An 86,108-nucleotide genomic window follows, 5' to 3' on the forward strand; every position below is an offset into this window, starting at 1 on the left:
AGCACCGATTCATAGGTGCGCTCGATGATCTGCTGGCCGACCTTGATCACATCGACCACGCCAATCAGCACCGCCAGCGAGCTGGTCTTGATGATTCGCGTGTAGACATTGATGGTCGGCGGCGTCAGGCGTTTCAGCGCCTGCGGCAGCAGCACGTAGCCATAGAGTTGCGCCGCATTGAGACCGATCGACAACCCGGCTTCACGCTGCCCGCGCGGCAACGAATGCAACGCACCGCGCGCCACTTCGCCGACCTCGCTGGCGCCCCACAGCGATAGCACCAGCACCGCGCACCAGAAGCTCGGCAGACTCAGTCCGAAGAAAATCGGCAAGCCGAAAAACAGCAGGTACAGCCAGACCAGCACCGGAATCGCCCGGAACAGTTCCAGATAGATCCGCAGGATCGCGTTCAGCCACGTCACGTTGAGCGTGCGCAATACGCCGTAGAGCACCCCGCCAATGGTGCTGATGGCGATGCTCAGAATCGAGATCGACAGGGTTTGCCCGGCGCCTTTTGCCAATTGCGGCAACGACACCCAGAGCAGTTCAAGACCCGAACTGGCCATGCTGGAGCCTCCTTTCCAGACGGCTGAGCAACAGCGACAGCGGCAAGAACAACAGCACGCAGATCAGCGTCAGCACGGCGAGCATTTCGTAGGTTTTGTAATAGAGCGCGATGTAGCTCTTGGTTGTGTAGAGGATTTCCGGCACGGCCACCGCCGAGACCACGGTGGTTTCCTTGAGCAGGAAAATGAAATTGGCGAACAGCGACGGCAGGCTGAGAATGCCCGCTTGCGGCAGAATCACGTAGCGCAGCAACTGGCCGTGGGACAGACCAATGGAGCGGCCCGATTCCAGTTGCGCCTGCGGCACCGCATCGACACCGGCGCGCAGCACTTCGGTGAGGTAGGCGCCGCCGAGAAAAGTCATGGTGATAATCGCCGCGGTGAATCCGGAAACCTTGATTCCCAGCGCCGGCAAGGCGAAGTAGACGAAGAACAGTTGAATCAGCAGCGGCGTGTTGCGCGCCAGTTCCACATAAAGGCCCACCAGTTTTTGCAGGTACGGTGTGCGGAACACCAGGATCGTTGCATTGAGCAGCGCCACCAGCAGCGACGTGCCGATGGTGATGAACCCGACTTGCAGCGTCACGCCCACAGCCTTGAGAAAGGCCGGCAGGGTACTGAGGATAAATGCGTAATCGAAAGTCATGAAGCATCCTGGACGTCGCTCGGTAAGCGACGGTCATGCAGTCCATAGACAGCGGGTAACTGTCCGGCAGGCGCTGACTTTATAGGTATAAAAAAAAGAATTTAAATACCGTTAAAGCATATTGATATCACGCAAAAAACTATCTTGCGGGTTTGCCGGGAAGGAATAAGAAGGCTATTTTCCCTTGCGCTGTAGGAAGGGTCTTTTTTGCATGAAAGCCCTCCAAGGACGAACAGCTTTTGGCCAGACTCCCCCGGCCAAACCATTACAAGGAAGACAACATGGACGTAAAAGTGCCGCAGCGACTGGATCCGCAGGACATCGTGAAATTGTTGGTGGCGTTGAGACGGGCGTTGAAGGCGCAGGTAACCTGAGGTCAGGATCAACAGCACCCTCACCCCAGCCCTCTCCCCGAGGGAGAGGGGGCCGACCGCAGTGTCTGGCGATTAACATCGACCTGAAAGATCGAGTCGATTATGGATTCGGCAGAAAACTTTCACGTCGGTGTACTTCTACAGCATCCCCCAATCAGTCCCCTCTCCCTTTGGGAGAGGGCTAGGGTGAGGGGCTTTTCAACGCACACACAAAAACGCCGATGACCATCACTGGCCATCGGCGTTTTCATACCTTGAAGGGGTGGTTCAAGCGTCGGATCAGAACGCCGGCAATACCGCGCCGTTGTACTTCTTCTCGATGAACGCTTTGACTTCCGGGCTGGTCAGGGCAGCGGCGAGTTTCTTGATGGCGTCGCTGTTCTTGTTGTCCTCACGGGCCACGAGGAAGTTCACGTAAGGCGAGTCAGCGCCTTCGATCACCAGCGCATCCTTGGTCGGGTTCAGCTTGGCTTCCAGCGCGTAGTTGGTGTTGATCATGTCCAGATCAACTTCCTTCAGGACGCGTGGCAGAAGGGCCGATTCCAGTTCCTTGAACTTGAAGTTGTGCGGGTTCTTGGCGATGTCCTTAGGGGTCGCCAAGGCGTTTTTCGGATCTTTCAGTTCGATCAGGCCAGCCTTCTGCAGCAGGATCAGCGCACGGCCACTGTTGCTGCCTTCGTTGGGGATGGCGATGGTCGCGCCGTCTGGCAGATCAGCCAGTTTCTTGTACTTGCTCGAGTAGCCACCGAACGGTTCAACGTGGACGCCTTGCACGGTCACCAGGTACTTGGACTTGTCGTCCTTGTATTTGCCGGCGTTGAAGCTGTCCAGGTAAGGCTTGGTCTGGAAGTAGTTGGCATCCAGACGCTTCTCGCCAACCTGCACGTTCGGCTGCACGTAGTCGGTGAAGACCTTGATTTCCAGATCCACGCCTTCTTTAGCCAGGGTCGGTTTGATCAGCTCGAGAATTTCCGCGTGCGGCACCGGAGTCGCCGCCACCACCAGTTTCTCGCCGGCCTGGGCCAGGGAAGCAGTCAGAGCAGCCGCCAATGCGGTAAACAACAGAACCTTTTTCATGCAGTGTCCTTATCGAGAATCACGGTCGCGAATGGCGACGGCTATTAATACGAGTGCCAGTGAAGTGCTATCTCTGGCGTGAAGCGGACAATACCGGGATTTTTTATTCCCGCACAATAACGTTTATTCACTTTGATATTCCATTTCGTTCATACAGAACCAAACGGCTACAACTGCTGGCTCAAACCAATCAGCAGATCTTTCAAAGCCTTACGTTCGTCGACGCTACCACCGATATTGATTTGAGCTACCAGTCGTTCGATCTGAAGCTGTGGCCCAGACACTTCGGGCAGGTTCAAGTGCTCTGGCAGGATTTCATCGCCGGTGCTGACCAGCAGCGCAAAGTGAATGACGTTTTCCAGCTCGCGGGTGTTACCCGGCCAGCTGTGGCGCTCCAGCAGGTGCTGCGCCGCTTCGCTGATCAACGGCACCGGCAGATCCAGGCGCTGGCTGTAGATGCCGAGGAAATATTCCGCCAGCGACAGGATGTCGCCAATCCGCTCGCGCAGGGCCGGCAATTCCAGCTGACCTTCGCTGAGGTAGTGATAGAGCCGTTCGTGAAATTTTCCCGCGTCCACCGCTTGCGCCAGGTCGATGCTGGTTGCCGCCACCAGCCGCACATCCACCGGGCTTGGCTGATGCGCGCCGACGCGGGTGACTTCATGATTTTCCAGGGCGGCGAGCAGTTTGATCTGGATCGGCAACGGCAGATCGCCGATTTCGTCCAGATACAAGGTGCCGCCATTGGCCGAACCGAACCAACCGGCGCGACTGCTCGCCGAACCGGTGTAACTGCCGGCGGCATAACCGAACAGCTCGGCATCGGCGTAAGTAGGACTGATCGCACCGCAATTGACCGATACGAACAGACCGCTGCGATCACTGGCTCGGTGGATGTGGCGCGCGAGCAACTCTTTACCGGTGCCGGTCTCGCCGCGAATCAATACCGAGATGGCACGCGGCGCCAGGTGCTCCAGCTCCTCGCGCAACTGGCGGGAGCGGGGATCGACGAACACCAGCGCCTTGGCGCGAATGCTCAGGGGACTTTTTTCCGCATCGGGAAAGGTCAGCAACGGCTGACCGAACGTTTCGAAACTCATGGCAGACTCCCGCCCAGAACCGCCGGCAGACGGGGGCGTTCAAAAAAGAAAAAGGTTCAAGCGCGACGCCGGGCGTGGTGTTCCATACGGTTTTGCAGGCGATACAGATAAGCGAAACCCTGCTCCCAACGTTGATGCCCGGACTTGACGTTGATGTGCCCGGCTCCGGCAAGAATCCCCGCTTCGGCGCCCCAGTTGCGCGCCAGCTCCAGGGCACGCGGGGCGCTGACGGCGGCGTCGTTGTCGGAACTGACCACCTGACTGGGGAACGGCAGCAGGTCGGTCGGGATCGGCGCGAAATTGCGCAACGCGGGCGCGCAGGCCGGACGCTCGACATCCGCCGGCGCCACCAGCAACGCGCCGCGCACCTGACGCAGGTGTTGCACGGGCGCGGTGGCAGCCCAATGCGCAACGGTGATGCAACCCAGGCTGTGAGCAATCAGGATCACCGGTGTGCTGTCAGCGGCAATCGCTTCGGCCAGCGCCGCAACCCAGTCTTCACGGCGCGGCGTCAGCCAGTCGGCCTGCTCCACGCGTGCGCTGTTGGGCAGGCTGTTCTGCCAGTGGGTTTGCCAATGATCTTCTGGCGATCCTTGCCAGCCCGGCACAATCAGGTAGCGGATTGATTCGTTGCGCATGGGGAGCTCTCCTGCGTCGTGTCTGTTCCTAATCGAGTATAGGGACGGGATTTATATTCGTTAAGGAATAAGAAGCTATTTATTAAGACCCAGAAGAAATATAAGTTGCTTCGTGTGTGGGTTAAAACCGGGATAAAAAAAGGGCCGCACCCTGCCAAGGAGACGGCCCCGGAAAAACGTAAATCCTGTTACCGCGCGGTGATCACCGATAATTTGGTAATCCCCGCCCGCTCGATCGAAGCCATGGCCCGCGCCACTTCGCCGTAGTTCACCCCGTCGTCGGCCTGCAATTGCACGCGCACTTCCGGGTCCTTGGCCTTGGCCGACTTGAGGTTGAATTCCAGCAAGTCCGGCTGGATTTCATCCTTGTTGATAAACAGTTTGCCGGCACCGTCGATGCTCACCACCAGCGGATCCTTCTGCTCGACCGGCGCTACCGCCTCGGTCTTCGGCAGGTTGATCGGGATCGCATTGGTCAGCAGCGGCGCGGTGACGATAAACACCACCAGCAGCACCAGCATCACGTCCACCAGCGGTGTCACGTTGATCTCGCTCAGCACCTCGTCGCTGTCTTGTGTGGAGAAGGCCATGTCAGGACGCCTCCTTCACTTTTGTCGCATTGCCCGGTGCCGCGACCTTATTCGCAGTCGGGTGGATCAGCACGCGGAACGAACTCTTCTGCGCCAGGCTGTAGAAGTCGTGGGCGAAGTCGTCCAGGTCCGCCGCCGTCAGTTTCAGACGACGCAAAAAGTAGTTGTAAACCAGCACCGCCGGTACCGCGACGGCGATCCCCACACCGGTGGCAACCAGTGCCGCACCGATTGGACCGGCGACCGTTTCCAGGCTCGCCGAGCCTGCCGCGCTGATGCCTTTCAACGCCTCCATGATTCCCCACACCGTGCCGAACAGACCAATGAACGGCGAGGTGCTGCCAATACTTGCGACCACTGCCAGACCGGTTTCCAGCGAACGCCGTTCACGGACGATCTGCTGACGCAGGGCACGCTCCAATCGATCCTGATGGTTGATCGCCTGGCTCAGGTCATTGGCCTGCGGCGCCTCACCCACCTGAATCGCCGCGTAACCGGCCTGAGCGACTCGTGCCGCAGCACCAGGCTGGGTTTCGCTCAACTCAGCGGCGGAATCCAGACTCGACGCCGCCCAGAAACGTTTATGAAACTTGCGATCCTGCGCCTTCAGACGACCGAACTGCACAGCCTTGAGCAGCGCCAGTCCCCAAGTGGCAACGGAAAAAACCACCAGCAGCCAGATCACCGCGCTTTCGATGGATTCCAGTGGAGAGGCCAGTAACGTCATGATGTATTCCCTCGTGTAAACATTTAGCGCGAATAGGTTTCGGTTTAATGAATCTTGAAATCGATGGGCACGCTGACCCAGCCGTCCTGGGCGACATCACCCTGCTTGGCCGGCACGAAGCTCCACTGTTTGACGGCATTGAGTGCCGCATCATCGAGCTGTTGCCGACCACTGCTTTTCTGAATCTGGATCTCGCCCGGTTTGCCATTGGCCAACACGTGCACCCTTAGCATCACGGTGCCTTCCCAACCGCGACGCTGGGCCAGCGACGGATATTCCGGCGCCGGGTTCTTCAGGTACGCCGCGTTGGCCGAGGCCGGTGTCACTGGCGCGGGAGCCGGTGGCGCGGGCGGTGCCGGGGCGGCGACTGGAGTGGCCGGTTGCGGCGGCGCCGGAGGCTGTTCGACTGCTTTGGGTGCCGGTTTCGGCACCGGTTTGGCCACTGGTTTCGGCTTGGGCTTGGGAATCGGTTTGGGCGGCGGAGGCTTCACCGCCAACTCGTCTTCAACCGGCGGCGGTGGCTCAACGACCGGTGCCGGTGGCGGCGGTTCGACCACTGGTGGCGCGGGTGGCGCCGGCCGCGAAAACTCGATGGTCATCGGCGGAATTTCCGGCGGCACGATCGGCAACGCTGGCGTCGGATGCTGGTTGATCCAGTAGATCACCGCACCGTGCACCAGCAGCGCCAGCACGCCGAGCAGAATGGTTTCACGGCGGCTCAGAATGCCCTTGGGCGCACGCTGCAAACGCAACTGCCCCAGCGGCACACGATGCGGCCGGCCGAGATCGACCAATTCGCCACTCGGCGTCTGACGCCACAGCAATTCCTGTGCGCTGGCGGCGGTCTGGACATTGCCCATTGATTCACTCCCTGCGGTCTCTTTGCGAAGTACCCGACCGGTCGCCGCAAACATCCCCCGGGCGACCAGTCGTTGGGTGAATCATTGGAGCAATCGCTTATCTCCGAAAGTAACTTTTATCGATGTGTTTAGATTTTTTACGAATATCAGTTTTCGCAGATTGTCGCGAAGCCACGGCCTGCAAGGCCTGGCGCCGAGGGCTGAATTTACAATGCTTTTCAAGCATGAAAAATATTCGGCGAAGGCATGCGAAACCCGCTCATTTCGCGCTTCTTCAGCGGTTTTGCCGGATGAATTCCAGGCCATTCAACCCGGTGTTGCCCATCATGTCCGCCGCGCTGCCCATTGCCCGCAAGCGTGTGTAGGCCTGATCGGGCGAGAACATCACCCAGGCTTGCGCCGTGCCATCGGCCGTCAGCGTATTGAAAGAGATGGCGACCGGGCCTGTTGAAAAGCCATGCCTGAAATGAAAATTGCCAAATGCGATCGGGTAATCGGTGCCGGACACGGACAATGTGCCGGTGAAACTGCCGGTGCGGTCATCGCCCTCGGTCAGGGTCAAGGATGTATCTGAGGGTTCATGACGATAAACGCCGTTGATCGTGGACATGTGCAGCATCCTTGCTTGATGTTTGAGAAGAAACCTGGCGCTGGCTGCGCCTCATGCATGGCGAACGAAGTCGCCCGGCAGGCTGCTGACCACGCCGTCATAGGTAACGCGCACGCAGTGCCCCTGCAGTTCATGAGTGCCGCGACTTGGCGAGAACAGGGTCAGGGCGAAATAACCGTGGTCCTGGTTATTGGCAATCAGCGTTACCACGGTAGGCGGCTGGTAGCCGTTGAGGCTGGCGTAACGGCCACTGACGATGCCGTAGTTGATGCCTTGGTGATGCAACGTGCCGCCGAAGACCCCGGTGCGGTCATCGGAATCGACAATGGTGAGAGAGGGCCCATCGAGGGTGTTGGAATAAAGCGCGTTTTGCATCTAAGCGTCCTGCTCGAATGATTGAGTTCACCTCGAGCTTAGAATCAGACGCCAGCAAACGCTGTCATCCACAGGAAACACAACCAACATGAAAATGACTTATTTCATGTAAGAAAAAAGCCGCCAGGCTCAATAGCATGACGGCTTTTTTATTACACAAAATTACTGTTTAACAAACTCTCCAGCCAGGCCAACAACATCACCATCAAAGTTGGTTCGCGAACCCACCGCACGAACTTTTGAGTAGTTGTGATCCGGCGAGAACAGCGTCCAGGATTGATAACCGGTGCCGTCATTCAGAGCCGCGAAGGTGATGATCGTAGGCTGCCCGGTGCTGTTCTGGAAATGGTAATGCCCGTAAGCGATGTCGTAGTTCACGCCGTTCTGACTGAACTTGCCGCTGAAGGTGCCGTTGGAATCGTTGCCATCGGTAATCGTCAGTTTGGCGCCAGCGTTAGCGTTTACATAAGTTCCATTAATGCTCGACATAACGTGATTTCCTTTATCGTTGGATAAGTGTCTTCCGATGAGAGCAAGTTCCCTCCTGGAAACTCACGACACTCAGGATGGTTGGCCATTCACTTATTGTCCACGCGACTTTTCAACGAAATTGCAATAAGCACTATTCATCTCGCACATAACTTATCGCGATTCACTCGAGCATTAATTCCATTTCAACTAACGACTTGCGCTGGTCTGCTGCGCCGCCGATGCTGGGGCAATGACGGCTGTTTCCGAACGCGGCGTGCCCGCCGGCACCCAGTCGTAACTCACAGGCAACGCGCGATAGACCCAGTTGCTGATCGCGTCACTGCCCGGCGCCTTGCCCAGAAACGGGCTGACGTATTCCCAGACATTTTCGCCGCTGGCCGTGACCTGGAAAAACCGCCCGTTCATGCCTTCGTCGATCAGCGTATTGCCGTTGGGCAAACGTCGCGCGCTGCTGATGAACGAGCTATAGAACGCCCACCCCGGCTGCTTCGAATTCGCCGCGCTGTACTGCCAGACAATTTCATTTTTCTGCGGGTCGATTTCCAGCACTCGCGAGCCGGAAATCAGCCCGAGGGTGACGTTCGGGTACCCCGCCGAACCCTGGTTGTCGAACACCAGCAGGTTGCCCGCGCCGGGCAGTCCAGCCGGGATGATGTGCGCGTCGTGCTGGCCGACAAATTGATCCACCGGACGCGGCAGTTTCTGTGCGGTTTTCGGGTTGATCAGCGGCAGGTTCGGGCCGAGGCGCCAGACCACTTTGCCGCTGTGTTTGTCGATGATTGCGATGAAGTTGGCGTTGCGCGAATCGAGCAACAGGTTGTCCGGATTGAAGCGTTTGTCGCCGGCATCGAACCACTTGTTCGACCCGACCACGCTCAGGTTGTTGATGTGCAGGTAATCCGGGTTGTCACTGGCGCGCACCAGCTTCAGTTGCTCCGGGGTGAAGCCGAATTCGTTGAGGTGTTCCGAGGCCAGCCACTGCCATTTCACCTGCCCGTCGGGGCTGACTTCATAGATCGCATCGTCGATCACCGCGGGCACTTTGAAGCCTTTGACCTTATGCACCTTGTTCGCCAGCACCACGGTGTTGCCGTTGCTCAGGCGTCGCTGATCATGGTGTTGTTGCGCCGCGCCACCGGGGGCCTTGTCGCCCCACTGCCAGACAACTTTGCCGTTCCAGTCCAGTTCGCCAACGCTCTGGTTGCCCAGGCCGTTGCCGGCGGAACCAAGCTTGCCCGGATCCTTGTCACTCAGTTGCAACAGCACATGCCCGCGCTCGCCGCCAACCAGTTGCGGGTCGATGATCGCCGATGGGAAACCCGCCTGCGGCCAGGTTTTCACCTCGTTGCCGTTCATGTCGATCAGGTGCGTCTGCTTGTCGGCTCCACTGAAAATCACGTACTGATTGAACGCCTTGTCCGGGTCGTAACGGGTGACGCCGGTCGGGTACACGCTGGGGGCGGCGAACGCCCCGCTGCTTGACACTGCGCCGGATAACAACAGCGCTAAAGCGGTTTTGCCTGGCAACATGATGCAGCTCCTTGAATGACAGATCAGAAGTCGTAGCGACCGGTAACGCCGAGGGTGCGCGGCGTACCGAGCAGGCCTTCATAACCGCCGTTGCCGCCGGTCCACAGGGTCGTGTAATAGGTCTTGTCGAAGGCGTTTTTCAGCCACAGCGAAACGTCCCACTGGCCCTGATTGAAATCGCCGCGCAGACCGGTGGACAGGTTGACCACCGCATAACTCGGGATCTGCCCGTAGTCGGAATCCTCGACCGTACCCACCGCTTTCGAGCGGAACGCGTAGCTGGCGGTGACGTAGGGTTCGAAGCCGTTGGCCAGATTCCATTTGTATTCGCCGTTGGCGTTGCCGATCCATTTGGAAGCGCCGACCACCTGGTGCCCGCTGAGATCGCAAGAGGCCGGCGCGCCCGGTGCCTGGCTGACTTCCGGTGGGCACGGCGCATCTTTGTACGAGAGGTAGCTGACGTCGTTGTACGAACCGTTGAAGTTCAGGGTCAGGCCGCGCAACGGGATCACCGTGCTTTCGAATTCGACGCCGCGCGAGCGCACGGAACCGGCGTTAGTCAGGTATTGCACGCGGTTGACGTCGTCGTAGGCGTTGGTCTGGTAAGCATTGACCTGAGTCCAGAAAACGTTGGCGTTGAGTTGCAGACGCCGATCCCACAGGGTGCTTTTGAAACCGAGTTCGGCGTTGTTGGCGCGCTCGGTGCCGATCAGCAGCGAGTCGGCGCCAGCGGTTGGCGCCGAACCCACCGCGAGGTTCACCCCGCCGGACTTTTCACCGTGAGACAGCGTGGCGTAGCCGAGCAGATCATCGGTAATGCGATAGCTGAGGTTGAGCAACCCGGAGGGGCTTGAGCTGTACTGATTGAGATCGCCGGAATCGTAGGCACCAGTGCGTCCGCGGCGTGCCGTGGCCGCTGCGCCGGTGACAGTGGCGCCACCGACCGGCGCATCGCGAGTGACCCAGGCGTTCTTCTCTTCATAGGTGCCGCGCACCCCGGCGGTGAAGTCCAGGCGCTCAGTGAGGTGCCATGTGCCTTGGGCGAACAGGGCGAAGCTGTCGGTCTTGATGTGGCCGTTGCCGACGCTGCCGACGTTGGCCAGCGCACCGCGTGGCGTGCCGTTCCAGATGTCGGCCTGCGGGCCGTAATAGGCGAAGGATTTGTTGTCCAGATCCGAGCCGAAGTAGTACGCGCCCACCACGTAATCGAAGAACTCGCCCTTGGGCGAGGCCAGACGAAATTCCTGCGAGTACTGTTTGTCTTCGACCGAAACCCCGGCGTTGTAGGTCGCCGCAACGTTGAGACCGTCGTCGTTGGCCGGGGTGAAATTCCAGAAGCGATACGAACTGATCGAGGTCAGGGTGAAATCGCTCGGCAGCGTCCAGTTGGCCTCCACCGACGTGCCACCCTGATGCACGGTGACGTGCTGGTCGTTGTCCAGATTGACCTTGCGGTGCGAGCCGTTGACCAGCGTCGCACCGGCCGCATTGGCCCGCGATTGATAGAGGTTGACGCCATTGATGGTCGGCCCGGTGTTGTACAGCACGCGGGTGCCGGCGCTGGAGTCCTCTTCGTTGTAATCGCCGATCCAGCGCAGATTGAAATCTTCGTTGGGCTTGAACAGCAACTGCGCGCGGAAGCCATCGCGCGAGCCACCGTTCAGCTCATGACCGTTGTATTCGTTCTTGATGTCGCCATCGCTGCGGGTGCGATAGGCCGAAAAACGTCCGGCCAGTTCATCGTTGATCGGCCCGGAAATGGTGCCCTTGGTCTGGAAATAACCGTCCTCGCCGAACGAGGTTTCGATGCTGCGTTCAGGGGTGAACGTCGGTGCGCGGGTGCTGATGTTGATCACCCCGGCGGTGGTGTTCTTGCCGAATAGTGTGCCCTGTGGCCCGCGCAGAACTTCGAGCTGTTCGATGTCCATCAGGTCGAACACCGCCATCCCCGGACGGCCCAGATACACGTTATCGATGTACAGACCTACGCTGCCTTCGAGACCGTCGCTGGCCGGGTTGTTGCCCAGGCCGCGAATCGACACGCTGGATTGGCGCGCGTGCATGTAGGCGACGTTGACGCTCGGCACCAGTTGCTGCAAATCCTGAATCCGGTAGACCCGCTGGGTTTCCAGGGTCTGGCCGCTGACCACGCTCATCGGCGTCGGCACATCTTGCGAACTTTCCTCGCGACGGCGGGTGGTGACGGTCACGGTTTCCAGCTGCGAGCTGTTGGCCGCGGGTTTGCCCGCGGGAGCTGGCGGCGGGGTTTCGGCGTCGGCGGCGTAGCTGTGAGTCCAGCTGGCACTCCCCGCCAGCAACAGGGCCAGAGGCAGGCGTTTGAGCCTTCGTGGCGTTAAGGGTGACGCATGGTTCAACGGACTCATGGCGCGGCTCCTGGTCAAAAAACACACAGACATCTTCAGCGCTGCATATTCTTTTCAGTTATTTATTTATGGATTTACAAATATTTACTGCATAAGAGATTGCCTTTATAAGGAGTCGACCTAATGCATATCCAATGCATTTCCCGGATATTTTTTATGTGAAAAATGCATATCGACTTGCGCCAACTTCGACACTTCATCGCCCTCGCCGAACAACGCAGCTTCGTCGCCGGCGCGCAGGCGGTGAACCTGTCGCAGTCGGCGTTCAGCCGCAGCATTCAGGCGCTGGAACACAGCGTCGGCTGTCAGTTGGTCGATCGCGGGCGCAAGGATCTGCCGCCGACCAAGCAGGGTCAGGTGCTGCTCGAACATGCACGGCGACTGGTCAGCGGCGCGCAGCAGATGGCCAACGAGATCAGTCAGTTCAATGGTCTGGAGGCGGGCGAGTTGCGCTTCGGTTGCGGCCCGGCGCCGGCGGCCGGATTGATCCCGCGCGCAATCGGCGCATTCATCGGCCGCTATCCGAAAGCGCGGGTGCAATTTCAGGTCGATGACTGGCAGAGCCTGAGCAAACGCCTGCTCAGCGAGGAGTTCGAGTTCTTCGTCGCCGACACCCGGCACTTCGAAGCCGATCCGGATTACCTGACGTATCGCTTGCGGCCGCGCAAATGGCATTTCTGTTGCCGTGCCGGGCATCCGCTGGCCGCTCTTGAACGGGTCACGGCCGAGCAATTGATGAGCTATCCACTGGCGGTGAGCATTCGTCCGCCGAACTTGCGCAAGGTCATCGTCGACCTCAGCGGCCGCCCGGATTTCACGCCGAATGTGGAATGCGAAAACAGCTCGAGCCTGCTCAGCGTGGTGCTGCGTTCGGATGCCATCGGCATTGTTGGCGCGTATTCCGATGCGCTGCATCAGGCCAAGGGTGAGCTGGTGTGTTTGCGGATCGACGGCCTGGCGGATGATCTGGAGGAGTTGTACACGCGCTACGGGATTGTCAGCCGTGCGGGGTATCGGTTGTCGCCGCTTGCGGAGGCGATGATTGAGCAGATCAAGGTGATTGATGCGGTGGATGAGGAAGTTTGTTCGCTCGAAAATTTAGCTGTCTGAGCTACCGCTATCGCTGGCAAGCCAGCTCCCACAAGGTCCGGGTGTTCACATCATTTGTGCTTGGCGCACATCCTGTGGGAGCTGGCTTGCCAGCGATGGCGTCACCACAGGCACCGATGCATCCACTGCATAAAACCCATTCCCCAAATGCACTTGCCGAACACCCCCGTCGAAAGCGACAACCCTCGCCTGTCTTTCTGACCGGTGAATCTCATGTCCAACCCGCAAAACCCCGTGCGCAACGTGCTGTACATCATGTGCGATCAGCTGCGCCGCGATTACCTGTCCTGTTACGGTCATCCGCATCTGCACACGCCGAACATCGATCGCCTGGCCGCCGCCGGCGTGCGCTTCAGCCGCGCCTACACCCAGGGCACGATTTGCGGCCCGTCGCGAATGTCCGCCTACACCGGACGCTACGTCAGCAGCCATCAGGTCGCGTGGAACGCCGTGCCGTTGCCGCTGGAAGAACTGACGATCGGTGATTACCTGCGCCCCCACGGCATCCGCACCGCGCTGGTCGGCAAGACCCACGCCACGGCAAATGTCGACGCCCTGCAGCGTCTGGCGATCAACCCGGACAGCGCGCAGGCCGAAGTGCTCAACGAGGTCGGTTTCGAGCCGTACTTCCGCCACGACGGAATCTTCCCCGACGACCCGCTGTTCGACGACAAACGCGAATCCGCGCCCTACACCTATTACCTTCGCGAGCAGGGCTTCGCCGGGCGCAACCCCTGGCACGACTGGGCCAACGCCGCCGAAGGCGAGAATGGCGAAATCCTCAGCGGCTGGCAGATGCGTCATGCGCACTTGCCAGCGCGAATTCCCGAGCAGTTTTCAGAGACTGTCTACACTACAAATCGAGCCATCGACTTCATCACCGAGCAAGGCGAGAAATCCTGGTGTTTACACCTTTCCTACATCAAACCGCACTGGCCTTATATCGTACCGGCACCGTACCACGCTTTGTACAGTACGAAATCGATTCTCAAAGCGGTCCGCGCGACGCCCTCCGAAGCCAGCAAACACCCCGTATACACGGCGTTTCGCCAGCACGAGGAAAGCCTCAACTTCTCCCGTGACTCAGTACGATTGAATGTAATCCCCACCTACATGGGTCTGATCAAGCAGGTGGATGACCAACTCGGGCGGCTATTCGATTTTCTGCAGAGCAACGGTCGTTGGGATGACACCTTGATCGTGTTCACCAGCGATCACGGCGACTTTCTCGGCGACCATTGGCTGGGTGAGAAGGAGTTTCTGCTGGAGCAAGCGGTGGGCGTGCCATTGATCGTGCGCGACCCGCGCGCGGCGGCGGACATCACCCGGGGCACGGTGGATGAGCGGCTAGCGGAAACCATCGACGCATTGCCGACATTTCTGCAGGCACTGGGCTTGCCGAAGGCCGAGCATCGGCTGGAAGGACGCTCGCTGATCCCGCTGCTGCACGGGGAAAATCCCGACTGGCGCCGCTACGCCATCAGCGAATACGACTACGCCTTTCAGGCCCCGGCACGCGAGCGACTTGGCCAGCCGATCGACCGCTGCCGCATGACCATGGTGCGCAGCGAGCGCTGGAAATACCTGGCGTACGACGGCTTCCGGCCGCAGTTGTTTGATCTGCTGAATGATCCGCAGGAGTTGCGCGATCTGGGTGAGGATCCGGCGTACGCGGCGGTGCGCGAAGAGCATGCGGGGTATCTGTTCGAGTGGGTTCGCGGGTTGAAGCGGCGGACCACGATCAGTCATCAGGAAATTGATTTGCGCGGGCAGCGGTTTCGCTATGGCGAGCCGGAGACCGAGAAGGTCGTGCAGATTGGCGTCTGGTGATTCCGGTAGGAGCTGCGGCACGCTGCGATCTTTTGATCCTGATCTTTAAAATCAAAAGATCGCAGCCTCGTTTCACTCGACAGCTCCTACAGGTACCGGCCGATCAGACGCCGACCAGCTCGGCACCTTTGATGGTTTGACTACGCTGCCCCGAAGCCCCCACCGGCACTTCACCCTTGAGTGTCACCCGGCGCACGATGCGATCCTGAGTGCCGTAATCATCAATCGCATAATGCTGAGTCGAACGGTTATCCCAGATCGCCACATCACCCGCCTTCCAGCGCCAGCGCACGGTGTTTTCCTGACGGATCACATGGCTCTGCAACAGGCCAAACAAATGTGCCGAATCGGCTTGCGAATAACCCTTGATGCGTTTGACGAAGTGCCCCAGCAACAAACTTTTCTCGCCGCTGATCGGATGCACACGCACCACCGGATGCTCGGTCTCGTAGACGGTCGAGGTGAAGATCTTGCGATAGCGTTCCAACTTCTCCGCCGACACGTCTGGCTTGGCCCCGGCGTAGTCGTATTCGTTGCTGTGCACGGCGACCAGTTTGTCCGCCAGCTCGCGCAGCTCGCTCGGCAGTTCGTTGTACGCGGTCGCGGTGTTGGCCCACAGGGTGTCGCCACCGAACGCCGGGGCCACCACCGAGCGCAGGATCGAGGCTTTCGGGTAGGCGTCGACGAAGGTCACGTCGGTGTGCCAGGAATTGGCGCGCTGGCCCTCAGCGCCGTCCAGTTCCAGCAGATACCGCGTGCCCTCACGCACCGGTACGGTTGGATGCGCCACCGGCTCGCCGAGCAGATGAGCGAAAGCTTCCTGGCGCTGATCGTCGAGCTGGGTCTGCTCGCGAAAGAACACCACCTTGTACTGGATCAGCGCCTGCTGAATGGCTTCGACGGTGGCGGCGTCCAGTTCTCCGGACAGGTGCACACCACGGATCTCGGCGCCGATACGGCCGGCCACCGGATGGATTTCCAGCGCATGGACAGCGGGTTTTACAGCGAGTGCGGCATTGCTCATGGGTAGACCCTCATCGACTGCTTGCGGTTGGACGGCAGCGAAACATCGCTCTATCTATATTCCATTTGCATCTAATAGATATTCAAATGCTTCGTTGACGGAATAAGAGCTTGCATTTAAAACCTCAAGCAGCCCTCGTCGCAAATGCCTTCGAGCTATTTTTAGGATGCCGGAAAAGCATATGGATCTTCGCCAGTTGCGTTACTTCATCGCCCTCAACGAACACCGCAGTTTTGTCCGTGCGGCGGACGCCATGGGCATCACTCAACCGGCGTTCAGCCGCAGCATTCAAGGGCTGGAGCAGGAATTCGGCTGCGTGCTGGTGGATCGCGGCAACAAGGACCTGCGCCCGACGCCCGAAGGTCAGGTAGTGCTGCAACACGCCCTGACCCTGGTGCAAGGCGCGGCGCTCCTCAGCGCGGAAGTGACGCAAATGACCAAGCTCGACGCTGGTGAACTGCACTTCGGTTGCGGCCCGGCCCCGGCGGTGAAACTGGTGCCGGATGCGGTGGCGCAATTCATCAACGCGCACCCGAAAGTGCGCACCTGTTTTCAGGTGGATAACTGGGAAAAACTCAGCCGCGCACTGAGCCGCGAAGAGATCGAATTCTTCATCGCCGACATCCGTCATTTCGAAGCCGACCCGAACTTCCAGACCCAGGCCCTGACGCCCAAGCGCGGGGTGTTTTTCTGCCGACCCGGGCATCCGCTGCTGGCCAAGGAAAGCCTGTCGACCAACGACATGTTCGACTACCCGCTGGCGACCACGCTGATTCCGCCGGGGATTCGCAAACTGCTGGCGAACCTCAGCGGCCGGATCGATTTTTCCCCGACCATCGAGACCGAGCACTTCCCGGCGCTGGTGAAAGTGGTGCTGCAATCGAATGCCATCGGCATCGGTACGGAAGAGGCGTTTTACGAGGACATTGTCCAGGGTTCACTGGCGCTGCTGCACTGGCGCAATCTGCCGCAGAATCTGGAGAGCATGAACGCGCGCTGCGGGATTGTCAGTCGCACAGGATTTCGCTTGTCGCCGGCAGCAAGAGCGATGATCGAGACATTGGTGGCGGTGGATAAACAGGCGATCAGCGTCGCGGTTTGAAGATCAAAGGATCGCAGCCTTCGGCAGCGCCTGCAGGAGAACGAATTCCCCTGCAGGCGCTGCCGAAGGCTGCGATCTTTTGCTTTTAAAGCTTGGCCGCTGCCAGTTCAGGTGCCACCCAATCGCTGACCTTGAACGGCTTGCGAATCAGCTTCTGCTGCGCCGCCAGATCCACCGAGTCCTGCAATTTGCCGAGGAACACCGGGTCCAGCGTCGATGGGAACACATCGCTGAGTTTCTGATCCTGCAGGTCCTGGGTCAGGATCACCGGTGGATAACTTGCCAGACCCGACACCAACTGCACGTAGGCAGCCTTGTTGCTGTCCTGAGTCAGCCAATCCACGGCCTGCTGCTGCGCCTTGAGCAGTTTGGCCACGACCTCCGGGTGCCCGTCGACAAACTTGCCGGTGCCGACCAGCACCGATTGCACACTACCGGCACCACCCAGATCCTTGGTGTTCAGCGGCAATTCCGCCAGCCCCTTGGCTTGCAGTGCCGTCAGCCCTGAGCTGCCCCATGACGCGTCGATCTGTTTCGCCGCCAAGGCCGCGACCGCCCCGCTGAAGTCGAGATTGATCACTTTCAGATCCTTCTCGCTCAAGCCCTGACTGGCCAACGCCGCATCAAACGACAACTGCGTGGCCGTGCCACGGAAGATCGCCACGCGCTTGCCTTTCAGATCCTGCAGGGTCTTGATCCCCGAGCCCGGCACCACGCCCAGATATTGCTTCACCCCACGCGCACTGGCGCTGAGTAGCCGCGTGTCGAGGCCATTGGATTTGCCGATGATCGCCGCAAGGTCGCCCAGATATGCCAGATCGACCTGACCGTTGGCAAACGCCTCGTTGATCACCGGCCCGGCGCCTTTGAAGAAGCTCCACTGAATCTTGATGCCCTGATCGGCGAAGGCTTTTTCGAAGATCTGCTGATCACGCAGCACGTCTACCACACCGCCGCCGCTGTGCTGGGTGCCGGCGCTCAGGTCAGGCACGGCGATCCTGATTTCCTTGAGTTCGTCAGCCTGCGCGTTAAACGCCAGCAGGCCCGCAAGTGCCGGAATGGCAAACAGACTGAAGACTCGTTTGAAGGGAAGATTCATGGGTACGGCTCCTTGATCACGACGGGCGTTGAGGAGCCGAAAGTAGGCCGAAGCGTGACCTTCGCTTAAATACTATAAATGCACATTTTTATAGCCATTAACGCTAAGCAAGCAACAACGCGGGCTGCAGCGGCGTATGCATTAACAGCATCGAAAATATTCTTAGAATGCATTGGATGCGCGATGCGCTGGAAGCCTTAAATGGCGCTGCTTATCTCCAAATTCAATATTTTAGATATCGCTTATAACAATTTGTTTATAGCTAATACCACTGGAGATTGCAGCCTTCGGCAGCTCCTACAGGGGCGAACTCACGGACGCGTCCTCCTGTAAGAGCTGCCGAAGGCTGCGATCTTTTGATCTTGCTCCCGATCCAACCCGACAACGGAGGTCACCCATGGCCCGTGATTCCCTGCTCAGCCTGCCGCTACCCGCGCCGCCCCTGAAAAGTCGACGGGTGTGGCCAAGCCTCAACCAACGCCTTTTGCCATGGTTGCTGCCGATCAGCCTGTTCGCCCTGTGGTGGCTGGCCGCACGCAATCAATGGATGAGCGAGCAGATCCTGCCGGCGCCATCGCTGGTGTGGAACAGCGCCATCGAGCTGTCCCAAGGCGAGTTGTGGGGTCATTTGTGGATCAGTCTGCAACGCTTGCTCTGGGGCTTGCTGGCAGGGATCTGCGCCGGTGCGCTGTTGGGTGCCGCGCTGGGATTCAGTAGGCGTCTCGAACGCCTGGTCTTCCCGACGTTCGCCGGTCTGGCACAGGTGCCAACGCTGGCGTGGATTCCGCTGTTCATGGTGTTTTTCGGCATCGGCGAAGTGCTGAAACTGGTGGTGCTGATCAAGGCCATCGTGGTGCCGGTGACCCTGCACACCCTGGTCGGTGTTCGTGATGCGCAGCCGAAACTGCGCGAAGCCGCCGCCGTACTGCGCCTGCCGTCGTACTTGCTGATCCGGCGCCTGGTGCTGCCCGCTGCACTGCCGGCGTTCATGGCTGGCGTGCGTCTGGCCCTGGCTGCTGGTTGGACTTCATTGCTGGCGGTGGAGCTATTGGCGTCCAGCGAAGGCATCGGTTACCTGATGGTCTGGGCACGGCAACTGTTCATGCTCGACATCGTGTTCGTGTGCATCGTGGTCATCGGTGTGCTGGGCGTGGCGATGGATCGCGGCATTGGTTTTCTCGACCGCAAACTGGTGCACTGGCCACACCCGGCGACCGCAGAAATCCGTCGTGGCCCGCACTACCAAGGCTGGCAGAGGCTGCAACCGTGGCTGTTGCCCCTGAGCCTGATCGGCTTGTGGCAAGTGGCGAGCGATCAGCAGTGGGTTGATGCGAACATTCTGGTCAGCCCGCTGGCGGTGCTGGAAACAACACAAAACGGTCTGCTCGACGGCACGCTGATCAGCGGCATGGCGTTGAGCCTCGGTCGCACCCTTGGCGGTTTGTTGCTGGGCGGTGGACTTGGTTTCGCCCTCGGCTTGCTGCTGGGGCTTTCACGTACCAGCGAACGTCTGCTCGGCCCGACTCTCGCCGCCATTCGCCAGATCGCGATTTTTGCCTGGGTGCCGCTGCTTACCGCGTGGTTCGGATTGGGTGAGTTGGCGAAGTGGGTGTTCGTCGCCCTCGCCGCGTTTTTCCCGCTGTTCATCGCCACCCAACGCAGCGTCGCCAACCTCTCGCCACAACTCAACGAAGCCGCGCAGGTGCTGCGCATGAGCCTCGGTCAGCGCCTGCGCCGTCTAGTGCTGCCGGGGGCGGCGCCAGGGATTTTCGCCGGGCTGCGTCTGAGTCTGATCTACGCCTGGCTCGGCACCATCGGCGCCGAATATTTCATGCCGTCCAACGGCGGCATCGGCAGCCAGATGATCGGCGCCCAACAACTGCTGCGCATGGACCTGATCATGGCCGGGATGCTGCTGGTCGGCCTCACCGGCGCCCTGCTCAACCTCGTCGGCCAACGCCTGGAAATTCGCGCTACTCGCTGGAGACACGCATGAACGCACCGATTGTCAGCTTCACCCACGTAGGTAAATCCTTCGATGTCGACGGTTTCGAACTGGAGGCGATTCGCGAATTCAACCTCGACATCGCCGAGGGCGAATTCGTCGCCATCGTCGGCTCCAGCGGTTGCGGCAAATCCACCTTGCTGCGTTTGCTGGTGGGTCTGGATACGCAGTTTCGCGGGCAGATCAGTGTCGATGGCAAAGCCGTCAGCGGCATCGGCGGCGAGCGCGGCATCGTGTTTCAGGAACACCGGCTGTTCCCGTGGCTGACGGTGGCCGACAACATCGGTCTGGGCCTGGTCAACGAGCCGCTGAGCACCGCCGAAAAGCAGCAGCGCATCAACGATTTCATCGATCTGGTCGGCCTGCGCGATTTCACCCGCGCCTATCCGCACCAGCTCTCCGGCGGCATGGCACAGCGCGTGGCGATTGCCCGTGGACTGGTCGCCAGCCCACGGATTCTGCTGCTCGACGAACCCTTCGGCGCGCTCGATGCGTTGACCCGTCAGCAAATGCAGGACGAGCTGCTGGCGATTCGTGACCGGGCAAAAATCACCACGATCCTCGTCACCCACGACGTCGAAGAAGCGATCTTTCTCGCCGATCGCGTGGTGGTGATGGAGCCGCGTCCGGGACGGATCAAGCAAGTGGTCGACATCGCCCTGCCGCACCCGCGTCAGCGCAGCAGCTTCGACTTCCATCAGTTGCGTGAAGAGCTGCTGCACGAACTGACCAGTGACGACCATTACCAACCGAGCCTGCCGGTCCAGATCCGCGATCTGCCGCTGTCGTTCATTGCCTGCTGAGAGGAGCTTTTCGATGCCGCAACGCCCCAACTTTCTGGTGATTCTGGCCGACGATCTCGGCTTTTCCGACATCGGCGCCTTCGGTGGCGAAATCGCCACGCCGAATCTCGATGCCCTGGCCAACAACGGCCTGCGCCTGACCGATTTCCACACCGCACCGACCTGCTCGCCAACCCGCTCGATGCTGCTGACCGGCACCGATCACCACATCGCCGGCATCGGCACCATGGCCGAAGCGCTGACCCCGGAGCTGATCGGCAAACCAGGTTACGAAGGCTACCTCAACGACCGCGTTGTGGCCCTGCCCGAGCTGCTGCGCGAGGCCGGTTATCAAACCTTGATGAGCGGCAAATGGCACCTCGGCCTGACTGCTGAACTGGCTCCGCAGGCCCGCGGTTTCGAGCGTTCGTTTTCGTTGCTGCCGGGTGCGGCCAACCACTATGGTTTCGAGCCGACCTACGATGAACACACCCCTGGCCTGCTGAAATCGACTCCGGCGCTGTACATCGAAGACGACACCTTTATCGATGAGCTGCCCAAGGATTTCTACTCGTCGGACGCCTTCGGCGACAAGCTGCTGCAGTATCTCAAGGAGCGCGATCAGAGCCGGCCATTCTTCGCTTATCTGCCCTTCTCCGCACCGCACTGGCCGTTGCAGGCACCGGCCGACACCGTCGAAAAATACCGTGGTCGCTACGACGCCGGTCCCGAAGTCTTGCGTCTGGAGCGCCTGGAAAAACTCAAGGCGCTGGGCCTGATCGAGCCGGATGTCGAGCCGCATCCGCTGATTCAACTGAATGCGCAATGGGACGCGCTGAGTGATGAGCAACGGCAGATTTCCGCGCGGGCCATGGAGGTCTACGCGGCCATGGTCGAGCGCATGGACTGGAACATCGGCCGGGTGGTCGATTACCTGCGCCAGCAGGGCCAACTCGATAACACCTTCATCCTGTTCATGTCCGACAACGGAGCCGAGGGCGCACTGCTGGAGGCGTTTCCCAAGTTCGGCCCGGAACTGCTGACCTACCTCAATCAGCATTACGACAACAGCCTCGACAACATCGGCCGCGCCAATTCCTACGTCTGGTACGGGCCGAGCTGGGCGCAGGTGGCGACCGCACCGTCACGGCTGTTCAAGGCGTTCACCACCGAAGGCGGGATTCGCGTACCGGCGCTGCTGCACTATCCGCAACTGCCGATCAAAGGGCAGATCAGCCACGGCTTTGGCACGGTGATGGACATCACTCCGACGATTCTCGATCTGGCCGGCGTGCGCCATCCGGGCAAGCAATGGCACGGCAAACCGGTGGCGCCGCTGCGCGGCAAATCATGGCTGGGCTTTTTGTCTGGCGAGACGGCCCAGGTGCATGACGAACACACCGTGACTGGTTGGGAGTTGTTTGGCCGGCGGGCGATTCGCCAAGGGTCGTGGAAAGCCGTGTGGATCCCCGGGCCGGTGGGGCCGGCGACCTGGCAGCTGTATGACCTGAGCAGCGATCCGGGTGAGATTCATGATCTGGCGTCGAGTCAGCCGGACAAGCTCAACAGCTTGATCGGGCATTGGCAGAAATATGTGGAGGAGACCGGGGTGATTCTGAGTGCTTCGCCGTTTCAGCCGGATTGATACTGCCAGAACCACCGCTATCGCTGGCAAGCCAGCTCCCACAAGGTTCAATGTCGTTCACAAATCCTTTGAATGACACTGAAACCTGTGGGAGCTGGCTTGCCAGCGATGAGGCCCTCAAACTCAGCTATCAAGCCCGGGCAGTGCGCACCTCTTCCGGCACCAACTCATCCCTGCGAACAAACCGGTTCGCCCGCCCGAACGTGCCGAAATCATTGAATCGCACCCCCATATCACGCATCACCTTATGCGCCACCGGCACGGTCAGCTGCCGGATGTAAAACGGTTCCTTCACCACAAAATGATGAATCCCGTGGCTGCTGCCGAAGTTGAAGCAGAACGCCTGCAACGGCCACAACCACCACGGGTTCAGCACCTGGCATTGCTGCAGCACGTTGCCCGCCTCGATGTCGCCGTAGTAATGCATGTTCGAGCTGATGAAGTGCAGGCAAAAGGTGCGCAGCACGTTCGGACCGATGATCACCACTGCCGCGATATCGATCACCTGCATCACCGACAGCGTGGTCGCCGACCATTCAATCGGCGAACCCATGAGGTAGGCGATGCCATTCGCCGCATGGAAGCCGAGGAACACGTACCACGCGCCCCAATGCACCAGCGCCAGCGGCGCGTAAACCTTCAGGGTACGTTTGATGATGCTGAATTTGTGCGCCCAGGTCTTGGCCCGCAGCATGCGGATGAACGCCGACATCACGTTGTCACCGACCATCAGTAACCGCGCAAAACCCCAAGGCTCGCCGTTGGTGATCGCGCGTTCTTCCATGTCGGTTTCGGTGCCGGAAACCTTATGGTGATTGAGGTGCAGATGACGACGGATCCACGGATTGATCGTGCTCGGCCGCGCCAGCCACACCAGGCCCATCATCAGGTTGTGCGGCAGCCGTTGTTTGCGGAAATACATGCTGTGGATCAGGTCGTGTTCCAGCTCATGGGTCAAGGAGGCGAAAAACGCATTCAGCAGCAGACACACCCACCACGCCATGTGGCCAGTGATGTACAGCGTCGCCGAACCGATCATCCCGCCCAGAGCAAAGGCCAGAATCCCCGCGCCGAGGGCGTCCTGGTGCTGCAAAATCGGGTAGCGCTGACGCAACTCGACGCCCTTGGCCAGCACCACTTCGCGAATATGCGCTGATCGCTGGGCAGCATTGTGTCGCTGGGGACTTGCAGAAGTACGGTCCATGCTTCCATCCTCTGGTTATTGATGTTCGCATCCTGCCTTGCGAAAGCTTTATTGATGGTAGCCGTGAACGCCAACCTGTTGACCGGAAGCGCCAATCAGCATGAAGGAACCCACCTCTCTCGCCAGCTGGACCCGTGCCTTGCGCAAGCAACTCGATGCGCTGGGGCTGGACAGTCTCGGCCTGTGCCAACAGGCCGGACTCGATCCGCAGTTGATGGACGACCCGAACGCGCGTTATCCGTTGTCCGGCACCACGCGCCTGTGGCAACTGGCAGTACAGTTCAGCGGCGATCCGGCGATCGGCCTGCGAGTGTCGCGGTTCGTCAGCCCGACCACGTTCCATGCGCTGGGTTACGCGCTGGTGGCCAGCGGCAGCCTGCGTGAGGTATTCGAGCGCATCGTGCGTTATCACCCGGTGGTCAGCGATGCACTGGAACTGGAGCTGAGCCGCAGCGATGACCGCTATCTGTTTCGTCTGAAAATTCCGTCAGGCAATCCGGCGCCGGCCTTCGAAGCCATCGACGCGTTTGCCGCGATCTACGTGCGCACCTGCCGCAATCGCCTGGGTCGCGATTACGCGCCGCTGGCGGTGTACCTGCGCCGCCCGGAACCGTCCGATGCGCATCAGTGGCACAAGGTGTTCCGCGCCCCGGTGCATTTCTCCTGCGCCGAAGATCGCCTGGAGTTTGCCCTCACCGACTTCGACAGCCACCTCGACGACGCCAACCCGGAACTGGCCGAACACAACGAAGCGGTGCTCAAGCGCACCCTGGCCCAGCTCCAACCGCTGACCTGGGAGCGCAAGGTGCGCGACGCTATCGAAGAGCAACTGCCTGAAGGCGAACCTAGCGCCGAACGCATCGCCCAGGCCTTGCACCTGAGCTTGCGCAGCCTGCAACGGCATCTGGCGGATGAGGGCTGTCGCTTCGACACGCTGCTCAACGAGAGCCGCGAAAACCTCGCGCTGCTGCACCTGCGCGATCCGCAGTGTTCGTTGAGTGAAGTCAGTTACCTGCTGGGGTTTGCCGACACCAGCAGCTTCAGCCGCGCGTTCAAACGCTGGACCGGGATGACGCCGGGGCAGTTTCGCGATCAGTTGCGCTGATTGATCCGGAATGTGTGCTGAACCTGCTGGCCTCTTCGCGAGCAAGCCCGCTCCCACAGTGTCCGTGTCGTACCCAAAACTCATGTACACCCGATAAACCTGTGGGAGCGGGCTTGCCCGCGAAAGCGTCAGTCAGATCGCCTCAAAACCCAACTCAAACACTGTGCCACTCGCATCACTGCTGACCCTGACTTGCCCGCCATGCAACAGCATGATCGACTGCACAATCGCCAGCCCCAGCCCACCGGAATCCCCGGGCTGCGCCCGTGAAGGGTCGACGCGATAGAAGCGGTCGAACAGTTTGCCCAGATGTTCTGGCGCGATCACCGGGCCGTGGTTGTGTACCTGTAACCAGCACACGCCCGGCTCATCGTGGCGGCGCAGGCTGATCAGTGTGCCTTCATCGGCGTGGCGCACCGCGTTGGCCAGCAGATTACCGAGGGCACGTTGCAGCAGTTGCTGATCGGCTAACAGTTCGCCGTGCAGCCGGTTTTCCAGGCGCAACCGGCGATCATCGGCCAAGGCTTCGAAGTAATCGCACAGCTCGCTGCCGACGCTGTGCAGATCCAGGGTTTGCAAGTCGAGCGCGCGCTCCGCCTGTTCGGCGCGGGCAAGGAACATCAGGTTCTCGGCCATGCGTTTGAGGCGTTCGAACTCTTCCATGTTCGACGCCAGCAACTCCTGATACTCCGCCGTGCTGCGCGGGTGATTCAGCGCCTGGCCGTTGCTGGCGAGCAAGGTGTGCAGCGGGGTGCGGATCTCGTGCGCCAGATCGGCAGAAAACTGCGACAGCCGCTGCACGCTATCGTCCAGCCGCGCCAGCATGCCGTTGAGCGCCTGCACCGGTTCGAGCAGTTCGGCGGGGGTGCCGCTGGCGGGCAGTCGCTGGTCGAGGCTGCGCAGATCAATGCCGCGCACCGCCGCGCTCAACTGGCGCAACGGTTGCAGACCACGGCGCAGCAGCACCAGGCCCAGCGCGAACGCCAGCAACGCGCCCAGCCCGACGGCCAGGTACAGGCGCAGGCGATAACTGGCGAGCATCTGCTCACGCTCAGTGAGCACCTTGCCGGCGATCACCGTCAGCGGTTCGCCGTTCGGCCCTTGGGCGTCACCGGACAACAGCGCCAGCTCGGCGCCGTCCGGCGCCTGCCAGGTCAGCACGTCGCGACGCTGCGGCGTTTGCTCGCGCGCGATTGCGTTCAATGGCGGTAGCTCGCGCTGACGCGGGTTGATCGCAATCACGTTCGAGCCATCGGCGCGCCGTACCAGCAGCAGGCTGTCGAGGTTACCGAGCATGTTCTGGTACAGCCGTGGCCGCGCCTGCAAGGCGCCGAGGCTGTCGCTGTCGGCGAGCAAGGCGCGCACCTGCTCCAGGCGGCCAAGCAACGCCAGATCATCCCGATAGGCGATCTCCGAGTCGAGCGAGCGGTACAGAAACACACCGATCGCACTCAACACCAACGCGCAAACCACGGCGAACGCCAGCGCCAGACGCCAGGCGATCGACCTAGACCGCATCGTCGGGCGCCTCCAGCTGATAGCCGACCCCGCGCACGGTGTGGATCAGTTTCGGCATGTATGGGTCATCGACTTTCGCCCGCAGGCGGCGCACCGCGACTTCGACCATGTTGGTGTCGCTGTCGAAATTCAGGTTCCACACCTGCGAGGCGATCAGCGTGCGCGACAGCACTTCGCCCTGACGGCTGGCGAGCAATTGCAGCAAGGCAAATTCCTTGTTGGTCAGGGCAATGCGCTGACCGCCGCGACTGACCCGACGCCGTAGCACGTCGATTTCCAGGTCGGCGATGCTGTAGGACTCGGCCTCGCGCAGCGGCCCGCGCCGCAGCAACGTGCGCACCCGCGCGAGCAATTCGGCGAAAGCGAAGGGTTTGAGCAGGTAATCATCGGCGCCCAGTTCGAGGCCGCGCACGCGGTCTTCGATGGCGTCCTTGGCGGTCAGGAACAACACCGGGGTGGCGCCGCGCTGGCGAATCAGTTGCAGCAGCTGCCAGCCATTGAGGCCCGGCAGCATCACGTCGAGGATGATCAGGTCATATTCCTGCTGCTCGATGAAATAGCGCCCATCGAGACCATTGAGCGCCACGTCCACGGCAAAACCCGATTCGCCCAGGCCCTTGGCCAGGAAATTCGCGGTTTTGGCTTCATCTTCTACGACCAGCAAACGCATGGCACACCTCAATTGATCAGGCACACAGGCTAGGCGCCTTCGGCGGCGTTGCCCATTACAAACTTGTAATCCAACTGACGGGGTTCTGACGAAGAGCGGCGGCTAAGGTGATGTCCTTCGCTTTCGGAGCCTGTTCATGACCGTCAAATACCTTGCAGCCAGCCTTGCCCTTGGCCTCAGCGCCAGCGCTTTCGCCAGCGCCGAGCTGCCACGCCACGCTGACCTCGATCTGAAAACCGCACGCCTGCTGGCCGACACCGCGTTGAGCAATTGCACCGCCACGGTGTCGGTACTCGACCGTGGCGGCAACTTGCTGGTGACCCTGCGCGGCGACGGCATCGGCCCGCACAACACCGCTGCCAGCCAGCGCAAAGCCTACACCGCACTGTCGACGAAAATCCCGACCCGGCTGTTCGCCGAGCGCGCACGCAGCAATCCGGAGACCGCCAACCTCAACACCCTCGATGAGCTGCTGTTGCTCGGCGGCGGCATTCCGCTATTCGCCGCTGATGAACTGGTCGGCGCCATGGGCGTGGCCGGATCCGGCGGCGGCGAGCAAGACGAAAACTGTGCAATCAAGGCCGCCGAAAAGGCCGGCCTGACCCTCACCCGTTCCCAATAAGGAGACTGACCATGACTACCCTGCGCATGACCTTCGCCGCACTCGGCCTGAGCGCCCTCTCCAGCCTGGCGCTGGCCGCCGGCAACCCGCTGAGCGTGCACGTGCTCAACCTGGAAAACGGCCTGCCCTCGCCGGGCGTCAACGTGACCCTGGAAAAACACGTCGGCCAGAACTGGCAGCCACTGGCCCAAGGCACCACCAACGAACAGGGGCGCATCGCGGAACTGTTCCCGGCCAAACAGCCTTTCGAGGCGGGCGAATACCGGGTGGTATTCAAGACCGGCGAGTATTTCGAGAAGAACAAGCGTGAGACGTTTTTCCCGGAGATTCCGGTGATTTTCCAAGTGAAGCAGACTGACCAGCACTACCACATCCCGTTGCTGCTCAGCCCTTACGGTTTCTCGACCTATCGCGGTTCGTAAGCCACACATGTTTCCCCTGTAGGAATGAGCCTTGTGGTGAGGGGATTTATCCCCGATCGACTGCGTAGCAGTCGCCGGACTTCATCACAGGTTGGGGGCGGCTGCGCCCCCCATCGGGGATAAATCCCCTCACCACAGAGGCCCACTCCAGCAATGGATCGGTGTGAAATTTTAGAGTGTGGCGAGAGCCCGCAATCGCTCGGCATCGAGAATCTCGATCTCGCCATACCCCAGCCCGATAATCCCCTGCGCCTGCAGATCCTTGAGGATCTGGTTGGTGGTCTGCCGTGACAGCGACAGCATCGACGCCAGCTGCTCCTGCGGCAGTTGCAGGACCCGGCGTGGCGCATCGATTTCACCGTAGCCCTCGGCGATCATCAGCAAGCGATGGGCCAGGCGTGCCGGAGCCGGCAGCAGGCTCAATTGTTCGAGATTGATAAAGGTCAGGCGCAATTTGTGGCTCATCAGCAATGCCAGATGGCGCCAGTACACCGGCTGTTCGTCGAGGATTTTCAGCAGCGTGGCCTGCGGGATATTCAGCAGGGTGCACGACCCGACCGCATACGCATCATGAGTGCGTGGCTGGCCGTCGAACAGGCAGATTTCGCCGAACCAGTGCGGCGCCTCCACCAGGCTCAGCAACGCCTCCTTGCCCTGCTCGCTCACCGCCCCGATCCGGATCGCGCCGTCGAGCACCGCGTACAACCCGCAGGGCGGATCACCGCGCTGGAACAGGCGTTGCCCCGCCGCCAGCCGCCGCTCCCGGGCCGCCGCCAGCAGACTATCCTGAAAGGACGCTGGCAGATGACTGAACCATTGCCCGGTCAGCAGCTGTGAACGCTTATCCATGATCACTCCCAATTGTCGCCTGCCTGACAGAGCGAACGCCGAACCCGAGGCATGCTGCACGCACCCTACAGGAGGAACAACAATGAAAAGCCTCGTCGACCATCTCAGTCAATACGCCGCCTACCATCGCGACCCGCGCAACATCGCCAGCCACTTTATCGGCATTCCGCTGATCGTGGTGGCGGTGGCGGTGTTGTTGTCGCGACCAGAGTGGTCGCTGGGCGGCGTGTGGATCTCTCCGGCGGTGCTGCTGGCGCTGGCCTCGGCGTGGTTTTACCTGCGCCTGGAAGTGAAACTCGGCGTGCTGATGAGCCTGTTGATGGGCCTGTCGGTCTGGGCCGGGCATGCGCTGGCGCAGCAGAGCACCATGATCTGGCTGAGCAGCGGGCTGGCGATGTTTGTGATTGGCTGGGTGATCCAGTTTGTCGGGCACCACTATGAGGGGCGCAAACCGGCGTTTGTCGATGACGTGAGCGGGTTGATTGTCGGGCCGCTGTTTGTGGTGGCCGAACTGGCGTTCCTGCTGGGGATGCGCCACGAGTTGAAAGAGCAGATCGAGTCGCGGGCGGGGGTGGTGCGGGTCAATCCGAATCGCAATGCGGCGGCTTAGGCCGCTTTAAAAGATCGCAGCCTGCGGCAGCTCCTACAGGAGAAACGCATTCCAATGTAGGAGCTGCCGCAGGCTGCGATCTTTTGATTTTAGAGGCTGGCGACTTTCTGCCAGACCTTCGGCTTGAAGAACAGCGTTTCACCCTTGGCCAGTCCGATCAGGCTGTCGTGATCCTTCACCACTTCGGCCTCGATCAGATCGGTCTGCCCTTCCACCTTCAACGTCACCCGCGTGGTCGCGCCCAATGGGCGAATATCACGCACTTCAGCGGCATGGTGATCTTCCAGCTCATGTCTGGACAACGACACTTCATGCGGACGGAACAGCACGTGGTTGTCGTCGCTGAGCAGCAAGCGGTTCGAGTCGCCGAGGAAGTGATAAACGAAATCGCTGGCCGGGTTTTCGTAGACGTCGCCCGGTGAGCCGATCTGCTCGATCACGCCCTTGTTCATCACCACGATGCGGTCGGCGACTTCCATCGCTTCTTCCTGGTCGTGGGTCACGAACACCGAGGTCAGGTTGATGTCTTCGTGCAGCCGCGCGAGCCAGCGGCGCAGCTCTTTACGCACCTTGGCGTCAAGGGCACCGAACGGCTCGTCGAGCAGCAGCACCTTCGGTTCAACCGCCAACGCGCGCGCGAGGGCGATACGCTGACGCTGACCACCGGACAGTTGTTCCGGGTAGCGATCCGACAACCAGTCCAGTTGCACCATGTTCAGCAGCTCGTGGACCTTGGTCGCGATCTGGCTTTCGCTCGGGCGCTGGTTTTTCGGTTTCATGCGCAGGCCGAACGCGACGTTGTCGAACACCGTCATATGGCGGAACAAGGCGTAGTGCTGGAACACGAAACCAACGTTGCGATCACGTACGTCGTGACCGGAGACGTCTTCGCCGTGAAACACGATGTTGCCCTGATCCGGGGTTTCCAGGCCGGCGATGATCCGCAGCAGCGTGGTCTTGCCGCAGCCGGACGGGCCGAGCAGCGCCACCAGTTCACCGCTGTGGATGTCCAGGCTGATGTTGTCCAGCGCCTTGAACGCATTGAAATTCTTGCTGACGTTACGCACTTCGATCGACATGAATTATTCCTCCGCGGCGCTGGCGCGCAGGCGGTTGATACGGTTTTCGCTCCACTGCTTGAGCAGCAGGATGAAGAGCGCCAGGATCAGCAACAGGCTCGCCACGGCGAACGCGGCCACGTGGTTGTATTCGTTGTAGAGGATCTCGACGTGCAGAGGCAAGGTGTTGGTCACCCCGCGAATGTGCCCGGAAACCACCGACACCGCACCGAACTCACCCATGGCCCGCGCGGTACACAGCACCACGCCATAGATCAGACCCCACTTGATGTTGGGGACGGTGACATGCCAGAACATCTGCCAGCCATTAGCGCCGAGCAGGCGCGCGGCTTCCTCTTCCTGCGTGCCTTGTTCCTGCATCAGCGGAATCAGCTCGCGGGCCACGAACGGCACGGTGACGAAGATCGTCGCCAGCACGATGCCCGGCAGGGCGAACACGATCTGGATGTCATGATCCTGCAGCCAAGGCCCGAACAGGCCCTGAGCGCCGAACATCAGCACGTAGACCAGACCGGCGATCACCGGCGACACCGAGAACGGCAGGTCGATCAGCGTCACCAGCATGCTCTTGCCGCGGAACGAATATTTGCTCACGCACCATGCGGCGCTGACCCCGAACACCAGGTTCAGCGGCACCGAAATCAGCACGGCGATCACCGTGAGTTTCAGCGCCGACAGGGCGTCCGGTTCAAAGATCGCCGTGAAGAATGCGCCGAGGCCATTCTTCAGACCTTGCGACACCACGATGAACAGCGGCAGTACCAGAAACAGGAAAAAGATCAGCCAGCCGAGACCGATCAGGATTCTGCGTGAAGTAGCGCTGCCACGGCGGGCAGCGTTGGCCGAGGACGCGGCCGCAATAGACGATTGGGACATGGTTCGCGCCTCCTTACGGGGTTTCGATGCGCCGCTGCAACAGGTTGATCAGCAGCAACAGGACGAAGGAAACCACCAGCATCAGCACGCCGATGGAAGTGGCGCCGGTGTAATCGTATTGGTCAAGCTTGACCATGATCAGCAGCGGCAGGATTTCGGTTTTCATCGGCATGTTGCCGGCGATGAAAATCACCGAGCCGTACTCACCGACACCGCGGGCGAACGCCAGGGCAAAACCGGTCAGCCACGCGGGCAACAGCGCTGGCAAGAGGATATGGCGAAACACCTGCAAAGGTTTGGCACCGAGGCAGGCAGCAGCCTCTTCGACTTCACGGGGAATGTCAGCCAGCACCGGCTGCACCGTGCGCACCACGAACGGCAGGGTGACGAAAGTCAGCGCGAGGGTAATACCCAGCGGGGTGTAGGCGATCTTGAAACCGAGGTCGGCGGCAAACTGGCCGACCAGACCGGTCGGGGTGTACAGCGCGGTCAGGGCGATACCGGCCACCGCCGTCGGCAGGGCGAACGGCAGGTCGATCATCGCGTCGATCACCTTGCGCCCGGGGAAGGTGTAGCGCACCAGCACCCAGGCCAGCAACGTACCGATGATGCCGTTGATGACCGCCGCACACAGCGCGGTGCCGAAGCTCAGCTTCAACGCTGCCAGCACACGTGGCGCGGTGATGATCGTCCAGAACTGATCCCAGGTGAGTTGGGCGGCGTGGACGAACATCGCCGCCAGCGGGATAAGCACAATCAGGCTGAGGTACACCAAGGTGTAACCCAGCGTCAGCCCGAAGCCGGGTATGACGGGGGAGATACGACGCGACATAAAAGTCCTTGGTTAAAAAGCATTCCGCTGAACGCATCAATGTGGGAGCAAGCCCTGTGGTGAGGGGATTTATCCCCGACCGACTGCGAAGCAGTCGCAAAACCAGAGTTCGCGGTAGATTTGATTCACCGCAAAGGTCGGCATTGGGGCTGCTGCGCAACCCATCGGGGATGAATCCCCTCACCACAAAAGCTCACTCCCACATCTCAAGTGCCTAAACTTCAGGCTCATTGTGGAGCAGATTACTGCGCCTGATAGATCTGGTCGAACACGCCACCGTCGTTGAAAAACTTCGGTTGTGCGGATTTCCAGCCGCCGAAGTCCTTGTCGATGGTCACCAGTTCCAGTTTCGGGAACTGCTGGGCGTACTTCGCCGCCACGTCCTTGTCACGCGGGCGGTAGAAGTTCTTCGCGGCGATCTCCTGACCGACCGGGCTGTACAGGTACTTCAAGTAGGCTTCGGCGATCTGCTCGTTGCCCTTCTTCTCGGCGTTCTTGTCGACCACCGCCACCGGTGGTTCGGCAAGGATCGACAACGACGGCACAACGATGTCGAACTTGTCAGCGCCGCCGTCTTCTTTCAACGCCAGAAACGCTTCGTTTTCCCAGGCCAGCAACACGTCACCCTGACCATTGTTGACGAAGGTGATGGTCGAACCACGGGCGCCGGTGTCCAGCACGGGAACGTGCTTGAACAGGGTCTGCACGTACTCTTTGGCTTTTTCTTCGCTGCCGCCGTTGGCTTTCAGGCCATAGGCCCACGCGGCGAGGAAGTTCCAGCGCGCACCGCCGGAGGTTTTCGGGTTCGGGGTGATCACCGAGACGTCGTTCTTGACCAGGTCGCCCCAGTCCTTGATGCCTTTCGGGTTGCCCTTGCGCACCAGGAACACGATGGTCGAGGTGTACGGGGTGCTGGCGTCCGGCAGACGCTTCTGCCAGTCGGCCGGCAGGGTCTTGCCGAGCTTGGCAATTTCGTCGATGTCGCCGGCCAGCGCCAAGGTCACCACGTCGGCGCGCAGACCGTCGATCACCGCCCGGCCCTGCTTGCCCGAACCGCCGTGGGACTGCTGGATTTTCACGTTGTCGCCAGCGTGTTCCTTTTTCCAGAAGTTGATGAATTCGGCGTTGTAGTCCTGGTACAGCTCGCGCGTCGGGTCATACGACACGTTGAGCAGCTCGTAATCCTTGGCAACCGCGGAACCGGCAAACACAGCACTGGCCAGGGCGGCCAAAGCGTAACGGCGAATCGACGACATGGTGAAAGCTCCTGGAATTCTTGGTGGTGGCTTTTTCTTATGTATTTCGGAAATCGTGGTGCCGGTTCAAAGATCGCCGCCTGCGGCAGCTCCTACACGAAGCCCCCTGTGGGAGCTGCCGCAGGCTGCGATCTTTTGATCTTCAAATCAGCTCGGCTTGTTACCCGGCTGCTGCAAACGGAATTTCTCTTTGCGTTCGATCTGCACGACCTGAGCGTTGTGCACAGTGATCTCCACCGCGCCAAATCGCAGATCGCGCAGGGCGCTCTGGATTTCACGCAAGATGGTGGTTTCGTCCTGACCGTCAACGCTGCGAAGGGATGCGCTCATGGTGCTGCTCCTTTGAATGGGATATGCCTGGCAGTGGGCGGCACTGCGTTCGGCGTGGGAGCAATATAAGAGAGGCGCAGATATTCTTAAAAAGACTATTTAAGAATGTTTATATAACTAGAAAACATTATCTGACGGGGCAAGGGTTTGCGCAGTGTTCAACGAGTTTGAAGCCTGTATGAAACCTTGTGGTGAGGGGATTCATCCCCGATGGACTGCGTAGCAGTCCCTGTTTTTTAGGGCCGCTGCGCGACCCATTGAGGATGAATCCCCTCACCACAGGTTTTGTGTCAGCCATAACAGGACTGCTAACCGATAACAGGTGCTTTGGTCCAATCAATCTCCCCCGCCGGCACCGGCCGCCCAAACCAGTAGCCTTGCCCCAGATCGCATTCCTGCTCCAGCAGAAATGCCGCCTGCTCGGCCTGCTCAATGCCTTCGGCATGCACCTGCATGCCCATGCTGCGTGCCAGGGCGACGATCACCCGAACGATGGCTGCGTCATCCTCGTCCCACGGCAGACCGGCGACAAAACCCTGATCGATCTTGAGCTTCTGCACCGGCAAGCGCTTGAGCCGCAACAACGACGAGTACCCGGTGCCAAAGTCATCGATGGCCAGGCGAATGCCCAATTCACGCAAGCGATGCATCTGCTCCAGCGCCACTTCCGGGTCATCCATCACCGCGCTTTCGGTGACCTCCAGCTCCAGATACGCCGGATCCAGCCCGGTCTCGTGCAGCACCTGCGCCACCTGCTGATACAGCTCACGCCGGGCAAACAAGCGCGACGACACGTTCACCGCAACAAACGACAACGCAATCCCGGCCTGCTGCCACTGGCACATCTGCAAACACGCCTGACGCATCACCCAGGCGTCGATTTCGGCGATCAGCCCGGTGCGTTCGGCAATCGGAATGAATTCCGCCGGCGACACCAGCCCCCGCTGCGGATGCTGCCAGCGCACCAGCGCTTCGACGCCGATCAGGCGACTGCTGCGCAAATCGTGAACCGGTTGGTAATAGACCCGCAGCTCCTGCTGCTCCAGCGCGCGGCGTAGCTCGAAGGCGATTTCAACCCGTTGTTGCGCATGCGCGGTCAGCTCTTCGGTGTACAACGCGTAACCATTGCGCCCGCTGCTCTTGGCCTTGAACAGCGCGGCGTCGGCGTTGCGCAGCAATTGATCGGCACTCAGTGCGTCGCTGGGGAACAGGCTGATACCGATACTGGCGTTGATGAACAGCTGATGCCGCTCGATGCCGAACGGTTCCTTCAGCGCATCGAGAATGCGTTGGGCCAGCGCCGCCGCCTGAACCAGTTGTGGACAACTCTCCGCCAGCACCGCGAATTCGTCACCGCCGAGCCGCGCCAGAGTGATCCCGGGACCGAACAATTCCTGCAGGCGCGCCGATACTGCTTTGAGCAGGCGATCGCCGACGTTGTGCCCGAGGCTGTCGTTGATCATTTTGAAGTGATCCAGATCGATCATCAGCAGGGCGCAGCCACGCTTGTGGATCTGCGCCGAGGCCAGCGCCTGCTCGGCGCGGTCGCTGAACAACAGGCGATTGGGCAGGTCGGTCAGCGGGTCGTGGTGGGCAAGGTGCTTGAGTTCGTGTTCGGAGTCCTTGATCGCACTGATGTCGGAAAATACCGCCACGTAGTGACTGAGGCGGCCCTGATCATCGTGAATCACGCGGATGGTCTGCCACTGTGGATAAATCTCGCCGCTCTTGCGTCGGTTCCAGATCTCCCCGCTCCATTCGCCCTCGCTCTCCAGCGTGGCGAACATCGCCTGGTAAAAGCCCGGCGGATGGTGGCCGGACTTGAACAGGCTTGGCTGATGGCCGAGAACTTCGTCGTACTGGTAGCCGGTGATTTCCATGAACGCACGGTTGACGTGCACGATCAGGCCCTGATGATTGGTGACCAGCACCCCTTCGCGGGTGCAATCGAACACCGCTGCCGCCTGACGCAAGCGTTCACGGTCAGACTGACGCTCGCGTAGCCGCGCACCAATGCCGAGAAATTCGCACAATCTGGCCCGTGCCAGGAAAATCAGGCCAGCGCTGACGGCAGCCCAGACGTAACCGTTGATCAGTTGCCATCGCTGCAGATCGACAGACTCATCAAAGAAACTGTTCAATAAGTAACCAGTTCCCTGCAGCCAGACCACAGCAAGCAACAGGTAGAGCAGCGCTGCACGCAAGGCATCGCGGTAAGTGGCAGGCATTCGGCTGTCCATGTCCCTACAAAAAAGGTTGGAATTATAGGTCAAGAAACATCCAGCGACTCTTATCTGAAAGGGCGACTGGTTTTATCTGTGTGCTTGGTGATAATGCAACGGCTGTTTTTATCTTTATCGAGGGCCCTATAGCCTATGTGGTACGAAGGTTTTCTTGGCTTGTCGGCCTGGTCTCTGGTCGCGGTCACCCTGCTGATGACCCACGTGACAATTGTCGCCGTCACGGTCTATCTGCACCGTTACTCGGCCCATCGCTCGCTCGAGCTGAATGCCGGCCTGAAACACTTTTTCCGTTTCTGGCTGTGGCTGACCACGGCGCAGAACACCCGCGAGTGGACTGCCATCCACCGCAAACACCACGCCAAATGTGAAACCGAAGATGACCCGCACAGCCCGGTCATCAAGGGTCTGTCCACCGTGCTGCGCAAAGGCGCCGAGCTGTATCGCGCCGAAGCCGAGAACCCGGAGACCCTGCGCATCTACGGCAAGAACTGCCCCGAAGACTGGATCGAACGCAACCTCTACAGCCGCTACCCGTTGCTGGGCGTGGCGATCATGGGCGTCATCGACCTGCTGCTGTTCGGCACCATCGGCATCACCATCTGGGCGATCCAGATGATGTGGATCCCGGTCTGGGCTGCCGGCGTGGTCAACGGTCTGGGGCACGCCATCGGCTACCGCAACTTCGAATGCCGCGACGCGGCGACCAATCTCGTGCCGTGGGGCATCCTGATCGGCGGCGAAGAACTGCACAACAACCATCACACCTACCCCAACTCGGCCAAGCTGTCGGTGAAGAAGTGGGAGTTCGACCTCGGCTGGGCGTGGATCAAGGTCTTCAGCTTCTTCGGTCTGGCCAAGGTGCAGCGTGTGGCACCGATTGCCCACCGCGTCGAAGGCAAGGGCCATCTGGACATGGATACCGCCATGGCGATCCTCAACAACCGCTTCCAGATCATGGCCCAGTACCGCAAATTGGTGATCGGCCCGCTGGTCAAGCAGGAGCTGGACAAGGTCGATCATTCGGTACGTCATCAATTCCATCGGGCCAAGCGCCTGCTGTCGCGGGAAACCAGCCTGCTGGAAGACCGTCATCACTTGCGCATCCAGAACATGCTCGAGCACAGCCAGGCGCTGAAGGTCATTTACGAAAAACGCCTGGCCCTGCAACAGATCTGGGTCAAGACCAGCGCCAATGGCCACGACATGCTCGCCGCCATCAAGGAATGGGTGCACGAGGCTGAAGCCAGCGGCATCCAGTCCCTGCGTGAATTCGCCGACCAGCTGAAAACCTACTCGCTGCGCCCCGCCGCAGCCTGACCGCCATGAACGAATCCCCTGTGGCGAGGGGATTCATCCCCGATCGGTAGCGCAGCTACCGCAAATTTGTCGACGCGTTCTCATTGCTGAAACGCGTCATCTCTACCGCCCGGCGGGAGCAGGCTCCCTCTCTACAAAAGCGCGGAACTTAGCACCGAAAGCCCTATCTCAAAGACACTTCGCCACCCCGGCGGGCTGTACTGTGGCCGTTGTCGAAATTGCGGCACACCATTTGAGAAATGTGCCGATGGTCAACAACAATCAAAAAGACTCATCCCTTGCGCAGTGGCCCGAGGCCGCGCAAACCCTGATGGCGCTGATGCACGCTCAAGGCGAAGTCGCCCGGCTGAGCGAGCGCGAACAACTGTTCAGTTCATTGCTGGTGAGCGTCAACGCGGTGCTCTGGGCGTTCAATTGGGAAACCCGTCAGGTGCTGTATGTCAGCCCTGCCTACGAGCGGATTTTCGGTCGCTCCGCAGGCCTGTTGCTGGCCGACTACAACCAGTGGCGCGACAGCATCTACCCCGACGACCTCGACTATGCCGAACGCAGCCTTGCCGAAGTGCTGCACAAGGGCGCGGTGGAAGACCGCGAGTATCGGATCATCGCCGCCGACGGTCAGGTCCGCTGGCTCAGCGACAAGTGCTTCATCAACCGTCAGGACGAACCCGGACAACCGGTGATCATCGTCGGCATCGCCGAAGACATCACCGACAAGAAGCACATGGAAACCGAGCTGCATCGCCTGGCGACCACCGACGTACTGACCCAGAGCAGCAACCGCCGACACTTCTTCGAATGCGCCAACCGCGAGTTCGAAGAGGCACGCCTGCAAGGTGCACCACTGGCCTTCCTGCTGCTGGACATCGATGATTTCAAGCTGATCAACGACAGCTACGGCCACCCGGCGGGTGACAACGTGCTGCAACGGATTGCCGAATGCGGGCGCGCCTCGTTACGCCGGGGTGATTTGTTCGGACGTATCGGCGGCGAAGAATTCGCCGCCGTGTTCCCCGGTTGCGCACCGGACATGGCGCTGCAAGTGGCCGAGCGGCTGCAGCAGGAGATTCAGCGGTTGAGCTTCAATGTCGACGGCCAGACTTTCGGCATCACCGTCAGCCAGGGATTGACCAGCCTCAAGGATCAAGACGAAGGCCTCGACAGCCTGTTCTCCCGGGCGGATGCGGCGATGTATGAGGCCAAGCGTCAGGGCAAGAACCGGATTATCTCAAGCTGAAATCCATCGTCCGATTCACTTCCCCTGTAGGGGCTGCGGCACGCTGCGATCTTTTGATTTTGTTTTAAAAGACAAGATCAAAAGATCGCAGCGTGCCGCAGCTCCTACAGGGGGATTCTCGTGAATCCGGTTATTTGCGCATCCGCGTCAGTTCCGGCAGCCCGATCTTCAGCAGCCGCGCCGTACGACTCTTCGCCAGCTCTTCAACGCCCTCATGCTCGGTCAGACGGGCCATCTGCGCCGCCATGTTCATCACCAGCGCTTCCCGGGAATAGACCCCGCCACCGAGCTGATAGACCGACGCAATCAACTCGCGCAGCTCCAGCGGCAGGCGCCAGCGTGTACGCAGCGCCGAACCGTAGGCCGCGCCAAACTCCGCCAGCGCGTCACCGACTTCCTCCCACTCATCCAGCTCGCCACCGGCCTGTTTCCACTCCTGCAAACAACGCAGCAACGCCAGGTCACCGAGACGATGCAGCATGCCCGCGCAGTAGCAGCGCTCCTGATCCAGATCGAGCAGGCGCGCCAGGGTGCGGGCGTATTCCGCCGTGTGCAGCGACAGCCCCCAATAGCGCTCGGCGTAATCCGCCAGGCACGGGTCACTGAGTCTGGCGCTGCGTTTGAGCGCCAGGCCGAGGATCAGGTTCATGCTCTGCCCGGTGCCGAGGCGATGCAGCGCCTGCCCCAGGGTCTGCACCGCCACACCATGATGCTGCGCCGCACTGTTGGCGGCGGCGATCAGCACGGCGGTGATCTGCGGATCGGTGCGGATCTCTTCTTCCAGCAGCTTCAGATCGAGGCCATTGGGATTGAGGCTGCGCTTCACCGCCACCTGCACATCGGTCATCAAGGGTGCGCCATCGGCCTGCTCGCGGCGTCGCTCGAGGAACACCGACAAGGTCATGCCCGGCGCCAGCGTCGGCACTTCGCAGAACACCTCTTCACCCGCGTTCAGCAGCAAACCCTGCAGCCGCTCGGTCAGGCTTTCCATGTTCAACGGTTTGGTCAGGTAGGCCGTCGGGGCCAAGGGTATGGCTTCGCGCACGCTGGCGCTGTCGTTACGACTGCTCATCAGAATGAACGGCAGCGGCGGATTGCGTTTGCGCTGGCGCACGCTGCGCAGCACGCTCAGACCGTCGATGCCCGGCAACTCCCAATCGACAATGGCCAGGTCATACGGCACTTCGCTAAGCAACGACAGCGCTTGCTGGCCGTCGGCACACAGATCCAGTCGCGCATCGCAGCGCACATTGAGCAGCACTTGTTTGAGCAGGTCACGAGACCATGGGTCAGCCTCGGCAATCAGCACTCGGGGTACGGCGGGTAAATCAACGGCAGTCATGCGCGCTCTCCCTTGCAATGCCTGAACCTTAGCCAATGCTGGCCTTTCGATACAGCGCAAAAGCGCCTGATGTGTTTCAAGGGGCGTAAAAAAACCCGCCGAAGCGGGTTTTTTGTCGAACGGATCACACAGCTCCGGGGCTTACAGCTCCGAGAAGCACTCTTCGATGATCGCCAGACCTTTGTCCAGTTGCTCGTCCGGCGAGGTCAGCGGTACGAGAACGCGCAGCACGTTGCCGTAGGTGCCGCAGGACAGCAGGATCAGGCCCTTGTCGCGCGCCTTGGCCACGACAGCCGCAACGGCGGTCGGGTTTGGCTTGTGGCTGTCGCCGTTTTCGAACAGCTCGACCGCGATCATCGCGCCCAGCGCACGCACTTCACCGATCACCGGGTACTTGGCCTGGATGGCCTTCAGACCGGTTACCAGACGCTCGCCGACAGCCTTGCAGCGATCCAGCAGTTGCTCTTCTTCGAACACTTCCATCACGGCCAGCGCCGCAGCGCAAGCGATCGGGCTACCGGCGTAGGTGCCACCGAGGCCGCCTGGAGCGATGGCGTCCATGTATTCGGCCTTGCCGCAGACACCGGCGAGCGGGAAGCCGCCAGCGATGGATTTGGCGAAGGTGGTCAGGTCGGCGGCAACGCCCATCTGTTCCATGGCGAAGAAGGTGCCGGTACGGCCAGCGCCAGTCTGCACTTCGTCAGCGATCAGCAGGATGCCGTGCTGGTCGCACAGGGCGCGCAGACGCTTCATGAATTCTTTCGGCGCGACGTAGAAACCACCCTCACCCTGCACAGGCTCGATGATGATCGCGGCGATGTCTTTCGGCTCGGCGTCGTTCTTGAAGATGCGTTCGATGGACGCGATCGAATCGTCGATGCTCACACCGTGCAGTTCGTTCGGGTACAGCGCGCGGAAGATGCCGCCTGGCATCAGGCCCATGCCGGCCGAGTAAGGCACGACTTTACCGGTCAAGCCCAGGGTCATCATGGTGCGACCGTGGTAAGCGCCGGTGAAGGCGATCACGCCAGCGCGGCCAGTGGCGGCACGGGCGATTTTCACGGCGTTTTCCACGGCTTCGGAACCGGTGGTCACCAGCAGGGTTTTCTTGGCGAAATCACCTGGCACCTTGGCGTTGATCTTTTCGCACAGCTCAACGTACGGCTCGTAGGCCAGCACCTGGAAGCAGGTGTGGGTCAGCTTGTTCAGCTGTTCGGTCACGGCGGCGATGATTTTCGGGTGCACGTGGCCGGTGTTCAGCACAGCGATGCCGCCGGCGAAGTCGATGAATTCACGACCTTCAACGTCAGTCACGGTAGCGTTCTTCGCCGATTCAGCGAAGATCGGGTGAATCTGGCCAACACCACGTGGAACAGCTGCGGTACGACGGGCCATCAGTTCAGCGTTAGTCTTGCTCATTACAGTCCTCATTCACCGCTCATCGGGCGGCGTGGTTCAAGGATTAAGCGGGAGGAATCGGCGGTGGCAGCATGCGATGATCGACTGCCACGGCGTTCCCGGCCGCAGAGAAAATTCCGGTTTGAAACGACGCAAAGGGACAGCGCTCTCGTGCCCTTTGCGTTTACAGCGATCTTCTACCGAGGCTTAGATGCCAAGGCAGAGGTATTTGATTTCCAGGTAATCTTCGATGCCGTACTTGGAGCCTTCACGGCCCAGGCCCGAGGCCTTGATGCCGCCAAACGGCGCGACTTCGTTGGAGATCAGCCCGGTGTTGACGCCGACCATGCCATATTCCAGCGCTTCCGCCACGCGGAACACACGACCGAGGTCACGAGCGTAGAAGTACGACGCCAGACCGAACTCGGTGTCGTTGGACATCGCGATCACTTCGGCTTCGTCTTTGAAGCGGAACAGCGGCGCCAGCGGGCCGAAGGTTTCTTCCTTGGCCACCGCCGCGTCGTTCGGCACGTTGGTCAGGATGGTCGGCTCGAAGAAGTTGCCTTCCATCGGCTTGCCACCGGCCAGCACGGTGGCGCCTTTGGCCACGGCGTCAGCGATGTGCTCTTGCACCTTGGCCACGGCTTTCTCGTCGATCAGCGGGCCCGTGGTGGTGCCCTCTTCCAGACCGTTGCCGATCTTCAGCTTGGCGACGGCCACTTTCAGCTTCTCGGCGAACGCGTCGTAGACCGAATCCTGAATGTACAGACGGTTGGCGCAGACGCAGGTCTGGCCGTTGTTGCGGTATTTGGAAATGATCGCGCCTTCGACGGCCTTATCCAGGTCCGCGTCGTCGAACACGATGAACGGCGCGTTGCCACCCAGTTCCAGCGAGACTTTCTTGATGTCCTTGGCGCATTCCGACATCAGCTGACGGCCGATTTCGGTCGAGCCGGTGAAGGACAGCTTGCGCACGATCGGGTTGCTGGTCAGCTCGCTGCCGATGTCGCCGGCGCTGCCGGAGACCACACTGAACACGCCTTTAGGGATGCCGGCGCGTTGCGCCAGTTCGGCCAGAGCGAAGGCGGAGAATGGGGTTTGCGACGCCGGCTTGAGCACCATGGTGCAACCGGCAGCCAGCGCAGGGCCGGCTTTACGGGTGATCATCGCCGCCGGGAAGTTCCACGGGGTGATCGCTGCGGTCACGCCGATCGGCTGCTTGATCACGATCAGGCGCTTGTCAGGCTGGTGGCCCGGAATCACGTCGCCGTAGATACGCTTGGCTTCTTCGGCGAACCACTCGATGAACGAAGCGGCGTAAACGATTTCGCCCTTGGCTTCGGCCAGCGGCTTGCCTTGCTCGAGGGTCATCAGGCGCGCGAGGTCGTCCTGGTTCTCGATCATCAGTTCGAACCAGCGACGCAGCTTGCCTGCACGCTCCTTGGCGGTCAGTGCACGCCAGGCCGGCAGCGCTTTGTCAGCGGCTTCGATGGCACGGCGGGTTTCGGCGGCGCCCATTTTCGGCACGGTACCGAGGATTTCGCCGGTGGCCGGGTTGTTGACCTTGATCGTCTGACCGTTGTCCGCATCGACCCAAGCGCCATCAATGAATGCTTGCTGGCGGAACAACTGGGTATCTTTAAGCTGCATGTCGGCTTTCCTTAACAGCACCGCGGCCTGCGCGGAGCAAATTATGATTGTAGAAAGGCGCCTCGCAAGGCTGCCGTCAGGGAAATCATCTACCGGGTGAGGCGCAGTGATCGTGCGTTATTCTCAGCATCTGCGCATCCACACCCCGTCAAAGAGCGTTTGAAATCTCAAACGGATCGTAGGAGCAAAGGGGGTAAAGGACAATAGGTCGTTCGAAAAAAAGAACAAAAACCCAGCGTTTGCTGGTTTTTTCAGATCAACGAGCAAAAAGCCCCGGCCGCAGCCAAACCATAGATCAGCCAGGAAAAAGCGCCAAGCGAGGGTTTTGCAGGACGTTACAGCTTTAAGGAATGCAGCGATTCACACCGACACGCGCACTGACAAAACCCGCCAAAACCCGGCATGGACGCCCCGAGCCGACCTAGGTATGATGTCGCCCGCTGCACCAGTAGCTCAGCTGGATAGAGTACTGCCCTCCGAAGGCAGGGGTCGTGGGTTCGAATCCCGCCTGGTGCGCCATGAATTGAAACGAGAAAGCCCCGGACTGTGATGGTCCGGGGCTTTTTTGTGGGCGCAGTGTTTCATGCGACGACGGTCACTCCGTCGTCCAGTCAAACTCGTCGTAATCGTCGTCTTCCTCTTCTTCCCCAGCCTCCTCAAAAACCTCGCCCTCTTCCACGACGTCTTCTTCCGACTGGTTCAGCAGAAACTCCTTGCGCGCCTCGGTAATCGCGCGCCGCATCGCCTCGCCCTTCTGCGGGCAGTTGAGGAGTTGGGCGATGCGGTCGATTTTTGCTGCCACTTTGTTCTCCAGCGCTTCAGCCATGGCCCGATAGTGCGCGTTTTTGCCGGGCAATGCCAAATGGCTGGGTGAACAAGCGGTCAGTTCTGGCGGATTTTTTCGAGGCGCAGGTCGAGGTCCACGCCGGGGTAGCGTTTGTGCAGGTTGTTGTACAGCGCGTCTGCGGCTTGCGACTGGCCGGAGTCGCGCAGGCGCAGAACTTCGTGCAGTTGCGCGTCGAGGCCGTTGGCCGGGGCGGCGGCGCGTTTGCTGAGTTTGGCTTCGTCAGTGGTAATTACGTCGCTTTGCATCGGCTCGGCCATTTCCATCATCGGTGCCGGCGAGGACATGGCCGCAGCGGGTGGAGCGGGCAGTGATTGCGCTTCGGGGGCTTGTTTGCGCGCCAGTGGTGCAGCCGGTTTGGCCGCCGGGGCGAAGTCGAATTGCGCTTGCGGCTCGGGTGCACGTTGCACCAGCGACAACATCAGTGCCACACCGACCACGCTGGCGAAGGCGACCTGCCAACGCGGTTTCTGACAGGCCCGCAGCCAGCGTTGCCACAGGCCTGGCTTGGGCACCGGGGTTTCGCGGTGAGCAGCATTGAGGATGAACGCATCAAGGTGCGCCGGCGGTTCAACGTTGTGCTGTTCGCGCACATGTTTGATCACAGGATCTTCGGGTGTCTGGCGGGCGTCAGTCATGTCAGTACCTCCTCGGCCAGCAGCCGACGCAGTTTTTGCTGGGCGTAGCGCAAGCGGCTCTTGACGGTTTCCAGCGGTGTTTCGGTGAGGCTGGCGATTTGCGCCAGGTCGAGGTCGCCGTGGGCGCGCAGCAGGAACACTTCGCGCTGATCGGCAGGCAAGGTTTGCAGAGCGCTTGCCAGGCGCTGGTTGTCGCGGCTGAGGTTCAGTAATTGTTCGGGATCATTGGTCTCGTCGCCAATCGAATGCAGCTGTTCGTCGTAGCTGTCGTGCAGCGGCTGATGCACGCCGTATTTGCGCCAGTGATCGATCAGCCGATTGCGCGCAATCTGGAACAGCCATGTACGAAACGTCGCCCGCCCCTGTGGCTGACTGGTGCTGCGGATCAGGCTCAGCCAGGTGTCCTGAAAGACTTCGTCGGCCAGTTCCGGTTTGCCGCTCAATCCGAGCAAAAACCGATACAAACCCTGACGATGACGGGCGTAGAGGATCTCGAACGCCGCGCCGTCGCCCTCGCGATAACGCGCCAGCAGCGTTTCATCGCTGCTGGCGGTCGGGCTGTCTGGCGCAGCAAACAGTTGACTGATGAAGCCTTTCAATCGGCTCACTATTCAATCCGTCGCTCAGTGGGCAGCGTATTCGATGCGGTTGAGGTGCGCAGGCTTTGCGCCAGTTCCACCAGTTGCACGAACTCGTTGCGCAGACCGAAACGGTCATCGCCACGAGCGCCACGGGCCAGGGTTTCGGTATCCTTGAGGCTGAAGTCGCCGGTGTAGCGAGCGTCCTTGAGCTGCTGGGAAAACGCCGCCACTGCCGCCGCGAAACGCAGGTCCTCACTGGCCGGTGCGAGCTGATCGGCAATCGGCCGCTCGATCAGCAGACTTTTCCCACCTTCGGGCTGTTGATAACGCACACGCAGCATCGCCAATTCTCCATCCTTCGCAGCAACCACCTTCTCCGATTTACCGTAGCGCAGCGGTTCCAGCCAGCCCTTCTCACCTGTCGGAACAATTTCATACAGCGCGGTCACCGTGTGTCCTGCGCCGACTTCACCGGCATCGACTTTGTCATTGCTGAAATCCTCACGCTTCAAGGCGCGGTTTTCGTAGCCAAGCAGGCGATATTCACTGACCTGCGCCGGGTTGAATTCCACCTGCAATTTGACGTTTTTTGCCACCACCGCCAGGGTCGAACCGAGTTGATCCACCAGCACTTTGCGCGCCTCGCGCAGGTTGTCGATGTAGGCGTAGTTGCCGTCACCGGCGTCGGCCAGCTGCTCCATCAAGTGTTCATTGTAGTTATCCACACCGAAACCCAGGGTGGTCAGGGAAATCCCGGTTTTGCGTTTATCCACAGCCATTTGTTTGAGGCTGTCGAAGTCACTGATACCGACGTTGAAGTCACCGTCAGTGGCCAACAGGATGCGGTTGATACCTTTGGGGATGAACGCCTGCTGGGCCATTTGATAGGCCAGTTCGATGCCCGACGCACCAGCGGTTGAACCGCCGGCGGTCAATTGCTCGATGGCTGTGCGAATTTTGGCTTTCTCGTGTCCGGACGTTGGCTCCAGCACCACACGGGATTCGCCGGCATACACCACCAGCGACACCCGATCCTGTTCGCGCAACTGATCGACCAGCAGTTTCAATGTGCTTTTGACCAGTGGCAGCCCTTCGCGGCGATCCATCGAGCCGGACACATCCACCAGAAACACCAGATTCGCCGGGGCCAGCTCCGCCACAGCCCGGTCAGAGGCCTTGATGCCGATGCGCAGCAGGCGGGTGTGCGGATTCCACGGGGTGGCGGCCAGTTCGGTGGTTACTCCGAAGGGCGAACCATCGGTCGGCAGCGCATAGTTGTAGGGAAAATAATTGACCAACTCTTCCAGCCGCACCGCGCCTTCCGGCGGCAGGCGTCCCTGATTGAGCAAACGCCGGACATTGGCGTAGGCGCCGGTATCGACGTCGGCGCTGAAGGTCGAGACCGGAGCCTCGGCCACGCTGTGAATAGAATTGTCGGCCAGCGCCTGATATTGCTCGCGCTGCTCGTCGCGATAGCCTTGTGGATAACTTTCCGAAGCCGGCATCGCCGCGAAACTGGCAATCGGCGCCGGACGCGCACTGCGCTTGGCCAGCGCACTGTCGGTAACGAGCGCCTCATGCTGAATCGACGCCTGTGGCTGGGCCGGCGCCGGGACGGCAGCCGATTCGGGATTAGAGGACACGCCGCAACCGGCGACGGTCAACAACACACCGACGGCAACGGGTCGCAAAAAAGGCAGGGAGCGGGACATGGGGGCTGACCTCGGGATGAAAGTGATTCATTCATCCACTGAGACGGGCAGCCCTTTCAGATCGGGTTAAACCCCGCCAAAAAAAATTTTTAGCGGTGATAACGCCGCACCACGCTGCTGTTACGCAGTACGTGGCCTTTGATCTTGTCCATCAGCTCGGCGCGGGTCAGGCCGGCGGGCAAGGCGTCCGGGGCCAGATCGAGGGCGTAGATCTGAATGATGTAGTGGTGGGCGCTGTCGCCGACCGGTGGGCACGGCCCGATGTAATGGGTGGTGCCTTTACTGTTGGTGCCGCCCACGCCTTCAAGACTGGATTTGGCGCCGACGCCGGCCGGGATCTGCCGGGTGGTGGCCTTGATGCCGTAGTGAATCCAGTGATCGACGCCAGCACCTTTCTGACCGTCCGGGTCGTGCATGACGATCGCGTAGCTCAGGGTGCCGGCAGGGCCCGCATTCCAGGCCAGCGCCGGCGACTGGTTCTTGCCACCGCAACCGGCCGCATCGCTCGCGGCGGCCGAGGTGAACAGGCGGTTGTCCGAGACACCGGGGATGTCGAGGGTAAAGCGCTCGGCCGCCTGCGCCGGAAACTGCACGCAAAGGGCGACGGCGACGGCCGCCAGCCAAGGGTTGAGAGAGGTCAATCGGGTCATTCCGGGAGTACCTTGTGCAGTTGGGCCTTCGTCGGCCTGCAAACTATAGCTGTACCGTTCGTAGCTTGGCAGTGGCAATTGGCTGAACCTCGCACTGCGGCGCAAACTCGTAAGAGAAATGCCTGTCAGGAGCACGAACATGAGCCTGCACCGTGTCGCCCGTGTCGCCGATGTCCCCGAAGACCGTGGCCTGCAAGTCGAAATCGGCGAGCGCAAGATTGTCCTGCTCCACGCCAATGGCCAACTGCGTGCATTTCAGGGCGAATGCCCACACGCTGGCGCGCCATTGGCTGACGGCGCGTTGTGCAACGGACGCCTGATCTGCCCGTGGCACAAAGCCGCGTTTCGCGTCGAAGACGGCGCGTTGTGCGAGCCACCGGCCCTCGACAGCCTCAAGCGTTATCCGCTGGAGTTACGCGGTGATGAGGTCTGGGTCGATGATCAACCGCTGCCGGATGCGCACACGCCTCCGGCTGATGATCCGCGCACCTTTGTGATTGTCGGCGCAGGAGCAGCGGGCACGGCATGTGCGGCGGCTCTGCGGGAGAAAGGTTTCGGCGGCCGGATCGTCATGCTCGACCGCGAAGCGGACGCCGGTTACGACCGCACGGTGCTGAGCAAATTCGTCCTCGCCGGCGAGATGTCGGCGCAGGAAACCCCGCCGCTGCGCGATGAAAGCTTTTATAAGGAGCAGCGCATCGAACGCCGGCAAGGCGAAATTTCGGCCCTCGACGCAACAACGAAAACCCTGCATTTGAAGGATGGCCAGACCCTTGGTTACGACGCCGCGGTACTCGCCACCGGCGGCGAGCCCAATCCGCTGCAACTACCCGGCGCCGACCTGCCGCAGGTGTTCGTCCTGCGCTCGAAAGCCCAGGCCGAACAGATCATGCGCACCGCCAACCCCGAACAGCGGGCGCTGATCATCGGCGACAGCTTTATCGCCCTCGAATGCGCCTCGGCCCTGCGTCAGTTCGGCCTCGACGTCACGGTCATCGCCCGCCACGCCATCCCGTTTGCCGCGCAATTTGGCGAAGCGGTGGGCAAGGCGATCCGTGCGCTCCACGAACAACACGGGGTGAAATTCATCACCGATCACGAAGCCCGGGAAATCACCGGTGATGGCAAAGTCGAGGCGGTGCTGCTGGACAACGGTTTGCGCGTTTCGGCGGATCTGGTGCTGGCGGGGGTTGGTGTGCATCCGGCCACAGAAGCGTTCGCTTCGCTGCCAAGGGAGAAAGACCAGTCACTGCGCGTCGATGCTGGTCTGCGGGTCTGCGAAGGTCTATGGGCGATTGGCGATATCGCCACGTTCACCCTGAGCGGCCAGCCGCAACGCATCGAACATTGGCGCCTGGCCCAGCAGCACGCGCGCATCGCTGCCGCCAACATGCTGGGTGCCGATGAACATTATCTGGATGTGCCGTTTTTCTGGACCTGGCACTTCGGCAGGAACTACGACTACCTTGGCCATGCCAGTCAGTGGGATGAAATCGAGTTCGAGGGCGAGCCCGAGCATCCGCCCTTCATCGGCCTGTTCGGCCACAACGGCGTGGTGGTTGCCGCTGTGGCATGCGAGGAGGAGCGGGCCATGGCGATGCTGGCCGAGCGGATGAAACAGCCGCTGACGATGGAAGACGCGTGGGAACTGATTCGCTGCTGAATGCTGAACAATGTAGGAGCTGCCGAAGGCTGCGATCTTTTGATCTTTAAAATCAAGATCAAAAGATCGCAGCCTTCGGCAGCTCCTACAGGGGAGTCGTTGTTCAGGTGGGGCGATTCACCGGGTCGCGATTGTCATCATCCTCGGCGTGCAGAAAGATCACCCGCGGATGTTCAAGCGGCGCCAGCGGTGGCGGCAGCTCCGCTGGCTCCAGCGGACGGAAATTCAGCACCACATGGCTGATATCACCTTCCTGATCGTTGTGGATGGTCATCACCCCGGGTGTGCGCAGCTTCTCCAGGCGGTCATCGCACAGGCGGAAGCTCTTGCTCAGCCCTTCATCATCGACCACCGGTGCCGGCAAGCGACGCTGGGCGAAACTTCTGCTTTTGCGCTGCTGATAACGCGCCCAACCAATCAGGATCACTGCGTTGACCAGCGCCACCCACAGGTAGATCTGCAACGTACCCAGGGCCTCGAACGCCGAGTTGTCGATGCGTGGCCCACCGGCGTGGGTCTCGATCAACGGCCACAGTCCGCGAATCAGCAGAAACAGCAGGCCGACCCAGGCCAGCACGGTGAGGACCACATCGACCACCACCAGGAAGGGCCGCTGCCGGGTCCGGATGATTTTCATTTGATGACCTCCTCTTCGTCGTCGCCGACCGGTTTGATACCCCGGTCAGGGCTGACCCAACGCGCACGCTTCTGGTGTTGACCAAACAGCACTTTGGGGAAACTGACCAATGTGGTGAGCAGGCTGACCAGCCAGAACGCGATCGGATACCAGACCACCCAGAACATGGTTCGGCCCAGACCCGGTTCATAGCGCCGGTCGATGATGATGCTGACCGCGAACTGCACCAGGCAGACGAACGCCAGCAACAGGCCGGTGAACGCTGGCGGCATCAGGTGATGCACGGCAATCGATTCCGGCATGACCACGAACTTGCCGACGCCCCAGAAGATCACCGACAGCAGGAAGGTGAAGGCCCACCCGGTCGACAGGCAGTATTCGAACAGCAGCGGCCACAGGTAACGATGGCGGTACTGCCAGATGCCGCGAATGTTCTTGAACAGCACCTCGGCACCGCCTTGGGCCCAGCGCAGGCGCTGCTTCCACAGACCGCGCAGGGTTTCCGGCATCAGGATCCAGCACAGCGCGCGCGGCTCGTAGAAGATGCTCCAGTGATCGAGTTGCAGCTTCCAGCTGATGTCGATGTCTTCGGTGATCATGTCCGGGCTCCAGTAGCCGACCCGGTTCAACGCGGTACGACGGAACGCGACGATCACCCCGGACACGGTGAAGATCCGCCCGAACACCCGTTGCGTACGCTTGATCAGACCGATGATCGACGAGAACTCGCCGACCTGCACCCGCCCGACCAAGGTCGAACGTGTGCGGATGCGCGGGTTGCCGGTCACTGCGCCAAGCCGCGCGTTGTCGAGCATCGGCGCCACCAGATAGGCCGCCGTGTTCGGCGCCAGCAGCGCGTCACCGTCGATGCACACCAGATATTCGCTGCGCGCAGCGATGGCGCCCATGCGCAGGGCCACGGCCTTGCCCTGGTTTTCCGCCAGATGCAGCACCCGCAGGCGTGGGTCTTCCTGGGCGAGCCGGTCGAGCACTTCGGCGGTGTTGTCCTTGGAGCCGTCGTTGATCGCGATGACTTCGATGTTCGGGTAGTGCTGGGCCAGCGCCGCGTGAATCGTGTCGGCAGCGTTTTCGCCTTCGTTGTAGCAAGGGATCAGGATCGAGATCAGCGGCTCGCCTTCCAGTGGCGGCGGCAAAGTGTCGTCCTTCCATGGCCAGTGGCGTTCCCAGTGCAGCCAGAAATACAGGCCGCCGGCAATCCACAGCCCGGACATGAACAACGGGTAGAAGAACACGAAGTCCATCAGGAATTGCCCGGTGACCAGGAAGATCAACCCCAGCGGCACGCCGAGGACGAGCGCCAGAACAAGCAGGGCTAACAGTCTATCCAGCATGTCATGGGTTCCATTTGTTGGAGAGCGCAGGCCTTACGGTTTTCAGGTCCGGCAGATTGTCGAGGAAGTTGTCCGGGTAGTAACCGAAACTGGTCGCACCCTGACGCTTGAGCCGGCCCATCCAGTCGGCCAATTGGGCGCCGTCGATGTCGGCCTGATCCTTTTTCGTCCAGTCGCGGGCCTGCAGTTCGAAGACTGTGCGATCCAGTGCACCGGGGCGCTGTTTGATCTTCGCCACCAGTTCTTCAAGCCACGGGCCGGATTGCGCCTGGGTCTGTTTTTCCATCAGTGGCATGGCCATCGGCGCCGTCCAGTCGTAGGTCACGAGGAAGTCGTCGAGGTTCTGCGCAAACCAGGCTTCGCTCTCAGGATTGAGCACTGGCTCGGCGAAGATGTTGCGTGCGGTCAGCACTTGCGGGCCACGGATCGCACGTACCTTGGCGGTCAGCTCATTGGTGAAGTCGATCAGGTATTGGCTCTTGAACCGCGTCCAGCGCTGCATGGCTGCCGGATCATCCCGAAGCGCCGCAATGGACCCCGGCAAGCCATGCGCGGCATAAGCCTTCAGGGCCTCGGGGCTGGCGTCTTCGAAGTCCGAGAGCACCGCGTCGTCGTGATAAAGAATGCCGTCGACCGAGGTCAGACGCGCCACGTCTTCGTAGATTTCACCGATGATCCGCCGTACTTGCGGATCGAATGGCGACAGGCGTTGATACTGGCCCGGATCGACCGAGGTGCTGCCGGTCTTCGGATCCCAGCGCGTGACACGCGGCAGCTTCGAATCGAGGCCAAAACTCAGGACCGGCATCCAGGCGAACACTTTCACGTGCGCCCGAGTGCGCAGTTGCCAGGCGACACGGTCAAAGATGTCGGCGCGCACCGGCAGGTGACGGTTAGGGAAGTACAGCGAGTGCACCAGTCCGTCGCCCTTCGGATCGGCGAAGGCCTGCAGGAACACGGTGTTGGCGCCCATGTCGGCCATGCGCTGGATCAGCTTGCCGAGGTTGATTTCCTGCTGCGCCGGATCCGGGTCGTAAACGTTATCCAGATCGACATGCACCACGCGCATGGCGAAGTCCGACTGCACGCCGACGATGCTGTTGGCGAAATGCTCGCCGTCAGGATCGGAGGCCACCAGGAAACGCGGGCTGCTCATCAGGTTGTCGAGAGCGTCGAGACCGTCGTCCAGGGTCAGGGCCATTTCGTAGCCCTGCTCGCCGACCACGGTCAGCGAAGTGCCGTCCGCCGTGCCGTAGGGCCAGACCCAGATGCGCGGTTTCTTGCCGGTGACCTTGCGGATCTTTTCCGAAATGGTCGCGACGTCATTGCGGATTCGGGCGCGGAAATCCTCTTCGGACTCATAGCCTTTGGTGACTGGATCGTAGCGGCGGGTGGCCGCCGCCGGCTGCATGTTGCCCTGCGGGTTGGCGAGGATGCCTTTGTGGCTGGCGTCGGTGTGCGCGGCGATTTCCACCAGCCCCGACTGCGAGATTTCCCGCACCTGATCCCAGGTCAGGAAGTCGGAGCGTGCGCGGGGGGCGCCGGCAAAATCCACCGGTTGATTGAGCGGCGTGTCGATCCAGGTGCCGACCGGCGCCAGCAAGGCGTGCCAGTTGTAGGCGCGCAGCACCGGTAGCACGCGGGTATAGAAGCTTGAGTAACCGTCGTCGAAACTGAGCAGGATCGCTTTGGCCGGCAGTTCCGGGCCGCCCTTGCGCGCGGCCATGATCTGGTCGACGGTGACCGGCTTGTAGCCGTTCTCGCGCAGCCAGGCCAACTGTTCGATCATGCGCTCGGTGCGCACGGCCACCACGGCCTGATCAGGGTCACGGTCTTCGACGTCGTGATAGGCGATGCCCAGCACGTGGTTTTTCGGCCAGGGTTTTTCATTGGCCGCCAGCGGACGTTGCGACGGCGGCGCGAAGGCCGGGGCTTGCTGGGCGCAGGCGCTGACCAGCAGCACTCCCAGCAGAAGGATGAAACGCGTCATCAAAGGCATCTTCAAACTCTTCTAGAAGCGGAAAGTGAGGTCGACGAGCAGACGCAGATCGGTCTCCCGATCACCGTCGTAGGGCCGGTTGATCACACTGAACAAACCGCCCACCTCGAACACGTCGTTCCAGGCATAACGCTGGCCATAACCGAGCATCGCCATGCCGCCGGTGCCGTGGTCACGCTGGCTGTAGGTACCCGCACCGGCCTGGAATTGCTGGCTCCAGGAGGTTTCGTAGCGGTGGTAGAGCACATGGTTGACGTTGACCGTCGGCATGACGCTGAAGTCCGACTTCGGGTTGAAGTACGGCACATCCTCGGAATTGGAGTTGTGGCTGGTGCCGACCTCCAGACCGGCATCGACCTGTACGTTCGGCGCGCTGTAGACGCCCTCGCGCCCGGTGAGCAAGGCCTCGACGCGGTTGTTGCCATCACTGAAGTGCGACGGGCTGACCGACAGCCGCCACTCGCGACTCTCATTGGCGCGCCAGCGGATGAACGCGTTGCCGCCGTTGGCCTTGATGTCGCTGTTGAGCGCACGCAATGGCGTCTCGGCCGACAGGTAGGCGAAGCTGCCGCCGTACTGCCAGTTGTCGTTGATGTCGCGGGCAATCGCGATACGCGCGCCCTGCTTGGCGCCGTAACCGTAATCGTGGTTGGAAACTTCAGCTTCCAGGCTCATGTCGCGGGTACGCCGTTCCAGGCCAACACGCTGAAAGCGGTCGGTACCGGTGCCTTCGGCGAAGTCGCCGGTGGCATAACCGGCGCCGACGAACACCCGCCAGTCCTCATCGATCGGCGGACTGTACAGGGTGCTCTGGATGCCGAAATCGCGGCTGCCACTGACCGCGCCCGCACCACCGCTGCCGCCACCTCCATTGGCTTTGCCGCCGTAGGCTTCGACACGCAGTTCGGACATGTCGTGCACTTCGCGCTCGCGGGCCGCGCGCTGCACCTGACGGTTGTCGGGGAAACGCTCGACCACGTCATCGGTCAGCGCATCCATTTGCCGCCATTCCTGCAGGCTCATCGCGGTGCGCGCCTGAGCCAGTTCCAGGCCCATGTCGCGCGGGGCCATGCTTTCGGTTTCCTTGAGCTGGTTTTCAGCGCGGCGTGGCCACTGTCGGGCCAGGTACAGATCGGCCTGGGCCAGACGCAAACCGAGGTTGCCCGGTGCTTGATCGACCAAGGTCTGCAGGCGTTCCTCGCCGTGCGGCAGGTCGGAGCCGTAGGTGCCGGCCTGCGCCGCGAGCTGCTGGGCGTCCATCCATTCGTCGTTGGGGTTGCCGATCGGCAAGCCCTTGAGTTCGACTCGCGGTTTCTGGGTCTTGGCCAGATCCTCGGCGACTTTGCGCGCTTCATCAGCGCGGTCGCTTTCCAGCAGCGAGTAGTACAACGCAGTGGTGTCTTCGAGACGATCACCGACATCGGCATCCGGTGCCGACAGCACCTGGCGATACAGGTCAGTGGAGACTTCCGGCTGGCGCTGATCCAGATACGACGCCGCCACCCAGCGCAAGGCGTAGGTCGGAATCTTCACGCCTTCGCTTTGCAGCTTCTGATATTCATTGATCACGTCTGCGGTGCGCGCCCGCGCCTTGAGTGCGCCCATGCGGTCGATGCGCCAGCGAATCACGTCATCGTGGGCACTGGCGTCCGGGGTCCAGGTGGCGAGCAATTTGTCGTAATCGGCCAACGCGCGGTCAGCGATCACATAGCGTTCTTTTTCGCTGCGGGTGGCGAGTTCGGCCAGACGCACGCGTTCGGCAGCCAGATCACCTTCGAGGCGGCGCAGGGTGACCGGGTCGATCAGCCCCGGACGTTGATTGGCCAGGCGCAGCGCCGGTTCCGGCAGCCGCGCCTTTTGCAGGGCGACCACGTATTCACGGGCGACTTCCGGCTTGCTGCCGGCACGCATGAACGCCTGATCGTATTCGAATAGTGCGTCGTACTGCTTGCCGGCGCGGGTCAGGGCATAGCCCAGTGCGAGGCGGCGCGAGGGATCGTCGGGTTTGGCGGCAACCAGAGCCTTGGCGCGGGTCACGGCTTCGTCGGGTTTGCCCGCGTCAGCCTGAGTCAGCGCCAGCCCCAGTTGCAGGTCAGCGTTGTCCGGCTCCAGCGCCAGGGCCTTGTTGTAGACCTGGGTCGCCTGCTCCCAACGCTTGAGGTTGCGATAGGCGCGCGCGGTGGCGGTCAGTGCCTGCACCGGCAGCACCCGGTCACGGCCCTGGGTCTCATAGACCTGCACCACCTCGGCATCGAGGCCTGCCCAGCTGGCGATTTGCAGGTGATCGCTGATCTGGCCGGTGGTCGATTGCCCCGGTGGCACCTGGCGCAGCACGTTCAGCGCAGGCGTGGTCTGCCCGGCACGGGCATCACGCACCATCTGATCATAGGGCGTATCGGCAAACGCCAGTGCCGGCCAGAGCAACTGGCTGCACAGCGCAACGCGAAACAACGGGCGTAAACCACGATGTAAAACAGGAACATCTATACGCGGCATTCGTCAGCATCCTTACATGGCCAGCCGGGTCGCAATGCCCCCCTTGCCCATTCGTAACGGAGACCGAGTCAAAAGAGACCCAGCCAAGCTTAGTCAGGCAGTCTTGCATGCAAGCGTAGTCGAATATCCAGAACGCAATAATTGTTCAGAATCGTGCCGCCGGTTCAGTTCAAAACCCGAACGCCAGACAGCAAAACGCCCGGCGTCCGCGAATCCAGAGGCCGGGCGTTGTTATTTAGAGCGCAGGATTACTGCACTTGCGTGACGCCAGCGAACTTGCTCATCAAGAAGCCGACGAACTGCTCGACGGTCATCTTCTGGCCGTTGAACTCCACCTGATTGGCGGCGTAATGCAGCTTGGTCACGACGTTGGTGCCATCGACGGTCGCCAACTGCGAACCGACGGCCATGCCGGAGAACATGTCGGCACCGGCGCTGGCCTGGTCGACGATGGCTTTGGCGTCGGTCTGGCCGTCAAGCTGCGCCTGCACGCTAAGCAGATCGATCAGCATCGGCTTGGACACCTGAATGTTCAGGTCCAGCAGCGCGACCAACTGTTTACCCAGTTGATCCGGCGGCAGATCCATCGACTGTGGCTTGGTCAGATCAATCACCAGGCTGGCGCGGCTTTCACCGTTGGCGGTTTTCAGCGACAGGTTTTCCAGCGCGATCTGTGGACTGGCGGCCAGCAGTTTCTGCAGGTCAGCCTTGACCTGTGCCGACTCGGCTTCGGTCAGGTTCAGTTCCGGTGCCGGCAGGCCGGCTTCGGCAGCGGCCGCCGCTTCCTTCTCGTACGGCTGCAATTTGGTCTGGTAGATCTGCATCAGCGACATCGTCGACGGGATGTCGAGGTTCTTCAGACTCATGGCCATGTTGGCCGAACCGATTTTCTTGTCGTTGAGGGTGACTTCACCCACCTTGTAATCAGCGCGGCCCGAAGCATTGCTGCCGCTCTCTTCGGTGAGGTTCTTCATTTCGAAGTTCTTCACGCCGAGTACCGACTGCTTGGCACCGAAGGTGGTTTTGCTGTTGGTCAGCTCCAGGGTGTTTTCCCCGGTGTAGTAGCCGTAGCTGCTCTTGGTGAGGTTGCTGGCCAGGGTCAGACCGTTGAGTTCGACCTGCACCGGCGCCTGATCCTGCGACACGGTGACCAGTTTCAGGTTGTCCATGTAGCCGTCAGCCTTGACCTTCTGCGCCTGGGCACTGGCGGAGATGTTCATGGTCAGGCCGGAGAATTTCAGGCTCGACTGCTCGTCCAGCGCGGTTTCCAGCGGCAGCAACTCGAGGCTGCTGGTGGTGGATTCGTCGTAGCCGATGTTGGTCACGCCCTTGAGCGGCGCGGCGCCCTTGGTGGCGGCAAACCATTTTTCGGTGGCCGGGCTCTTTTCCAGCTCGTAATTGCTGGTGGCCATGACCGGCAGCCACTTCAGCGATACCAGGCGCGAGAACGGCAGTGGGCCGTGCTCGATGTGGTCGACGAACAGCAACTCGACCGGCTGGTCGCCGAACATCTCGCCCTCGCCCTTGAGGCGGTAGTGCGCGGTGCTGGTGAAAGTGTGACGCTCCAGCGACACCAGCTCCAGCGACGCGGTGCCATTGGAGCCGGCCATCGCGGTCTGCAGCTCTTTGTTGGCGTTGCTGACGGCGTTGTTCAGTACGCCTTCAATCTTGGTCCCGGTGTACCAGGCCCCGCCGGCGCTGATCGCACCGATGGCAACAACAATCCCGAGAAGCACGCCTGCTGATTTATTCATGAATGACCTGATCAATGTCCGTGGCTGTAAGTGTGGTCGTCTTCCCTGAACCCGTGACCGGGTCGCGGCTCGACTCCGCTGAAATTAGCGGTGGAGATTAGCACTGGCAGCGCGAGGCGGCCCAATGTTTAAAGGTTAAAGAGTGTCTATGGACACGCGCAAAAGCAAAAAGATCGCAGCCTTCGGCAGCTCCTACACAGGAATGCGTTTCCTGTAGGAGCTGCCGAAGGCTGCGATCTTTTGCTTTTCAGGAATACTGAACCTCGATCTCATCCAGCTGATGATCAAAGCTCTTCAACCGCGCCGTCCAGGTATACACCAGCACTTCAAAATCCCGATCGATCACCGCCCCGCCCGGCCCGTCAGCGCGCGGGTCGCAGAAATCCAGCTGATAGCGCTCACGCGCCATGGCCGTGGCGACATCCGACAGTTCGCGGGCATTGTTGAGCCAGTGCCAGCCTTCATCGGCAATCTGCTTGTCGAGTGCCAGGCACTGTTTTTTCAGGGCTTCGAGGCTTTTTTCCAGCGGCGTGCCGGTGAGTTCGCCCATGACTTCGGCGAAGGTACGTCCCGGTTGCCAGTAACTGCCCCAGAAGTAGCGGTCGAATACGGTTTCGACCCGGCGCAGGGCGACTTTGGTGTCCCAGATCAGCACTAGGGTCTTGCCTTGTTCAAGTTGTCTTTTCTTGACTCGCTGCACCTGGATCGACGCCCAGGCCACGACGACAATTGCCATCACCGCGATCAACGCCGTGGCGCTGTCGAGGAAGACCATGGCCTTGTCGATCTGATGGGCCAGCATGATGCCGTAGAAATAGGTGGCCGACAGCAGCACCAGCGCTACCAGGGCGCACCAGAAGCCGAGAGCGTAAGGGTTTTTCATTATTGGTTTCCCCTAGACCAGCGCTAGCAATGTGCGCTGAAAGGGTGCGTTGCACGTGGCACCATTTCAACACTTCAAAGCATAGCAACGGGTTCAGGGTTTGCTGGCGCTTGAGGCTTGCGTTCGTCCGCTTTCCCAACCGCCACCAAGGGCGAGGAACAAATCGATCTGGCTCATGGCGACCTGGGTGTTGGCGGCGGCCAGTTGCGCGGTGACGTCGGTGTAGGTGCGGGTCGCCTGCAGGTCGGCGAGGAACGACTCGCGCCCGGCCTGGAAGAAGCGGTGGGTCTGGTCCGCCGCCAGTTTCGCCGACTGCTCGGCATCGGCCAGGGCGTCGCGGCGTTGCAGCAGCGCGCTGTACTGGGCCAGGCCGGTCTGGGTTTCGCGGATGGCGTTGAGCACCACGCCGTCGAAATGCGCCAGTGCGGCCTGGGTGTTGGCCTCGGCTTCACGGATCCGCGCACGGGCGCCGTTGGTCGGCACCTTCCAGCTCAGCGACGGGCCGAAACCCCAGCGGTTGGTCGATGGATCACCCAAGTCGTCAATAAGACCGACGGTGCCGATGGTCGCGCCGATGCTGATGTCCGGGTACAGCTCGCCCGTAGCGACGCCGATGCCCGCTGTCGAGGCCGCCAAGCGACGTTCCGCCTGACGGATATCGGGACGACGCTTGAGCAGCGCAGCGCCATCACCCACCGGCACCAATTGGGCGATTTTCGGCAACTCGGCACAGGTTGCGGTGCCGGCCGGCAATTGCTCGACCGGCTTGGCCAGCAGCATCGACAGGCGGAACAACCCGGCCTGACGCGCTGCCTCATAGCGCGGCAGGTCGGCGCGCAACGACTTGAATTGGGTTTGCGAACGGGTGACCTGGGTTTCATCACCACGCCCGGCATCGCGCAGGCGCTGGATCAGCGTGGTGCTCTGCGATTGCAGGTCGAGGGAGTGCTGGGCAATTTCCCGCTCTTCGTTTGCCGCGCAGACCTGGGTGTAGGCGCGAACCACGTCGGCCACCAAAGTGATGCGTGCGGTGTCAGCCGCTGCTTGAGTCGCATCGGCGTTAGCCTTCGCGCCTTCGATACCACGTTGCAGGGTGCCCCACAGATCGAACTGATAAGACGCACTGATGCCAATATCGCCGACGTTGTCGACCGGGACTTTTTCCGGCAGCAAGAACGCCTGCCCGGATTCCTGCAAACGCTGCGCGCCCATCTTCACGCCTGCGCTCCAGCCACCCGCCGCTTCAGCCTCATCGACTTGCGCGCGAGCCCGTTGAAGGTTCGCCGCCGCCACGCGCAAATCAGTGTTGGACGCCATGGCTTGCTGCACCAGTTGATCCAGTCGCGGATCCTTATACAGCCGCCACCAGTCAGCAGGTACCGGCGCTGACACCACCGGTTTGCCTTCCACCGCCAGTTCGCCCTGAAAGTCCTTGCGCTGTACCGCCGCGTCAGCGGGCAGGTGATAGTCCGGCCCGACCATCTGACAGGCCGAGAGCATCAGGCCCAACCCGGCGATCATCAGGGCCCTGTTCATTGCGCGGGCTCCTGCGTTTTATCGTCGATGATCGACACGGTGGCGGTACGTCCGGCGATCATGCGGAAATCTTCCGGCACTTCGTCAAAGGCGATGCGCACCGGAATCCGCTGCGCCAGGCGCACCCAGCTGAACGCCGGGTTGACGTTGGGCAGCAGGTTATTGCCGCTGGTGCGGTCGCGGTCTTCGATACCGGCGACGATGCTTTCAACATGCCCGCGCAGCTTGGCTTTGTCGCCGATCACGCGGATATCCACCGACTGACCGACATGAATGCCGTCGAGTTTGGTTTCTTCGAAATAGCCGTCGATGTGGAACGAGTTGCTGTCGACCACCGACAACACCGGCCGCCCGGCGGTGACGAATTCCTGCACACGCGGCGCGCGGTCGTTGACGTAGCCATCCACCGGGCTGCGGATCACCGAACGGTCGAGGTTGAGCTGGGCGCTGTCCACCGTCACCAGCGCTTCGGCCAGCGCCGATTGCGCCCGGGCGACTTTCGACTGGCTTTCTTCCAGCTGTTCGGCCGGCACCAGGTTGCCCAAGCCACGGTTACGCTTGGCTTCGCGCTGCGCCTGGGCCAGGGTTTCTTCCCGATCGGCGACAGCGGCTTTAGCCTGACGCAGAGCCAGTTTGAAACGGTCCTGGTCGATGCTGAACAGCACCTGGCCGCGTTTGATCAACTGGTTGTCCTTGACCTCGACCTGCTGGATCAGCCCGGACACGTCCGGAGCGATCTGGATGATGTCGGCACGAATGTGGCCGTCGCGGGTCCACGGCGCAAACATGTAATACATCACCATGCGCCAGACGAGGACGACGGCAAAAGTCACGATCAGCAGGGTCAGGACCACGCGACCGATGGTCAGAAACGGTTTTTTCATGTCATCAGGTATCGACTGAGTGAGTCCACGCCGTACAGCATCACGGCGTAGAGGGCCACGTTGAACAATGCCCGGTGCCAGACCAGACGGTAAAAGTGCACGCGCGTGAGCACGCCATGCACCAGCAAAAACAACACATAGGTGATGCCCATCAGCACCAGCAGGGTCGGCAGGAAAATCCCGCTGATATCCAGATCACCGATCATAGGGGCGCTCCATCGGGCAGCGGTTCTTCGGCATCGCTGGTGCTGACGAATTCCACGCCGGGCAGCAGCGCCAGGCGCAAACCGCTCAAGGCATGCAACAGGTTTAGCCGGGTTTCTTCGTCGCCGTGGCCTTTGAGCGCGCGGCGCGCACGGTCCATGGTCATCAATAAAGGACTCGGTGCCGGCAAGCGTTCGCCGGCCTTCAGACACGCGCGAAAATACTCGCCGACCTCAGCCACCAATTGCTGCAGCAGGGCCTTCGGCGCGCCGCTGACCCGTGGCGTGTAAGCCAGCAGATCGAGCAGATTCAGGCCGACGCGCACTTCACGCATGGCAATCCCGGTGTCCTGGCCGGTCATGGCCAGACGCGGCAAGTGCTGCATCAGACGATCGAGCAACTGCACGCCCAGATGCCGATGTTCGGCCAGATTGGCCGGCTCGGTCATGCGCACGATGTCTTTCCAGCTGAAGCGGGTCAGACGTTTGGCGGCCAGCTCGACGCCGAACGGGCGGGCGATCAGGGTCCAGATAAACGCGAACAGCAGGCCCAGAGGGCCGGCCAGGTTGGAGTTCACAAAGGCGAAGAAGTCCGCGTCGTACGCGCCCTGAATGCTGATGAACGACGAGGTGTTGACCAGCGTCAGGAGCATGCCGAGGAAGAAGCGTGGCTGCACCGTCAGGGTGCCGACACAGATGAACGGAACCGCAAACGCCAGTACCAGCATCGGAAAATCGTGCAGGTTCGGCAGAATCAGAAACAGGTAAAGGCTGGCGAACAGCACCGACATCCCGGTCCAGAAAAAGAACCGATATATCTGTGGCGCCGGGTCGTCCATCGAGGCGAAGAAACTGCACGCTACCGCCGCCAGAATCACCGCACTGCCACCGTCCGGCCAGCCGAGCAGAATCCACAGCACCGAAGCGACGATGATCGCCAGAACGGTCGAGGCCACCGAATACAGCATCATCCCGCGGTCGAGAAATGGCGTCAGCCGCCCGAGGCGCCAGTGCCGGTAAACCGCGCGCCAGCTGTCCTGGCGCTCGCAGAGAATCGCGTCCTGCAAACTGCGGCAGTCCTGCCACAAATCGATGAATTCGCCGAGGCGATAAATCGCGTTGGAGAACAGCAATTGCTTGCGATCTTCCAGCGCCTCGCAGCTTGGCTGCAAGGCCTGAAGTTGATCCTTGAGCGCCTGCCAGCGATCCAGATCGGCGTCTTTGTGACCGAGCCATTCCTGGGTCGCGGTCAACAGCGGTGCAAACTTTTCCACCAGTTCCGGTGTGCGTCGCTCAAGGGCGTAAAGCGAGTCTTCCAGAGCGTCGATCACCGGCAACAGGTGGATCATCCGCCCGCGCAACTCCTTGGTGTTGCGCACGGTTTGCGGCCGGGCGCCTTCGTGGGGCAACTGGCCGATCATCAATTCGAGGCTGTTGAAATTGGCGACCATGGCCATGCGCAGCGTGGCGATCTGTTCAGGCTGCACGTCGCGGCTGAGAAACTTCAGGCTGTAGGTGGTGGCGTCGGCGAACCACTTGCCCACTGCGTCGTTGAACACCGGCGCCAAGCGACGCGGCCAGAACATCGCGCCGACCACTGCCGCCACGGCGATACCGAGAAAAATCTCTTCGGTACGCGCTTCCGCCACGTCCCACACCGCCAGCGGATTATCCACGGTCGGCAGGGCGATCAGCGGCAAGGTATAACCGGCCAGCATCAGTGCGTAGTTATTGGCGGTACGCAGGTGCAGCGACAGGAACAGCAAAATCCCCGTCCACAAGGCAATCACCACCACCAACACGTACGGACTCTGCACGAACATCGGCACGAACAGCACCGCCGCCGCCGCCCCGAGAAAGGTGCCGATGGCGCGGTACAGCGCCTTGGAACTGGTCGGCCCGAGAAACGGGCTGGAGACGATGTACACCGTGGCCATCGCCCAATACGGACGCGGCATTTGCATGAGCAAGGCGATGTACAGCGCAATCATCGACGCTGCAAAGGTACGGACCCCGTAGAACCAGTCACGGGCAGGCGGGATGCCAGAGAAAAAACCGTTCAAGAATTGATCACCACAGGCGGATTGGCCGCCTCAAAAGCTCGCAGTACCCGAAGCGTAGCCTCCAGATCACTCTGGTCGATGCCTTCGAGCACTTCATGACGCAGACGCACCAGTTCGATCTCCACCGCTTGCACCAGTTCACGGCCGGTGTCGGTCAGGCTCAGGCACTTGGCCCGGCGATCCTGCGCATCTTCGGTGCGACAGACGTAGCCGGCGTGGCACAACTGATCGAGCAGGCGCACCAGCGACGGACTCTCCATCCCGGCTGCCTGCGCCACCTGCACCTGACGCACACCCTCGCCCAACCGCCCGATCATCAACAACGGCACGGCGCAGGCTTCGGAGATTCCATAGTTGACCAGCGTGGTCTGGCAGATCTTCCGCCAATGCCTGGCGGCCACCACCATGGCACTGCTGATGTTCATCTGGAGAGCGTCGAGGGAATTCGCCACGGGAAAATGCACACTGTTAGTTTGCTAACTATCAATATCGCATTGGCGGGGAATTTCAGTCAAGTTTTGAAACAAATCTTCTCGGCAGAGAATTTCTATAGTTCATCCAGCTCGATGGCTACCCCTACTTCGTTCCTGCGCGAATATGTGATTGACACCAAATCGAAATCATCCAGCTTATTCAGGATCGCTTCATAAATTTCTGGCGAAATCAGCACAGCCACTGTTGTGTCGTGCTTCCGAAACTCGACAGGCCCGTTGGAGATGCTTTCGATCACTGCCTCAATACAGTCCCCAAGCGCGTCAACATCAATTGTTCTGACTGGCAAAAATGATTGCATCGACGGCTCCGGATTGTTGAATTGGCAAGCTACTCCAACATCGATAGGGATCCTGCGGACATTCTGTAATAAGGTTTTACTTCAGTCCTACAAAACCCGCCCCTTGCGCAACAACACATTCAACTGATCCACCACCTCCGCCCAATCCGCATCATCAAGAATCTCATCCCGCAAAAAATCCGCCTGGCTCTTGCTCCAGAAAAACGCGTCTGCGAGGTGCAACTCGGGTTTGAGTGGTGAATGGGTGGCGATGAATTGGTCGATGCCGGTCGGGTCGCTGTCCAGTCCCAGTTGCTTGAACAGGGACGGGAGGCTGTGGGTGGGCTGCTCCATGGAGGACTCCTTAAAGAATGCGGTGGATGGGCGACTATTCGCCAGCAAGCCCGCTCCCACAGGGGATTGCGGTCAACCTGTGGGAGCGGGCTTGCTCGCGAAGGCGTCAGTGGCCGCACCACAAAACCTAATGACTCAACTCCTGCACCTGCGCATGCGGCACCATTTTCAGAAACTCGGGCATGCTCATGTGCAGCAGGTAGTTGTGGTTGCCGGCTTCCAGGTAGATGTCTTTCTGTCGGGTCAGCAGCGGGTCGATGACCATGTCCAGGCCGTAGGAATCACCGAGCGGCGGCACCGCACCGCGTTCGCAGTCATCGAAGATATGCGCCAGGTTGCTCTCCCGGGTGATCTGCCATTCGCCGCGAATGCGCACTTTACTCAAGTCCAGATGCCGACTGGCCGGCAGCACGGCCATCAGGTAATGCCCGTGATGGTCGTCGAGAATGACCGACTTGGCCACGCGTTCGGCGGGCACCCCGGAAACTCGCGCGGTTTCCAGGCTGCTAGCCGAGTGGCGGTGGGCCACGATGTCATATTCGCAATGCGCCCGGTTCAGGCTGCTCTGCACTTTTTTTGCCATACGCATGCTGCACCTCGGTGTCCCGGTGAACGTTGTGTCTGTTCTGCTGAGTCTAGTTCGGCCGGTTGCTGATGAAGGGAAATCCGCTCATTGGACACATCCGCTTATTGATCAAAATTCAGCCGGCGCCAAGCTCAACTAGACTTAAGGAAACACCCCATGACTCTCCCGGAGGGTCACGTGAACAGCCGATGTTGCACGTTTTTCCTGATACTGCTGACCAGCGGCTCGGCCCTCGCGGCTGACATCCCGCTGACGGCGGTCAATCCGCTCGGCCTGTGGCTGATCACCCTCGGCATTGCCTTTCTGATCGCCGAAGCAGCGCTGCCCAACTACGGGGTGATCGGCCTCGGCGGGATCATCATGTTCGTCATCGGCGCGCTGATTCTGGGCAACGCCGAGTTGCCAGTGCCGATGATCATCGGCCTCGGCCTGCTCAGCGCCCTGCTGCTGATCGCATTGATCGTCCGCGCCTTGAAAACCCGCCCGCGCCACGCCGTCAGCGGCGATGCCGGGCTGGTCGGCAGCGTGACGGCGGTGACCACCGTGCAAGCGGAAAACACCTGTAACGGCTGGGTGCAATTACAGGGTGAACACTGGCAAGTGCACAGCACGACACCGCTGCACGCCGGGCAATCGGTGCGCGTGGTCGGGCGTAAGGGCTTACTGCTGAAAGTCGCCGCGACTGACGCGGTGCGACACGGAGAGTGATCATGGGTCTGCAAATCGGTTTCGTTGCACTGCTGCTGTTGGTGATCGCCCTCGCCGGGTCGACCTTCCGCATCCTGCGTGAATACGAGCGCGGCGTGGTGTTCCAGCTCGGACGCTTCTGGCAGGTCAAGGGCCCGGGGCTGATCCTGCTGATTCCGGTGGTGCAGCAAATGGTCCGGGTCGACCTGCGCACCGTGGTCCTCGACGTACCGCCGCAGGATGTGATCACCCGCGACAACGTCTCGGTGAAGGTCAACGCGGTGCTGTACTTCCGCGTGCTCGACCCGCAGAAGGCAATCATTCAGGTCGAAGACTTTCTCTCGGCCACCAGCCAACTGGCGCAGACCACCCTGCGCGCGGTGCTCGGCAAACATGAGCTGGATGAACTGCTGGCCGAACGCGAGCAGTTGAACATCGACATCCAGCAGGTGCTCGACGCCCAGACCGACGCCTGGGGCATCAAGGTCGCCAATGTCGAGATCAAGCACGTCGACCTCAACGAATCGATGGTGCGTGCGATTGCCAAACAGGCCGAAGCCGAACGCGAACGCCGGGCCAAGGTGATCCACGCCGAAGGCGAACTGCAGGCCTCGGAAAAACTCATGCAAGCCGCCGAAATGCTCGGCCGCCAGCCCGGTGCCATGCAATTGCGTTACATGCAGACGCTGAGTTCGATTGCCGGTGACAAGAGCTCGACGATTGTCTTTCCGTTGCCGATCGAGTTGCTCAAGGGGATGGCGGATCTGTCAGGCAAGTCCTGAGCATGCGCACACCAGCGATTATCCCCCCGGTTTATCGGCGCTAGGCACCATCACGTACAAGCGCGCAAAAGCGCCGCCCGCATGCACATCGCTTTGCCGCTGCCAGCCTTCGGGCAACGCCGCAAAGTCAGTGGGTTCGTCCAGGGTGCCGATCAACCATACCCGAGCGCCAACCTTGGACAAATCGCCGAGTTGGTCGAGATAAACATCCTCGCTGACCAGCGTGCCGAACCCGTAGGCATTGGGACGCGTGGATCGCCCGTCCGCCGCCGGTGGCGTGTACAGGCGAACCTGCGCGTCGGTGCGGTTGTAGTAGATGTAACTGAGGTACCACATCATGTCGCTGGTAACGATCCGGTCACCCTCAACGAAGTGCCGGTTGACGTAGTCAACCACAACGCTGAACTGATCGTTGCTGTCGACCGTGGCGTTGTTCTTCACACCCACCAGTTCGACCCCGACGAACAGCACCAGAATCGCCAGCGCCAGAACGCGAGAGCCTGCGTACAGCCGATCGACCGCCAGCGCCACCAGCATCGGCAACCCCAACGCATAGGCCGTCAAATACCGCTCGATGAACACCGGCGAGATGAACGACACGCCAAACACCAGCAGAATCGGCATCACGCTGTAGCACAGCAACAACAAGCTGCCGCGAAATACGCTGCGATCACGATGCAGGGCAACAGCAATCACGGCTACCAGCGCCAATGGCAAAAGCAAAAACAGCCACCCCGGCAAGGTCATGCCGTCGTCCTGGATCAGCAACGACCAGACCATCGACGGCAATGAGCTGAGGGTCACCGGATCTTCCCAGCCTATGTCATTGCTGGCCTTGAGTTCCGGGATGTGCTGCAGCAGATCAAGCAGGTTGGGCACCCACGGCATGTACAGCAACGCGATGCTCAAGTTGGCCAGCCACCAGGCCGGACGCTGAATATGCCGCAGCCGATACCCCGGCTGCACGCGCACCGCTGTCAGATACAGCCAGTGGCTGATCACGCACAGAACGGTGAAGTAGTGGGTGTAGAACGCTGCCGTCATCAGCAGCGCATAGGCCACCAGATAGCGATGCCGACGCGGCTGGCGCACCCAGTAGACCAGCGCGATCGTCGCGCCGATCAGCCACATGCCGAGCAGCGAATACATGCGCACTTCCTGGCTGTAGCGCACGGCCGTGGGTAACAACGCCAGCAACAGCCCGGCCAGCAACGCAGCGCGACGGGTGGCGAGCAGATCCACCAGCCACACACCGAGGCCGACGGTAATGATCCCCGGCAGCGCACTCATCAAGCGAATGGACAGGATGCCGTCACCGAACAGCCCGATCCAGCCGTGCAGCAGCAGGAAATACAGCGGTGGGTGCACGTCGTGGGCCGCTAGCCCCCAGATCTCGGCCAGTGGAAACTGGCTCAGCAGGACGCTGGAGCCTTCGTCGAACCAGATCGCCGCCGCCGTCAGGTCGAAAAAACGCACCGCCGCCGCGAGCAGCATGATCGGTAACAGCCAGTGCTCTCTGGCCCAGCGAAGCAGACGCAAGGCCACCAGCCATGCACCCGGGACCGCGCGCGGATCCTGCGTGTCGCCAACCGGCGTTTCTCTGTGTGCCGCCATTGCATCCTCTTGCTGTGCCGGAATATCGCGAACGGATGGAGCCGAACCTGCCCGTCACTTTAGGTCAGCCACGGGAGGGCCGTCGATGGCGGTGTGCGCTTTCACGACATCCGGCACCCCGGCCAATCCCAAACAGTCCTCGGCTTTTTCAGTTCAGGCCATCAGCGTTGCGCCATCTCCCCCGCCGGATACACCGACTCCCAGCCCCCGCCCAACGCCCGGTACAACCCGACCATCGCCAGCGAAACGCCGGTCGAGCTTTCCACCCACTGCTCCTGAGTCGCCAGCAACGCGCCTTGAACGGTGAGGACGTTGACGAAATCGACCACGCCTTCGACGTATTGCTGCTGCGCGGTGCGCAGGGCGATCTGGTTCTGGCGTACGGCTTCGGCGAGGCTGTCGCGGCGGCGTTGGCTGGCGTTGTAGGCCGTCAACTGGTCGTCGATTTCATGCCAGGCACGCAGCACGGTCTGCTGGTAGGCGATGGCCGCTTCCTGTTGCTGGGCCTCGCGCAGTTGCAACATGCCGCGCAGGCGTCCGCCGTCGAACAGCGGCAGGCTCAATTGCGGGCCGATACCGAAAGCGCGCGAGCCCCAGGAGCCGAAGTCGCTCAGTTGCATCGCTTGCGAGCCGAGGTTGCCGGACAGGGTGATGCGCGGATAAAAATCGCCCTTGGCCACGCCGATGTTGGCGGTGGCGGCATGCAGGCGCGCCTCGGCCTGCCGGATGTCCGGCCGGCGTTCGGCCAGCTGCGACGGCAGGCCGATGGCGACTTGCAGCGGTGACTGCGGCACCGCGCCGTCTGTGGATAACTCCTTGGCCAGGGCCTGCGGCGGTTCGCCCATCAGCAGGCTGATCGCGTTGATCAATTGCGACTGACGCTGCTCGAGGGCCGGCAGGCGCGATTCGATGGCGGAAACCTGCGCGGCGGCTTCGGCGACGTCCAGATCGGTTGCCACACCATCGCTCAGACGCAGTTGCGAAAGCTTGAGGCTGTGCCGGGCGACGTCGAGGTTCTGCTCGGTGACCGCGCGGGTGTTTTGCACGCCGCGCAGCTGGATGTAGTTCTGCGCGGTGTCGGCGAGCACCGCCAGAAGCACACCGCGACGGTCGTTTTCGGCGACTTCGAGGTTGGCATCGGCGGCTTCGGTTTCACGTCGCACGCGGCCCCAGAAATCCAGTTCCCAGGACGCGGAGAAACCGGCGTCCCACAGGTTGAAGGCGGAATCGCCGTTGTGCCCGGACGGGTCATTCAGGCCTTCGCCACTGTTGCGTTTACGCGCGTAGCTGCCGGTAGCGGCGGTGTTCGGGTAGCGATCCGCGGTGATCACCTGGCGCGCGGCACGGCTTTGTTGCAAGCGGCTGCTGGCCAGTTGCAGATCGAGGTTGCTGTTCATCGCCCGCTGGGTCAGGGCTGAGAGTTGCGAGTCGTGAAAAACCTCCCACCAGCGTTCGTTCAGCGGTTCGCTGACGGCTTGGCTGGGGGCTGATTTGGCGGGTTTGGCCCAGTCGGCGATCTGTGTGGCTTCGGGCTTGCGGAAGTCCGGGCCGACGGTGCAGGCGCTGAGGCCAAACAAGCTCACCACAACAAGTGACTGAAACAGACTTTTGTGGCGAGGGAGCTTGCTCCCGCTCGAGTGCGCAGCACTCGCGATTTTTGCGGTCGCTTCGCAACCCAGCGGGAGCAAGCTCCCTCGCCACAGGTTTTTACCCCGAATCATCGCTGAGTCACCTCACGTTCCGCCGACGCCGAACGGCGAGTATCGATACTCGCCTCCACCGACATGCCTACACGCAAACGCTCGGCCAACGGCTGACCCGGTTCAAGCACGATCTTCACCGGAATCCGCTGCACGACCTTGGTGAAGTTACCCGTGGCGTTGTCCGGTTTCACCGCGGCGAATGTCACGCCAGTCGCCGGGGCGATGCTTTCGACGCGACCGCTCAAGGTCTCGCCACCAAGGCTGTCGACGCGCACCTGCACGTGCTGGCCCGGCTGCACGTCCGTCAGTTGGGTTTCTTGAAAATTTGCGACCACATACGCCTGCTGCAACGGCACCACCGCCAGCAGCTTGCTGCCCGGCGTGACATAGGCGCCAACGCGCACCGCGCGTTCGCCGATCATGCCGTCCTGCGGCGCGGTGATGCGCGTATAGGACAGCTCGAAACTGGCGATTTCCAGCGCCGCTTGCGCATGCTTCAGATTGCCTTCGGCAGCATCGCGCTGCGCGGTGAGAATCTCTACCTGCTTGCGCTCAGCCGCCAGTTTCGCGCTGGCAGTGTCGAGCCGAGCGCTCGCCTGATCGATGCGCGTACGGGCTTGTTGCGCGTTCTGCACCGTGCCGGCACCTACACCGGCGAGGTGGTTGTAGCGATTGAGTTCCTGCTGGGCGAAGGCCATTTCTGCCTTGGCCGAGACCACCGAGGCCTGCGCCTGAGCAATCACCGAGGTCTGCCGCTCCAGCGTGGCCTTGGCGTTTTGCAACTGAGCGCGGGCGACCAGGGTTTGCGCATCGGCCGCTTCAGCGGCGGCGCGCAAATCGCGATCATCGATCAGCGCCAGCAACTGCCCGGCCTTGACCTGCTGGTTGTCTTCCACCAGCACTTCCTTGATGAACCCGGCCACGCGCGGCACCACCAAGGTGAAGTCGGCGGAAACAAACGCGTCGTTGGTATTTTCCTGGGTACGCTTGCCGAACAGTCCCGGCACCGCCAGGTACAGCAACACGCCGACCGCCAGTGCGGCCGCCACGGCCACCGCGAGTTTTTGCTTTGCTTGAGTCGTCATAAAAAACCTTCGGTATCAGTGAAGCAATCAGGTCGGCGCACGGGGCGGAAAGATCCGCGTCGGCAGCCAGAAAATCAGCACGATCAGCGCCACTGCGACGCCAGCCATGCACACATAGAGATCAGAGGAAGTCAGCACCACGGCCTGTTCGTGCAGACGATGGGCAAGGCCCGGGTCGCTGCGATCGGCCAACGGTGAATTGCCGAGGTTGTCGATCAACATGGTCGAGTGGAAATGCAGGCGCGCGGTGGTCAGCGCCTCAATGACTCCGGTGGCGATCACCGCCGCCAGGCCTTTCACCGTGTTGAACCAGGCGGAGGCGAACGGCCCGTCCTGCGGCTGGATGCTGCCGGTCGAGAGCATCAACAGCGGCAGCACCGACATCGGCTGACCGAAAATCTGCAGCCATTGCAGGACGTAGAAATTGTCGCGGATCCACTCCGAAGTCAGCAGCGAGCCGCCCAGGCAGGACATGGTCAACATGCTCAAACCGATGCCGAGCACCCAGCGGCAATCGACCCAACGCAAGTTGCACAGCGCCGCCACTAGCGGCAGCGCGATCAACTGCGGCAACGCGGCGATCAGCATGATCGGCGCGGTCTGCACCGGGCGATAACCCTGGACCTGCGCCAGATAGCTCGATGGAATCAGCACCACCGCCTGCAACACCACCAGCACCCCGGCCAGGGTCATCAGTGCAAACGACAGGTTGCGGATGCCGAGCATCTGCAACTTGAAAAACGGAATCGGCTGCGACCATTCATTGATCAGAAACGCCACCAGCAACAGCGAACCGGCGCCGAGCAAACCGCAGATCAGGCTCGACTCAAACCAGTCCAGCCGATTGCCCTGGAGCAAGCCGATCACCAGCATGCAGATCGCCGGGAAGCCCAGCAGCAGGCCCTTCCAGTTGAAGGTCTTGAGGCGCTCCAGGCGCAGCGGATCCTGCGGAATCCCCCAAGCGACCATGGCCATGGCAATCAGGCACGGCACGATGATTTGCCAGAACGTCCATTGCCAGCCGACGTACTCGCTCCACAACCCGGCCAGCGGCGTGCCGAGGCCGGGGCCGAACGTCGCCGTCAACGCATAACCGGCCAAACCATAGAGTTTGAAGTTGGCCGGTAGAAAACGCAGGGCGACCGTCATCAGCATCGGCGGCAACGCGCCGCCGGCCAGCCCTTGCAGGGTGCGCATCAGCAGCAGGCTTTCGTAGTTGGGGGCGAACGGGCACAGCACGCCGAGCAGCGTGAACAGGCTTATCGCGCAGAGGATGAAACGACGCAGCGAAAAGGTCACCGAGCACCACGGCGCGAACGCCATCGCCGCCACCGAGGTCGCGGCGTAGCAGGACACCAGCCAGGTGCCTTCGTCGTAACCAATGTTCAACGCGCCACGGATGTCGGCCAGTGCGACTTTGGTCACCATCTCGTTGAGGCCCGAGACCAGCACCGCCAGCAACACGCCAACCAGGCCGGTGATGATCCGCGCGCCGAACACCGGTGGCGCGGCCGCCGTCGCCGGACTGGCCGCAGCGATGGGCGCCGGGACCGTCAGGGATGTCATGGGTACACACTCCGGAAGAAAAAATACCGGAGCATTTTAGTAAGGCTTACTGCTGACGAAAATTGACTTATTGGCAGGTTATAAGTGCGTCAGACACAATTGTTTAAAGCAAAAGATCGCAGCCTTCGGCAGCTCCTACAGAGCAATACGTTGCCCTGCAGGAGCTGTCGAAGGCTGCGATCTTTTGACTTTCAGGGCTGCGCGGCCAGCCACGTCTCGTCACAACACGCCTTGAGCGTTTCGCGCAGCCAGCGGTGCGCGGGGTCCTTGTCGAAGCGCGGGTGCCAAGCCTGGGTCAGCATCAGCGTCGGCAACGGGATCGGCAGGTTGAACGAACGCAGTTTCAGGCCCAGTCGGCGCACACTGAGCAGCGCTTCCTTGGGCACCGGCAGGATCAGGTCGGAATCGGGCAAGGCGAACATCGCCGCGTGAAAGCTTGGCGCAATCACCGCCACCCGCCGCTCCAGGCCCAAGGCATTCAACGCGGTATCAATAGGGCCGCGAGCAATGCCGCGACGGGACATGCTGATATGCGAGTAACCGGCATAGCGCTCGGCAGTGATTTCGCCGTCGAGCAACGGATGATCCTCACGCACCAGACCGACGAAATGCGTGGAAAACAGGTTCTGCACTTTGACTTCCGGGGACACCGGACGGGTATTGCTGACACTCAGATCAATCCGACCTTCGCGCAGCGCTTCGTCGTCGCCATCGCCCTCGGGGACGAAGCGCAACTCGCAGTGCGGCGCCTGCTGATCGAGGGTATCGAACAATTTGCCGCCGTACACACCGACGAAAAAGTCGTTGGCGCGAATGTTGAAACGCCGGCGCAGTGTGCCAAGTTCCACATGGTCGGCGGAGCGAAACAACAGCGCCGCCTGCTCGACGACATCGCGCACCTGCTCGCGCAATTCGAGGGCTTTGGGGGTCGGTACCAGACCGCGACCGGCGCGCACCAGGATCGGATCGCCGATCGCCTCGCGGATCCGCGTCAGAGTGCGGCTCATGGCGGCGGGGCTGAGGTTCATCCGCCGTGCGGCGCCGACCACACTGCCCTCGTCGAGCAGAGCGTCGAGGGCGACCAGAAGGTTCATGTCCGGGAGTTGCATGCTGAGCACTCTTGGCTGATCTGGATTGATTCAGGCGCAATGCTAGCAAACATGTCTCAAGTTTGGCGGCTGCTGTAGGGACGCCATCGCTGGCAAGCCCGCTCCCACAGGATTTTCGGCGGTCACAGAATCAGTGAACGCCACAATCCCTGTGGGAGCTGGCTTGCCAGCGATGGGGCCAGCTCAGGCAATACACATCAGCGCTGCATACCCCAGCGTTTTACGGTGACCCGCTCCAGCGTATCGAACACCAGATTCTCCACCAGCAACCCGATCAGGATCACCACCGCCAACCCGGCAAATACCTTGTCGGTGTACAGCTCATTGCGGTTCTGGAAGATGTACCAACCCAACCCGCCCTTGCCACTGGTAGCGCCAAACACCAGTTCGGCGGCGATCAGCGTGCGCCAGGCAAACGCCCAGCCGATTTTCAGCCCGGCGAGGATCGACGGCAGCGCTGCCGGGATCAGGATGAACAGCACAAAACGCATGCCCTTCAGCCCGTAATTACGCCCAGCCATGCGCAGGGTTTCCGAGACACCGAGAAAACCGGCGTAGGTGTTCAACGCCAGCGCCCACAGCACCGAATGCACCAGCACGAAGATCAGGCTGTTCTGCCCCAGCCCGAACCAGAGCAACGCCAGTGGCAGCAAGGCAATCGCCGGCAGCGGGTTGAACATCGAGGTCAGGGTACTCAGCAGATCGCGACCAAATTGGGTCGACACCGCCAGCGTGGTCAGGGCGAATGCCAGCACGATGCCGATCAGGTAACCCTTGATCAGCACCACCAGCGATATCCACACCTTGCCCAGCAACTCACCACTGAGCAGGCCGTCGTACAGCGCATGACTGGTCTGCAGAAAACCTGGCAGCAGCAGGTCGTTGTCCTGCACCCGAGCGATCACTTCCCAGAGAATCGCCAGCAGAATCAGGATCACACTCTTACGCAACCAGCCTTGTTGCCACAGGCGTTGGCCTAGAGGCAATTCGCGCTCGAGCGGCACGCTGGTCAGTGGTTCAAGGACGGTTTCAAACTCTTGTCGTACAGACGATGGTTGGCTCATCGGGCAATCCTCCAGAACGCTCAATAAGCGATGCGAATGTCGTTGAAGTCATGATCACGCTCGGTTTCCGGCGACTGGCCTTCATCGAACAGCAAACGGTGAATGCGCCGCGCCGATTCCTGAAACGCCACGCCGCCGAGGCTTTGCAGATCGTATTGATGGCTGTGCACTTCGGCGCGTACCCGCCCCGGATGTGGCGACAGCAGCAGGATGCGATTGCCGACCACCAGCGCCTCTTCGATCGAGTGGGTGACGAACAGCAAGGTGAAGCGCACCTCTTCCCAGAGCAGCAGCAATTCTTCCTGCATCTTGCGCCGGGTCAGTGCGTCCAGTGCGGCGAACGGCTCGTCCATCAAGAGGATTTTCGGCTGCATCGCCAGCGCGCGGGCAATCGCCACCCGTGCCTTCATGCCGCCGGACAAAGTGTGGGGATAGGCGTCGGCGAATGCCGCCAGTCCGACTTTTTCCAGGTAGTGCAGTGCACGTTCTTCGGCGTCTTTTTTGTTCAAGGTTCGCGAGGCCAGCAGCGGAAACATCACGTTCTGTTTCACGGTTTTCCACGGCGGCAGTTGATCGAACTCCTGGAACACCACGATCCGGTCCGGACCGGGTCCATCGACCCGCTGACCTTGCAGGCGAATCTCGCCTTCGCTCGGCGCAATGAAACCGGCGGCCGCCTTGAGCAAAGTCGACTTGCCGCAGCCGGACGGGCCGAGCAGGACGAAGCGGTCCGCCGGATCGATTTCGAAGCTGACCTGATGAGTGGCGCGTACCACCCGTTGCGGGGTACGGTATTCGAGACTGACGTTATCCACCGCCAGCAGCGCTTGTTTACTGGCGACCGGGTTGCTGGCCGCGTGGCCTTGCAAAGGGGCATTCATCTCGATCAGCTCCCCTGCAGCGGTTTGGCATCCTGGAAGAAGTAGTCCTTCCACGATTCCGGTTTGTTCTTGATCGCACCGACGCGGTAGAGGAATTCGGCCAGCGGATAGGTATTTTTCGGCGTGACGCTGAATTCGAATTGCGGGTTGTCGATGATTTTCAGCAGCTCGGCGCGGTCGATCTTGGCCTTGGTCACGCGGATGTAGGTGTCCGCCGCCGCGCCCTTATCGTTCTGCGCAAATTGCGCGGCTTCGGTCAGCGCTTCGACGAAGGCCTTGTAGGTTTTCGGGTTGTCGTTGCGGAATTTCTCGGTGGCGAACAGCACGGTTGGCGAGTTCGGGCCGAGGATGTCGTAGGAGTTGAGCACCACGTGCACGTTCGGGTTCTGCAGCGCCTGATCCTGGAACGGCGGGTTGGAGAAATGCCCGGTCAGCTCGGTGCCGCCGGCAATCAGCGCAGCGGTCGCATCCGGGTGCGGAACGGCGATGGTGTATTTGTCGAGGCGATTGAATTCCTTGTCACCCCATTGCTTGGCCGCGGCGTATTGGAGGAAGCGCGACTGCACCGACACGCCCACCGCCGGCACCGCAATGCGGTCCTTCTCGGTGAAATCGGCAATGGTTTTGACCTTGGGATTGTTGCTCACCAGGTAGTACGGGAAGTTGCCGAGCGAGGCGACTGCCTTGACGTTCTGCTTGCCGTGGGTGCGATCCCAGATGGTCAGCAACGGGCCGACGCCGGCGCCGGCAATGTCGATAGAGCCGGACAACAGCGCATCGTTGACCGCCGCGCCGCCCGAGAGCTGCGTCCAGTCGACCTTGATGTCGAGGCCTTGCTGCTTACCGTACTTCTCGATCAGGCCCTGATCGCGCACCACGTTGAGCAATAAATAGACAATCCCGAACTGTTCGGCGATGCGGATTTCACCTTCGGCGTGGGCCACGGTCGGCGCCACCAGGCTGCCGGCAATCAGGCTGAAACCCAGGCCGATGCTCGCCGCCAGCGGTGCAAATGGAAGACGTTTGGACATGATCGAATCTCCGGCAAATCAGAAAGGCGCGTCGCCCTGAATGGTCGTGCGATACAGCTTGCGGCGCAGGTGTGCGGGGCAGCCGGCGGCGAGGTGGATCAGCGAACGGTTGTCCCAGAACACCATGTCGTGGGGCTGCCACTGATGGCGGTAGATGTTCTGCGGCAACACGCTGTGGGCGTAGAGGTCGGCGAGCAGTTGTTTGCTCTCGTCCTCCGGCAGACCGACGATGCGGGTGGTGAAGCCCTCGCTGACGAACAACGCCTTGCGGCCGTTTTCCGGGTGAGTGCGAACGATCGGGTGTACCACTTCGGCGACCTGCGCCAGTTGTTCCGGGGTCAGGGTCGGGCGCCAGTTGCCCTCGAATTTGGTCTCGCTGTAACGCGCGGTGTAGGAGTGTGCGGCGGAGCGCCCTTCTACGGCTTTACGCAGCGCTTCGGGCAGGTTGTCCCAAGCTTTGTGCATGTCGGCGAACAGCGTGTCGCCGCCCTCGGACGGCAACTCCTGGGCATGCAGCATCGAGCCGAGGCTCGGCAGCTCTTTATAGGAAAGATCGGAGTGCCAGAACTTGCCGGCATCGCCGAGGCCGATGTTCTGGCCGTTCTCGACGATGTTGGAAACGATGAGGATTTCCGGGTGATTGGCCAGCAGGAACTGCTTGAGCACGTGAATCTGCAACACACCAAAGCGGCGGCTGAAATCGATCTGCTGTTGCGGGGTGATGCGCTGGTCGCGGAACACCACCACGTGGTGATCCAGATGCGCGCGATGAATGCGCGCGAAGTCCTGGTCGTTCACCGGTCGGGTCAGATCCAGGCCGATGATCTCGGCACCGACGGCACCGCTGAACGGACGAATTTCAAAGGTTTGCGGCGCGGCAGTCGCGGCGCTTGGGGTGGCAGTAGCTGCGGACATCTTTCAATCTCCCACGCACGGCGCGCTCACAGGCGCGCACGTCGATCAGACACTCACGCTGGATTGCGTGTCGGTTCAGGTCGTGCGGCGCGCCGATTGGTCGGCAGGTACGCAGGTGGATGACTTTAAAGCTATAAGAATCGGAAATTAAATACCGTTAATGAATAACGATATGGCGGATGGTGAGGAATGGACTGGATGGTGAGTGACGATTTGTGTCACTTAGTGGCGATTTGCTGATGTCCACGTAGGAGCTGCGGCACGCTGCGATCTTTTGATCTTGTTCTTGAAATCAGTATCAAAAGATCGCAGCGTGCCGCAGCTCCTGCAGGTTCATGGCTGGGCTTGTGGGAGCTGGCTTGCCAGCTCAGGCCAGTGAAGTTCTAGCGCTCGTGCAACGCCTCGGCCCGTGCCCGAATGATCGGCTTGAGCAGATAACTCAACACCGACTTCTTGCCAGTGATGATATCCACCGACGCGACCATCCCCGGGATGATCAGCAACGGCTTTTCATCTGTGCCCAGGTGGCTGCGCTCGGTGCGCACCTTGATGATGTAGTAGGTGGTTTTCTTGTCTTCGTCGGTGATGGTGTCGGCGCCGATCTGCTCCAGTTTGGCCTTCAGCCCGCCATAAATGGTGTAGTCGTACGCGGTGAACTTGACGATCGCTTCCTGGCCCGGATGCAGGAAGGCAATGTCCTGTGGACGGATCTTGGCTTCGACCAGCAAGGTGTCATCCAGCGGCACAATTTCCACCATGTCGCTGCCCGGCTGAATAACACCGCCGATGGTGTTGACCAGCAACTTGTTGACGATCCCGCGTACCGGCGAGGTGACCAGCGTCCGGCTGACCCGATCTTCCAGCGCCTTGCCGGTGGCCTGGGCCTTGTTCAGGTCGGTGCGGGCTTCGTTGAGCTGGGTCAGCGCATCGCTGCGAAATTTGCCGCGAGTCTCGTCGATCTTGCGCTGGACTTCCTTGATTGCCGATTCGGCGCGCGGGATCGCCAACGTGGTGGCGTCGAGCTGACCACGGGTTTCGACTTCGGCACGCTTGAGTCGCAGCACCTCCACCGGCGACACCGCGCCCTGCGCCACCAGCGGCTCGGACATGTTGATTTCCTGGCGTTGCAGGCCCAGTTGCTGACGGTATTGCGCCTGCTTGGAGCTGAACTCGCGCAGCTCTTGCTGACGCTGGATCAACTGCTCCTGCAAACCGCCGATCTCGTCGTGCAGTTGCTGACGCCGGCTGATGTACAACGATTCTTCGCTTTTCGCCTGGCCCGGCACGGCTTTGAGCACGTCTTCCGGGAAATTCAGTGGACGGTCATCGACCTCGGCGCTCAGGCGCTCGACGCGCAACAGCATCGACAGCCGATCAGCTTCAGTTTCGCCGACGTTGGAAGCAAAACGCGTGTCGTCCAGGCGAATCAGCGGTGCGCCGGCCTCGACGATCTGACCTTCCTTGACGAACATTTCCGAGACAATCCCGCCCTCAAGGTTCTGGATTTTCTGGATCTTCGACGACGGAATCGCCTTGCCGTCGCCCTTGGTCACTTCGTCGATCACGGCGAAGTTGGCCCACAGCAGCAGGAACAGGAAGAAGCCGATGATTGCCCAGATGGTCAGGCGCACGACGCGCGGGGCGTCCTCGATCAGCGCCTTGTTGACCTCCGGCAGCGGCTGGCCCTGCAGCGAGGCAGAGCCCTTGAAGTAGCGACGGATCGACTCTTTGACACCCGACTTAAGCAACACTGATCTGCCCCTTCTTCAACGCTTCCATCACGGCGGCTTTCGGGCCATCGGCGAGAATCTGTCCACGGTCGACCACCAGCAGGCGGTCGACCAGCGACAGCAGCGAGGCCCGGTGCGTCACCAGCACCACGGTCTTGTTTTCAACGACGGCAGCCAGGCGTTGCTTGAGGCGTTCTTCGCCGGTGTTGTCCATGGCGCTGGTCGGTTCGTCGAGCAGCAGGATCGGCGGATTGAGCAGCAGCGCCCGCGCCAGAGCAACGTTCTGCCGTTGGCCACCGGACAGGTTCTGCCCGCGCTCGCCAACTTGCAGCTCGTAGCCTTGAGGGTGCAGACGGGCGAATTCGTGCACGCCGGCCAGTTCGGCGGCTTGCAGCACCAGCTCGTCTTCTACATAGCGCGCGCCGGAGACCAGGTTGTCACGCAGGGTGCCGGCCAGCAGCTGGATGTCCTGCGGCACGTAGCCGATGTTGTAGCGCAGCTCGCTGACATCGATCTGACGGATATCTACACCGTCCACCAGCAGCGCGCCGTCGTCCGGTTGGTACAGGCCGACCAGCAGTTTCGCCAATGAGCTTTTACCGGAACCGCTGCGACCGATGATGCCGATCTTCTCGCCGGGACGGATCACCAGGTTGATATTCTTCAGCGCCGGGTTTTGCTGTTCCGGGTAGGTGAAGTTCAACTGACGGCACTCGATCGCGCCTTGCAGCACCTTGCGGCTCAGCGGACGCTCTTCAAAATTGCGCTCCTGCGGCAGCTCCATCATCTGGTCGACCGAGGTCATGGTCACCCGCGCCTGCTGGTAGCGAGTCAGCAGACCGGACAACGACGCCAGCGGACTCAGCGCACGGCCACTGAGCATGTAGCAGGCAATCAGACCGCCCATGCTCAGGTTGCCGGCGATGATCTGATACACGCCAAAGACGATCATGATCACCCCGGCCAGTTGCTGGATCAGCAGGGTGATATTCATCGCCAAACCGGAGAGCATTTTCACCCGTAGTTCGAGGCGGCTGAGGGTGCCGATGGTCTGTTCCCACTGGTACTGCCGTTCGCTTTCGGCGTTGTTGACCTTGACTGCATCGAGGCCGGCGAGGGTTTCGATCAGGCTCGACTGACGCTCGGCGCCGAGGGCCATGGTGCGTTCCATGGTCGCTACCAGCGGCTTCTGCAACGCATAGCCGATCAACAGCGCAATCGGGAACGCCAGCACCGGAATCCACACCAGATGCCCGCCGAGAATCGCGATGACGATGAAGATCAGGATGGTGAACGGCAGGTCGATCAGACTGGTCAGGGTCAGCGAGGCGAGGAAGTCGCGCAGGCTCTGAAACTCATGGATGTTCTGCGCGAAGCTGCCGACCCGCGCCGGGCGGTACTTCATGGCCATGCCGACGATGCGTTCGAACAGCGTCGCGGAGATGATCAGGTCGGTTTTCTTGCCGGCCAGATCCAGGCACAGGCTGCGCAGGCTTTTGAGGATCAGGTCGAAAATGTAGGCACCGGTGATGCCCAGCGCCAGCACCCACAGGGTCGCTTCGGCCTGGTTCGGCACCACGCGGTCGTAGACGTTCATCACGAACAGCGGCGCGGCCATGGCGATGATGTTGATCAGGAAACTCGCGGCGATCGCATCGGCATACAGCCAGCGCGAGCGTTTGAGGGTGTCGCGAAACCACGAGCGCGCACGCGGGATCAACGCGCCGTGGTTGACGTCGAATTTGTGCTGCGGCTGGGCGAAGAACACTTTGCCGGTGTAATCGTCGGCCAGCAGTTCGCGACTGACCACCGATTCGCCGCCATCGCTTTCGCTGAGCAGCACCCGGGCTTCGTTCTCGCCTTGCCAGCCGAGCAGGACGGCGCTGCGGCCATCCTTGAGCAGCAACAGCGCCGGCATGGCAATCGCCGGAATCTCTTCCAGCTTGCGTTGCAACACCCGGCCCTGCAGCCCGGCGCGAGCCGCTGCGCGGGGCAGCAACTCGACACTCAAGCGCTGCTTGGGCAGCGGCAGGCCAGTGGTGAGCATCGCCGCACTGGCCGGCTTCTGGTGCAACATGCATAGAGCGAGCAGACCATCCAGTAACGGATCGTCGTGCATCGCGCGCGGATCATGAATGAGTTGAACTCGACTGACTTCTGATTCCACGCTCGGCACTCTTGGCTAACAATTGAACAATGAAGGTTCTGCTCAATTCATACCCGGCAGTTGGACCTTCGGCTTCACATCGTTCTGCACGACGGATGCCAATGGTGCGACCACTCCCTGGCTCTTGAGCAACTCGCCCATGGTCGCCTTGATTCGATACTGAGTAAATAACTGAATGTTCTTGATCTCGGCCAAACGGCGCGAAGCGGTGAATAACTCGTTTTCGCTGTCGAGCAAATCGAGCAGGGTGCGCTCGCCGAGGCTGAACTGACGCTGGTAGGCAGTACGCACGGCGGTGCTGTGATCAACGTACTGCTGAGCGATCGGCACCTGCGCGTTGGCGTTGTTCAGGGCGTTCCAGGCCAGACCCAGTTCTTCGTTCAATTGACGCAGGGCGTTGTTGCGGATGTCCAGCGCCTGGTTCGACAGGTACGACTTGGATTCCAGATCGGCCTTGTTGCTACCACCGGAGTACAGGTTGAAGCGCATGCGCAGCATGGCCTGCCACTCGTTGTTGTGGCCGTTCTGACCGTCGAGATCGTTGTCGGCAGTGCGACCCAGCTCGGCGTCGAAACGTGGGTAGAACGTCGACTTGGCGGTTTCGTACTGCTTCTCGGCCGCAGCGATATCGGACTCGGCCGAGCGCAGGATCGGGCTGTTTTCCAGCATCTGCGTACGGGCTTCATTGAGATTGGCCGGCATCATCGCCATGAACGGCGCCGGGCGCTCCAGCTGGTCAGGCATCTGGCCGACGGCACTGAGGAAGTTGGTCTCGGAGTCGGCGAGGTTGGTCTGTTCGGTGATCAAGTTGTTGCGGGCCTGAGCCATCCGCGCTTCAGCCTGATCGAGGTCAGCGCCGCTACCAACGCCGCGCTGGGTGCGTAGCTGGATCTGATCGTAAATGCGTTGGTGGCTCTTGAGGTTCTCTTCGGCCAGACGCACGAATTCGCGGCGGGTCAGCACGTCCAGGTAAACCTGGGCGACGGTCAGCGCGGTGCGCTCGGAAGTGCCGAGCAGCGAGTAGGCGCGGGAGTTGACGGTGGCTTGTTGACGCCCGACTTCGCTGGACGTGGCAAAACCGTCAAAAACCATTTGCGAGAGACGTAAACTTGACTCGCTGCGGTTCAACGTTTCCCAGTGGTTGCCGCCACCGTTGGCGCGCGTGGTCACGCTGTCAGTGCCCTCACGGCCATAACCGCCCAGCAGATCGACCTTGGGCAGGTATCCACCTTTGGCTGCCTTTAACTGATAATCCGCGGCCAAACGACTGTTGACCCCCGCCTGGATTTCCGGATGGACATCCAGTGCCTGCTGCATGGCTTCTGGTAAGGATTGTGCTTGGACGAAAGAGGCGGCGAGGGCGAACGGTAGAGCCTTGAACAAGTGCAAACGCATGGTAAAGATTTCCCAGGACTTCTTGTCTTGAATCACAGCAAAACGTGCTGCTGCGTCGGATGATTGGCAACCGGAATGACCGTATGTCGGAAAGTTCAAAATAGGAACTGGATCACACGCTGAGGGACAGGTCGCCGCGGAAATATCAATGTGACATTAGTGGGGCGATTGTTTAGGATGGCACCCAGAAGGTCAATAGTTTGGCATAAAGTTAATAGCGAAAGAATCTAGCCAAATTATTGACGAAGAACAGCGTCAATCTTGATTCGCAAATTTTAAAAGTACGTCCAGACTGAATCGGCGCCGAAGCCATCAGGCTATGGAAGTCAACTGAACGTGACACCCGGAGAGTCTTCAATGAGCAGTGTTGTGGCCATCGTCAAAAGCATTGTCGGTCAGGTATTCGTGGTCTCCCCCGAGGGTGTACGCCGCGTGCTCGTTGAAGGCGATCGCCTGTTCGTCGGCGACCAGATCGATACCGGCCTCTCCGGCGCCGTGTCGCTGGAACTGGCGGATGGCCGCACCCTGGACCTGGGCCGTGAAACCCAGTGGAGCGCCAACGCGCCCGACTCCAGCACTGACCTGGCCGAAGCCACCGCGCAGGCCGCACCGTCCGTAGCCGAGCTGCAGCAGGCCATCGCCGCCGGTGCCGACCCGACCACCGCCCTTGAAGCCACCGCTGCCGGCGCTACCGCCGCAGGGACTGGCGGCGCGGCAGGCGGCGGCCACAGCTTCGTGATGCTCGATGCCACGGCTGGCCGCGTCGACCCGACCATCGGCTTCCCGACCGCAGGCATCAATTCCGGTGCGCAAGCAGCACAGAACATCACCGGTGGCCAGAACACCGATACCACCACCAACGCCCTGCGTGAGTCGACCCTGAGCCTCAGCGCCACGCCGACCATCACCGAAGCCGGCGGCGTGCTGGTGTACACCGCGACCCTGACCCAGGCGCCGCTGACCGACCTGACCATCACTCTGTCCAACGGCTCGGTGATCGTAATTCCGGCCGGCTCCACCACCGGCACCGTCAACGTGCCGCTGGCACCGAACGACACCGTTTATAACGACCCGACCCAGATCAACGTGACCGTCACCGGCACCACCGGCGGCAACGGCATTACCGTGACCCCGCCGACCACCCCGGCGACGACTCAGGTCACCGACACCATCGACACCACCACCGTCACCCTGACCGCTGGCAACAGCGTCACCGAAGGCGGTCAGATCACCTATACCGCGACACTGACCAACCCGGCGCAGACACCGGTCACCGTCACCCTGTCCAATGGCTCGACCATCACCATCGAAGCCGGCCAGACCACTGGCACCGTCAACGTGCCGACCGCGCCGAATGACGTCTATAACAACGGCAGCACCGTCAGCACCACCATCACCGGTGCCACCGGCGGCAACTTCGAGAACCTGGTGCCGAACACGACGCCAGCCGTGACGAACATCGTCGATTCGCGCGACACCACCGGCCTGACCCTCACCGCCACCGGTACCGTGGTCGAAGGTGGCCAGATCACCTACACCGCGACCCTGACCAATCCGGCACAGACGCCGGTCACCGTCACCCTGTCCAACGGCTCGACCATCACCATCGAAGCCGGCCAGACCACTGGCACCGTCAACGTGCCGACCGCGCCGAACGACGTCTACAACAATGGCGGCACCGTCAGCACCACGATTACCGGTGCGACCGGCGGCAACTTCGAGAATCTGGTGCCGAACACCACGCCGGCGACCACCACCGTCACCGACTCCATCGACACCACCAACCTGTCGCTGAGTGCCACCGGCACCGTCGCTGAAGGCGGCTCGATCGTTTACACCGCGACCCTGACCAACCCGGCCGGCACCCCGGTGACCGTGACGTTGAGCAATGGCTCCGTCATCACCATCGAGGCTGGAAAAACCACCGGCACTGTGACCGTTCCGGCGCCTGCGGATGACGTCTACAAAGACGCCGGCAAGGTCGAAGTCAGCATTACCGGAACAACCGGCGGCAATTTCGAGAACCTGGTGCCGAGCACCGTTCCGGCGGTCACCGAAGTCACCGATACCATCGATACCTCGACCGTCAAACTGACTGCCGATACCTCGGTCGCTGAGGGCGGCACCGTCACTTACACCGCCACCGTCGGCGCACCGGTAACCGGTTCGCCGGTTGTTGTGACCCTGGCGAACGGCCAGACCATCACCATCGAAGTGGGCAAAACCACCGGCACCGTGACCACCACGGCGCCAAACGATGCGTTGACCGGCAACCCACCGCTGATCAACGCCATCACCAACGTCAGTGGCGGTAACTACGAAAACCTCGTCGCCGACAAAACCCCGGTTTCGACCACCGTTACCGACACTGTCGACACCACCAACCTGACGTTGAGCGCGACCGGTACCGTGGCTGAAGGTGGCTCGATCGTCTACACCGCGACCCTGACCAACCCGGCCGGCACGCCGGTAACCGTGACCCTGTCGAACGGCTCGGTGATCACCATCGAGGCCGGTAAAACCACCGGTACCGTGACGGTTCCGGCGCCTGCGGATGACGTTTACAAAGACGCCGGCAAAGTCGAAGTCACCATCAACGGTGCAACCGGCGGCAACTTCGAAAATCTGGTGCCAAGCACTGTCCCTGCAGTCACCGAAGTCACCGACACCATCGATACCTCGACGGTCAAGCTGGCCGCTGACACCTCGGTGGCCGAGGGTGGCACCGTCACTTACACCGCTACGGTTGGTGCGCCGGTGACTGGCTCGCCGGTTGTTGTGACCCTGGCTAACGGCCAGACCATCACCATCGAAGTCGGCAAGACCACCGGTACCGTCACCACCACCGCACCGAACGACGTGCTGAACGGCCAGGCGCCGCTGAGCAACTCGATCACGGGTGTGAGCGGTGGCAACTACGAAAACCTGGTCGCCGACAAGACGCCGGTCAGCACCACCGTGACTGATACCGTCGACACTACCAACCTCTCGCTGAGTGCCACTGGCTCCGTCGCTGAAGGCGGTTCGATCGTCTACACCGCGACCCTGACCAACCCGGCCGGCACCCCGGTGACTGTGACCCTGAGTAATGGCTCTGTCATCACCATCGAAGCGGGTAAAACCACCGGCACCGTGACCGTTCCGGCGCCTGCGGATGACGTCTACAAAGATGCCGGCAAAGTCGAAGTCAGCATTACCGGAACCAGCGGTGGTAACTTCGAGAACCTGGTACCGAGCACCGTTCCGGCTGTCACCGAAGTTACTGATACCATCGATACTTCGACCGTCAAACTGACCGCTGATACTTCGGTAGCTGAAGGTGGCACCGTCACCTATACCGCGACCGTTGGCGCGCCTGTCACCGGCTCGCCAGTGATCGTCACGTTGGCCAACGGCCAGACCATTACCATCGAAGTGGGCAAAACCACTGGCACCGTGACCACCACCGCGCCGAACGATGCGTTGAACGGTCACGAGCCGCTGAGCAACTCGATTACCGGCGTAACGGGCGGCAACTACGAAAATCTCGTGGCTGACAAAACCCCGGTTTCGACCAACGTCACCGACACCGTTGACACCACCAACCTGTCGCTGGCTGCCACCGGCACCGTCGCTGAAGGCGGCTCGATCGTTTACACCGCGACCC

General features: G+C 61.0%; 75 protein-coding genes and 1 tRNA gene (1 of these 76 only partly in view). 17 read left to right on the top strand and 59 right to left on the bottom strand.

Annotated elements, in window-relative coordinates; genetic code table 11:
- The 13 genes from JN524_RS23460 to JN524_RS23520 all read right to left on the bottom strand — a co-directional run.
- Window positions 1-566 carry the 5' portion of an amino acid ABC transporter permease gene (locus JN524_RS23460; protein WP_202370875.1) on the bottom strand. The gene continues 94 nt to the left of window position 1, outside the view, so 566 of the gene's 660 nt are visible here — the first part of the coding sequence; its start codon is at window positions 564-566; its stop codon lies beyond the left edge, outside the window.
- A complete protein-coding gene (locus JN524_RS23465; RefSeq protein WP_202370876.1) occupies window positions 547-1,212 on the bottom strand; it encodes an amino acid ABC transporter permease in 666 nt (221 codons plus the stop codon). The genes JN524_RS23460 and JN524_RS23465 overlap by 20 nt, the downstream gene beginning before the upstream one ends.
- Before the next feature lie 653 nt (window positions 1,213-1,865).
- Window positions 1,866-2,663 carry a MetQ/NlpA family ABC transporter substrate-binding protein gene (locus JN524_RS23470; protein ID WP_027611172.1) on the bottom strand — a complete coding sequence of 266 codons (798 nt, stop codon included), beginning with the start codon at window positions 2,661-2,663 and terminating at the stop codon, window positions 1,866-1,868.
- 167 nt (window positions 2,664-2,830) lie between these two features.
- A complete protein-coding gene (locus JN524_RS23475; RefSeq protein ID WP_003220574.1) occupies window positions 2,831-3,763 on the bottom strand; it encodes a sigma 54-interacting transcriptional regulator in 933 nt (310 codons plus the stop codon).
- A 56-nt stretch (window positions 3,764-3,819) separates the two neighbouring features.
- Window positions 3,820-4,401 (bottom strand): alpha/beta hydrolase, encoded by a 582-nt coding sequence (locus JN524_RS23480; RefSeq protein ID WP_202370877.1) that lies wholly within the window; start codon window positions 4,399-4,401, stop codon window positions 3,820-3,822.
- Between the two features lie 188 nt (window positions 4,402-4,589).
- Window positions 4,590-4,991 (bottom strand): ExbD/TolR family protein, encoded by a 402-nt coding sequence (locus tag JN524_RS23485; RefSeq protein ID WP_003220570.1) that lies wholly within the window; start codon window positions 4,989-4,991, stop codon window positions 4,590-4,592.
- 1 nt (window position 4,992) lies between these two features.
- Complete coding sequence (locus JN524_RS23490; protein ID WP_096797442.1) at window positions 4,993-5,718, bottom strand: MotA/TolQ/ExbB proton channel family protein; 726 nt, start codon at window positions 5,716-5,718, stop codon at window positions 4,993-4,995.
- Between the two features lie 44 nt (window positions 5,719-5,762).
- Window positions 5,763-6,578, bottom strand: a complete 816-nt coding sequence (locus JN524_RS23495) for an energy transducer TonB (RefSeq protein WP_202370878.1) — start codon at window positions 6,576-6,578, stop codon at window positions 5,763-5,765.
- A gap of 274 nt (window positions 6,579-6,852) precedes the next feature.
- The gene (locus tag JN524_RS23500) at window positions 6,853-7,188 is read right to left on the bottom strand and encodes a hypothetical protein (protein ID WP_202370879.1); all 336 of its coding nucleotides are present in this window, start codon (window positions 7,186-7,188) and stop codon (window positions 6,853-6,855) included.
- A 51-nt stretch (window positions 7,189-7,239) separates the two neighbouring features.
- Entirely contained in the window at window positions 7,240-7,563 is a 324-nt protein-coding gene (locus JN524_RS23505; protein ID WP_007963450.1) for a hypothetical protein, read from the bottom strand.
- Between the two features lie 162 nt (window positions 7,564-7,725).
- On the bottom strand, window positions 7,726-8,052 hold the full coding sequence (locus tag JN524_RS23510) for a hypothetical protein (protein WP_202370880.1): 327 nt from the start codon (window positions 8,050-8,052) through the stop codon (window positions 7,726-7,728).
- Between the two features lie 189 nt (window positions 8,053-8,241).
- Window positions 8,242-9,585 carry an aryl-sulfate sulfotransferase gene (locus JN524_RS23515; protein ID WP_202370881.1) on the bottom strand — a complete coding sequence of 448 codons (1,344 nt, stop codon included), beginning with the start codon at window positions 9,583-9,585 and terminating at the stop codon, window positions 8,242-8,244.
- A gap of 23 nt (window positions 9,586-9,608) precedes the next feature.
- Window positions 9,609-11,969, bottom strand: coding sequence for a TonB-dependent receptor (locus JN524_RS23520; protein WP_202370882.1), 2,361 nt, complete (start codon window positions 11,967-11,969; stop codon window positions 9,609-9,611).
- Window positions 11,970-12,134: 165 nt separating this feature from the next.
- On the opposite strand from JN524_RS23520, the gene JN524_RS23525 reads away from it, so the two are divergent.
- Both JN524_RS23525 and JN524_RS23530 read left to right on the top strand, forming a co-directional pair.
- Window positions 12,135-13,079, top strand: a complete 945-nt coding sequence (locus JN524_RS23525) for a LysR family transcriptional regulator (protein WP_202370883.1) — start codon at window positions 12,135-12,137, stop codon at window positions 13,077-13,079.
- A 213-nt stretch (window positions 13,080-13,292) separates the two neighbouring features.
- A complete protein-coding gene (locus tag JN524_RS23530) occupies window positions 13,293-14,909 on the top strand; it encodes an alkaline phosphatase family protein (protein WP_202370884.1) in 1,617 nt (538 codons plus the stop codon).
- A 103-nt stretch (window positions 14,910-15,012) separates the two neighbouring features.
- Here JN524_RS23530 and JN524_RS23535 read toward each other — a convergent pair whose 3' ends face one another.
- Entirely contained in the window at window positions 15,013-15,933 is a 921-nt protein-coding gene (locus JN524_RS23535; RefSeq protein WP_025111029.1) for a TauD/TfdA dioxygenase family protein, read from the bottom strand.
- Window positions 15,934-16,114: 181 nt separating this feature from the next.
- Between JN524_RS23535 and JN524_RS23540 the strand changes: the two genes are divergently transcribed.
- Window positions 16,115-17,035, top strand: coding sequence for a LysR family transcriptional regulator (locus JN524_RS23540; protein WP_202370885.1), 921 nt, complete (start codon window positions 16,115-16,117; stop codon window positions 17,033-17,035).
- 85 nt (window positions 17,036-17,120) lie between these two features.
- Here JN524_RS23540 and JN524_RS23545 read toward each other — a convergent pair whose 3' ends face one another.
- Window positions 17,121-18,134, bottom strand: a complete 1,014-nt coding sequence (locus JN524_RS23545; protein ID WP_202370886.1) for an ABC transporter substrate-binding protein — start codon at window positions 18,132-18,134, stop codon at window positions 17,121-17,123.
- A 397-nt stretch (window positions 18,135-18,531) separates the two neighbouring features.
- On the opposite strand from JN524_RS23545, the gene JN524_RS23550 reads away from it, so the two are divergent.
- Genes JN524_RS23550 through JN524_RS23560 form a run of 3 tightly spaced genes read left to right on the top strand, consistent with a single transcriptional unit; the run spans window position 18,532 to window position 22,566 of the window.
- The gene (locus tag JN524_RS23550) at window positions 18,532-20,130 is read left to right on the top strand and encodes an ABC transporter permease (protein WP_202370887.1); all 1,599 of its coding nucleotides are present in this window, start codon (window positions 18,532-18,534) and stop codon (window positions 20,128-20,130) included.
- On the top strand, window positions 20,127-20,942 hold the full coding sequence (locus JN524_RS23555) for an ABC transporter ATP-binding protein (protein WP_027611158.1): 816 nt from the start codon (window positions 20,127-20,129) through the stop codon (window positions 20,940-20,942). The genes JN524_RS23550 and JN524_RS23555 overlap by 4 nt, the downstream gene beginning before the upstream one ends.
- 13 nt (window positions 20,943-20,955) lie before the next feature.
- Window positions 20,956-22,566 carry an arylsulfatase gene (locus JN524_RS23560; protein WP_202370888.1) on the top strand — a complete coding sequence of 537 codons (1,611 nt, stop codon included), beginning with the start codon at window positions 20,956-20,958 and terminating at the stop codon, window positions 22,564-22,566.
- 130 nt (window positions 22,567-22,696) lie between these two features.
- On the opposite strand, the gene JN524_RS23565 is transcribed toward JN524_RS23560, so the two are convergent.
- On the bottom strand, window positions 22,697-23,770 hold the full coding sequence (locus JN524_RS23565) for a fatty acid desaturase (RefSeq protein WP_202370889.1): 1,074 nt from the start codon (window positions 23,768-23,770) through the stop codon (window positions 22,697-22,699).
- Between the two features lie 100 nt (window positions 23,771-23,870).
- Between JN524_RS23565 and JN524_RS23570 the strand changes: the two genes are divergently transcribed.
- Window positions 23,871-24,875 carry an AraC family transcriptional regulator gene (locus tag JN524_RS23570; RefSeq protein WP_202370890.1) on the top strand — a complete coding sequence of 335 codons (1,005 nt, stop codon included), beginning with the start codon at window positions 23,871-23,873 and terminating at the stop codon, window positions 24,873-24,875.
- A gap of 132 nt (window positions 24,876-25,007) precedes the next feature.
- Here JN524_RS23570 and JN524_RS23575 read toward each other — a convergent pair whose 3' ends face one another.
- The gene (locus JN524_RS23575; RefSeq protein WP_202370891.1) at window positions 25,008-26,393 is read right to left on the bottom strand and encodes a heavy metal sensor histidine kinase; all 1,386 of its coding nucleotides are present in this window, start codon (window positions 26,391-26,393) and stop codon (window positions 25,008-25,010) included.
- On the bottom strand, window positions 26,383-27,063 hold the full coding sequence (locus JN524_RS23580) for a heavy metal response regulator transcription factor (RefSeq protein WP_027611153.1): 681 nt from the start codon (window positions 27,061-27,063) through the stop codon (window positions 26,383-26,385). Before JN524_RS23580 ends, JN524_RS23575 begins: the two co-directional genes overlap by 11 nt.
- Before the next feature lie 136 nt (window positions 27,064-27,199).
- Between JN524_RS23580 and JN524_RS23585 the strand changes: the two genes are divergently transcribed.
- Together JN524_RS23585 and uraH are read left to right on the top strand one after the other, a co-directional pair.
- Window positions 27,200-27,685 carry a GlcG/HbpS family heme-binding protein gene (locus JN524_RS23585; protein WP_202370892.1) on the top strand — a complete coding sequence of 162 codons (486 nt, stop codon included), beginning with the start codon at window positions 27,200-27,202 and terminating at the stop codon, window positions 27,683-27,685.
- Window positions 27,686-27,696: 11 nt separating this feature from the next.
- Complete coding sequence (gene uraH / locus JN524_RS23590; RefSeq protein WP_202370893.1) at window positions 27,697-28,107, top strand: hydroxyisourate hydrolase; 411 nt, start codon at window positions 27,697-27,699, stop codon at window positions 28,105-28,107.
- A 171-nt stretch (window positions 28,108-28,278) separates the two neighbouring features.
- Here uraH and JN524_RS23595 read toward each other — a convergent pair whose 3' ends face one another.
- Entirely contained in the window at window positions 28,279-28,956 is a 678-nt protein-coding gene (locus tag JN524_RS23595; protein WP_202370894.1) for a Crp/Fnr family transcriptional regulator, read from the bottom strand.
- An 82-nt stretch (window positions 28,957-29,038) separates the two neighbouring features.
- Between JN524_RS23595 and JN524_RS23600 the strand changes: the two genes are divergently transcribed.
- A complete protein-coding gene (locus JN524_RS23600; RefSeq protein ID WP_202370895.1) occupies window positions 29,039-29,566 on the top strand; it encodes an Mpo1 family 2-hydroxy fatty acid dioxygenase in 528 nt (175 codons plus the stop codon).
- 89 nt (window positions 29,567-29,655) lie between these two features.
- Here the strand turns inward: JN524_RS23600 and JN524_RS23605 are convergent, their stop codons facing one another.
- From JN524_RS23605 to dibA, 6 genes are all read right to left on the bottom strand, one after another.
- Window positions 29,656-30,645 carry a sulfate/molybdate ABC transporter ATP-binding protein gene (locus tag JN524_RS23605; RefSeq protein ID WP_115988479.1) on the bottom strand — a complete coding sequence of 330 codons (990 nt, stop codon included), beginning with the start codon at window positions 30,643-30,645 and terminating at the stop codon, window positions 29,656-29,658.
- Window positions 30,646-30,648: 3 nt separating this feature from the next.
- Entirely contained in the window at window positions 30,649-31,521 is an 873-nt protein-coding gene (gene cysW / locus JN524_RS23610; protein WP_007952817.1) for a sulfate ABC transporter permease subunit CysW, read from the bottom strand.
- A gap of 13 nt (window positions 31,522-31,534) precedes the next feature.
- Window positions 31,535-32,353 (bottom strand): sulfate ABC transporter permease subunit CysT, encoded by an 819-nt coding sequence (gene cysT / locus JN524_RS23615; RefSeq protein WP_202370896.1) that lies wholly within the window; start codon window positions 32,351-32,353, stop codon window positions 31,535-31,537.
- 242 nt (window positions 32,354-32,595) lie between these two features.
- Window positions 32,596-33,609, bottom strand: a complete 1,014-nt coding sequence (locus JN524_RS23620) for a sulfate ABC transporter substrate-binding protein (RefSeq protein ID WP_202370897.1) — start codon at window positions 33,607-33,609, stop codon at window positions 32,596-32,598.
- 147 nt (window positions 33,610-33,756) lie between these two features.
- Entirely contained in the window at window positions 33,757-33,939 is a 183-nt protein-coding gene (gene oscA, locus JN524_RS23625) for a sulfur starvation response protein OscA (RefSeq protein ID WP_003220508.1), read from the bottom strand.
- Window positions 33,940-34,247: 308 nt separating this feature from the next.
- Window positions 34,248-36,167, bottom strand: coding sequence for a phosphodiesterase DibA (dibA, locus tag JN524_RS23630; protein ID WP_202370898.1), 1,920 nt, complete (start codon window positions 36,165-36,167; stop codon window positions 34,248-34,250).
- A gap of 147 nt (window positions 36,168-36,314) precedes the next feature.
- Between dibA and desA the strand changes: the two genes are divergently transcribed.
- Together desA and JN524_RS23640 are read left to right on the top strand one after the other, a co-directional pair.
- On the top strand, window positions 36,315-37,499 hold the full coding sequence (desA, locus tag JN524_RS23635) for a delta-9 fatty acid desaturase DesA (protein ID WP_027611144.1): 1,185 nt from the start codon (window positions 36,315-36,317) through the stop codon (window positions 37,497-37,499).
- 247 nt (window positions 37,500-37,746) lie between these two features.
- Window positions 37,747-38,736 (top strand): GGDEF domain-containing protein, encoded by a 990-nt coding sequence (locus tag JN524_RS23640; RefSeq protein ID WP_202370899.1) that lies wholly within the window; start codon window positions 37,747-37,749, stop codon window positions 38,734-38,736.
- 130 nt (window positions 38,737-38,866) lie between these two features.
- On the opposite strand, the gene JN524_RS23645 is transcribed toward JN524_RS23640, so the two are convergent.
- The 3 genes from JN524_RS23645 to gabD all read right to left on the bottom strand — a co-directional run bounded on the left by JN524_RS23645 (window position 38,867) and on the right by gabD (window position 43,126).
- Entirely contained in the window at window positions 38,867-40,078 is a 1,212-nt protein-coding gene (locus JN524_RS23645; protein ID WP_202370900.1) for a response regulator, read from the bottom strand.
- A gap of 141 nt (window positions 40,079-40,219) precedes the next feature.
- A complete protein-coding gene (gene gabT, locus JN524_RS23650; RefSeq protein WP_003220503.1) occupies window positions 40,220-41,497 on the bottom strand; it encodes a 4-aminobutyrate--2-oxoglutarate transaminase in 1,278 nt (425 codons plus the stop codon).
- Window positions 41,498-41,683: 186 nt separating this feature from the next.
- Window positions 41,684-43,126, bottom strand: coding sequence for an NADP-dependent succinate-semialdehyde dehydrogenase (gabD, locus tag JN524_RS23655; protein WP_202370901.1), 1,443 nt, complete (start codon window positions 43,124-43,126; stop codon window positions 41,684-41,686).
- 442 nt (window positions 43,127-43,568) lie between these two features.
- On the opposite strand from gabD, the gene JN524_RS23660 reads away from it, so the two are divergent.
- A tRNA-Arg gene (locus JN524_RS23660) sits at window positions 43,569-43,645 on the top strand.
- Window positions 43,646-43,721: 76 nt separating this feature from the next.
- Here the strand turns inward: JN524_RS23660 and JN524_RS23665 are convergent.
- The 5 genes from JN524_RS23665 to JN524_RS23685 all read right to left on the bottom strand — a co-directional run bounded on the left by JN524_RS23665 (window position 43,722) and on the right by JN524_RS23685 (window position 47,551).
- On the bottom strand, window positions 43,722-43,952 hold the full coding sequence (locus tag JN524_RS23665; protein WP_202370902.1) for a hypothetical protein: 231 nt from the start codon (window positions 43,950-43,952) through the stop codon (window positions 43,722-43,724).
- A 56-nt stretch (window positions 43,953-44,008) separates the two neighbouring features.
- On the bottom strand, window positions 44,009-44,608 hold the full coding sequence (locus JN524_RS23670; RefSeq protein ID WP_202370903.1) for a hypothetical protein: 600 nt from the start codon (window positions 44,606-44,608) through the stop codon (window positions 44,009-44,011).
- Window positions 44,605-45,186 (bottom strand): RNA polymerase sigma factor, encoded by a 582-nt coding sequence (locus JN524_RS23675; protein ID WP_237403154.1) that lies wholly within the window; start codon window positions 45,184-45,186, stop codon window positions 44,605-44,607. Before JN524_RS23675 ends, JN524_RS23670 begins: the two co-directional genes overlap by 4 nt.
- Before the next feature lie 29 nt (window positions 45,187-45,215).
- Window positions 45,216-46,901: a vWA domain-containing protein gene (locus JN524_RS23680; RefSeq protein ID WP_202370905.1), complete on the bottom strand. Its 1,686-nt coding sequence runs from the start codon at window positions 46,899-46,901 to the stop codon at window positions 45,216-45,218.
- An 89-nt stretch (window positions 46,902-46,990) separates the two neighbouring features.
- Window positions 46,991-47,551 (bottom strand): YbhB/YbcL family Raf kinase inhibitor-like protein, encoded by a 561-nt coding sequence (locus JN524_RS23685; protein ID WP_027611137.1) that lies wholly within the window; start codon window positions 47,549-47,551, stop codon window positions 46,991-46,993.
- 139 nt (window positions 47,552-47,690) lie between these two features.
- Between JN524_RS23685 and JN524_RS23690 the strand changes: the two genes are divergently transcribed.
- Window positions 47,691-49,214 (top strand): FAD-dependent oxidoreductase, encoded by a 1,524-nt coding sequence (locus tag JN524_RS23690; RefSeq protein ID WP_202370906.1) that lies wholly within the window; start codon window positions 47,691-47,693, stop codon window positions 49,212-49,214.
- Window positions 49,215-49,317: 103 nt separating this feature from the next.
- Here the strand turns inward: JN524_RS23690 and pgaD are convergent, their stop codons facing one another.
- From pgaD to JN524_RS23760, 14 genes are all read right to left on the bottom strand, one after another.
- Window positions 49,318-49,851: a poly-beta-1,6-N-acetyl-D-glucosamine biosynthesis protein PgaD gene (gene pgaD / locus JN524_RS23695; RefSeq protein WP_202370907.1), complete on the bottom strand. Its 534-nt coding sequence runs from the start codon at window positions 49,849-49,851 to the stop codon at window positions 49,318-49,320.
- Window positions 49,848-51,203 carry a poly-beta-1,6-N-acetyl-D-glucosamine synthase gene (gene pgaC, locus JN524_RS23700; protein WP_007961454.1) on the bottom strand — a complete coding sequence of 452 codons (1,356 nt, stop codon included), beginning with the start codon at window positions 51,201-51,203 and terminating at the stop codon, window positions 49,848-49,850. Before pgaC ends, pgaD begins: the two co-directional genes overlap by 4 nt.
- 1 nt (window position 51,204) lies before the next feature.
- On the bottom strand, window positions 51,205-53,202 hold the full coding sequence (gene pgaB, locus JN524_RS23705; RefSeq protein ID WP_202370908.1) for a poly-beta-1,6-N-acetyl-D-glucosamine N-deacetylase PgaB: 1,998 nt from the start codon (window positions 53,200-53,202) through the stop codon (window positions 51,205-51,207).
- Between the two features lie 12 nt (window positions 53,203-53,214).
- Entirely contained in the window at window positions 53,215-55,698 is a 2,484-nt protein-coding gene (gene pgaA, locus JN524_RS23710; RefSeq protein WP_202370909.1) for a poly-beta-1,6 N-acetyl-D-glucosamine export porin PgaA, read from the bottom strand.
- A 248-nt stretch (window positions 55,699-55,946) separates the two neighbouring features.
- A complete protein-coding gene (locus JN524_RS23715; protein ID WP_202370910.1) occupies window positions 55,947-57,452 on the bottom strand; it encodes a YdgA family protein in 1,506 nt (501 codons plus the stop codon).
- 247 nt (window positions 57,453-57,699) lie between these two features.
- On the bottom strand, window positions 57,700-58,335 hold the full coding sequence (locus JN524_RS23720) for an NADH:ubiquinone oxidoreductase subunit N (RefSeq protein ID WP_202370911.1): 636 nt from the start codon (window positions 58,333-58,335) through the stop codon (window positions 57,700-57,702).
- Window positions 58,336-58,428: 93 nt separating this feature from the next.
- Entirely contained in the window at window positions 58,429-59,871 is a 1,443-nt protein-coding gene (locus JN524_RS23725; RefSeq protein ID WP_202370912.1) for an efflux transporter outer membrane subunit, read from the bottom strand.
- Entirely contained in the window at window positions 59,868-60,755 is an 888-nt protein-coding gene (locus tag JN524_RS23730; protein WP_097086795.1) for an efflux RND transporter periplasmic adaptor subunit, read from the bottom strand. Before JN524_RS23730 ends, JN524_RS23725 begins: the two co-directional genes overlap by 4 nt.
- Window positions 60,752-60,961 (bottom strand): DUF1656 domain-containing protein, encoded by a 210-nt coding sequence (locus JN524_RS23735; protein ID WP_139053649.1) that lies wholly within the window; start codon window positions 60,959-60,961, stop codon window positions 60,752-60,754. The genes JN524_RS23730 and JN524_RS23735 overlap by 4 nt, the downstream gene beginning before the upstream one ends.
- Window positions 60,958-63,021: an FUSC family protein gene (locus tag JN524_RS23740; RefSeq protein ID WP_202370913.1), complete on the bottom strand. Its 2,064-nt coding sequence runs from the start codon at window positions 63,019-63,021 to the stop codon at window positions 60,958-60,960. Before JN524_RS23740 ends, JN524_RS23735 begins: the two co-directional genes overlap by 4 nt.
- Window positions 63,018-63,446 (bottom strand): MarR family winged helix-turn-helix transcriptional regulator, encoded by a 429-nt coding sequence (locus tag JN524_RS23745; protein WP_007961473.1) that lies wholly within the window; start codon window positions 63,444-63,446, stop codon window positions 63,018-63,020. The genes JN524_RS23740 and JN524_RS23745 overlap by 4 nt, the downstream gene beginning before the upstream one ends.
- A gap of 122 nt (window positions 63,447-63,568) precedes the next feature.
- Window positions 63,569-63,814, bottom strand: coding sequence for a hypothetical protein (locus tag JN524_RS23750; RefSeq protein ID WP_041070983.1), 246 nt, complete (start codon window positions 63,812-63,814; stop codon window positions 63,569-63,571).
- 87 nt (window positions 63,815-63,901) lie between these two features.
- Window positions 63,902-64,147, bottom strand: coding sequence for a DUF2789 domain-containing protein (locus JN524_RS23755; protein ID WP_041070980.1), 246 nt, complete (start codon window positions 64,145-64,147; stop codon window positions 63,902-63,904).
- Window positions 64,148-64,274: 127 nt separating this feature from the next.
- On the bottom strand, window positions 64,275-64,736 hold the full coding sequence (locus JN524_RS23760) for an aminoacyl-tRNA deacylase (RefSeq protein ID WP_202370914.1): 462 nt from the start codon (window positions 64,734-64,736) through the stop codon (window positions 64,275-64,277).
- Window positions 64,737-64,889: 153 nt separating this feature from the next.
- Between JN524_RS23760 and JN524_RS23765 the strand changes: the two genes are divergently transcribed.
- Both JN524_RS23765 and JN524_RS23770 read left to right on the top strand, forming a co-directional pair.
- Window positions 64,890-65,441, top strand: coding sequence for an NfeD family protein (locus JN524_RS23765; protein WP_202370915.1), 552 nt, complete (start codon window positions 64,890-64,892; stop codon window positions 65,439-65,441).
- Between the two features lie 2 nt (window positions 65,442-65,443).
- Window positions 65,444-66,202 carry a slipin family protein gene (locus tag JN524_RS23770; protein WP_003220464.1) on the top strand — a complete coding sequence of 253 codons (759 nt, stop codon included), beginning with the start codon at window positions 65,444-65,446 and terminating at the stop codon, window positions 66,200-66,202.
- An 18-nt stretch (window positions 66,203-66,220) separates the two neighbouring features.
- Here JN524_RS23770 and JN524_RS23775 read toward each other — a convergent pair whose 3' ends face one another.
- The 12 genes from JN524_RS23775 to JN524_RS23830 form a co-directional block, all read right to left on the bottom strand.
- Entirely contained in the window at window positions 66,221-67,816 is a 1,596-nt protein-coding gene (locus tag JN524_RS23775; protein ID WP_202370916.1) for a glycosyltransferase family 39 protein, read from the bottom strand.
- Window positions 67,817-67,977: 161 nt separating this feature from the next.
- Window positions 67,978-69,537 carry an efflux transporter outer membrane subunit gene (locus tag JN524_RS23780; RefSeq protein WP_202370917.1) on the bottom strand — a complete coding sequence of 520 codons (1,560 nt, stop codon included), beginning with the start codon at window positions 69,535-69,537 and terminating at the stop codon, window positions 67,978-67,980.
- A complete protein-coding gene (locus JN524_RS23785; RefSeq protein ID WP_202370918.1) occupies window positions 69,534-70,604 on the bottom strand; it encodes an HlyD family secretion protein in 1,071 nt (356 codons plus the stop codon). Before JN524_RS23785 ends, JN524_RS23780 begins: the two co-directional genes overlap by 4 nt.
- A gap of 27 nt (window positions 70,605-70,631) precedes the next feature.
- Entirely contained in the window at window positions 70,632-72,170 is a 1,539-nt protein-coding gene (locus tag JN524_RS23790; protein WP_202370919.1) for an MFS transporter, read from the bottom strand.
- A gap of 191 nt (window positions 72,171-72,361) precedes the next feature.
- Window positions 72,362-73,279, bottom strand: a complete 918-nt coding sequence (locus tag JN524_RS23795; RefSeq protein WP_202370920.1) for a LysR family transcriptional regulator — start codon at window positions 73,277-73,279, stop codon at window positions 72,362-72,364.
- Between the two features lie 197 nt (window positions 73,280-73,476).
- Window positions 73,477-74,343, bottom strand: coding sequence for an ABC transporter permease (locus JN524_RS23800; RefSeq protein WP_202370921.1), 867 nt, complete (start codon window positions 74,341-74,343; stop codon window positions 73,477-73,479).
- A 20-nt stretch (window positions 74,344-74,363) separates the two neighbouring features.
- The gene (locus JN524_RS23805; protein ID WP_202370922.1) at window positions 74,364-75,224 is read right to left on the bottom strand and encodes an ABC transporter ATP-binding protein; all 861 of its coding nucleotides are present in this window, start codon (window positions 75,222-75,224) and stop codon (window positions 74,364-74,366) included.
- 5 nt (window positions 75,225-75,229) lie between these two features.
- Complete coding sequence (locus JN524_RS23810; RefSeq protein WP_202370923.1) at window positions 75,230-76,255, bottom strand: ABC transporter substrate-binding protein; 1,026 nt, start codon at window positions 76,253-76,255, stop codon at window positions 75,230-75,232.
- Between the two features lie 18 nt (window positions 76,256-76,273).
- Window positions 76,274-77,170 (bottom strand): TauD/TfdA dioxygenase family protein, encoded by an 897-nt coding sequence (locus tag JN524_RS23815; RefSeq protein WP_202370924.1) that lies wholly within the window; start codon window positions 77,168-77,170, stop codon window positions 76,274-76,276.
- A 383-nt stretch (window positions 77,171-77,553) separates the two neighbouring features.
- On the bottom strand, window positions 77,554-78,921 hold the full coding sequence (locus JN524_RS23820; protein WP_096796933.1) for an HlyD family type I secretion periplasmic adaptor subunit: 1,368 nt from the start codon (window positions 78,919-78,921) through the stop codon (window positions 77,554-77,556).
- Window positions 78,911-81,067, bottom strand: a complete 2,157-nt coding sequence (locus JN524_RS23825) for a type I secretion system permease/ATPase (protein WP_202370925.1) — start codon at window positions 81,065-81,067, stop codon at window positions 78,911-78,913. Before JN524_RS23825 ends, JN524_RS23820 begins: the two co-directional genes overlap by 11 nt.
- 42 nt (window positions 81,068-81,109) lie before the next feature.
- Window positions 81,110-82,462: a TolC family outer membrane protein gene (locus JN524_RS23830; protein ID WP_007961502.1), complete on the bottom strand. Its 1,353-nt coding sequence runs from the start codon at window positions 82,460-82,462 to the stop codon at window positions 81,110-81,112.
- Window positions 82,463-82,819: 357 nt separating this feature from the next.
- Here JN524_RS23830 and JN524_RS23835 point away from each other — a divergent pair.
- A partial coding sequence (locus JN524_RS23835; protein ID WP_202370926.1) for a retention module-containing protein occupies window positions 82,820-86,108 on the top strand: 3,289 nt, incomplete at its 3' end.

Source organism: Pseudomonas sp. MWU318, from assembly GCF_016756945.1.
GTDB lineage: Bacteria > Pseudomonadota > Gammaproteobacteria > Pseudomonadales > Pseudomonadaceae > Aquipseudomonas > Aquipseudomonas putida_A.

Excerpts from the sequence above, each read along its gene's own strand:
- cysT (WP_202370896.1), bottom strand. The coding sequence starts at position 32,353 with ATGTCGCGTCGTATCTCCCCCGTCATACCCGGCTTCGGGCTGACGCTG.
- JN524_RS23750 (WP_041070983.1), bottom strand. The coding sequence starts at position 63,814 with ATGCAATCATTTTTGCCAGTCAGAACAATTGATGTTGACGCGCTTGGG.
- JN524_RS23510 (WP_202370880.1), bottom strand. The coding sequence starts at position 8,052 with ATGTCGAGCATTAATGGAACTTATGTAAACGCTAACGCTGGCGCCAAA.
- JN524_RS23505 (WP_007963450.1), bottom strand. The coding sequence starts at position 7,563 with ATGCAAAACGCGCTTTATTCCAACACCCTCGATGGGCCCTCTCTCACC.
- JN524_RS23690 (WP_202370906.1), top strand. The coding sequence starts at position 47,691 with ATGAGCCTGCACCGTGTCGCCCGTGTCGCCGATGTCCCCGAAGACCGT.
- JN524_RS23805 (WP_202370922.1), bottom strand. The coding sequence starts at position 75,224 with ATGAATGCCCCTTTGCAAGGCCACGCGGCCAGCAACCCGGTCGCCAGT.
- JN524_RS23790 (WP_202370919.1), bottom strand. The coding sequence starts at position 72,170 with ATGACATCCCTGACGGTCCCGGCGCCCATCGCTGCGGCCAGTCCGGCG.
- desA (WP_027611144.1), top strand. The coding sequence starts at position 36,315 with ATGTGGTACGAAGGTTTTCTTGGCTTGTCGGCCTGGTCTCTGGTCGCG.
- JN524_RS23530 (WP_202370884.1), top strand. The coding sequence starts at position 13,293 with ATGTCCAACCCGCAAAACCCCGTGCGCAACGTGCTGTACATCATGTGC.
- JN524_RS23585 (WP_202370892.1), top strand. The coding sequence starts at position 27,200 with ATGACCGTCAAATACCTTGCAGCCAGCCTTGCCCTTGGCCTCAGCGCC.
- JN524_RS23775 (WP_202370916.1), bottom strand. The coding sequence starts at position 67,816 with ATGGCGGCACACAGAGAAACGCCGGTTGGCGACACGCAGGATCCGCGC.
- JN524_RS23485 (WP_003220570.1), bottom strand. The coding sequence starts at position 4,991 with ATGGCCTTCTCCACACAAGACAGCGACGAGGTGCTGAGCGAGATCAAC.
- JN524_RS23495 (WP_202370878.1), bottom strand. The coding sequence starts at position 6,578 with ATGGGCAATGTCCAGACCGCCGCCAGCGCACAGGAATTGCTGTGGCGT.
- JN524_RS23605 (WP_115988479.1), bottom strand. The coding sequence starts at position 30,645 with ATGTCGATCGAAGTGCGTAACGTCAGCAAGAATTTCAATGCGTTCAAG.
- gabD (WP_202370901.1), bottom strand. The coding sequence starts at position 43,126 with ATGCAGCTTAAAGATACCCAGTTGTTCCGCCAGCAAGCATTCATTGAT.
- JN524_RS23490 (WP_096797442.1), bottom strand. The coding sequence starts at position 5,718 with ATGACGTTACTGGCCTCTCCACTGGAATCCATCGAAAGCGCGGTGATC.
- JN524_RS23685 (WP_027611137.1), bottom strand. The coding sequence starts at position 47,551 with ATGACCCGATTGACCTCTCTCAACCCTTGGCTGGCGGCCGTCGCCGTC.
- JN524_RS23540 (WP_202370885.1), top strand. The coding sequence starts at position 16,115 with ATGGATCTTCGCCAGTTGCGTTACTTCATCGCCCTCAACGAACACCGC.
- JN524_RS23600 (WP_202370895.1), top strand. The coding sequence starts at position 29,039 with ATGAAAAGCCTCGTCGACCATCTCAGTCAATACGCCGCCTACCATCGC.
- JN524_RS23620 (WP_202370897.1), bottom strand. The coding sequence starts at position 33,609 with ATGTCGTCGATTCGCCGTTACGCTTTGGCCGCCCTGGCCAGTGCTGTG.
- pgaD (WP_202370907.1), bottom strand. The coding sequence starts at position 49,851 with ATGAAAATCATCCGGACCCGGCAGCGGCCCTTCCTGGTGGTGGTCGAT.
- oscA (WP_003220508.1), bottom strand. The coding sequence starts at position 33,939 with ATGAGCGCATCCCTTCGCAGCGTTGACGGTCAGGACGAAACCACCATC.
- JN524_RS23645 (WP_202370900.1), bottom strand. The coding sequence starts at position 40,078 with ATGACTGCCGTTGATTTACCCGCCGTACCCCGAGTGCTGATTGCCGAG.
- JN524_RS23575 (WP_202370891.1), bottom strand. The coding sequence starts at position 26,393 with ATGCGGTCTAGGTCGATCGCCTGGCGTCTGGCGCTGGCGTTCGCCGTG.
- JN524_RS23680 (WP_202370905.1), bottom strand. The coding sequence starts at position 46,901 with ATGTCCCGCTCCCTGCCTTTTTTGCGACCCGTTGCCGTCGGTGTGTTG.
- cysW (WP_007952817.1), bottom strand. The coding sequence starts at position 31,521 with ATGTCCCAATCGTCTATTGCGGCCGCGTCCTCGGCCAACGCTGCCCGC.
- JN524_RS23560 (WP_202370888.1), top strand. The coding sequence starts at position 20,956 with ATGCCGCAACGCCCCAACTTTCTGGTGATTCTGGCCGACGATCTCGGC.
- JN524_RS23715 (WP_202370910.1), bottom strand. The coding sequence starts at position 57,452 with ATGAATAAATCAGCAGGCGTGCTTCTCGGGATTGTTGTTGCCATCGGT.
- JN524_RS23800 (WP_202370921.1), bottom strand. The coding sequence starts at position 74,343 with ATGAGCCAACCATCGTCTGTACGACAAGAGTTTGAAACCGTCCTTGAA.
- JN524_RS23480 (WP_202370877.1), bottom strand. The coding sequence starts at position 4,401 with ATGCGCAACGAATCAATCCGCTACCTGATTGTGCCGGGCTGGCAAGGA.
- JN524_RS23765 (WP_202370915.1), top strand. The coding sequence starts at position 64,890 with ATGACTCTCCCGGAGGGTCACGTGAACAGCCGATGTTGCACGTTTTTC.
- JN524_RS23665 (WP_202370902.1), bottom strand. The coding sequence starts at position 43,952 with ATGGCTGAAGCGCTGGAGAACAAAGTGGCAGCAAAAATCGACCGCATC.
- pgaB (WP_202370908.1), bottom strand. The coding sequence starts at position 53,202 with ATGCCTTTGATGACGCGTTTCATCCTTCTGCTGGGAGTGCTGCTGGTC.
- JN524_RS23580 (WP_027611153.1), bottom strand. The coding sequence starts at position 27,063 with ATGCGTTTGCTGGTCGTAGAAGATGAAGCCAAAACCGCGAATTTCCTG.
- JN524_RS23525 (WP_202370883.1), top strand. The coding sequence starts at position 12,135 with ATGCATATCGACTTGCGCCAACTTCGACACTTCATCGCCCTCGCCGAA.
- JN524_RS23520 (WP_202370882.1), bottom strand. The coding sequence starts at position 11,969 with ATGAGTCCGTTGAACCATGCGTCACCCTTAACGCCACGAAGGCTCAAA.
- JN524_RS23780 (WP_202370917.1), bottom strand. The coding sequence starts at position 69,537 with ATGATTCGGGGTAAAAACCTGTGGCGAGGGAGCTTGCTCCCGCTGGGT.
- JN524_RS23640 (WP_202370899.1), top strand. The coding sequence starts at position 37,747 with ATGGTCAACAACAATCAAAAAGACTCATCCCTTGCGCAGTGGCCCGAG.
- pgaC (WP_007961454.1), bottom strand. The coding sequence starts at position 51,203 with ATGCTGGATAGACTGTTAGCCCTGCTTGTTCTGGCGCTCGTCCTCGGC.
- JN524_RS23770 (WP_003220464.1), top strand. The coding sequence starts at position 65,444 with ATGGGTCTGCAAATCGGTTTCGTTGCACTGCTGCTGTTGGTGATCGCC.
- JN524_RS23470 (WP_027611172.1), bottom strand. The coding sequence starts at position 2,663 with ATGAAAAAGGTTCTGTTGTTTACCGCATTGGCGGCTGCTCTGACTGCT.
- JN524_RS23595 (WP_202370894.1), bottom strand. The coding sequence starts at position 28,956 with ATGGATAAGCGTTCACAGCTGCTGACCGGGCAATGGTTCAGTCATCTG.
- JN524_RS23515 (WP_202370881.1), bottom strand. The coding sequence starts at position 9,585 with ATGTTGCCAGGCAAAACCGCTTTAGCGCTGTTGTTATCCGGCGCAGTG.
- JN524_RS23815 (WP_202370924.1), bottom strand. The coding sequence starts at position 77,170 with ATGTCCGCAGCTACTGCCACCCCAAGCGCCGCGACTGCCGCGCCGCAA.
- JN524_RS23745 (WP_007961473.1), bottom strand. The coding sequence starts at position 63,446 with ATGAACATCAGCAGTGCCATGGTGGTGGCCGCCAGGCATTGGCGGAAG.
- JN524_RS23785 (WP_202370918.1), bottom strand. The coding sequence starts at position 70,604 with ATGACGACTCAAGCAAAGCAAAAACTCGCGGTGGCCGTGGCGGCCGCA.
- uraH (WP_202370893.1), top strand. The coding sequence starts at position 27,697 with ATGACTACCCTGCGCATGACCTTCGCCGCACTCGGCCTGAGCGCCCTC.
- JN524_RS23475 (WP_003220574.1), bottom strand. The coding sequence starts at position 3,763 with ATGAGTTTCGAAACGTTCGGTCAGCCGTTGCTGACCTTTCCCGATGCG.
- JN524_RS23555 (WP_027611158.1), top strand. The coding sequence starts at position 20,127 with ATGAACGCACCGATTGTCAGCTTCACCCACGTAGGTAAATCCTTCGAT.
- JN524_RS23720 (WP_202370911.1), bottom strand. The coding sequence starts at position 58,335 with ATGAAAAACCCTTACGCTCTCGGCTTCTGGTGCGCCCTGGTAGCGCTG.
- gabT (WP_003220503.1), bottom strand. The coding sequence starts at position 41,497 with ATGAGCAAGACTAACGCTGAACTGATGGCCCGTCGTACCGCAGCTGTT.
- JN524_RS23810 (WP_202370923.1), bottom strand. The coding sequence starts at position 76,255 with ATGTCCAAACGTCTTCCATTTGCACCGCTGGCGGCGAGCATCGGCCTG.
- JN524_RS23760 (WP_202370914.1), bottom strand. The coding sequence starts at position 64,736 with ATGCGTATGGCAAAAAAAGTGCAGAGCAGCCTGAACCGGGCGCATTGC.
- JN524_RS23670 (WP_202370903.1), bottom strand. The coding sequence starts at position 44,608 with ATGACTGACGCCCGCCAGACACCCGAAGATCCTGTGATCAAACATGTG.
- JN524_RS23725 (WP_202370912.1), bottom strand. The coding sequence starts at position 59,871 with ATGAACAGGGCCCTGATGATCGCCGGGTTGGGCCTGATGCTCTCGGCC.
- JN524_RS23465 (WP_202370876.1), bottom strand. The coding sequence starts at position 1,212 with ATGACTTTCGATTACGCATTTATCCTCAGTACCCTGCCGGCCTTTCTC.
- dibA (WP_202370898.1), bottom strand. The coding sequence starts at position 36,167 with ATGCCTGCCACTTACCGCGATGCCTTGCGTGCAGCGCTGCTCTACCTG.
- JN524_RS23735 (WP_139053649.1), bottom strand. The coding sequence starts at position 60,961 with ATGATCGGTGATCTGGATATCAGCGGGATTTTCCTGCCGACCCTGCTG.
- JN524_RS23730 (WP_097086795.1), bottom strand. The coding sequence starts at position 60,755 with ATGAAAAAACCGTTTCTGACCATCGGTCGCGTGGTCCTGACCCTGCTG.
- JN524_RS23830 (WP_007961502.1), bottom strand. The coding sequence starts at position 82,462 with ATGCGTTTGCACTTGTTCAAGGCTCTACCGTTCGCCCTCGCCGCCTCT.
- JN524_RS23535 (WP_025111029.1), bottom strand. The coding sequence starts at position 15,933 with ATGAGCAATGCCGCACTCGCTGTAAAACCCGCTGTCCATGCGCTGGAA.
- pgaA (WP_202370909.1), bottom strand. The coding sequence starts at position 55,698 with ATGCCGCGTATAGATGTTCCTGTTTTACATCGTGGTTTACGCCCGTTG.
- JN524_RS23545 (WP_202370886.1), bottom strand. The coding sequence starts at position 18,134 with ATGAATCTTCCCTTCAAACGAGTCTTCAGTCTGTTTGCCATTCCGGCA.
- JN524_RS23550 (WP_202370887.1), top strand. The coding sequence starts at position 18,532 with ATGGCCCGTGATTCCCTGCTCAGCCTGCCGCTACCCGCGCCGCCCCTG.
- JN524_RS23795 (WP_202370920.1), bottom strand. The coding sequence starts at position 73,279 with ATGCAACTCCCGGACATGAACCTTCTGGTCGCCCTCGACGCTCTGCTC.
- JN524_RS23565 (WP_202370889.1), bottom strand. The coding sequence starts at position 23,770 with ATGGACCGTACTTCTGCAAGTCCCCAGCGACACAATGCTGCCCAGCGA.
- JN524_RS23755 (WP_041070980.1), bottom strand. The coding sequence starts at position 64,147 with ATGGAGCAGCCCACCCACAGCCTCCCGTCCCTGTTCAAGCAACTGGGA.
- JN524_RS23500 (WP_202370879.1), bottom strand. The coding sequence starts at position 7,188 with ATGTCCACGATCAACGGCGTTTATCGTCATGAACCCTCAGATACATCC.
- JN524_RS23570 (WP_202370890.1), top strand. The coding sequence starts at position 23,871 with ATGAAGGAACCCACCTCTCTCGCCAGCTGGACCCGTGCCTTGCGCAAG.